The organism is Hyperthermus butylicus DSM 5456, assembly GCF_000015145.1.
Lineage (GTDB): Archaea > Thermoproteota > Thermoprotei_A > Sulfolobales > Pyrodictiaceae > Hyperthermus > Hyperthermus butylicus.
In genome coordinates, this window is record NC_008818.1 from 1,263,599 (window position 1) to 1,375,873 (window position 112,275).

Annotated in this window: 131 protein-coding genes, 3 tRNA genes and 3 pseudogenes (1 of these 137 running past the window's edge); 75 read left to right on the forward strand and 62 right to left on the reverse strand. The window is 51.9% G+C overall.

Annotated elements, in window-relative coordinates; all coding sequences use genetic code 11:
* A protein-coding gene (locus HBUT_RS06570; protein ID WP_011822407.1) for a digeranylgeranylglycerophospholipid reductase crosses the window boundary here: on the reverse strand, positions 1 to 207 show its 5' portion. 1,158 nt of this gene lie to the left of the window's left edge; 207 of the gene's 1,365 nt are visible here — the first part of the coding sequence; it begins with the start codon at positions 205 to 207; the stop codon falls past the left edge of the window.
* Positions 208 to 384: 177 nt separating this feature from the next.
* Here HBUT_RS06570 and hsp20 point away from each other — a divergent pair, with 177 nt between their 5' ends.
* Positions 385 to 915, forward strand: coding sequence for an archaeal heat shock protein Hsp20 (gene hsp20, locus HBUT_RS06575; RefSeq protein WP_011822408.1), 531 nt, complete (start codon positions 385 to 387; stop codon positions 913 to 915).
* A gap of 2 nt (positions 916 to 917) precedes the next feature.
* Here hsp20 and HBUT_RS06580 read toward each other — a convergent pair whose 3' ends face one another.
* On the reverse strand, positions 918 to 1,505 hold the full coding sequence (locus tag HBUT_RS06580; protein ID WP_011822409.1) for a ZPR1 zinc finger domain-containing protein: 588 nt from the start codon (positions 1,503 to 1,505) through the stop codon (positions 918 to 920).
* 281 nt (positions 1,506 to 1,786) lie between these two features.
* On the opposite strand from HBUT_RS06580, the gene HBUT_RS06585 reads away from it, so the two are divergent.
* Positions 1,787 to 2,098 (forward strand): ribbon-helix-helix domain-containing protein, encoded by a 312-nt coding sequence (locus tag HBUT_RS06585; protein WP_011822410.1) that lies wholly within the window; start codon positions 1,787 to 1,789, stop codon positions 2,096 to 2,098.
* A 50-nt stretch (positions 2,099 to 2,148) separates the two neighbouring features.
* Here the strand turns inward: HBUT_RS06585 and lrs14 are convergent, their stop codons facing one another.
* Together lrs14 and HBUT_RS09015 are read right to left on the reverse strand one after the other, a co-directional pair.
* Positions 2,149 to 2,574 (reverse strand): Lrs14 family HTH-type transcriptional regulator, encoded by a 426-nt coding sequence (gene lrs14, locus HBUT_RS06590; RefSeq protein WP_011822411.1) that lies wholly within the window; start codon positions 2,572 to 2,574, stop codon positions 2,149 to 2,151.
* An 85-nt stretch (positions 2,575 to 2,659) separates the two neighbouring features.
* A complete protein-coding gene (locus HBUT_RS09015; protein ID WP_011822412.1) occupies positions 2,660 to 3,172 on the reverse strand; it encodes a stage II sporulation protein M in 513 nt (170 codons plus the stop codon).
* A gap of 276 nt (positions 3,173 to 3,448) precedes the next feature.
* Here HBUT_RS09015 and HBUT_RS06600 point away from each other — a divergent pair, with 276 nt between their 5' ends.
* Positions 3,449 to 4,303, forward strand: a complete 855-nt coding sequence (locus HBUT_RS06600) for a TatD family hydrolase (RefSeq protein WP_011822413.1) — start codon at positions 3,449 to 3,451, stop codon at positions 4,301 to 4,303.
* On the opposite strand, the gene HBUT_RS06605 is transcribed toward HBUT_RS06600, so the two are convergent.
* Together HBUT_RS06605 and HBUT_RS06610 are read right to left on the reverse strand one after the other, a co-directional pair.
* Entirely contained in the window at positions 4,300 to 5,619 is a 1,320-nt protein-coding gene (locus HBUT_RS06605; RefSeq protein ID WP_011822414.1) for a vWA domain-containing protein, read from the reverse strand. The genes HBUT_RS06600 and HBUT_RS06605 overlap by 4 nt on opposite strands.
* A 2-nt stretch (positions 5,620 to 5,621) precedes the next feature.
* Positions 5,622 to 6,773 carry an AAA family ATPase gene (locus tag HBUT_RS06610; protein WP_011822415.1) on the reverse strand — a complete coding sequence of 384 codons (1,152 nt, stop codon included), beginning with the start codon at positions 6,771 to 6,773 and terminating at the stop codon, positions 5,622 to 5,624.
* 421 nt (positions 6,774 to 7,194) lie between these two features.
* Between HBUT_RS06610 and HBUT_RS06615 the strand changes: the two genes are divergently transcribed.
* The gene (locus tag HBUT_RS06615; RefSeq protein ID WP_153801407.1) at positions 7,195 to 7,509 is read left to right on the forward strand and encodes a hypothetical protein; all 315 of its coding nucleotides are present in this window, start codon (positions 7,195 to 7,197) and stop codon (positions 7,507 to 7,509) included.
* Here HBUT_RS06615 and HBUT_RS06620 read toward each other — a convergent pair.
* Positions 7,502 to 8,119, reverse strand: a complete 618-nt coding sequence (locus tag HBUT_RS06620) for a MarC family protein (protein ID WP_011822417.1) — start codon at positions 8,117 to 8,119, stop codon at positions 7,502 to 7,504. The genes HBUT_RS06615 and HBUT_RS06620 overlap by 8 nt on opposite strands.
* Complete coding sequence (locus HBUT_RS06625) at positions 8,097 to 8,435, reverse strand: hypothetical protein (RefSeq protein ID WP_011822418.1); 339 nt, start codon at positions 8,433 to 8,435, stop codon at positions 8,097 to 8,099. The genes HBUT_RS06620 and HBUT_RS06625 overlap by 23 nt, the downstream gene beginning before the upstream one ends.
* 316 nt (positions 8,436 to 8,751) lie before the next feature.
* On the opposite strand from HBUT_RS06625, the gene HBUT_RS06635 reads away from it, so the two are divergent.
* The 3 genes from HBUT_RS06635 to HBUT_RS06645 are packed head-to-tail and all read left to right on the forward strand — an operon-like array spanning position 8,752 to position 10,485.
* Entirely contained in the window at positions 8,752 to 9,027 is a 276-nt protein-coding gene (locus HBUT_RS06635; protein ID WP_011822419.1) for a hypothetical protein, read from the forward strand.
* A 49-nt stretch (positions 9,028 to 9,076) separates the two neighbouring features.
* Positions 9,077 to 9,412 (forward strand): hypothetical protein, encoded by a 336-nt coding sequence (locus HBUT_RS06640; protein WP_011822420.1) that lies wholly within the window; start codon positions 9,077 to 9,079, stop codon positions 9,410 to 9,412.
* A 50-nt stretch (positions 9,413 to 9,462) separates the two neighbouring features.
* Complete coding sequence (locus HBUT_RS06645) at positions 9,463 to 10,485, forward strand: hypothetical protein (protein ID WP_153801408.1); 1,023 nt, start codon at positions 9,463 to 9,465, stop codon at positions 10,483 to 10,485.
* Between the two features lie 116 nt (positions 10,486 to 10,601).
* Here HBUT_RS06645 and HBUT_RS09270 read toward each other — a convergent pair whose 3' ends face one another.
* The 5 genes from HBUT_RS09270 to HBUT_RS06660 form a co-directional block, all read right to left on the reverse strand.
* Positions 10,602 to 10,766 carry a YHS domain-containing protein gene (locus HBUT_RS09270; RefSeq protein ID WP_083756356.1) on the reverse strand — a complete coding sequence of 55 codons (165 nt, stop codon included), beginning with the start codon at positions 10,764 to 10,766 and terminating at the stop codon, positions 10,602 to 10,604.
* A 121-nt stretch (positions 10,767 to 10,887) separates the two neighbouring features.
* Complete coding sequence (locus tag HBUT_RS10045; RefSeq protein ID WP_267195203.1) at positions 10,888 to 11,886, reverse strand: heavy metal translocating P-type ATPase; 999 nt, start codon at positions 11,884 to 11,886, stop codon at positions 10,888 to 10,890.
* Positions 11,822 to 12,517, reverse strand: a complete 696-nt coding sequence (locus tag HBUT_RS10050; protein ID WP_338034159.1) for a heavy metal translocating P-type ATPase — start codon at positions 12,515 to 12,517, stop codon at positions 11,822 to 11,824. Before HBUT_RS10050 ends, HBUT_RS10045 begins: the two co-directional genes overlap by 65 nt.
* Positions 12,518 to 12,926: 409 nt before the next feature.
* Positions 12,927 to 13,361: a heavy-metal-associated domain-containing protein gene (locus HBUT_RS06655; RefSeq protein ID WP_048061531.1), complete on the reverse strand. Its 435-nt coding sequence runs from the start codon at positions 13,359 to 13,361 to the stop codon at positions 12,927 to 12,929.
* Between the two features lie 503 nt (positions 13,362 to 13,864).
* Positions 13,865 to 13,942, reverse strand: a tRNA-Arg gene (locus tag HBUT_RS06660).
* Between the two features lie 291 nt (positions 13,943 to 14,233).
* Between HBUT_RS06660 and HBUT_RS06665 the strand changes: the two genes are divergently transcribed.
* Positions 14,234 to 17,074 (forward strand): DNA-directed DNA polymerase I, encoded by a 2,841-nt coding sequence (locus HBUT_RS06665; protein ID WP_110138831.1) that lies wholly within the window; start codon positions 14,234 to 14,236, stop codon positions 17,072 to 17,074.
* On the opposite strand, the gene HBUT_RS06670 is transcribed toward HBUT_RS06665, so the two are convergent.
* Genes HBUT_RS06670 through HBUT_RS09720 form a run of 4 tightly spaced genes read right to left on the reverse strand, consistent with a single transcriptional unit; the run spans position 17,071 to position 18,757 of the window.
* The gene (locus HBUT_RS06670; RefSeq protein WP_011822423.1) at positions 17,071 to 17,622 is read right to left on the reverse strand and encodes a DUF2286 domain-containing protein; all 552 of its coding nucleotides are present in this window, start codon (positions 17,620 to 17,622) and stop codon (positions 17,071 to 17,073) included. The genes HBUT_RS06665 and HBUT_RS06670 overlap by 4 nt on opposite strands.
* A 45-nt stretch (positions 17,623 to 17,667) precedes the next feature.
* Positions 17,668 to 18,189: a class I SAM-dependent methyltransferase gene (locus HBUT_RS06675; RefSeq protein WP_011822424.1), complete on the reverse strand. Its 522-nt coding sequence runs from the start codon at positions 18,187 to 18,189 to the stop codon at positions 17,668 to 17,670.
* Between the two features lie 15 nt (positions 18,190 to 18,204).
* Complete coding sequence (locus tag HBUT_RS06680) at positions 18,205 to 18,534, reverse strand: hypothetical protein (RefSeq protein WP_011822425.1); 330 nt, start codon at positions 18,532 to 18,534, stop codon at positions 18,205 to 18,207.
* The gene (locus tag HBUT_RS09720; RefSeq protein ID WP_194840472.1) at positions 18,479 to 18,757 is read right to left on the reverse strand and encodes a helix-turn-helix domain-containing protein; all 279 of its coding nucleotides are present in this window, start codon (positions 18,755 to 18,757) and stop codon (positions 18,479 to 18,481) included. The genes HBUT_RS06680 and HBUT_RS09720 overlap by 56 nt, the downstream gene beginning before the upstream one ends.
* Positions 18,758 to 18,940: 183 nt before the next feature.
* Between HBUT_RS09720 and HBUT_RS06685 the strand changes: the two genes are divergently transcribed.
* Positions 18,941 to 20,500 (forward strand): PINc/VapC family ATPase, encoded by a 1,560-nt coding sequence (locus HBUT_RS06685; RefSeq protein ID WP_011822426.1) that lies wholly within the window; start codon positions 18,941 to 18,943, stop codon positions 20,498 to 20,500.
* Entirely contained in the window at positions 20,493 to 20,939 is a 447-nt protein-coding gene (gene hjc, locus HBUT_RS06690; protein WP_011822427.1) for a Holliday junction resolvase Hjc, read from the forward strand. Before HBUT_RS06685 ends, hjc begins: the two co-directional genes overlap by 8 nt.
* A gap of 91 nt (positions 20,940 to 21,030) precedes the next feature.
* On the opposite strand, the gene HBUT_RS06695 is transcribed toward hjc, so the two are convergent.
* The 4 genes from HBUT_RS06695 to HBUT_RS06710 form a co-directional block, all read right to left on the reverse strand.
* Positions 21,031 to 22,032: a hypothetical protein gene (locus HBUT_RS06695; protein WP_011822428.1), complete on the reverse strand. Its 1,002-nt coding sequence runs from the start codon at positions 22,030 to 22,032 to the stop codon at positions 21,031 to 21,033.
* 77 nt (positions 22,033 to 22,109) lie between these two features.
* Complete coding sequence (locus HBUT_RS06700; RefSeq protein ID WP_011822429.1) at positions 22,110 to 23,732, reverse strand: DEAD/DEAH box helicase; 1,623 nt, start codon at positions 23,730 to 23,732, stop codon at positions 22,110 to 22,112.
* A gap of 47 nt (positions 23,733 to 23,779) precedes the next feature.
* On the reverse strand, positions 23,780 to 24,226 hold the full coding sequence (locus HBUT_RS06705) for a hypothetical protein (protein WP_011822430.1): 447 nt from the start codon (positions 24,224 to 24,226) through the stop codon (positions 23,780 to 23,782).
* A gap of 93 nt (positions 24,227 to 24,319) precedes the next feature.
* Entirely contained in the window at positions 24,320 to 25,009 is a 690-nt protein-coding gene (locus HBUT_RS06710) for a helix-turn-helix domain-containing protein (RefSeq protein WP_048061533.1), read from the reverse strand.
* Between the two features lie 151 nt (positions 25,010 to 25,160).
* On the opposite strand from HBUT_RS06710, the gene HBUT_RS06715 reads away from it, so the two are divergent.
* The 3 genes from HBUT_RS06715 to HBUT_RS06725 all read left to right on the forward strand — a co-directional run bounded on the left by HBUT_RS06715 (position 25,161) and on the right by HBUT_RS06725 (position 27,475).
* Positions 25,161 to 26,054 carry an Mrp/NBP35 family ATP-binding protein gene (locus tag HBUT_RS06715; RefSeq protein ID WP_011822432.1) on the forward strand — a complete coding sequence of 298 codons (894 nt, stop codon included), beginning with the start codon at positions 25,161 to 25,163 and terminating at the stop codon, positions 26,052 to 26,054.
* Positions 26,055 to 26,130: 76 nt separating this feature from the next.
* On the forward strand, positions 26,131 to 26,544 hold the full coding sequence (locus HBUT_RS06720; protein ID WP_011822433.1) for an AbrB/MazE/SpoVT family DNA-binding domain-containing protein: 414 nt from the start codon (positions 26,131 to 26,133) through the stop codon (positions 26,542 to 26,544).
* 169 nt (positions 26,545 to 26,713) lie between these two features.
* A complete protein-coding gene (locus tag HBUT_RS06725; protein WP_011822434.1) occupies positions 26,714 to 27,475 on the forward strand; it encodes a DNA polymerase sliding clamp in 762 nt (253 codons plus the stop codon).
* On the opposite strand, the gene HBUT_RS06730 is transcribed toward HBUT_RS06725, so the two are convergent.
* On the reverse strand, positions 27,472 to 27,717 hold the full coding sequence (locus HBUT_RS06730; protein ID WP_048061534.1) for a hypothetical protein: 246 nt from the start codon (positions 27,715 to 27,717) through the stop codon (positions 27,472 to 27,474). The genes HBUT_RS06725 and HBUT_RS06730 overlap by 4 nt on opposite strands.
* 214 nt (positions 27,718 to 27,931) lie before the next feature.
* Here HBUT_RS06730 and HBUT_RS06735 point away from each other — a divergent pair, with 214 nt between their 5' ends.
* The gene (locus HBUT_RS06735; RefSeq protein ID WP_228546730.1) at positions 27,932 to 28,324 is read left to right on the forward strand and encodes a hypothetical protein; all 393 of its coding nucleotides are present in this window, start codon (positions 27,932 to 27,934) and stop codon (positions 28,322 to 28,324) included.
* A gap of 47 nt (positions 28,325 to 28,371) precedes the next feature.
* Here the strand turns inward: HBUT_RS06735 and HBUT_RS06740 are convergent, their stop codons facing one another.
* Together HBUT_RS06740 and HBUT_RS06745 are read right to left on the reverse strand one after the other, a co-directional pair.
* A complete protein-coding gene (locus tag HBUT_RS06740; protein WP_011822436.1) occupies positions 28,372 to 28,629 on the reverse strand; it encodes an RNA polymerase subunit Rpo13 in 258 nt (85 codons plus the stop codon).
* Positions 28,630 to 28,707: 78 nt separating this feature from the next.
* Complete coding sequence (locus HBUT_RS06745) at positions 28,708 to 30,633, reverse strand: ATP-binding protein (protein ID WP_011822437.1); 1,926 nt, start codon at positions 30,631 to 30,633, stop codon at positions 28,708 to 28,710.
* A 34-nt stretch (positions 30,634 to 30,667) separates the two neighbouring features.
* Here HBUT_RS06745 and HBUT_RS06750 point away from each other — a divergent pair, with 34 nt between their 5' ends.
* The 8 genes from HBUT_RS06750 to HBUT_RS06780 all read left to right on the forward strand — a co-directional run bounded on the left by HBUT_RS06750 (position 30,668) and on the right by HBUT_RS06780 (position 38,811).
* Complete coding sequence (locus tag HBUT_RS06750) at positions 30,668 to 33,535, forward strand: DEAD/DEAH box helicase (protein WP_011822438.1); 2,868 nt, start codon at positions 30,668 to 30,670, stop codon at positions 33,533 to 33,535.
* A 70-nt stretch (positions 33,536 to 33,605) separates the two neighbouring features.
* Positions 33,606 to 33,869 (forward strand): DNA import protein CedA1, encoded by a 264-nt coding sequence (gene cedA1 / locus HBUT_RS06755; RefSeq protein WP_048061535.1) that lies wholly within the window; start codon positions 33,606 to 33,608, stop codon positions 33,867 to 33,869.
* Positions 33,870 to 33,884: 15 nt separating this feature from the next.
* Positions 33,885 to 35,327, forward strand: coding sequence for a hypothetical protein (locus tag HBUT_RS06760; RefSeq protein ID WP_011822439.1), 1,443 nt, complete (start codon positions 33,885 to 33,887; stop codon positions 35,325 to 35,327).
* An 11-nt stretch (positions 35,328 to 35,338) separates the two neighbouring features.
* Positions 35,339 to 35,521 (forward strand): hypothetical protein, encoded by a 183-nt coding sequence (locus HBUT_RS09575; protein ID WP_153801409.1) that lies wholly within the window; start codon positions 35,339 to 35,341, stop codon positions 35,519 to 35,521.
* On the forward strand, positions 35,522 to 36,862 hold the full coding sequence (locus tag HBUT_RS06765; protein ID WP_048061536.1) for a type IV secretory system conjugative DNA transfer family protein: 1,341 nt from the start codon (positions 35,522 to 35,524) through the stop codon (positions 36,860 to 36,862). It begins immediately after the preceding gene.
* A gap of 34 nt (positions 36,863 to 36,896) precedes the next feature.
* A complete protein-coding gene (locus HBUT_RS06770; protein ID WP_011822441.1) occupies positions 36,897 to 37,613 on the forward strand; it encodes a 50S ribosomal protein L2 in 717 nt (238 codons plus the stop codon).
* Positions 37,614 to 37,659: 46 nt separating this feature from the next.
* Entirely contained in the window at positions 37,660 to 38,127 is a 468-nt protein-coding gene (locus HBUT_RS06775; protein WP_011822442.1) for a 30S ribosomal protein S19, read from the forward strand.
* 123 nt (positions 38,128 to 38,250) lie between these two features.
* Positions 38,251 to 38,811 (forward strand): class I SAM-dependent methyltransferase, encoded by a 561-nt coding sequence (locus HBUT_RS06780; RefSeq protein WP_011822443.1) that lies wholly within the window; start codon positions 38,251 to 38,253, stop codon positions 38,809 to 38,811.
* Between the two features lie 38 nt (positions 38,812 to 38,849).
* Here HBUT_RS06780 and HBUT_RS06785 read toward each other — a convergent pair whose 3' ends face one another.
* Positions 38,850 to 39,344, reverse strand: coding sequence for a hypothetical protein (locus HBUT_RS06785; protein WP_048061537.1), 495 nt, complete (start codon positions 39,342 to 39,344; stop codon positions 38,850 to 38,852).
* A gap of 143 nt (positions 39,345 to 39,487) precedes the next feature.
* Here HBUT_RS06785 and HBUT_RS06790 point away from each other — a divergent pair, with 143 nt between their 5' ends.
* Both HBUT_RS06790 and HBUT_RS06795 read left to right on the forward strand, forming a co-directional pair.
* Positions 39,488 to 40,489, forward strand: coding sequence for an AAA family ATPase (locus tag HBUT_RS06790; RefSeq protein WP_011822445.1), 1,002 nt, complete (start codon positions 39,488 to 39,490; stop codon positions 40,487 to 40,489).
* Complete coding sequence (locus HBUT_RS06795) at positions 40,449 to 42,458, forward strand: VWA domain-containing protein (protein WP_153801410.1); 2,010 nt, start codon at positions 40,449 to 40,451, stop codon at positions 42,456 to 42,458. The genes HBUT_RS06790 and HBUT_RS06795 overlap by 41 nt, the downstream gene beginning before the upstream one ends.
* Here HBUT_RS06795 and HBUT_RS06800 read toward each other — a convergent pair.
* Positions 42,455 to 42,718, reverse strand: coding sequence for a hypothetical protein (locus HBUT_RS06800; RefSeq protein WP_011822447.1), 264 nt, complete (start codon positions 42,716 to 42,718; stop codon positions 42,455 to 42,457). The genes HBUT_RS06795 and HBUT_RS06800 overlap by 4 nt on opposite strands.
* A 3-nt stretch (positions 42,719 to 42,721) precedes the next feature.
* The gene (locus HBUT_RS06805; RefSeq protein WP_011822448.1) at positions 42,722 to 43,315 is read right to left on the reverse strand and encodes a YkgJ family cysteine cluster protein; all 594 of its coding nucleotides are present in this window, start codon (positions 43,313 to 43,315) and stop codon (positions 42,722 to 42,724) included.
* A gap of 455 nt (positions 43,316 to 43,770) precedes the next feature.
* Here HBUT_RS06805 and HBUT_RS06810 point away from each other — a divergent pair, with 455 nt between their 5' ends.
* The 31 genes from HBUT_RS06810 to HBUT_RS06960 all read left to right on the forward strand — a co-directional run bounded on the left by HBUT_RS06810 (position 43,771) and on the right by HBUT_RS06960 (position 62,743).
* Positions 43,771 to 44,613 carry a putative RNA uridine N3 methyltransferase gene (locus HBUT_RS06810; protein WP_011822449.1) on the forward strand — a complete coding sequence of 281 codons (843 nt, stop codon included), beginning with the start codon at positions 43,771 to 43,773 and terminating at the stop codon, positions 44,611 to 44,613.
* Between the two features lie 99 nt (positions 44,614 to 44,712).
* A complete protein-coding gene (locus HBUT_RS06815; RefSeq protein ID WP_048061538.1) occupies positions 44,713 to 45,756 on the forward strand; it encodes a 50S ribosomal protein L3 in 1,044 nt (347 codons plus the stop codon).
* A 47-nt stretch (positions 45,757 to 45,803) separates the two neighbouring features.
* Positions 45,804 to 46,637, forward strand: a complete 834-nt coding sequence (gene rpl4p, locus HBUT_RS06820) for a 50S ribosomal protein L4 (RefSeq protein ID WP_011822451.1) — start codon at positions 45,804 to 45,806, stop codon at positions 46,635 to 46,637.
* A 30-nt stretch (positions 46,638 to 46,667) separates the two neighbouring features.
* Entirely contained in the window at positions 46,668 to 46,934 is a 267-nt protein-coding gene (locus HBUT_RS06825) for a 50S ribosomal protein L23 (protein ID WP_011822452.1), read from the forward strand.
* A gap of 432 nt (positions 46,935 to 47,366) precedes the next feature.
* Positions 47,367 to 47,837, forward strand: coding sequence for a 50S ribosomal protein L22 (locus HBUT_RS06830; protein ID WP_011822453.1), 471 nt, complete (start codon positions 47,367 to 47,369; stop codon positions 47,835 to 47,837).
* 2 nt (positions 47,838 to 47,839) lie between these two features.
* Positions 47,840 to 48,583, forward strand: a complete 744-nt coding sequence (locus HBUT_RS06835; RefSeq protein ID WP_011822454.1) for a 30S ribosomal protein S3 — start codon at positions 47,840 to 47,842, stop codon at positions 48,581 to 48,583.
* A 6-nt stretch (positions 48,584 to 48,589) separates the two neighbouring features.
* Complete coding sequence (gene rpmC, locus HBUT_RS06840; RefSeq protein ID WP_011822455.1) at positions 48,590 to 48,823, forward strand: 50S ribosomal protein L29; 234 nt, start codon at positions 48,590 to 48,592, stop codon at positions 48,821 to 48,823.
* 29 nt (positions 48,824 to 48,852) lie between these two features.
* Positions 48,853 to 49,188, forward strand: coding sequence for a ribonuclease P protein component 1 (locus HBUT_RS06845; protein ID WP_011822456.1), 336 nt, complete (start codon positions 48,853 to 48,855; stop codon positions 49,186 to 49,188).
* Positions 49,148 to 49,498 (forward strand): 30S ribosomal protein S17, encoded by a 351-nt coding sequence (locus tag HBUT_RS06850; protein WP_011822457.1) that lies wholly within the window; start codon positions 49,148 to 49,150, stop codon positions 49,496 to 49,498. The genes HBUT_RS06845 and HBUT_RS06850 overlap by 41 nt, the downstream gene beginning before the upstream one ends.
* Before the next feature lie 66 nt (positions 49,499 to 49,564).
* Entirely contained in the window at positions 49,565 to 49,981 is a 417-nt protein-coding gene (locus HBUT_RS06855; RefSeq protein ID WP_011822458.1) for a 50S ribosomal protein L14, read from the forward strand.
* Between the two features lie 26 nt (positions 49,982 to 50,007).
* Positions 50,008 to 50,457, forward strand: a complete 450-nt coding sequence (rplX, locus tag HBUT_RS06860) for a 50S ribosomal protein L24 (RefSeq protein WP_011822459.1) — start codon at positions 50,008 to 50,010, stop codon at positions 50,455 to 50,457.
* A 25-nt stretch (positions 50,458 to 50,482) separates the two neighbouring features.
* Complete coding sequence (locus tag HBUT_RS06865) at positions 50,483 to 51,250, forward strand: 30S ribosomal protein S4e (protein ID WP_011822460.1); 768 nt, start codon at positions 50,483 to 50,485, stop codon at positions 51,248 to 51,250.
* On the forward strand, positions 51,247 to 51,837 hold the full coding sequence (locus HBUT_RS06870; protein ID WP_011822461.1) for a 50S ribosomal protein L5: 591 nt from the start codon (positions 51,247 to 51,249) through the stop codon (positions 51,835 to 51,837). The genes HBUT_RS06865 and HBUT_RS06870 overlap by 4 nt, the downstream gene beginning before the upstream one ends.
* A 40-nt stretch (positions 51,838 to 51,877) precedes the next feature.
* Positions 51,878 to 52,042: a 30S ribosomal protein S14 gene (locus HBUT_RS06875; RefSeq protein WP_048061539.1), complete on the forward strand. Its 165-nt coding sequence runs from the start codon at positions 51,878 to 51,880 to the stop codon at positions 52,040 to 52,042.
* Positions 52,043 to 52,058: 16 nt separating this feature from the next.
* A complete protein-coding gene (locus HBUT_RS06880; RefSeq protein WP_011822463.1) occupies positions 52,059 to 52,460 on the forward strand; it encodes a 30S ribosomal protein S8 in 402 nt (133 codons plus the stop codon).
* 159 nt (positions 52,461 to 52,619) lie between these two features.
* Complete coding sequence (locus HBUT_RS06885; protein WP_011822464.1) at positions 52,620 to 53,180, forward strand: 50S ribosomal protein L6; 561 nt, start codon at positions 52,620 to 52,622, stop codon at positions 53,178 to 53,180.
* Positions 53,180 to 53,548, forward strand: a complete 369-nt coding sequence (locus tag HBUT_RS06890; RefSeq protein WP_011822465.1) for a 50S ribosomal protein L32e — start codon at positions 53,180 to 53,182, stop codon at positions 53,546 to 53,548. The genes HBUT_RS06885 and HBUT_RS06890 overlap by 1 nt, the downstream gene beginning before the upstream one ends.
* Positions 53,549 to 53,592: 44 nt before the next feature.
* The gene (locus HBUT_RS06895) at positions 53,593 to 54,054 is read left to right on the forward strand and encodes a 50S ribosomal protein L19e (RefSeq protein WP_011822466.1); all 462 of its coding nucleotides are present in this window, start codon (positions 53,593 to 53,595) and stop codon (positions 54,052 to 54,054) included.
* 152 nt (positions 54,055 to 54,206) lie between these two features.
* Positions 54,207 to 54,842: a 50S ribosomal protein L18 gene (locus tag HBUT_RS06900; RefSeq protein WP_011822467.1), complete on the forward strand. Its 636-nt coding sequence runs from the start codon at positions 54,207 to 54,209 to the stop codon at positions 54,840 to 54,842.
* 5 nt (positions 54,843 to 54,847) lie between these two features.
* Entirely contained in the window at positions 54,848 to 55,489 is a 642-nt protein-coding gene (locus HBUT_RS06905; RefSeq protein WP_011822468.1) for a 30S ribosomal protein S5, read from the forward strand.
* A gap of 40 nt (positions 55,490 to 55,529) precedes the next feature.
* Positions 55,530 to 56,075: a 50S ribosomal protein L30 gene (locus HBUT_RS06910; protein ID WP_048061861.1), complete on the forward strand. Its 546-nt coding sequence runs from the start codon at positions 55,530 to 55,532 to the stop codon at positions 56,073 to 56,075.
* Positions 56,076 to 56,106: 31 nt separating this feature from the next.
* A complete protein-coding gene (locus HBUT_RS06915) occupies positions 56,107 to 56,562 on the forward strand; it encodes an uL15 family ribosomal protein (RefSeq protein ID WP_011822470.1) in 456 nt (151 codons plus the stop codon).
* Positions 56,563 to 56,785: 223 nt separating this feature from the next.
* A complete protein-coding gene (gene secY / locus HBUT_RS06920) occupies positions 56,786 to 58,180 on the forward strand; it encodes a preprotein translocase subunit SecY (protein ID WP_011822471.1) in 1,395 nt (464 codons plus the stop codon).
* A gap of 114 nt (positions 58,181 to 58,294) precedes the next feature.
* Entirely contained in the window at positions 58,295 to 58,912 is a 618-nt protein-coding gene (locus tag HBUT_RS06925; RefSeq protein WP_011822472.1) for an adenylate kinase, read from the forward strand.
* A 29-nt stretch (positions 58,913 to 58,941) separates the two neighbouring features.
* Positions 58,942 to 59,442, forward strand: a complete 501-nt coding sequence (locus tag HBUT_RS06930) for a hypothetical protein (RefSeq protein WP_011822473.1) — start codon at positions 58,942 to 58,944, stop codon at positions 59,440 to 59,442.
* 8 nt (positions 59,443 to 59,450) lie between these two features.
* A complete protein-coding gene (locus tag HBUT_RS06935) occupies positions 59,451 to 59,771 on the forward strand; it encodes a 50S ribosomal protein L34e (RefSeq protein ID WP_011822474.1) in 321 nt (106 codons plus the stop codon).
* Between the two features lie 84 nt (positions 59,772 to 59,855).
* Complete coding sequence (gene cmk / locus HBUT_RS06940; protein WP_420804951.1) at positions 59,856 to 60,470, forward strand: (d)CMP kinase; 615 nt, start codon at positions 59,856 to 59,858, stop codon at positions 60,468 to 60,470.
* Positions 60,471 to 60,536: 66 nt separating this feature from the next.
* Complete coding sequence (locus HBUT_RS06945; protein WP_011822476.1) at positions 60,537 to 60,833, forward strand: 50S ribosomal protein L14e; 297 nt, start codon at positions 60,537 to 60,539, stop codon at positions 60,831 to 60,833.
* Positions 60,834 to 60,914: 81 nt separating this feature from the next.
* Complete coding sequence (locus HBUT_RS06950) at positions 60,915 to 61,955, forward strand: RNA-guided pseudouridylation complex pseudouridine synthase subunit Cbf5 (protein ID WP_083756361.1); 1,041 nt, start codon at positions 60,915 to 60,917, stop codon at positions 61,953 to 61,955.
* Positions 61,956 to 61,995: 40 nt separating this feature from the next.
* Positions 61,996 to 62,592, forward strand: a complete 597-nt coding sequence (locus HBUT_RS06955) for a class I SAM-dependent methyltransferase (protein ID WP_011822478.1) — start codon at positions 61,996 to 61,998, stop codon at positions 62,590 to 62,592.
* Between the two features lie 63 nt (positions 62,593 to 62,655).
* Positions 62,656 to 62,743: transfer RNA gene (locus tag HBUT_RS06960), tRNA-Ser, on the forward strand.
* A gap of 227 nt (positions 62,744 to 62,970) precedes the next feature.
* On the opposite strand, the gene HBUT_RS06965 is transcribed toward HBUT_RS06960, so the two are convergent.
* Positions 62,971 to 63,726, reverse strand: coding sequence for a metallophosphoesterase family protein (locus tag HBUT_RS06965; protein WP_011822479.1), 756 nt, complete (start codon positions 63,724 to 63,726; stop codon positions 62,971 to 62,973).
* A 56-nt stretch (positions 63,727 to 63,782) separates the two neighbouring features.
* Entirely contained in the window at positions 63,783 to 64,253 is a 471-nt protein-coding gene (locus tag HBUT_RS06970) for a hypothetical protein (protein WP_011822480.1), read from the reverse strand.
* A 305-nt stretch (positions 64,254 to 64,558) separates the two neighbouring features.
* On the opposite strand from HBUT_RS06970, the gene HBUT_RS06975 reads away from it, so the two are divergent.
* Together HBUT_RS06975 and menA are read left to right on the forward strand one after the other, a co-directional pair.
* Complete coding sequence (locus HBUT_RS06975) at positions 64,559 to 65,182, forward strand: CPBP family glutamic-type intramembrane protease (protein ID WP_011822481.1); 624 nt, start codon at positions 64,559 to 64,561, stop codon at positions 65,180 to 65,182.
* Positions 65,183 to 65,228: 46 nt separating this feature from the next.
* Positions 65,229 to 66,128 carry a 1,4-dihydroxy-2-naphthoate octaprenyltransferase gene (menA, locus tag HBUT_RS06980; RefSeq protein WP_011822482.1) on the forward strand — a complete coding sequence of 300 codons (900 nt, stop codon included), beginning with the start codon at positions 65,229 to 65,231 and terminating at the stop codon, positions 66,126 to 66,128.
* A 164-nt stretch (positions 66,129 to 66,292) separates the two neighbouring features.
* Here the strand turns inward: menA and HBUT_RS06985 are convergent, their stop codons facing one another.
* The 4 genes from HBUT_RS06985 to HBUT_RS07000 form a co-directional block, all read right to left on the reverse strand.
* Positions 66,293 to 67,726, reverse strand: a complete 1,434-nt coding sequence (locus tag HBUT_RS06985) for an acetate--CoA ligase family protein (protein WP_011822483.1) — start codon at positions 67,724 to 67,726, stop codon at positions 66,293 to 66,295.
* Positions 67,727 to 67,728: 2 nt separating this feature from the next.
* Positions 67,729 to 68,445, reverse strand: coding sequence for an acetate--CoA ligase family protein (locus tag HBUT_RS06990; RefSeq protein ID WP_011822484.1), 717 nt, complete (start codon positions 68,443 to 68,445; stop codon positions 67,729 to 67,731).
* 368 nt (positions 68,446 to 68,813) lie between these two features.
* Positions 68,814 to 70,502, reverse strand: coding sequence for a Na+/H+ antiporter NhaC family protein (locus HBUT_RS06995; protein WP_011822485.1), 1,689 nt, complete (start codon positions 70,500 to 70,502; stop codon positions 68,814 to 68,816).
* Between the two features lie 39 nt (positions 70,503 to 70,541).
* A complete protein-coding gene (locus HBUT_RS07000) occupies positions 70,542 to 70,781 on the reverse strand; it encodes a hypothetical protein (RefSeq protein ID WP_011822486.1) in 240 nt (79 codons plus the stop codon).
* A gap of 425 nt (positions 70,782 to 71,206) precedes the next feature.
* On the opposite strand from HBUT_RS07000, the gene lysM reads away from it, so the two are divergent.
* Positions 71,207 to 71,635 (forward strand): HTH-type transcriptional regulator LysM, encoded by a 429-nt coding sequence (gene lysM, locus HBUT_RS07005; RefSeq protein WP_048061866.1) that lies wholly within the window; start codon positions 71,207 to 71,209, stop codon positions 71,633 to 71,635.
* A gap of 98 nt (positions 71,636 to 71,733) precedes the next feature.
* Here the strand turns inward: lysM and HBUT_RS07010 are convergent, their stop codons facing one another.
* The 6 genes from HBUT_RS07010 to HBUT_RS09585 all read right to left on the reverse strand — a co-directional run bounded on the left by HBUT_RS07010 (position 71,734) and on the right by HBUT_RS09585 (position 75,244).
* A complete protein-coding gene (locus HBUT_RS07010) occupies positions 71,734 to 72,120 on the reverse strand; it encodes a hypothetical protein (RefSeq protein WP_153801411.1) in 387 nt (128 codons plus the stop codon).
* Between the two features lie 75 nt (positions 72,121 to 72,195).
* Positions 72,196 to 73,086 (reverse strand): hypothetical protein, encoded by an 891-nt coding sequence (locus tag HBUT_RS07015; RefSeq protein WP_153801412.1) that lies wholly within the window; start codon positions 73,084 to 73,086, stop codon positions 72,196 to 72,198.
* 265 nt (positions 73,087 to 73,351) lie between these two features.
* Positions 73,352 to 73,498, reverse strand: a complete 147-nt coding sequence (locus HBUT_RS09580) for a hypothetical protein (protein WP_153801413.1) — start codon at positions 73,496 to 73,498, stop codon at positions 73,352 to 73,354.
* 598 nt (positions 73,499 to 74,096) lie between these two features.
* Entirely contained in the window at positions 74,097 to 74,558 is a 462-nt protein-coding gene (locus HBUT_RS07020) for a PIN domain-containing protein (protein WP_011822490.1), read from the reverse strand.
* Entirely contained in the window at positions 74,533 to 74,787 is a 255-nt protein-coding gene (locus HBUT_RS07025; protein WP_011822491.1) for an AbrB/MazE/SpoVT family DNA-binding domain-containing protein, read from the reverse strand. The genes HBUT_RS07020 and HBUT_RS07025 overlap by 26 nt, the downstream gene beginning before the upstream one ends.
* Positions 74,788 to 75,043: 256 nt before the next feature.
* Positions 75,044 to 75,244, reverse strand: a complete 201-nt coding sequence (locus HBUT_RS09585) for a hypothetical protein (RefSeq protein WP_153801414.1) — start codon at positions 75,242 to 75,244, stop codon at positions 75,044 to 75,046.
* Between the two features lie 243 nt (positions 75,245 to 75,487).
* On the opposite strand from HBUT_RS09585, the gene vapB (HBUT_RS07030) reads away from it, so the two are divergent.
* Both vapB (HBUT_RS07030) and HBUT_RS07035 read left to right on the forward strand, forming a co-directional pair.
* Positions 75,488 to 75,718: a type II toxin-antitoxin system VapB family antitoxin gene (vapB, locus tag HBUT_RS07030; RefSeq protein ID WP_011822492.1), complete on the forward strand. Its 231-nt coding sequence runs from the start codon at positions 75,488 to 75,490 to the stop codon at positions 75,716 to 75,718.
* A gap of 4 nt (positions 75,719 to 75,722) precedes the next feature.
* Positions 75,723 to 76,145, forward strand: coding sequence for a type II toxin-antitoxin system VapC family toxin (locus HBUT_RS07035; protein ID WP_011822493.1), 423 nt, complete (start codon positions 75,723 to 75,725; stop codon positions 76,143 to 76,145).
* 211 nt (positions 76,146 to 76,356) lie between these two features.
* On the opposite strand, the gene HBUT_RS10055 is transcribed toward HBUT_RS07035, so the two are convergent.
* The 11 genes and pseudogenes from HBUT_RS10055 to HBUT_RS07090 form a co-directional block, all read right to left on the reverse strand.
* On the reverse strand, positions 76,357 to 76,491 hold the full coding sequence (locus tag HBUT_RS10055; RefSeq protein WP_048061867.1) for a PIN domain-containing protein: 135 nt from the start codon (positions 76,489 to 76,491) through the stop codon (positions 76,357 to 76,359).
* Positions 76,478 to 76,699, reverse strand: a complete 222-nt coding sequence (gene vapB / locus HBUT_RS07045; protein ID WP_228546807.1) for a type II toxin-antitoxin system VapB family antitoxin — start codon at positions 76,697 to 76,699, stop codon at positions 76,478 to 76,480. The genes HBUT_RS10055 and vapB (HBUT_RS07045) overlap by 14 nt, the downstream gene beginning before the upstream one ends.
* 400 nt (positions 76,700 to 77,099) lie before the next feature.
* A pseudogene (locus tag HBUT_RS10105) lies at positions 77,100 to 77,852 on the reverse strand (nucleotidyltransferase family protein).
* A 232-nt stretch (positions 77,853 to 78,084) separates the two neighbouring features.
* Positions 78,085 to 78,951, reverse strand: a complete 867-nt coding sequence (locus HBUT_RS07055; RefSeq protein WP_153801415.1) for a hypothetical protein — start codon at positions 78,949 to 78,951, stop codon at positions 78,085 to 78,087.
* A 244-nt stretch (positions 78,952 to 79,195) separates the two neighbouring features.
* The gene (locus HBUT_RS07060) at positions 79,196 to 79,711 is read right to left on the reverse strand and encodes a hypothetical protein (protein WP_011822496.1); all 516 of its coding nucleotides are present in this window, start codon (positions 79,709 to 79,711) and stop codon (positions 79,196 to 79,198) included.
* Positions 79,712 to 80,008: 297 nt separating this feature from the next.
* Positions 80,009 to 80,096, reverse strand: a tRNA-Leu gene (locus HBUT_RS07065).
* Positions 80,097 to 80,134: 38 nt separating this feature from the next.
* Entirely contained in the window at positions 80,135 to 80,938 is an 804-nt protein-coding gene (locus HBUT_RS07070; RefSeq protein ID WP_011822497.1) for a tRNA (adenine-N1)-methyltransferase, read from the reverse strand.
* A 54-nt stretch (positions 80,939 to 80,992) separates the two neighbouring features.
* A complete protein-coding gene (locus HBUT_RS07075) occupies positions 80,993 to 81,211 on the reverse strand; it encodes a zinc finger domain-containing protein (protein ID WP_011822498.1) in 219 nt (72 codons plus the stop codon).
* A 67-nt stretch (positions 81,212 to 81,278) separates the two neighbouring features.
* Positions 81,279 to 81,932 carry a hypothetical protein gene (locus HBUT_RS07080; RefSeq protein ID WP_011822499.1) on the reverse strand — a complete coding sequence of 218 codons (654 nt, stop codon included), beginning with the start codon at positions 81,930 to 81,932 and terminating at the stop codon, positions 81,279 to 81,281.
* 12 nt (positions 81,933 to 81,944) lie between these two features.
* Positions 81,945 to 82,496, reverse strand: coding sequence for a thioredoxin domain-containing protein (locus tag HBUT_RS07085; protein WP_011822500.1), 552 nt, complete (start codon positions 82,494 to 82,496; stop codon positions 81,945 to 81,947).
* Between the two features lie 60 nt (positions 82,497 to 82,556).
* Complete coding sequence (locus HBUT_RS07090) at positions 82,557 to 83,276, reverse strand: hypothetical protein (RefSeq protein WP_048061544.1); 720 nt, start codon at positions 83,274 to 83,276, stop codon at positions 82,557 to 82,559.
* 119 nt (positions 83,277 to 83,395) lie between these two features.
* On the opposite strand from HBUT_RS07090, the gene HBUT_RS07095 reads away from it, so the two are divergent.
* Positions 83,396 to 83,674: an elongation factor 1-beta gene (locus HBUT_RS07095; RefSeq protein WP_011822502.1), complete on the forward strand. Its 279-nt coding sequence runs from the start codon at positions 83,396 to 83,398 to the stop codon at positions 83,672 to 83,674.
* Positions 83,675 to 83,912: 238 nt separating this feature from the next.
* Positions 83,913 to 86,114, forward strand: a complete 2,202-nt coding sequence (locus HBUT_RS07100; RefSeq protein WP_048061869.1) for a CDC48 family AAA ATPase — start codon at positions 83,913 to 83,915, stop codon at positions 86,112 to 86,114.
* A 194-nt stretch (positions 86,115 to 86,308) separates the two neighbouring features.
* Here the strand turns inward: HBUT_RS07100 and HBUT_RS07105 are convergent, their stop codons facing one another.
* Both HBUT_RS07105 and HBUT_RS07110 read right to left on the reverse strand, forming a co-directional pair.
* Positions 86,309 to 86,755, reverse strand: coding sequence for a PIN domain-containing protein (locus HBUT_RS07105; protein ID WP_228546732.1), 447 nt, complete (start codon positions 86,753 to 86,755; stop codon positions 86,309 to 86,311).
* Positions 86,700 to 86,939, reverse strand: a complete 240-nt coding sequence (locus HBUT_RS07110; protein ID WP_011822505.1) for an AbrB/MazE/SpoVT family DNA-binding domain-containing protein — start codon at positions 86,937 to 86,939, stop codon at positions 86,700 to 86,702. The genes HBUT_RS07105 and HBUT_RS07110 overlap by 56 nt, the downstream gene beginning before the upstream one ends.
* Positions 86,940 to 87,523: 584 nt before the next feature.
* Between HBUT_RS07110 and HBUT_RS09865 the strand changes: the two genes are divergently transcribed.
* From HBUT_RS09865 to HBUT_RS10110, 6 genes and pseudogenes are all read left to right on the forward strand, one after another.
* Complete coding sequence (locus tag HBUT_RS09865) at positions 87,524 to 87,916, forward strand: hypothetical protein (RefSeq protein ID WP_228546733.1); 393 nt, start codon at positions 87,524 to 87,526, stop codon at positions 87,914 to 87,916.
* Positions 87,822 to 88,328: a hypothetical protein gene (locus tag HBUT_RS09870; RefSeq protein WP_228546734.1), complete on the forward strand. Its 507-nt coding sequence runs from the start codon at positions 87,822 to 87,824 to the stop codon at positions 88,326 to 88,328. The genes HBUT_RS09865 and HBUT_RS09870 overlap by 95 nt, the downstream gene beginning before the upstream one ends.
* Positions 88,329 to 88,424: 96 nt before the next feature.
* A complete protein-coding gene (locus HBUT_RS09875; protein WP_228546735.1) occupies positions 88,425 to 88,616 on the forward strand; it encodes a hypothetical protein in 192 nt (63 codons plus the stop codon).
* A 39-nt stretch (positions 88,617 to 88,655) separates the two neighbouring features.
* Positions 88,656 to 88,841 carry a hypothetical protein gene (locus HBUT_RS07120; protein ID WP_048061545.1) on the forward strand — a complete coding sequence of 62 codons (186 nt, stop codon included), beginning with the start codon at positions 88,656 to 88,658 and terminating at the stop codon, positions 88,839 to 88,841.
* Between the two features lie 145 nt (positions 88,842 to 88,986).
* Positions 88,987 to 89,100: pseudogene (locus HBUT_RS10060) on the forward strand (NAD-dependent epimerase/dehydratase family protein); the annotation flags it as partial.
* A gap of 72 nt (positions 89,101 to 89,172) precedes the next feature.
* A pseudogene (locus HBUT_RS10110) lies at positions 89,173 to 89,937 on the forward strand (NAD-dependent epimerase/dehydratase family protein); the annotation flags it as partial.
* Between the two features lie 190 nt (positions 89,938 to 90,127).
* Here HBUT_RS10110 and HBUT_RS07130 read toward each other — a convergent pair.
* Positions 90,128 to 91,612: a hypothetical protein gene (locus HBUT_RS07130; protein WP_153801417.1), complete on the reverse strand. Its 1,485-nt coding sequence runs from the start codon at positions 91,610 to 91,612 to the stop codon at positions 90,128 to 90,130.
* A 250-nt stretch (positions 91,613 to 91,862) separates the two neighbouring features.
* Here HBUT_RS07130 and cysC point away from each other — a divergent pair, with 250 nt between their 5' ends.
* On the forward strand, positions 91,863 to 92,444 hold the full coding sequence (cysC, locus tag HBUT_RS07135; RefSeq protein WP_011822507.1) for an adenylyl-sulfate kinase: 582 nt from the start codon (positions 91,863 to 91,865) through the stop codon (positions 92,442 to 92,444).
* A 90-nt stretch (positions 92,445 to 92,534) separates the two neighbouring features.
* Here the strand turns inward: cysC and HBUT_RS07140 are convergent, their stop codons facing one another.
* The 7 genes from HBUT_RS07140 to HBUT_RS07170 all read right to left on the reverse strand — a co-directional run bounded on the left by HBUT_RS07140 (position 92,535) and on the right by HBUT_RS07170 (position 100,441).
* Positions 92,535 to 93,002, reverse strand: coding sequence for an EamA family transporter (locus HBUT_RS07140; RefSeq protein ID WP_011822508.1), 468 nt, complete (start codon positions 93,000 to 93,002; stop codon positions 92,535 to 92,537).
* Between the two features lie 156 nt (positions 93,003 to 93,158).
* The gene (gene fen, locus HBUT_RS07145) at positions 93,159 to 94,211 is read right to left on the reverse strand and encodes a flap endonuclease-1 (RefSeq protein WP_011822509.1); all 1,053 of its coding nucleotides are present in this window, start codon (positions 94,209 to 94,211) and stop codon (positions 93,159 to 93,161) included.
* A gap of 45 nt (positions 94,212 to 94,256) precedes the next feature.
* Positions 94,257 to 94,493 carry a hypothetical protein gene (locus HBUT_RS07150; protein ID WP_011822510.1) on the reverse strand — a complete coding sequence of 79 codons (237 nt, stop codon included), beginning with the start codon at positions 94,491 to 94,493 and terminating at the stop codon, positions 94,257 to 94,259.
* A 137-nt stretch (positions 94,494 to 94,630) separates the two neighbouring features.
* Positions 94,631 to 96,556, reverse strand: a complete 1,926-nt coding sequence (locus HBUT_RS07155) for a nickel-dependent hydrogenase large subunit (RefSeq protein WP_011822511.1) — start codon at positions 96,554 to 96,556, stop codon at positions 94,631 to 94,633.
* A gap of 43 nt (positions 96,557 to 96,599) precedes the next feature.
* A complete protein-coding gene (locus HBUT_RS07160; protein ID WP_011822512.1) occupies positions 96,600 to 98,060 on the reverse strand; it encodes a (Fe-S)-binding protein in 1,461 nt (486 codons plus the stop codon).
* A gap of 21 nt (positions 98,061 to 98,081) precedes the next feature.
* Positions 98,082 to 98,906, reverse strand: a complete 825-nt coding sequence (locus HBUT_RS07165) for a hypothetical protein (RefSeq protein WP_011822513.1) — start codon at positions 98,904 to 98,906, stop codon at positions 98,082 to 98,084.
* A 14-nt stretch (positions 98,907 to 98,920) separates the two neighbouring features.
* Complete coding sequence (locus HBUT_RS07170; RefSeq protein ID WP_011822514.1) at positions 98,921 to 100,441, reverse strand: hydrogenase; 1,521 nt, start codon at positions 100,439 to 100,441, stop codon at positions 98,921 to 98,923.
* Between the two features lie 523 nt (positions 100,442 to 100,964).
* Here HBUT_RS07170 and HBUT_RS09040 point away from each other — a divergent pair.
* The 3 genes from HBUT_RS09040 to HBUT_RS07185 all read left to right on the forward strand — a co-directional run bounded on the left by HBUT_RS09040 (position 100,965) and on the right by HBUT_RS07185 (position 103,642).
* The gene (locus HBUT_RS09040; RefSeq protein ID WP_011822515.1) at positions 100,965 to 101,540 is read left to right on the forward strand and encodes a hydrogenase maturation protease; all 576 of its coding nucleotides are present in this window, start codon (positions 100,965 to 100,967) and stop codon (positions 101,538 to 101,540) included.
* 128 nt (positions 101,541 to 101,668) lie between these two features.
* Positions 101,669 to 102,370 (forward strand): RNA 2'-phosphotransferase, encoded by a 702-nt coding sequence (locus HBUT_RS07180; RefSeq protein WP_011822516.1) that lies wholly within the window; start codon positions 101,669 to 101,671, stop codon positions 102,368 to 102,370.
* A 336-nt stretch (positions 102,371 to 102,706) separates the two neighbouring features.
* Entirely contained in the window at positions 102,707 to 103,642 is a 936-nt protein-coding gene (locus tag HBUT_RS07185; protein WP_011822517.1) for an AEC family transporter, read from the forward strand.
* A 301-nt stretch (positions 103,643 to 103,943) separates the two neighbouring features.
* Here the strand turns inward: HBUT_RS07185 and HBUT_RS07190 are convergent, their stop codons facing one another.
* Entirely contained in the window at positions 103,944 to 104,753 is an 810-nt protein-coding gene (locus HBUT_RS07190) for an SDR family oxidoreductase (RefSeq protein ID WP_011822518.1), read from the reverse strand.
* Positions 104,754 to 105,235: 482 nt separating this feature from the next.
* On the opposite strand from HBUT_RS07190, the gene HBUT_RS07195 reads away from it, so the two are divergent.
* On the forward strand, positions 105,236 to 105,925 hold the full coding sequence (locus HBUT_RS07195; RefSeq protein WP_011822519.1) for a Reeler domain-containing protein: 690 nt from the start codon (positions 105,236 to 105,238) through the stop codon (positions 105,923 to 105,925).
* A gap of 192 nt (positions 105,926 to 106,117) precedes the next feature.
* Positions 106,118 to 107,131, forward strand: coding sequence for a hypothetical protein (locus HBUT_RS07200; RefSeq protein ID WP_011822520.1), 1,014 nt, complete (start codon positions 106,118 to 106,120; stop codon positions 107,129 to 107,131).
* A 5-nt stretch (positions 107,132 to 107,136) separates the two neighbouring features.
* Here HBUT_RS07200 and HBUT_RS07205 read toward each other — a convergent pair whose 3' ends face one another.
* Positions 107,137 to 108,102, reverse strand: a complete 966-nt coding sequence (locus HBUT_RS07205; protein WP_011822521.1) for a hypothetical protein — start codon at positions 108,100 to 108,102, stop codon at positions 107,137 to 107,139.
* A 159-nt stretch (positions 108,103 to 108,261) separates the two neighbouring features.
* On the opposite strand from HBUT_RS07205, the gene HBUT_RS07210 reads away from it, so the two are divergent.
* Positions 108,262 to 111,990, forward strand: coding sequence for a molybdopterin oxidoreductase family protein (locus tag HBUT_RS07210; RefSeq protein WP_011822522.1), 3,729 nt, complete (start codon positions 108,262 to 108,264; stop codon positions 111,988 to 111,990).
* Positions 111,991 to 112,275 lie beyond the last annotated feature (285 nt).

A 112,275-nucleotide genomic window follows, 5' to 3' on the forward strand; every position in this document is an offset into this window, starting at 1 on the left:
CACGCTAGAGGGAGGTTCGGGCAGATGTGACTCAGTTATGTGGTGGGCTCCGAGTGCGTCGCCACATGGTTTGCTCCATAGCTTCTCCGGTCGGTTACGTTCAATACCTAGAACGCGGAAGCCCATGCGAGCTAGGTGCCAGAGTGCAACACTACCCGCTGGTCCCAAGCCGGCGACTATAACGTCGTAGCGGGGCTCATTCTTCATGATTCTGGGCCCTCAGGCGTTTTGTGCTCGGGAAACTTCCCCTCATCAACCGGCATTTAACCTTACCCCCAAACGTTGGAGGCTACGATTCCGTCGAGCCTGGTGTAGCTAGGTGTCGGGACTAGTACTAATAGGGGTGCCAGAGTAAACCTAGCTTAAGGACTGGGGGTGTGGGATATGTCCTTCATATGGAGGCGTAGATTTAGCGACATATTCGACGAGATAGAGGAAATGATTAGAGAAATGGAGCGACTTGCTGAGGCGATGCTAGGGGGATTCGAGACTAGAATGCCGCGTGGCGAGTTTAAGGGCCCCATAGTCTACGGTGTACGGATAACAATAGGGCCAGATGGCAGACCAATAATCGAGGAGTTTGGTAATGTTAAGAGGCGCGGTCGCCGAGCAATAATCGAAGAGGCTGTAGAGCCCCTCGTAGAGGTAATAGATGAGAAGGATAAGGTAGTAGTTATTGCTGAGATACCAGGTGTTGAGAAGGACAAGATAGACATACGCATTAAGGACGGCAAGCTGATAATAAGGGCTGAGGATAGGGAACGTAAGTACTACAAGGAGATAGAACTACCTCCAAACATTAAGCCAGAGACTGCAAAGGCAAAGTACAAGAATGGCGTACTTGAGGTAACGATCGAGAAAGAAAAGCCCGAGGAAGAAAAGGAGGAAGGCGGAATAAGGGTCAAGGTCGAATAGCACTAAGCAACTATATAGCCTAGCTCCTCTAGCTCCTCTCTTTTAACAGGTTCGACCCTAGCCTTCTCGGAGACTATAGCACTAATCCCTTCCGGATCCACTATTACCAGCGTAAACTTCACTCTACCCTCTTTTGCATCCAGTATAAGTTTGCGGGCCCTCTTGCAAGCTTCTCGATCAGCATCGGGCGAGGAGCAAGCAGCTTCAAGAGCCTCAAGGAACCTATCAAATACACCCTCAACGGTTGTTATAAATCCCGTTGCTGCGGGCCCAGGCATCATCTTGAGGTCTAGTTCGGGTACTACTATAGAGGCTGACGAAGCCTTTACGACTATTACATTCAAGTCCTCAGGCTTTTCAACACGGTATACTATCTTGCGTGGTCCATGCGCTTCAGCTAGGCGTACATCTGTAAATCTATAACCGCAACTGTTGCACTTGGCGCTGGTTAGTAACACCTTGCCTACAAGAGGCATATCATATAGGTAGTCCTCTATCCTAAGAGTCTTACGGCTGCAAACTGGGCACTCGACAACGAGTTCATTAATTTTTACGAGTTTCTCCCTGTGTTGCTTCTCGGGACGGGTCATTGTCCCTCCTCGTGGCATTATGTGAAGACACAACTTGCTCCCATTAAATATCGATGTGCATCACTATCTTCAAACCTTTACTTTAGTCTTTAGGCCTTATCAGCTATTTTTGTGAAAGGTTTACTACCCTCTGTTCCGTACTACGGGGCCTGCTTAATTAAGGCTTAGCTAGTGGGCTGTTAGGGCATGTGTGCAGCACGTAGAGCGTAATTGCTGGGCAGCATTGATATAGCAATGGCTATACAAGTTCCATATAGGCGCTAAGCAACGGTGTGGGAGTTATGGCTAGACAGCCTAGCGATACGCAGATAATTGACGTCGTCGTACCATCGCCCAAGAAAGTGGTTAGCGTCAAGCTGGAGGTCGAAATAATAGAGGAGCTTGACCGTACCTGGCGCGCCCTAGGTTATACAAGCAGAAGCGAGTTCATTCGTGAAGCAATCCTCTACTACATGCAGGTTGTACAGGCCCGACGTGCTGCCACAAGTGCAGCAATACGCGGAGACAACATGGGAAGGGTTTTAGCTAATGGTGAGGCTGGTGCAGAGGAAGTTGAGGAAGAAGAATTTGTTGAAGAGGAAGGTGTTGTATAGAAATCGGCTTATTAGTCCCTGGTTCTGATTTACAGCTATGTTCTTTCCTCCTATTCCGTCTTCCTCTTCTCTTGATGGCTCTTAATCATCTTTAGAATATCTCTAAGTGCCTCGCTAAATGCTCGCGAACAATTCTCGAAGTCCTGGATAATCCTCAGCAGTACAGCTTCAGGGTCGTCAATGTAGTACTTGTACCTTGGCCTGCCAACGCCTGCCTTCTTTTCTCTTGTACGCGACACAAAGCCTATCTCTACCAGTTTTGATAAACTCCTATTGACTGTTGCCTTACTAAGCTTCAATATTTGTGTAAGGTCGTCGACAGAATACTCTCCACCCTTTAGCAGCTCAAAGAGAATCATTGCATCAGTCTCACTTAGGTCGTAGCAGAACCTCAACCCCTCAACAACAACTGTTTCCTTGCCGGTAGGTAGTTTAAGCTTATAGCGGAGTGCAGCCTCCGCATGTAGCCCCTCCACTCGCGCCTCACCATAAGTTAGTGTAAAAGGTATCCCCACTATATTTATTTACATTGAAATTGTTCTCTTGAACTATATGCTTAGCCTAAACCGCTAGTCTAGGTGTAATAAAAACCTCTATGAATGCAGCAGCTACAAGTAATGCTGCAGCCTTACCCATTGCTGTTAATGCATCAGCTAAAGCATCCCATAAGCTTCTTCGAGCAGTAAGGGGTAGCCTCATGCCTACAGCGGCAGCATATACGAATACTGATATCTCAATTACACCGTGTGGTGCAACAAGTAACAGTAGCTCGCTAAGTCTCCGTCCAGTTGAGAGCCAGAGGCTAGTCAGTGAACCGAGTATGTAGCCATTAAATCCGAGTATCAGAAGGCCCGGTATGTATGCAGCTGAAAACACGATAATTCTTGCCATTAAGGCAAAGTTATGTGAAGCAATCACTATAAACTTGGACCACTCGTCAAGTACGGCTATAGGTTCAACACTCTTGACAGCAGTCTCGACCACGCTGTGCGAGGGAGCTAAGAGACCCATGGCAAAGCCGGTAATGTATATAGCAGCTGCTACCAGCATTGATGCACCAAGTCCTTGGCGCATGGCTTTCCCTAGTGCTATGTTTGAAGCCTGGAGTGGGTAGAAATATGTGGGTAGACGACTAGCTCTAAAACTATGTGGAGAGTGATGAGCGACTCCGGACCGAACACTCTCCTAAACAATGTGGAGCCGTGTGAGGCCTGACTCCACAATAGGGTGGTACAGGGCTGTGATGACGCCCCTACCATAGAGCCCCGGGTGCATGTAAGGCTAATAGCTCTGGTAGAGCCGGGGGATGAATGAGTGGTCCTTAGCTGAGCCTTCCTGGGGGACGTGGTCATGGTACTCTACGCTGATGCACATATGCATACAAGCCCTCAAGGCCTTGGAGCTCTAGAGGTTGGCAAGAGGTTTAGGAGTGCTGGTGGATGGTTTGCAGCCCTAGTAATGTTGCCTCCTTGGCACTACCTTGACGAGTTTAAACCGTCGCTGGAGTACTATGAGAAGGCGCTGAAGGTGTTTCTCTCGGAGTGTGAAAAGCTGCGTTCAACTGGGTTGCGTGTTGTATGCCTGGCAGGTTTTCATCCAGCCGAAGTAGATAAGCTTGTATCGCGTGGGTTAACACCGGAACAAGTGCTTGAACTTGCTGAGGCCGTGCTTAGGCTCGAGGAGGAGCTATGCAGGAAAGGCGTCTTGCAGGGGATAGGGGAGATTGGAAGGCAGCACTACAAGACCTCTCCTGAGCGCTTCGCGATAGCTGAGACCATCATGATTAGGGCACTTGAGATTGCAAGGGATAACGACTGTATAGTGCACCTACACCTAGAGAACGCAGGACCTGCTACGGCAAGAACCGTTGATAGAATCGTTAGGCTTGTAAAGATTGATAGGAGAAGAATATTGTTCCATCATGCGTCTGTACGTGTCGCGAGAGAAGCTACTATGCTGGGATACACAGCTACTATACCCGGTAAGCTTGAAGCATTAAGGAGGGCGTTTAGCGAGCTTAGCCCAGGATTCATGGTTGAGTCAGACTATATTGATGATCCTCATAGACCGTGTGTATCAGTGTGTCCGTGGGATATGGTTAGGTTTCAGGGAGAGCTACTGGAAAGGGGGGAAGTAGACGAGGAACTACTCGTAAAGGTGAATATAGACAATATAGTTGAGTTTTACCGTGTTGAACCTCCCTAGCTTCCAAGCATTATTACCCGTAGCGCTTCCTCGCGGTCAAGCTTAGTGGCAACCATATAGCTGTCGGAGATAGCCCTTAGGTCCGGGTTGTTGCCACTAATCATCACGGTATGGAGCCTAGCGTTTACCTTGTTAAGGCTTCTCCTAATGGTATCAATTGCTATCTTGTCCTCGCCATCCGTTATGAGTATGATGTCTGAAACCTTTGATCTCTGAAGCTTCGTAGCTATATCATCTACCGCGGTTAGTATAGCTCTTGTAATGTCGGTTCCACCGTTAGCTCTTATCCTCGCTACATACTCAAGCAGCTTTACTACATCCCTTCCATGGACACGTTTCGGTATATATAACGGAGGGTATGGTATGCTATCGAAGAATCTTATGTAAAACTCGCGTTTCTCCCTAATTGCTCTCTGAGCTAGGGCTAGTGCTACAGCTTTAGCCCATATAATTTTCATGCCCATCATGCTCCCGCTCTTGTCCAATAGCACATAGAACTTCCCATACTCCTCGCTTACAACTTTCTTGTAGAGTAGCAGATTCCTCTCAGCAAATTTTAGCAAGAATAAATCTGTAGGAAGAGCTAGCTCACTAGCAACAACCCGCTCTATATCGCTGCCAAGCTCGTAGCCATCGAGTTCGCCGCGTGGGCTACGAATTTTCCGCGTCCTTATGTAGGCCTCTGTGCTCTCAATAGTCTTTAGTGCCTCTAGCAGTACCTTCACATCTGTGTTGCGTGCTAAGTTTATTACATCCTGGATGACATCATCGAGGCTCAGCATTGATGCGTTACCAGCTGTAAACCTCATAGCGAGATTGGTTAGCTCCTTGGCCTGCTGTGCGACGTCCCTGGCTGTTTCAAGAGCTTTCCGTACACTCTCACGTATATTTTCGGCATTGAGTCCTTGCTCGGCGTCGGCTGCGCTCTTTGACCTGGTTTCGCCTCCCTGTGGTCTTGGAAGCTTATTCAACTCTTTTAGTAATGCTTCGAGAAAAATAGCGGATGCAACCATGCTGGTTGTAGAGTCGGCTATAGTGTGTCGGCGCACGTCTCGCAGCTGTGGCGCTTCAAGCATGCTTGAGAGCACCAGGTACTGTATGGTTTGTTTTTCGTCTCTTGCATCAGGCATTTGGAGCACAGGGAAGGGTAGGAACAACATATAGTAAACGCTTATTGCGAGGTCTACGTCTAGGTATTTAGAGACCGTCTCTGAGTTGAACGCCTCGGGTGCAAGTTTCTTCAATAAACCTATTATTCTTTCACCGCGATACCTTATGGGTGGGTCCTCATAGTTGATGCCACGTATAAAGCTCATAGTTACATCCCCAGCTTATACGATATCTTCTCGAGGACATCGTCAATCTCTCTGAGAGTATCGTTTGCTAGTGCACGTACACGCTGGTCATCTGCTTCGCGTAGAATGTTTATGATCCTGGTTTTAGCTATTTTGAGGCTGCGAAAGAGATCCACTAGCCTTGGGTCGTAGCTTCTCATCGTCTCTACTAGCCTAGCGGCCTCGCGTACATTTGCACGTATATCAGATAGCTCCTTGAGATACCTTTCTGGCATTTTGAGTTCCTCTGACAGTATGATAGATACCTTGTCGAAGTCCTCGATGTCTCTCGGCGCTATGTACTTGAGTACTATTAGATCCCTCTCCTTAGCTCTGAGCCTACCCTCAAGCAGCGCATTAGCAGCTATAATCTTCAGCGATTTGGCCTTACGCCTATCTGTGAGATGTATGCCCCTCTCTTCGAATACCGCGAAGAGTCTTAGGAGCTTTGGCTTGATAGCTGAAAGGTCAACACTAAATATGAGTTTGTGGAGCTGCTGCAGTGAATCTATGTCTAGTACCGGCCTAGCTGGTGAAACTTTTCCAGCCTCTATCATCCAGCCAGCCTCGAGTAACTCGCTCCACTTGTTTTCTGGAAGTGGTTTCGCATACTGGCGGAGGAGAAAGCGATCGTAGATAGCTTCTAGTTCAGGCTCCTCCGGCACCCTGTTCGTTGCACCAATAAGGCTCCATAGTGGAACCCTAACCTCCGTATAACCGTCGTACCAAATACGCTCCTGCATTATGCTGAGCAGCGCGTTTAGCACGGCAGAGTTTGCATTGAATACCTCGTCGAGAAAGACTATCTCAGCCTCCGGCATCTTGCCCTTAGTTATCCTCACGTAGCGGCCCTCGCGTAACGCGTTAAGGTCAAGAGGCCCGAAGAGTTCGCTTGGCTCAGTATACTTTGTGAGCAAGTACTTAAAGAACTTTGCATTTATGAGCTCGGCAGCTCTACGGGCAAGTGCAGACTTTGCCGTGCCAGGCTCTCCTACAAGCAGTGCATGCTCGCGGGCTATGATGGCTAGTGTTATTGCCTTGCCCTCCTCCTCCCTGCCTACAAATGGCTCTATTAGCATGTTGTAGAACTTCTTAGCCTTATCTAGCAGCTCTTTAACAGCTTCACTAGCCTGCATTATTACCGCTGCCCATATCTATACCTCTAAGCTAGCTAAAGGGGATATATCTAGCGTTCCATGTATAGCGTTGTGGGGTGTGCTGAGCCCGGTTTTCAGCTGATAACGAGTGATGAGGAGTTGCTCTACTGACCCCTCTAGCAACTCTATTGGCGTGTCGGTAACCGGTGCACTCTTCATCCGCTATGTCGCGTCAAGAGACGGGGTTTATCCTCATCCACCGCTCTAATCTGTTGTATAGAGGGTGGAGGCATATTAGGGCTGCAACTACACCGGTAAAGCATGGAGTTTGAGTGATGATAATTGCACGTCGCATACCCCGCAGCCACGGGGGATGTTGTGCCTCCACCGGGGCTGAATCCTTCTACAACTCCGGCGGGGATGGGAGTGTATGGATGTTGAAAAGCTAGGAGAGTGCCTCTTGGGTAGGCTTGAAGCTCAAAGCATAGTTGTCGAGAACAAATGTGATGAACGTATAGTTTTAGAGGCGATCGAGGTCAAGTACTATGTCGTCGTAAACGTTCGAGGAGGCAGGGATGGCGTGATCGAGGAACGCCCTGCAAGGAGGGAGATAACCGAAAGGATTGGGGTTGATAGTGTTCTTGACCCAGGTTCTAGGTTTGAAGTATACTTTGGAACAGTTGAGAACATCGAGGAGTTGAATGTAATCGTTAGGGTTGGCGACAAACTGTACCGTGTACCGTTGGCGGCAGAGGCTAGCAGTGGCACTATGTAGTTGCCAGTATGTCTTGTATGCCAGTTCTAATCATTGCCACAGCTATTGCTGCTAGAAGCATAGCCATTATCTTCGACAGTGCTATCGCTCCATTTTTCCCTAATAAGTTCATTAGCTTCTGGCTGTGATAGAGCATCAGGAATGTTATAGCAGTATTTACAGTTACGCTCGCCAGAGCATATGTTAGCCCATGCACGGCCCTTACGTAGAGAACAGTTGCTATAGCAGCTGGACCTGCTAGCAACGGTGTTGCAAGCGGCACTATTGCTATTGACTCAACCTCTTCCGGGTGCCTTATCATTTCGGCTTCTGTCCAGCCAAGGATTCCAGCTATACCGTAGATGAGGAGTACGATGCCGCCAGCTATGCGGAAGTCTGCTAACGTGAGCCCGAAATAGCTTAGAGCGGTATTTCCTGTGAGGGCAAATACGAACAATATGCTGGTAGCTACTATGCAGCTCTGCTTAACTATTCGCACCCTTAGCCTGGCGTCAAGCCTGGCTGTTAGACTATAGAATAGCGGTGCGTTGCCGATAGGGTCTATTGCTATGAATAGGAGGACTATAGACTGTACTAGTGTTTCAGTGTTAGCCCCGCCGCTTGGCTGCATAGCGCTCCAGTGCCTCCACAATCCTTTCTATAAGCTTTTTTCTGCACTCCTCAACACAGTTTTCAATACATTGCCGGTCGTCCAGATCGCAGCCACTACTATAACTGCACTCCGACCTACAGCCCCTATCATTGACCGTTAGGACATAGATTCCGAGCCTGGTGTCGACAACAGTATTCAATACTACGAGGCCTACACCGGACTCTCTAATAATCCTGGCAACGAGTTCCGGTGGGTCTAAGTCGCGTTGGTATATGAAACCGCCAAGCTGTTTAAAGGCGCTAGCAATGCGTCGGCTAAGTTCAGCCATCTCCAAGAGATTTTGCACCGGGGGGTAAGTAGCGGAGATTAGCTACCCGATTATACCTAACGTCTCCGGTGCTAGGGGTCAATGTACGAGTGTGCATTGCTGCTAGTACCTATCATAACTGCTGTACTACTAGCCTTACATTATATCGTGCTAAAAAGGGTGTATGGTAGCCGGCTGAGACTAGTATATATTGTGAATGCTGGGGCTGTTGTTCTTACGATTGTATCGCTACTCTTTTTGCTTCTACGCTGTGGAACGAGCTAGCGCTACCATTATTAAACATGTGTTAAGGAGAACCCATAGCTGTATGGGGGCGGGAGTAGTGGTTGACTATTATTCACAGCGTGAGTCTATACATGTAGCGCACCTTGAGGGGTTAGCATCTACTGGCATGATTAAGCAGTTCAAGGTTGAGGACTGTGAACATCCTGGCATGGGAAGAATAGTTGCAGAGTTAGTTGATGGAAGAACATATGTAACTAAGTGTATTGATTCAAGGGGATTAAAGAAGGTGGTAATGTATCTCCAGTACGCGTCAAACCTAAGCAGACTTATCGTAGAGGGCATCGCAGAGGAGGAGCGGGAAGAGCAAGGGTAGAAGCATAGATTAGGGCTACCCCTGGTGCATGTTGGAGGGTGGTCATGCCATGGGCAAGAGGATGCGTATGACGCTCCCAAAGAAGGAGGAGGACCTACAGAAGGTCGTTGAGGAGGTATCGGAACTCCATAATCATCACCATCATCACCATCACCATGAGATTGAGGGTCTGGACGAGATATTGCATACTATAGATGTGTTGATGGATACTATGAATACGAGGCTTTCTGACCTGGAAGAAAAGATTGGCAAGCTTCGTGAGGAGATTATAAACCTCTACAAGCTCTTCGGTCTGCTAGTTGAGGCCATGGCGGCTGAGGATGATTCGCATCGTAAACAAGTGCTAACAAAAGCTGTCGAGATACTTAAGACAAGCATCCCATAGTATAAGCGATTATATGGCCATCCTGCCATACTAATAACCCCGTAGGAGTCATGATGAGTACCATGGTATCGGAGAGCCTTGGTCTCCCTTGCTGGTGTTCACCAGTCATACTCGCTGGGACAGCATACCCAGGCGATATAGTGTTTGTTAGGTATAACACTGTGTATGTTATAGTACGCAGACTTTATGGTGATACTTATCTCGCGATACCAAAATACATTCGTGGTTTAGGACCCTGGAGGACAGTGATTAGTGGGCAGCTAAAGAGAATCATTACAACGTACTCGCCACGAAGTATCCATGGTGCAGCAGCACTTGCGGGTGCAAAGCTAGAGAAAACGCCACAATTCTCGACAAATGTGCCCATAGTAAAGCTCTCAGATAGCGATCTTCTCCTCTGCACAACTAGACCTCCACTTAGTCCCCTAGAGTTACTCGAGGCCGAAAGAATAGCACCTGGTGTCTGGAGCCAGGTCTATAGATTCCTTAACGAGCTTGCCGACTGTGTAAAGCCTACGGGCTCTCTACTCCAGGGTAGCTTTACTAGCTTCTCCGACGTGGATCTCATAGTTGACATTTCTAGGCCAAGGTGTCTGTCAAAGCTAGTAGAGTTCATGGAATATATGCAGTATAGGAGTAGATCTCCTCCTACTGCTGATATAGTTGTGGTTAGTGAGGCGTCAGAGCGTAATATACCAGTGGAACTGGTACGGAGACTCTTAAGACCATGGACGAAGCTTAGTATTGAAGGAAGGAGAGTCTCGCTGTCAATCGCAGACTTTAATGCACGATTAGAACCCCTTAGGGTGATTGTAGAGACAAGTAAGGTTATAGTCGACAAAGTAGTAGATGTTGAACCTTACCAGCAAACACTAGGTGATTTTCCAGCAATTGCTGTAACAAATGATGGAAGCTACATAGTAATCTATGATGGGCTATTTGTTCCCTTAGTTTTTGAGGGCGGAAAACTACGCGTTAGAGGGTTAAAGGCATGCCTAAAAAAGGGGGATGAATGTTTAGACGCGATAGTCATAGGTGTTAGGGAGGTAGCAACTTTTATAGACATAGCATGATAAACACTACTTTTTAACGATTTCATGTATCATTTCTTTTACGATTGCAGCTACTGGTCTTAAGTATGACTAGCAATGTTTTTCTCTCCTAGCTACAACATTCGTAGCCGCTGCGACTATTGACCATGTTCGTGGTTATGACCTGGCATGCCTTGTGGGCCATGTTCCAAGTAGTAATCTGGATTCTTCTCAAACTCTTTCTTACAAATTGGGCTGCAGAAATAGTATATCTTACCCTTGTAGACTGTTTTGTAGGGTGTCCTCTGAGGGTCTACCTTCATCCCGCAAACAAGGATCTATTACCTCGTGGCTTGTCATATAGCTCCAAATCTACTTAAATTGTTACGGGGGTTTTACTAATACCAGCCAGGTGCTACTTTCAGTTATAGCTTACGTTGTTACTTATCGTACTAAGCCTCTGCCCAGGAGTAAGGTGTTGAGGGTTACAGATATAGAACTCAATGCCATGGCTGCAGCTGCAAACTCTGGCCGTAGCATGATGCCATATGATGTGTAGAGCACGCCTGCTGCGATTGGGATTAGGGTTACGTTATAGAGGAAGGCCCAAAGGAGGTTCAGTTTGATTAGCTTGTAGATACCCTTGGCAGCCCGTATGGCTACTAGAACTCCACGTAGGTCATTACGTACAAGGATTATGTCGCCTGCTTCTTTAGCTATGTCTGTGCCTCGTCCCATGGCGATGCCTACGTCTGCTTGAACAAGGCTAGCTGCATCATTGATGCCATCACCTATCATTGCCACGACCTCGCCGCGCCGCTGCAGCTCACGTATTTTATCTACCTTATCTTCTGGATTTGCCTCAGCTATGACGTTGTCGATGCCCAGCTGTTTTGCTACGGCGTATGCTGTTACCTTGTTATCGCCGGTTAGCATAGCTACACGCAGCCCCATGCGACGCAGAGTTTCAACGACCTCGCGTGTGTGCGGTCTAGGCTTGTCGGCAACCGCCACTATGCCAGCTAGTTTGCCATCAACTGCCACGTATACTATAGTTGAACCCATCTCGCGAAGTTTTTCCACATCTTTTTCTGCTTGTACAATATTGACCTCGAAACCCTTCATCAACTTCTCGTTGCCCACTGCTACCGTCCTACCAGAGATTATTGCTACAACACCTTGGCCAAGGATTGCTGTAAAGTCCTCCGGCTCTGGTGGCTCGATTCCAGCCTTTCTGGCTGCCTCCAAGATGGATCTCGCTATTGGATGCTCACTCCTCTTCTCGGCTGCTGCGGCTAAAGCTAGTACCTCATCCCTTGGAAGGTTGTAGGTTATTATTTCCACAACCTCTGGGCGACCGATGGTAAGGGTGCCTGTCTTATCGAAGACAACCATCGTCAACTTGGTTGCCTTCTCTATAGACTCGATGTTCCTTATTACCACACCTTGTCTCGCAACATGGCCAACTCCCGTTACAACTGCTAGAGGTGAAGCTAAGCCTAAAAGCGCAAGGACAAGCAACGAGTAACACAGCAGCAAGGAAGACAAGCGCCTTTCCGAGCGGCAGTCCTGCTATGAAATACCAGTAGATGAACACGATTGTAGCAATTCCCATGACAAACCATGCAAACATACCAGCAGTTTTGTCAACGATGTGTTGTATCGGGGGCTTGCCTGCTTGTGCATGCCTTACAAGCCGAATTATCTGAGCGAGTACTGTATCATTACCTACGCGTGTTACATGGGTGCGAAGGTAGCCCGTTGTTAGCAATGTGCCGGCTATTACGGGTTCTCCTCGCTTCTTTTCCACTGGTACGGGTTCACCGGTCACCATCGACTCGTCAACATAGCCGTGGCCTTCCTCGACGATACCATCAACTGGTATTCGTTCACCAGACTTCACAGCGACAAGGTCTCCAACATTGATACGGTCTAATGGTACTTCCTCTTCGACTCCATCCTTTACAAGTCTCGCTGTGGGAGGCTGCAGCTCGAGCAATTTTCGTACGGCTTCACCTGTACGCAGCTTCATCTTTGCCTCAATGAACCTGCCCAGGAGTATGAAGGAGATTATGAAAGCTGGTGCCTCGAACTATGTTTCGGATTCTATGATGCCAAACATTGATGCAACACTAAGAACATAGGCGGCGCCACTGCCGAGAGCTACAAGAGTATCCATACCAGCTGAATAAGTTTTTCAAGGATCTGATGGCACCAGTAAAGAATCTACGTCCTCCGGTTGCCATCACCAATGTGGCTATGAGAAAGCCTATAAGATCCACAACGTTCTTGGGGAGTCCTAGTAAGGGCTTAATGAGGTACACCAACAAACCCAGAGCAATCGATGGCGGAAGACTAACGAGTACGAGGCGCTTTAACTCGGCAACTTCACGCTCTACTATTCTTTGTTCAACCTCCTCGAGACTTATCTCCTCAGCTGCAACCTTGACCACGCGGTAGCCCATTGATTCGATATGTTTTTTCTAATTTCGTCCACAGTAACTGTCAGAGGATTGTAGGTTACGAATAACCTTCTTAGAGACATGGAAAGCTCTAACATCGACAACACCCGGTATCTTTGACAATTTGTTCTCCAGTGTGAGTTCATCGCTAGGAGTGCTTAGGTTCTCAACTATGAACACTGCCTCCTCACGATAAACATCGTAGCCAACCTCGCGTACAATTTTAACTATGTCCTTGAGAGTTGTAGTTGATGGATCATATTCAACTATGGCCTCCCCCGTGGCGAAGTTTACTGAGACTTTGCCAACACCTTTCACCTTACGCAAAGCTTTCTCAATGGTTACTACGCAATTTGCACAATGCATGCCGAGTACACGTAGCTTCATTGCTACTTGTCTTTGCTCTTCAACGGTGATCCTCAAGTTCTTTCTCGTGGTGGTAGGATTATCAGTCATGTCGGTGTAACCTACACCATAATAGAATATAGCATGTGTTATGTGTCTATATTTTTCAGCACCGGATACGATGCTAGGAGGTTGTAGGCTGCTAACTTGTACTACATGATTGATTACTTGGTAATTTGTGCTCGTTCCTAATCAAACAAGGGAAGGCGATACATGTCTGCTCTGCTAAAAACTAGATTTAGAATATATTAATTGATCCTGGATGTTATAGTCATATTTAAATCTTCGCTGCGGCTCCGGACATATTTTCTCAAGGCATTCCATTTCCTCCCTTTGGAATAATCCATACTTTACTGTCACATATCATTGCGTAAGATGTTTGTTGAGGAATCAGGGAAGACCTCTTTGGTCCTTGCGTTTTTGCTTCCCCTTCTACCCTCCTTAGGCTTTCAAGAACAACATTGATATCCTTGAAGGAATGTTGAGAAGGAGTTGATGACTCTTCATTTTGAGTGGATAACTTGGGGTCAGCTGAATTGATTAGTAGTGTGGGATGGCGGGCCCGCGGGGATTTGAACCCCGGACTACCGGCTCCGCAGGCCGGCGTCCTATCCTGGCTAGACTACGGGCCCAGCCCATGGTAATGAATTTCATTAATCCTCTCCCTCTTAAGCTTTTCACTTGGAGTTAGGGTAGGGTTTTGGCCAAGTGGTCTTATACGGTGATACGTATAGTGTATTGGTGTAGTAGGGGTTGTCATTTTGGCTAAGCGTAAGCGGCGTGGCAGTGCTGGTATCGATTTGCTGACGTTTCTCCGGAGTGGTGGTGCGGGTGCAAGAACAGCGAGTAATAGTGGTGTGCAAGTTTCGTCTCCTGGTGCAGGTAGAGCCGGAGTGGATGACGGGAGGGATAGTAGAGGAGGGATGTTAGAGTCTGCTGGTTCTGTTGTGCAGCGATATTTTGATGAAAGTCTGCGCGAGCTACTTACAGAAATACGTTCTAGTAGGAATGAGGCTAATAGAGCTGGCGAGGGAGCGAGAAGCGAGAAACGTCTATCCACAAGTGTAAGTGATAACATAGCTGATGTGAGTAATAATGTTGTATCTGGCAGTGTTTCAGCTGCAGTAGAGGCTGCAGAGCGGGATCTCATTCGAAAGCCTCTGTCGGGTCAAGCTGTAGCTAACGTTGAAAGCTTGATTCATGCCTCCAAGGTTCTGGAGAAGTTGTCTATCCTTCCCCTTGTGAATGAGCCTATGGAAGCGCGGGAAGGGTTTGAGGGATTTCTTCTGCAGACATACTATGATGGTGATAGGGGTGTTGTTGCAGTAAAGCTATATGATGACCGTTCTGGTAGAATAGGGGTCTACTTCGACACTACAGGGTATAAGCCGTACTTTCTGACCGATATACCACCTGATAAGCTTCAAGAGATTCCGCAAGTTGTTAAGCATAAAGGATTTGATCATGTTGAAGTTGTCGAGAAGTTTGACTTGTTAAGGTGGCAGAAGAAGCGTGTAACCAAGATAGTCGTTAAGACGCCGGATGTAGTTAAGCAGCTTAGGGACAAGGTTCCTAGGGCATGGGAGGCTAACATTAAGTTCCACCATAACTACATCTACGACTTTGGGCTTACACCAGGTCTCCGCTACCGGGTTTCAAGTGGAAGGCTCGAGTTGGTTGGAGGTGATGTTTCGGAGGAAGCAGAACAGTTCATCCGCAAGGTATTTAGTGGCGAGGATGAATCTATAGTGGAGACAGCTATTCGCTGGTTCCCACTATTCGAGCAGCCTCCGCCTAAACCTAGGCGTCTTGCTGTGGACATAGAGGTCTATACCCCATTTAAGGGTCGTGTACCAGATGCGTCAGCTGCAAGCTACCCTATTATCAGTGTTGCATTTGCGTCGGATGACGGCTTGAGAGTAGTGTTTATCCTTGCTAGGCCAGGTGTTGTCGGTGGTGAACCGAGGGAAGGTGTCAAGGAAGGTGTTCACATAGAGATATTCGACGACGAACGCGCACTCATACTTGAAACCTTTAGGCTTATAGCTAACTACCCCATAGTGCTAACGTTTAACGGTGATAACTTCGACTTTCCATATCTATACAACCGTGCCCTAAAGCTTGGAATTCCTAAGGATGTTATACCGTTTAAGCCCACACGGAGCTATATGAGTTTAAAGTATGGAATTCACATAGACCTATACCAGTTCTTCAGCATAAAAGCTATACAGAGCTATGCATTTGGTAATGCATACAAGGAGTTTACCCTCGATGCTATAGCTTCAGCGCTACTAGGCGAACACAAGGTGGAAATAGAGTCTACTGTGAGTGACCTCTCGCTCCTCGAACTCGTAAGGTATAATATTCGTGACGCTGAGCTAACACTAAAACTCACTAGCTTTAATCGTGACCTGGTATGGAAGCTTATCGTGCTGCTAGCACGTATATCTAGGCTGCCCATAGAGGATGTTACGAGAAGCCAAGTTTCAGCGTGGATTAAGAGCCTTCTCTACTGGGAGCATAGGCGTAGAGGCTACTTGATACCGTCAAGGGATGAAATAATCAAGTTGAAGGGCGAGGTCAAGTCTGAGGCTCTAATCAAGGGCAAGAAGTATCAAGGCGCAATAGTTCTTGATCCGCCCAGCGGCGTATTCTTCCGTGTAGTTGTACTAGACTTCGCAAGTCTATATCCAAGCATTATCAAGAAATGGAACCTTAGCTACGAGACTGTAAATCCGGTGTACTGTCCTGGCTCAAAGATAGTAGAGGTCCCAGACGTCGGGCACAAGGTATGTATGAGTAATCCGGGGCTTACCGCGCAAATTGTTGGTTTGTTGAGAGATTACAGGGTTAAGATCTACAAGAAGAAGGCGAAGGATAAGAGTCTGCCCGAGGATGTGAGGGCTTGGTATGATACTGTACAAGCTGCAATGAAGGTATACATTAACGCTAGCTATGGCGTATTTGGTGCTTCATCATTCCCGCTCTATGCGCCGCCTGTTGCAGAGAGTGTAACAGCGATAGGTAGGTATACGATTAAGGAGACAGTTAAGAAGGCTGCCGAGCTAGGCCTTAGGGTCCTCTACGGCGATACTGACTCTTTGTTTATCTGGAACCCGGATGAGGAGAAACTTGAAGAGCTGCAAAAGTATGTCGAGGAAAACTTTGGCCTCGACCTTGAGGTAGACAAGGTATACAAGTTCGTAACCTTTAGCGGGCTTAAGAAGAACTATATTGGCGCATACGAGGATGGTAGCGTCGATGTTAAGGGCATGGTTGCTAAGAAGCGTAATACACCAGAGTTTCTCAAGAAAGAGTTTAGCGAGATTCTAAACCTATTAGGTAGCGTCAACAGTCCAGAGGAGTTCGTAAAGGTTAGAAACCACATTCGTGAGAAACTGCGCACGGTCTATACTGGCCTCAGAGAACTCGACTACAATTTGGACGAGCTGGCAATAAGGATGGCTCTCAACAAGCCATTGGACGCATATACTAAGAATACGCCACAGCACGTGAAGGCGGCGAGACAGCTAGCACGTATGGGTGTCCAGGTTCTACCTGGTGATGTCATCTCGTTTGTAAAGGTTAAGGGCAAGGAGGGTGTTAAGCCCGTACAGCTTGCAAGGCTTGCAGAGGTCGATGTCGACAAATATGTCGAGACTATGAAATCTGTATTTGAGCAGTTCCTCGCAGCAATAAATATGAGTTGGGATGAGGTTATAGGATCCTCAAGGCTAGAACTGTTCCTGCGTAAGAATAGCTAGCTCTTTTTCCTCCTGCTTCGCTTTCGTCGAGTTTTCTTTGTTGTTTCCTCTTCCTCAACCTCGGCTAGCCCTTCTTCAAGGCGTCGAAGCTCTTCCTCGCTCAGCGTGAGCTGCTCGGCTCCCGTGAGGGCCTCCACGCTCTTTGGCGCTTTTGTCGCTTCTGCAGCATACTCTTCTAGTTGCTTCTTAGCGTTGTCATCCAGGTATAGTGCTATGACGTATATCTTCTTGTCAAGATATGTTGTCTCGTCTATCCATCTGTTGTCAAAGCTTACAACAAGTACTGGCAGGTTTACTATGACATCATTCCCCTCCAGGCTATACTTCAAGCTTAGTTCAAGAATTTTATCTGCAATTTCTGGTGGTAGAGGTTTTGGATATCGAAGTTCGAGTTTTGTTCTTAGTGCTGTTAGATCGCTCTCCTCGGGATTCCATTCTGTAAGGGCCCTAGCAGTTACGTCTTTTGCTATTTTTGCAAAATCTCCATCAAGTATGTCCGAGCTTACTATCTTTCCTTCCTCAGCCCTTATGACTAGTACTTTGCCCATATTCTGCTCCCTCTGGCCGCTCTAGGGTTAAGCCCGGTTTAAGTTTTACATTGAGCCGTGGTTTCGCGCTCTAAGTATCGTGTTAGATGTTTCGGACCAGCCAATTATGTATAGGTAGATGTTGTGTGATACTCTGCCATCATTTATTGTTGCGTATACGAGAGGTCTCCATTTCGTTATTCTAAACTCGTGAGAGACTATCCTTGTTCCATACTTAAGCTCGCTTGTCAGCTTTGTTGCTAATGCATCATTTACACTTGTTAAGAGGAATAGTGTTACAATGGTTGCATCTGTTAGTTTGACCCTGAACATGTCCTCATTCACAACGATTACCTTGTCGCTAACACCTTGTTTACGCGCGTTTTCGGCAGCTTGCCTTGCCAGGTCACTTCGTATTTCTACACAGTACGCACGTTTAACACCAAAATCTCTCGCAGCTATAATGGGTATCCTGCCGTCTCCACACCCGAGGTCATATAGTACGTCGTCGCTGGATGCGCCGGCAAGCTCAAGCATCTTATAGACAACGGGTATTGGTGTTGGGACATATGGTACTAGAATAGTCATGTTCCACCTCGAAGCTTACGATTCAACGTTTAAGCCCAACTCAGCTAGCTTTCTAAGTACTTGTCTTTCAGCTTCATCGATGTCGGGTTGTAGACTCTTATTGAGAGGTAGGCGTGATATTAGGAGTTTTACGGAGCCATCATTTAGCTCAACAAGTAGTTGTGGGAGCCACGCCATACCATACTCGTCTGTGTCGCCGTGCTCTATTAGGTAGACGTAGTCCTCTATCTTTATCTCCTTTTTCAGCCTTGTCTTCTCTACCAGGCGCTCTAGGAGATCCAGCCAGAGCTTATGCTGCGGGTGGTGTTCTGCTGTTACTAGGACAAGCTTCACTGGTTTGGGCAAATGTTTCACCAGCTAGCGCTCTTGCAACGTCTAGCTTATATGTTCTTCTGCTCCAGCGTGACACTAGACCCTTACGCTCCATTTCCGCTAGGATTCTTCCTGCAGTCCTGGTGGTAATGCCTAGTATTCGTGCGAGCTGGTATACGCTTATGTATGTGTAACCGCTGTAAACGAGTGTCGCTGCAAGCTTTTCTATGTCGAGTTTAACGCGAAGCGTAGACATCTATACCCCATAAGCTATGCGTAAGTAAGGCATTAGCCTAGAGTAGGGGCTAGCTGAAAGTAAGCATTACACCCGGTCTCCCAGTATAAGTCTGGGCATCACTACACTATAAGGGGGTTCACTAGTCTGATATTCTCCTCTCGGGTACCTTAGCTAATAGTGTATGGGGGCTGTAGAAACGCCGTGTATAGGTTAGAGCCCATCCCAGCCTATGTACCGGATACGAGTGTCGTCATAGAGGGACTAGTCTCCAGGCTTGTAAAGGAAGGGAGGATTAGGGGTAAAATACTGATCCATCGCGCTGTCATATCTGAACTCGAGAACCAGGCTAACCAGGGTAAGGCTACGGGGTTTTCTGGGCTGGAGGAGCTTAAGAGGCTACGGGAGCTGGCAGAGGAAGGACTAATAGATATTGAAATTGTTGGCCAGAGACCGTCACCGAGTGATATTAGGTATGCGCATCTAGGAGCTATTGACGCGCTCATAAGGGACTATGCGTACGAGAATGGTGCGACGCTCATAACGGCCGATAGGGTACAAGCGTTGGTTGCAGAGGCAACTGGCGTAAGTGTGATATACATACCGCCACGCCGTGAGGAGAAGCTGAAAATAGAATCAATGTTTGATGAGACAACAATGAGCATACATCTCAAGGAGGGTGTCCCGCCTCGAGCGAAGAAGGGTACACCCGGGGAGTGGCTGCTAGTAGACCTTGACTCAAAGCCTCTAAATAGAGAGGAGGTAGAGTCTATAGCTAAGGAGATTATCGAAGTTGCAAAGAGAAGACCCGACGGGTTCATAGAAATAGACCGTAGAGGCTCAACAATAATCCAGCTTGGCAAATATAGGATCGTGATTACAAGGCCGCCTTTAAGCGAGGGCTGGGAAATAACTGTTGTGAGGCCAGTCAAGAAACTTAGACTTGAAGACTACAAGCTGCCAAGCAAACTAATGCGTAGACTTGAGGAGCGTGCAGAAGGTATACTCATTGCGGGAGCGCCAGGCATGGGTAAGACTACGTTTGCACAAGCACTGGCAGAGTACTATGCTTCCAAAGGAAAGATAGTGAAGACCATAGAGTCGCCGCGCGATATGGTGCTTCCTCCCACGATAACACAGTATTCTAAAACTTATGCGGATGTGGGCGAACTACATGATATACTACTGTTGAGTAGGCCCGACTACACAGTATTCGACGAGCTTAGAACCGATGAGGACTTCAAGCTGTATATTGATCTAAGGCTTGCAGGTATAGGTATGATAGGCGTTGTACACGCTACATCACCCATAGACGCTATACAGAGGTTCATAAGGAGAGTAGACATAGGCATGTTGCCAAGCATAATAGATACGGTTATATTCATACATCGGGGACGTGTAGAGAAAGTCTATGGCCTTCGCATGACAGTAAAGCTGCCAACGGGCCTTCGGGAGGCAGATCTCGCCCGCCCTGTAGTAGAGGTGAGAGACGTACTAACAGACGAACTGGAATACGAGATATACACCTTTGGAGAACAGACCGTAGTAGTTCCTGTAAAACAAGTCGCTACTCTAGGTTATGAGGAAAAGCTGAAGAGGATAATCGAGAGACTAATACCGGGCGCTGAAGTCGAGATAAGAGACAATATGGTCATATTGAATGTGCCACGCATAGCGGCGAAAACCCTCATGAAGAAGATGAAGAGGCTAAAGAAGCTAGAAGACAAGTACGGCATTACGATTAGGGTGAACATGGTTGGGTAGAGCACAGATACGTAGCAAGGGATTCAACGCTGAAAGAGAACTCGCTCGCAAGCTATGGAGTAGGGGGTTTGCCGTAGTAAGAGCACCAGCAAGTGGCTCTAAGGCAAAGCATGTCTTCTATCCTGATCTAGTAGCTATGTATCGCGGAAAAATATTCGTCTTCGAGGTAAAGTATCGTACAACAAGCGAGACAATATACATAGAGAAGGAGAAGATATTGAAACTCGTTGACTTTGCTGAGCGTGCTGGAGGAAAAGCATACATAGCAATAAAGCTACTGGGCAAGGGTTGGCTAGTGGTCCCTGTTGATAACCTTGCAGAGACAGCGGGTGGAAGATACAAGATAGACCTAAATAGCATGAAGGTACTAACATTAGATGAATTCGTTAACAGGATTCAGAACGAGAGTCTAACAAGATACGTGGCACGCCATGTGTAGTAGATTCTAGCATGTTGATGTATCAGTTGGGTAAGTTTTCGTCACCCACTAGGAATTGTCGGCCCGGGAGTAACTCATCACGAGCAATATACTAACGTGGCTTAATTTTAAGATCTTTAAATTCTAGCTTGCCACGGCTACTCCATATGACCCTAATTGTATTAATGGTTCCGGGTCTTATTTTAACAGTCAAGCTCTTACTTGTTCCCGGTTTTAGATCACCTACAACCTGGCGGCTTAGCACAGAGCCTAGTGCCATGCTTAGAGCTATAACTTTCTCAGCTACACCATTGCCTTCGTTGACTATAGTAATCTTAGCCTCATCACCTTCTATGAACTCTAGCTCGATCTTAACCGTGGGAGTCGGCGCCTCAACCTCGTACACAAGTATGGATGATACTAGCAGTGTACTCTGTACATTCGTAGCCTCTAAAGCTAACTCTGTAATATCGCCCAGTGTGTGCTGGTACTCAACCATGCCAACAGCCTTGCCTAGCTCTATGATTTTACCTCCAGCCCTAGCAACGATAAGCGCTTCGGGTGAAGGCATACTAACTATTATGTGGATTCTAGCATTGCTAAACCTAAATGGCATCTTTACTGAGAAGACTTCTCCATTGCTTAAAGCTAGAGCGCCACTGAGATAGTAGTATCTTGCCTTTACGTCGGCATCCTCGGCTACTGCAAAGAGTCCTATATGGTCTAGACGTATTTCTCTTACACCAGCATATCGTATCGATACCGACAACGGGTTCGAAGGCCTAGAATCAACTATCGGCTTAACATTGTATACAAGTTTGCAATACGCAGCTCCTCCATTAATATACGTGCATATGCTTGGCTTAAACTCTCTCGTCACGACAACGTTATTAAACGATATCTTCCACCTGAATGGTTCCAGGCTCCATGTGGTTACTCCAACCTCTAGCAGTACATCAGTGGTCCTCTCCGGAGGGAAGGGTAACAGAAAGTTGACATCATAGCTTGTTGGGTGAGTATCACCACCAAGCAACATTTGTGGTAGGTTACTCTCATAGAAGACGTCTTTACTACCTTCACCCGCAAGATAGAGTTGTAGCTCGCCCTTAGCCAAGGCTTCCCCTTCCTCTCCGCAACACTGGCTATACTAGCCCAGCTATAGGGTTTAATGCGTAGAAAACACAAATCCACCTAAGTCATGGATGCAAGTACTTCCTCGGCAATCTTCTTTAAAATAGCTTGTTCTGCAGTACCACGCACAGCAATATAATATAGTTTCGATACCTTACCTGGCTGGGGCCTTAGTAGCCTACCAAGCCTCTGTATAAATTGTCTCCTAGAAGAAGTACCGGAAAGTATCAGCCCTACATTTGCATCAGGGACATCGATACCCTCATCGCCAACTGTGGTTAAAACTAATACCCTATACCTGCCACGCTTAAAGAGTTCAAAAGCTAGTGCTCTCCTAGCTTTGTCAGTCTTACTAGTTATGACCGGTGCGCCTAGAATTTTGCCAACACGCTCAGCTTGCTCGATATACTGTGTAAAGACAAGTATCTTTGAGCCCTTAGCAAGCTCGCTATCTACAATCCTCTTTGCTTCAGCAAGCTTAGCTCTAGATAGTGCAACAAGTAGACGCATTTGACTAAGAAGTTGTAGGGCTTTTTTAGCCCTTTCATCGCCTGCAGATGCTGCTTTAACGAGTTCTTCGACCTTGCGGCCAGCCGAGAGTACCTTATACTCGTTCTTTAACTTCTCATACTTCTTCTTCTCGTCAGGCTCGAGGTTAACCAGCACCGGTATAACTTGGAATGATGCTACAAAACCCCTTTCTGCTAGCTCCTGCAAGCTCTTTTCATAGATTACCCCGCCTACAAGTCTAAACAGTTCCTCGTGTCTCCCATCCTCACGGTAGGGTGTAGCAGATAATGCGAGACGGTACGGTGCAAGGATTTTTTCTGCTATAAGCTTAAACTTGTCGGCTGGTAGGTGGTGAGCCTCATCAACAACCAGAAGGCCAAACCTGTTATAGAGTAGGCCTATATGCTGGTAGGCGGACTGGTATGTCGTAACGGTTATTGCTGCAAGTCTCTTCTCGTCAGAATAGTATGCGCCAACCATCCCTAGTGGCAAAGCTAGAAACTTCCTAATCTTTTCCAGCCACTCACGAACCTGCTCCTTGGTATAAACGACGATAAGTGTTGGAAGCTTCAACCTGGCAATTGCAGCTAACGCAACAATAGTCTTACCAGCACCTGTAGGTAACGCTATAACGCCACGATAGCTATTCTCAACCCAAGCTTCTAAAGCCTCAGCTTGATATTCTCTTAGTTTACCAACAAATTCTATTCTCAGTCTCTCCCTCGGTTCAAGAATCCCTGTTTTATCTTCAATTCTGAAGCCCTCGCTGCGAAGCCTATTGACAACATCGACAAGCCTATATGGCTTTACAACAAAGCCCTTATGCTTCCGCGAGTACCAGACACTACCATCAGACCTATACTCATGTAGAAAATCGGCAAGCATTCTCCGTGATCTAAGCACCACTATGCCTGGCTCAATAGCCTCGATGATGACGGTGTTAATGTTTTTCTTAAATTCTTCTAGGATATTACGATCCCTATCTTCGAATACTGCTCCGAAGGAATCAAGGCTATTGAGGAAGTCGAGTAATTTATCGAGATCAAGCCTTCCGGTAAGACTTAGCTCGAATATGCTACAGCCTCCGTTTCTACCAACATAATCTGCAAAGGAAACTATCTCGAGAAACTCTTCGCGGCTGAGCCACTTGCAGATCCGAAATCTTACCTTCATATCCGCACCCTGCGAATCAAGCTACAATCAGCATAATTGTATACTGTCTACGTCGTTATACCCCCATGTAATACCCTATATACTATATGTGGGAGATCATAATAGTTCTCTACACAATAATACTGCAGCCCTCCTTTTAGCTTGTCACAATAATTACTCAGCATGTCAGCTGCATATCCTTCTTCGGAAACTACAACTAGGACTAAACTTCCATCACGATAAACATACTCTACATCATCTACTGGTATCTTTTCGAGGTATTCTCTACATGGCTCATTAGTAGGGCAGGCTAAGACGTATTTAATATCAAGGATTTCTGGTAGGCTAAACTCAATACTTTCAATAGGTATTAAAAGGTGGAGAATTACTGCAACAATACAGTTTTTGCTAGCTGATACTACTAATACAATGTGTTCACAGTCATGTATAGAGGCATATGCAAGTAGTTCCAGTAGTTTATCATCATTAACTAGCTTACGTATGGTTGCCTGCATATTTTGCTCCCAGCGTGGGTTCTTCATCATAACCGTATTCAGCTCTTAAAACCGCGGTCATCGCATGCATTGCCCATCCAAGCTGTGCAGAGATTAGAGAGTGTAGAGGCAGGTAAATTTGGCCTCCGATGCATTATCTGTGCCGTGTCTGCAGAGCGGAGCAACTACAAGTTTTACCGAGATGAGGGAGGAGATAGCACTAACAAGCGCTTCTCGTGGAATTTGTATGAGGAAGGGGAGAATAACTAGAGCTTCGTGTCGTCGTAACCTTGGCCGTGGGAATTCCTGGAAGCATAGTGGCATGTGCAGGGTATTGCTAGCCTCAAGCACCACACAGTAATCTGCGCCTGGAGGCGTGAAAGGCGGATAATAGCCTATTATTAGTCGCGCATGAAGTCTACGTGCTACAGTGTATCCAACCTCTACAATAGGCTCATTAAATGTTATAACTAAGTCGAGCCCAGTAATGCCTCTTTTCCGCTCCAGGACATGTATTGCACTTAAGGTAAGCCCGCAGATAAACCCTTTGTCCTCGGCAAGTCCAGCCAGGATCTTCTTCTCGACGAGTGTGGATACGTACTTACGAATCCTGTTGGATTTCAAAAACACGTCAAGTATTCGCCATACAAGGTCCTCTGGTGGTGCATTCCTGGCGTTAGTGTATCGGCTCAAAAGCGATGGCGGAACTCCCAGTAGTTCGCTCAGCTCGTTGTTAGTGTAGAAGCGGCGTATAAACCATAATAGGCACGAGGCCATAGAGCGCTCATATATCGTAAGCTGCACGGCTAACCCACGCTCCAGCGGTGCACACAGGGCTGACGGAGAGGGTTAAGCTCCCTATCAACTAGCGTATAGTAGCTGCCTAGATACGTTATATCCCCCGTGCCTAGCTACAGCAGAGCTGGAAGAAGGATTAGCAGGGGTTGAAGAAACGATGAGTTCACAAAATGGCCAGCAGCGTAGTGTTCCGCCAGGAGTGCGGGCACGGATCGAAGCTATAAAGAAGATTAGGAAGCAGGAGGAAATGATCAAAGAGAGTATGAGAAAGGTAAAGTACAAAATAGCTGTATTGAGCGGTAAAGGTGGGGTAGGAAAATCATTTGTAACTGCTAGCCTAGCATTCGCCTTAGCGTATATGGGCAAACGTGTTGGAGTATTAGACGCTGATATTTACGGTCCATCAATCCCTAAGATGATGGGTGTCCCACCAGGCACTGTCTACGGGACAGAAGATGGCAGGCTGATACCACCAACAGCTCCTCTAGGAGTGAAAGTATTATCGGTAGGCCTTATGCTTCCACAGGAGGACTTGCCAGTCATATGGCGTGGTCCCCTCTCCTCATCAGCTATACGTGAAATGCTTGCATACGCAGAGTGGGGGGAGCTGGACTACTTACTCATAGACTTACCACCAGGCACAGGCGATGAGCAGTTAACAATAATGCAGCTGATAAAGGATCTAACAGGTGTTCTAATAGTAACGATACCCTCTGACGTCTCTGGAGTAATTGTTTCCAAGGCTGTAAATTTTGTTCGAAGGCTTGGAGCAAATATCATAGGCATAATTGAAAACATGAGCTACTTCCGTTGTCCTGATGGAAGCATACACTACATCTTTGGTGAGGGTGCGGGTAAGAAAGTTGCAGAGAAATACAACGTTAGGTTCCTGGGTGAGATACCGATAGACCCGAGAATCTCACGTGCCAATGATGCTGGCGAACCATTCTTCCTAAAGTACCCTGACAGCGAGGCTTCCAAGGCATTCCTCAAGATAGCAGGCAATGTTGCCGAGATAGTTGAAGGAAAATCACAGAATAGCATGAGTTGATTTTACTCCAGAGAGCTAACAACCAAAATTTATATTATTTTTTATCATGTTGCTGGATTACAAACTGGTGGGTCGAATGCGGTTCACCGAGATAGTGAAGGTAGACAGTAAGGGAAGAGTGACCATACCCCTAGTAGTACGTGAAGCCTTAAACGTCATTGAAGGTATGAACCTTATTCTGATAGCTGATACCGATAGGCGTGAGATAATTCTAACACCGCTACCCGGTGGCGGTGAGAACCTCTACGAACTCCGAATAGAGTTTAAGGATGTGCCTGGTGCTCTAGCGCGTATATCCTCAAAGCTTGCAGAGCTAGATGTCGACCAGGTAGCAACACAATGTACAACTGTTAAGCGCGGCGAGAATGCAGAATGCATAATAATAATAGATTTGTCTAAGAGCACGCGAAGTATTGACGAGATAAAATCAGAGCTTTCAGCCATGGAGGATGTCCATTTTGTCCAGATAAAACAGCTGCAGCATAGATAGCGCTCAGTCGGTGGTATGGTCTTCATCGCGGCGGCTCAAGGCGGGTAGAGCTGCATCACGGCGCCCATAAGTATAGTCTAAGTATGCGGGTTTTTAGCGCTACATTACTTCTTTTACCCTAACATGTTAAGAGGGATTCCAGAGCTGAGTAATAACCCTGGGGAGCTATATGGGGTTTAGAGCCGTCTACCCCGCAGCAACAAAGTTTAAGTATATAATCCAGACTATTGCAAAGGTTATGGATGAAATACCATTCATTGTTGCGCAAGACGGTCTAGACGTAAGAACGCTAACACCTGACAAGACGACAATGATTATACTAAGGCTTCCCGTTACAGCCTTCGAAGAGTACCAGTTAGACGAGGATAAGAAGACATTCATAGTGCTAGCTGACGAGCTTAACAAGGTTGCTAAGCGTGGTACGCGAAATGATATTGTTGAGCTGAAGCTTGACGAGGAGCATCGTAGACTTGAGGTTAACTTCATAGATAAAAAGACTAATGTTGTACGTAGCTTCTATGTATCTCTTCGTGAGGGTACTGTTGAAGAGCTTGCTGAACCGCAGGTGGAGCTAACGGTTACAGCGAAAATGATGGCTGACGACTTTAAGAATGTTATAAATGATGCAAAGATAGTAAGCGACGAAGTCGAGTTTGCGGCGTACGAGGATAGAATAGAAGTTTATGCTGAGTCGGCTCAGAAGAAGTATATGGGTGTACTCAAGGTTGGCATGCCACTTATAACGTTAAATGTTGAAGGCGGTACCCCGATACGTGCTAAGTACTCGATAGACTTGCTGAAAGCGGCTGTTAAGGCAACAACGGCTGCTAATACCGTAACACTGGAATATGGTGAGGCATTGCCGATGAGACTAAGCTTTGACCTGCCCGGCGGCGGGCTGTTAATATACTGGATATCGCCCAGAGTCTAGCCTCCCTCAAGCTTTCTCAGAAGTTCCTCTAAGGCCCTCCTAGCTTCCTCAAGCTTAGGCTGGGGCTTGGCTGCAGGCTGTACATGTCTAAGCGTGGGGAACCATGCAGGCCTAGGACATATGCTCCGCTCGGGGCATGCAAGGCAACAGTATGGACATATAATTCTCTCTGGATGTAGCCAGCACTGCCTGGTTGGGCGGTGTCTTCCACAGATGCTACAGCGCTCCCAGTAAATGCTCATGACTGGAAGCCCAGCCTTACACTTAACAATATAGGAACGATATAAAGGGTTGAGGACTAGCCTAGATTTACGGCTGACCGATGAGAGTGCAGTAATCGCGGCGGGGCACAATACTCGAGGTAAGCCCCGTTTTGTAGGCTGCCTCGAGGGATGATGCCGTGGCCAAAAATTAAAGAGTTTAAGTCCAAGGAACTAGGAGCAACAGTTAGAATGGGTGACAGCTTTGGCGAAGGTTATAGTTGAAGTAGATATGGCCAAGTACAAGCACGTAGATCTCTCTGCGCAAACAGCCCTACAGCTATTGGAGAAAATAGAAGAAAGACTGGGCTATAAGACTCAAGATGTTGAGGAAGCTAAGAGATATATACGGAACTTCAAGGAATTCTATGAGTACATGCGTAAAAAGTTTAAGGATTATCTTGCGCCACCTCGCAGGCCTGACGACTATATTAGGGGTCGAGTTGTTGTGGACAAGATAAAGCTGTACACAAGCGATAATGGCGAAGAACGTGTTGTAATAATATTTGATAGAAGAATTGATGTAGGTCTTATTGAGCAGGTACTCCGTGAGCTAGGGTTTGAGGTTGAGGTGGAACGTGCTTTTTGAGCTTCTAGTCTATGCCGAGTCATAGGTCGCTTTATCCTTCCATTGCGCTACTTTTTCCTTGCTCGGCGTCGCTTCTCGAGAGATGGTATTGCTATCGACTGTAGCATTGTGATGGCTTCTTCAGTTCTATATTCTCCCTTAGCGAGCTTCTCTATTATTTCCGTTCTTGCGACCATAGCTTCTAGAAGAGCGGCATTTACATCTATGTCTACAGTAACGACTTCCTCTTCAGCCTCCTCTTCAGCTGTTGTTATTGTTACTTCCCCTTCCTCTATGGGTTCTGTCACAAACTCCTCCTCCGACATAGAAGCCACCTTTTAAGGCATTCTTGTATTCCATATAGCCGACACACAGCTACAGCTGCTGTAGTAATATTTTCTACCCTAATCGCGGGTAAGATCTTCTACGTCTATCCTTACAAGAAGTGGTGTTCTAATTTCAGGATCACGTATGATAGCATAGCCTGGCTTGATTATATGCAGTGTTAGCTCTAGAGCAGCTCGGTGTTCCTCGTTTACTTCAACTGCAAGACTTTGTGCAAGATACTTTACTACTTTGGGCTCATCATGCCTCAGTACTATTCGAAGCAGCGTGTTTGCAAGGATCATTTCGTCTAGTTCATTGGGTTGTTGCGTGATTATGAGTAGGGCTACGCCGTATTTTCTCAATTCTGCTGCATAGTTTCCCACTATGCTGCCAGCAACATCTCTTGATGCAAATATGTGTGCCTCATCTATCACTATTAGGAAGTCAAGCTTGTCTGATTGACCCCGCTGCTTGAAATACGTATATAGGCGTCTTAGAAGTGTATTTACTGTAAGTACTTGTTGCACTGTGGAGGGTGTCCCTGATAAATCAATTATCGTTACGTGACCTGGCCTCAGCATCTCTCGGGGGTTAATCGTTCTACCGCTAAAGAGGCTCAGTTCGAGACTGCGTATATGCATTAGCAGTCTTAGGCCACGCTCGTCGTTTCGTGCTATTCTCGCGAGAATTTGTGTTAAGTCCCTAAGTGTTGGTGGCTCCCTATTCCAGGTTGTAGGGTCTTCAAGCATGATTCCCTTAGCTTCATAGGCTAGTCTAAGTGCTTCCTCGAGGAGTTCTGCTTGTAAGGGGCCAAGCCTAAACAGCTTCCTAAATAGCTCTACGAGTTCTACAATACGCTCCGATGGGTTAAACCCCATATGATCAAGGGGGTTTATTGATATCTTGCTTACATCGAGGTGTATTAGTGGTATTCTATCTGATAGTTTTGCTTTGTACTCGCCATGAGGATCTATTACCACTACGGCAAGGTCATTGTGTGTTTCTATTGCAGCCATTATAATTCTTGACGCTAGTGTAGTTTTGCCCGAGCCCGTTACTCCTGTCACCAATGCATGTATAGGTCTTGAGAGTAATGGCTTGTAGGGTATCGGCTTACGTAGCCTTTCCCACCAGTAGATATAGCCAGCGCCTATATGGCCTTCGATTCTATATTTTCTCCTTGGCAGCTTAGCTAGGTATGCTAGCGCATACCCTATAGGTTCGGCTCTTCTGGCTTCCAGTGTGCGTGCAGCCTCTAGCTCTTCCAGATTTAGTGCTGCTATTAGCGCAAGTACTGTATAAGGGGCTATAGGTGTCGTTACGCCTGCTAGTAGTACTTCTAGCGGTAGTATAGCCATCTTGTCTGTTTCGTGTGCTCCGGCGTTTGCTGAAAGGGCAATGAGCACAAGTGGGGTTACAGCCAATACTGTGGTATCGTAGAATATAGGTGTCCGTGATGTTGCGTAGATTACTTTCAGTGTTGCATATAGTGGTAGTGTATAGGCCGTTGTAAGATATAGTACTTGGTGGGGATTCTTGCATAGGCTATCTCTCAGATTATGTTTTGACAGTTTTTCCATGAACTCATCAACATATACTCCCCTGAAGTATCTTACCCCAAAGAAGGCTAGGAGTCCAAGATTGATTAACGCTGCTGTACTAGTTAGCGCCGCGGCAAATACTACTTCAAGGGAGAGTTCGGGCTGAATTTCCCTACCTATAAGCGGTGTCACTGGGTATAGTAGTAGTTGCATGCTAAGGTCTCCTAGTGTCTCAAGGGCAAATACTATGCTACTTACGGCTAGGTATATGAGAGCTATGGCTGACACTACTGCTGAACTTGTTGTTAGCGGTACTATTACGGCTGCTACTGCGATTGGTATTTGTAAGGGATAGCCTAAGGCTAACACTAGTGCCAGTGTTATGGCTACAGCTGCTAGCGATGCTAATAACCTGGTATCCAGTACAGCTACCCTGGCGGTAATTGGGCCGTATCGTAGCAAGGATAGCTAAACCTCGTGCGAGGCTGTGGAGGGCTTGCCCAGGGGTTTTGGCCAGACCAGTGTACAGGGCGCGTTTAGGCTACTGCACCCCGTGCTTAGAGCGGTACTCCCTAGGTACGGGTATATAAGGCCGACAGAGATCCAGGAGAAGGCTATACCGCTCATACTTCGTGGGAACCATGTACTTATTGTTGCTCCTACAGGTAGTGGTAAGACTGAGGCTGCACTCCTCCCTGCTATGAGTTCCATCCTGCCTATGCGCGGGTTTACCGGGAAGATATATGTGGTTTACATTACGCCTCTCCGTAGCTTAAACCGTGACATCTTTGCGAGAATGAAATCGCTCGCTTCAAGTGTTGGACTTAGGCTTGAAGTACGGCATGGTGATAGTACGGAGCTCGAGAAGAGGAGATTTCTCGAGAATCCGCCGCACATAATGATTACTACGCCTGAATCATTCTATTTCCTGCTTAGCGTTGAGAAGTTTAGGGAGGCGATAAGCGAGCTTAAGTACGTTATAGTTGATGAGGTACACGAACTCGTTGGGGACAAGAGAGGTGCTGAGCTGAGCCTAGCGCTTGAACGTGCTATATCACTCTATGTTAAGGGTAAGGTACAACTTGTAGGGCTTTCTGCAACTGTTGCCGAGCCTGAGCTTGTTGTCCGTAAACTCTTTGGCTCTAGGTATGTTCGCATTGTTGAGGCTAGTATGGCAAGAAAGTATAATGTAGGAGTGGTTTTGCCTAGCAGGGACAATACTGTTAATGGACTCGAACTCTCGGAGTTTAACGAAGAGCTTTACGAGGATACAATTGATCGTATTGCGTATATAGCGAATGTTATACGTGAGAAAGGATCGGTCATAGTATTCACTAATACGCGTGACACGGCTGAGCTTATAGGCGCTCTCCTAAAGAAGGTTCTAGGCGAGAATAGTATTGAAGTGCATCATGGGAGCCTTAGCAGGGAACACAGACTGTCCATAGAGGAAAGGTTTCGCAAAGGCGAGATAGCGGCTCTAGTTGCTACTTCTAGTCTCGAACTAGGCATAGACATCGGTCATGTTGGCTATGTTGTACAATACCTATCACCTAGGCAGGTTGTTAAACTCGTTCAGCGTGTTGGCCGTGCGCGTCATCGCGCTGGGGAGGCTGCGGCGGGTGTTGTTGTAGCTTCGCGTAATCTTTTCGACGTATTAGAGTCTGCAGTTATAGCTGCCAGAACTAGTAGAGGTAACCTTGAAAAGCTTAAGCCTCCGCATGCGCCGCTTGATGCCCTTGTGCACCAGGTTGCTGGTACCGTCATAGAAAACCCTGGTATAGACATCGGCAAGCTATACCTTCTAGTGACGAGGAGCGGATTCTATGAGGGCCTAGATTTTGACGAGTTTATGGCAGTACTCTCCTACATGGAGCATGCTGGGATAATCCGCATACGTGACGGCAAGCTCTATCCGGGGAGAAAGTGTATGAGCTATTACTTCAACTCAACAATGATAACGGAAAGCATTCAGTATCCAGTATATGATGTGGTTAGCGGTAAGAGGATAGGACTACTTGATGAAGAGTTTGTGGCTTCGCTCGATGTTGGCGAGAAGTTTGTGCTCGCAGGAAGAGTTTGGGAGGTTGTAGGCTTTGACGAAAACGGGGTTCGTGTTAAGCCTTCTAGCGAGGATAGACTCATACCCCCCGCATGGGAGGGCGATCTCATACCTGTAGAGCATAACGTTGCTAGAGAGGTTGCTAGTATTCTCCGTAGATTCGGAGAGGGGCACACGGAAGTTCTGGACATGTACCCTCTTAGCGATACGGCACGCCGCTACGTTGGTGAAAAGCTCCTACAGGCTATGCGTGAACTAGGATTTCTACCGCACGATAGAAGGATACTTGTAGAACACTATGGTGATACTTATGTTGTCTATGTTTTCCTTGGCAGTAGGGGTAACAAGTCGTTAGAATACCTCCTAGCCTACTACATATCGCAAATTAAGGGTTACAACGTATTATCGGCAAGTACACCTTACGCGATTGTGCTTAAGCTTCCAGAACGCAGTGAACCAGGACTCGTAGAGATGGTTATCAAGAGGCTAGCAGAGCTACCGCCCAGCACATTAGAGGAAATGTATGTTGAAGCCGTAAAGAAGAGCAGGCTATACAGCTGGATACTATACCGTGTAGCTCAGCGTGCTGGTGCTCTCCCTGCATCAAGGAGGGCACGTGACCCCTCAATGCTAAAGAGGGTCGTAGCTCAACTCGCCAACACGATACTTGGTGTTGAAGCCCTAAGAGAATTCGAGAATAGGAAAGGCAATCTAGAAGTTGTCAAGGCTCTGCTTCGAGATGTCGGGAAGGGTTATGTTCTAATAAGCACCGTGTCAAGGCGTAATCCTTCACCGTTGACGGAAGACATTATCTCCGAGGCACTTTTTAGCGATAGGGTTGTAAGAACCCAGATGCCAGCAACACTTGTTGCAGAAGCCGTTAAGAGGCGTATCAAAGCGAGACAGGTTATACTCATATGTCTGGTCTGTGGCTACAAGTGGCAGCGTAGGGTATCCGAGCTGCCTCAAGAGATAAAGTGTCCAAATTGTTCATCAAAACTAGTCTACGTTACAACCGTTGAGGAAAAAGCTAGAGATGCCAGCATGCTAGCTATGAAGCGTAAACGTGTTGGACTATCGCGAAGCGAGAATAAGAGGATGCGCGAGTACATCGAGGTTGCAAATCTAGTAATGGACTATGGCAGGTATGCTGTAGAGGCGTTGGTTGCTCGTGGTGTAGGTGTTTCAACGGCGAGGCGTGTATTGCAAAAACTTGTATTTAGCGAGGATGCCTTCTATAAGGCTCTTGTAGAGGCTGAAGCAAAGTATTACAAGTATGCGTATAAGCTTAGGAAGAAATAGGCGAGTGTTAGTTTCAGCTATGTCTGTGGCGGTTAGGCGTTTAGATGGCTCGGGAATAGTAGGGTAAGGAATGGCGGACATAACGGAATTCATAAACATGTTGACCATTAGGATAGTGAGCATTGCTTGGGGCTTGTTCCTCCTAGCATGGAGTATCGGCTGGCTACTCAAGGGCGCACCGATCCCGTTTGCACGGCTCAAACGGACAGGACAAGACCTCGTAGAGGATGCAGTATGGGCTGCCTTTTGGCTTGCTGTGGGCTCCTCAATATTTGCACTAATATCCTACGTAGTTAGCAATGTCGCTCCAAACCCTACCGTTCCACAGCCCTAGCCATGGTGGTTGATGATGACAGAGCCCAGTCTGACAATGTTAGAGCCCATAGAGTTTCTAGCTATAGCTTCTCAGCTCGCAGTCCTAACTTACTATCTTGGCGTATTAATATATGCTCTGCCACTGCCAATCTATAGGCTGAAAAAGTGGGCACCAATACTTATACAAGACTCGATATGGGCTGCCATATTAATATTCACGTACTCGTTACTACTAAGCTTCTCAGATAGCCTGGCAGGCTATAGCGGTATTAGTCTAGAATCCCTCGTGGCCTACATGCAGCTCGTAATCGCAATAGTTATGTCAGTAAACTTTATAGCAAGAGCTTTTATTACTTCACTCTCAATGCTACCTGTTAGCCTACACCACGTAGCGAGCGTCATCCTCCTACCAATCCACATGTTCCAATACGGGATAATCCTATCCTCAACCATGGTAATGATATTGGCTCTAATCCTTATTGGTGCCAAGGCTAAGCTTGCAGCACTAGGGATAACACTTATAGCAATGCCCTTCAGAATCGGTAGAAATGCAGGAGCATCAATACTCGCATTCGTACTAGTAGCCAATGTTATGCTGCCATTTCTACCTTATTGGATTGGTCTTATACTATCTAGTATTGGTCTAGCATATGATGATATAGCAACTTACAATTCTACGATGTATGTAAACATGTGGGGCACCATATCGGACCAGTATGGGGGCTATCCAGCTGGCGGCGTTATACTATTCATGAAGCCCGATGACCCTGATACAAGGTATTGGTTTAAAGTGCATAACGATGGAACATACTACATAAATAGACCATTCAAATACATAAGGGCTGGAGACTATATAGTCTACATGGAGTATCTTGGGTACCTAGTTCACCTAATTCCAACCTACGTCAAGTTGCCTGATAACGCCTCTCTAACTTATAGGCTTTCAACCGCAGAGTATGAGCTACATTTTCGTGCAGCCGAGAACTATGTATTTTTACGTCCTCACGGTGTGTTAATACCAGCATCATGCAAAATTGATGGCTTCGAGAGATACGTTAATGGTGTAAAGCTGGTATGTTTGCCCACGAATAGCATTTTACAGTTATATCTTGCCTATCCAGAGCAGTGTAGTGTAGACCTAGAGTCTAATGCAAGTATGACGCTTACATCTGTAGAGTTAGTACCTTGGTATGGAATTCTGGTGGTTAAGAAAGAGTATAGAGCTAGTGTAGACGAGTCTACAAGGCTCGAAATCAAAGCTAATGTGGTTTGTAGAGGTGCTGTACCAGAACTTCAGGTTGAAGAAGGGGTAGCAGAGCCCAAGAAAAGTGCACTTGTAGAGCTTTTGACGCTAATAACGTTCTTTATAGCATATCCTGTTGCTGTATTCTCGTATTTAACAGTCATGTCGATGGTTACGCTTGCAGTTGCAAGACTATTGGGTGCACTTTCACCAAGGATTATATTTGATTACTAAGGTTAATGGTGATGCGTATGCGTATTGAGCTAAAACTCGATATCAAGACATCAACAATAATAGCCTTCGTTATTGCTATTTACGGGTTTATAGTTGGTATACTTTCCGACAATACTGTCCTCCAAGCAATATCTACTGTCAATGCCATAATGCTTGCGTTACTCCTTATAAGAATTGTAAGAGGTGAAGTCTAGATGGATCCGGTCTCGCTCATCGTAGTTGCTGCTGGGGCTACAGCTATACTAGTAAACATGCTCAACAGCCGAGGCCTCATATCATTGGGAGTGGGATTTACGAGAAAACTATCCATGCACAACAATAGTCATTGCGTGGGTAGCAGATCCGAGTGCCTGGTTGGTATAGCTGTTACTGGAACCGAGTGCATAATGTCTATCTTTATGCGCGGTGTCTTGGAGAAGGTGATGTCTCTAGAGAATATTTGTGGTGTGATAGTCCTTGGCCGCAAAGTAGATTATAATGCTGCTACCAGGTTACTAGAATCAAAGCTAATAATGTACCAGGTTGAGCTTGAGAGAAATCCAGCCAATACACGTGCAAAGAGAATGCTTGAGCTCCTAGAAGCTATTAGATCTGAAATAAACAAGTATAGGGATCCGGTGAACCTGCAACTCGTATTCCTCGTCTGCAAGTCGCATAGTGGTGCAGAGATAGCAGCTGTGCTTAAGCCACTAAAGTCAATGTTACAGCCATATCGCTGCAAAATATCCCTAACCAGCATATCACTTGGGGGAAATTTTCCAAGACGTGGAGGGACAGTATTATCTGGCAGTAAGGCTCTGAGGGAACTTGGCAGAGTAGCCTTACCACTTAGTATTTTAGAGTTTGCACGTGAATCGCAGCTATCAATACCTATAGGTGTTGACCTACTTGCAGGTGGCTTCCCAATATTTCTCCCAATCCACGACGAGTATGGCGCTAGACACACGCTCGTAGTGGGTCCATCTGGTCGAGGCAAGACATATCTACTTGGAAGAATTGTAGCACTAGTACTAGCGTTGCTTCCGCATCGCGTAGTGGTGGTTGACCCGAAGGGAGACCTAGCTGGCCTCATAGACTCTTTTTGTGGTTGCAGTGAAGTGGTAGAGGTCATTGATGATAGCGATGAAGAATACTTGTCAAGAATAGTACATGACAAAGTCAGAGAGCTACTTGAGCGCAGTCGTTACGCGGTGCTGGTTGTTGATGAAGCTTGGAGACTCGCTGGATCCCATGCACTAAACGTAGCTCTTCGCGAGGGTAGAAGCAGGGGGTTAGCAGTTATCATGGCTTCGCAGCAGCCTGGAGACTTTACGACAACACACTGGGCAAATACTAGCAATGTAATAGTATTTGGTTCAAAGGATAGAAGCTATATCAGCCTAGTAGCGAGGTACAGCGGTATAGAGCCTAGGTCGCTAGAACACCTTACACACCTAGATATCGGCGAGGCATTGATAAGGTATAGCAATACGAGTATCGCAATACCCTTCCGGGTTCTTGAACCACCACTGATAACAGTTAAGAGGCCTCCCTAGCGCCGCCCTATAGGCTGGGATAGGTGGTAGGTACATGGGTAAGCGGCTAATAGTACAGCGTAGAGGTAAGGGCTCTCCACTATACAGAAGCCGGCCATGGCTGCACCCGGCCCCAGCAAGGTATCCGCCACTAACACCTGTAACGCTACGCGGCAGAGTCGTAGAACTAGTCCACGACCCTGGTAGATGGGTTCCACTAGCACATATAGTGCTAGAAAACGGGGATGAATTCTACATCCCAGCAGCTGAGGGCATGTATGTTGGCCAGATAATAGAGATAGGTCCTGATGCCAGGCCGGTGAATGGTAACATACTACCGGTAGGCAAGATACCGGAGGGTACCCAGGTATATAATATTGAAATAAGGCCTGGTGATGGCGGAAAGCTCGTCAGAGCCTATGGCACCTACGCAATAATCCTTGGGCGCAGCGGAAACAAGACGATAATACAACTGCCAAGCGGTAAGGTAAAGGAAGTACCAAACGATGCAAGAGCGACAATAGGCATAGTGGCAGGTGCAGGTAGGCTCGAAAAGCCGCTGCTCAAGGCTGGTGCAGCTTACTACAAGTGGAGTGCCAAGCCACACGTGTGGCCACGCGTACGCGGCGTAGCAATGAACGCTGTCAACCACCCACACGGTGGTGGCAGCCACCAGAGCCCAAGCTTCCCAACAACGGTATCCCGTAATGCGCCACCAGGCCGCAAGGTAGGCCACATAGCAGCACGCTCAACGGGCAGGAGGAAGAGGTAATAATCGTATATTAGCACCCAGCATAGAGGGGGATGGAGGGGGTTCGATGGTCCAGACACAGCTAAGGCTCGATGAGGAAATGAAGAAGTGGCTTGAAACACTGCCACCAGAGTGGAAGAAGTTCCGCTACCGTGGCTACACGCTAGAAGAACTACTGGCAATGCCCATGGATCAGTTCATAAAGCTCCTACCAGCAAGGCAGCGCCGCAGCTTGCTAAGAGGTCTAACAGACGCGCAGCGCCGCCTCCTCTGGAAGATTAGGAAGGCAAGGCAGAAGATGCTCCAGGGCAAGAAGGTTGTAGTGAAGACGCATGTCAGGGACATGATTATACTTCCAGAAATGGTTGGTCTTACAATAGCCGTCTACAATGGCAAAGAGTTCATACCAGTAAAGATAACCCCAGAAATGATAGGCCACTATCTAGGCGAGTTCAGTCCAACATGCAAGCAGGTACAGCACGGCGAGCCAGGCCTAAAGGCTACAAGGAGCACGCTGCACGTAGCCCTCAAGTAGCCAATGCGAACTATCCATTTTTACTGCTATTCTGCGCCCTATTGTACGCTCTACCTTAGCCTCCAATCATAGTATGTTACAGTCATAGTCCTAGCCTTCAGACTGCTGGAGGCTTGCGGATCAGTGGCATCTAGAAAGGAGATGATGAGGCTTAAATATAACATTACTTGTGCAAACTATGATGAGCTATATGGGGAGGAGCAGCGAGAAAAGTATGAGTGTACACTACGCAAAACCCCAGGAATAAAAGGGATAATCCTTGACGATGGATGTGGAACGGCATTGTTTGTCGAGTTTCTCAAAGAGAAGAACATGATAAAAACAATCAAGTCCTACATCTGTCTAGACTTAACACCTTGTATGCTAGACAAGGCTAGAGAGAGAATAGAGAGGCTCAATATAGGCCATATCATCGACCTAGTAGAGGCTGATGCTGAACACATACCTCTCAGAAGCAAGTCGGTAGACTACACGTTCTCATTCACGGTAATAGACCTGCTCGAGGACATAAAGCAAGGCGTAAATGAGATAGACCGTGTGACAAGAATCAGAGCCTACGTGTCAAGTCTAAAGAAGGCGAGCAACACCATGATAAAGCCGGCAGCAAAGAAGTATGGATTAACACTCTGCGAAACCAGCAAGGACATAGTATTTATGCGAGAAACGAAAAGCTCAGCTGGTTGATCCCTCATCATATCCCTCCTCAGCCTATCGGGCTCGCATCATCGCAGGGAAGGATTATTCCCGTGCTGACACCTCTCCACTGCGGGCACAAGATACTTCTTAACCATAGACTTAACAAGCTCGTATACTTTGGGCGAGAACTCTATCACAATACGCTCACCGTTACGTAACACAAGCTCTAGCTTAGCGGGCTCAACCTCCTGACCTCCCGGACGCCTTTCAGCTCTCTTCGCAATGCTTCGCCTTGGCGAGGGCTTAGAAATGTTATAGCTTTTTATGTCGCAGTATCTTATCACAATATCATAGGGCTCTGAAGCTTCGCCTACGCGTCGGCGCTTCTTCCTCAACGAGTATATGAACATGTCTACGCGTTGCTGAAGCCCCGTTCTTGGCCTCATACGCTCCCAAAACTCTCCAAGATAGACTAGCCTTAACTCGTCATCCTCAAACAGCATGTCGTAGTGTATTCTGTCAGGACCGCGTCTAACCCAGACACTGTACACAATTCTGTCCTCGCTAGGAGAAGACACCATAACCCCCGACTAGCAATAGAATAACACCCCAGCATATAGTTCTCAGCCAGCAGCATAACCTCGGGTCGCATTGTAGGGTTTTCACAACCGCTAGGAGTAATAGAGGGGTAAGCTACGTAGCTCTGATGGGGGGTTGAGGTATTGTGGAAAGGGATGTTGAGAAGGAGTTACTCTACAGGCTGGGGCTCGGCGAGAGTAGCGGGAGGGAGTCTTCTGCTGTTGATATTGAGGGGAAGGTCAGGCAGATCTATGGCCAGCTGGTAGCAGAGTATAGTGGCAAGCCTGTTCGAAACCCCTATGAGATACAGAGGCTTCTCCGCGATCGCTACAAGCTGCTCGTGAGCGAGAACTTGGTAAAGCTTGTTGTAGCAGCATTTCTAGCAGGGAGGCCGGTCCTTTTCGAAGGGCCCCCAGGTACTGGTAAGACGGAGATAGCTGAAGCCATACTAACACTGTGGGCGGGAAAACAAGCATTCATAATAACGTGTAGCGAGAACTACGACGAGTATAGGGTTATAGGAGACTTCCACCCACTCATGGCACTAAGATATGGATTTAACGAGGCGAGTTTTATTCCAAGACCCTTGCTTGCAGCCCTAATACTTGATGCTGGTGTTCTAGTAGACGAGATAAGACGTAGTAGCGAGGAGCTTCAGAACCTCCTACTAGACATCATTGATAAGCGGCGTATAATAGTGCCGGAGATACGTAGAGTGTTTAGGGCTAGAGGTATCGGGTTCCAGATGATATTTACCAGCAACCCCGAGGACTTTGCTCAGAATGAGCTGAGCGATGCCTTCCTAAGGCGTGTTGTAAGAATACCGTTTAGATACCCATCACCCGAGGAGGAGGCGGAAATAGTGAGGCTGAGATATGACGTAGAAGTGGAACTCGAACCAAGCTTACTCAAGGCCATGATAATGACCGTAAACATTCTACGCGAAAAGGCAGCCTATAAGCCAGGTCCCTCGGATACTGTTCTCTGGGCAAGAATTGCTGGTAGGCTCGCAAAGCTACGTGGTGCGAATAAGGTAGAGATGCGGGACGTTGTTGAGGCAGCAGTAATAACGTTGTATAAGCGTGTAGGGGAGGAGGACATAGTTGATGAAGCACTCGAAAAAGTTTTTGGGCAAAAACCAGGGTGAAGAAGCTGACTACAAAGCACTGTCTCTCGCTGTAGCGGAGGCTGCACGCCGGGCAGGTGTACGAGTCTCAACCTCCGAGGTTGTCGACGCAGCTAGGCTGCTAGCACTCTACGCTGCCATCTCGTCGAAGCCTCTATCACTCGAAGACTATGTAGCAGTATTCACATCAGTGTATGCTAAGAGAGGTGAAGACGAGCAGGTAGTTGTAGAGGCCGTAAAGAGGGTAATTATCGGTCCTGAGGCTGGGAGAGCTAGTGTAGAGCAGCGGATCAAAAGGGATCTTGAAGCTCTAGGGCTAGATTACGGTGATAAAATATCAAGACACAAGCTTTCAAGTCTAAAGAAAAGCGATAGGGCGCGCACGGCTTATGCAAGGCTAAAACTCCTAGGGATAATAAGGCGTAGTCGCCATGGCGAGTATGTTGTCTCGCAGGAGAAGGCCAAGAGGATAATGGGTGAGATAGCCAGGCGATACGGAGATATAGATAATGCGCTCGCAGAAGCTATAGCAAACAGTATAGCTAGAAACACGAGTCTCGCCAGCCTTCTGGGGTCAGAGCTACTCAAATACCTCGACCTTGAGAGTCTGAATCTCGCGACATTAGCGAAGCTATACAGTAATCTACACAGGGAGAAGTGGCTGCAGAAGGTAATAACGGGCATAATTAGCCGGAAAATTGCTGAGGGAGAAACACCGCCAAACCCTGAGAGGATATACGACATCTTAAGACGTGAAGGTATGGATAGTCGTGTTCTAGCAGGTTTGCTTCGTAGTAATCCACGCCTTGCAGCTAGAGCTGCAAAAGACTATGGCTTCCAGACAGTCCTAGATATAGCGTCGTCGATTGCTAGCTACGACTCCCAGAGAGCAGCAGAAATACTTGCACATGCTAGCGGGCTTAAGCAGAGCCAGAAAACATTCCTACGCAACTACATCACGAGGCTTGGAGTAACCTATGCGCTCGAGCTTGCAAAGCATACTGGTGTAGCTCAGCTTCTAGCAAGAGCTGTCCAGGTAAGGGAGAGTTTGATTCGAAGCCTCTCAAGGCCCGAGGAAGCCCCAGCTCATCTTGACATGGCTCTTGCAGAGTACGAAAAGCTAGTATCTGAATACAATTCCGCAAGCAGCGAGATACCAGACCGTCTACGCAATATTATAGAGGGGGAGATTAGGAGCCTTGCTAGCCTAGTACATGCTGCAAGCACAGGCAACACATATGCTCTTCTTAAGGGGTTAACGCGGCAGCTACCAGTTTGGCAGGCCCTACAATTCCTAACAGATGTTGCTTCAGCAAGTAGTGACCCGAAAACAAAGAGGTATGCGTTAATGCTAGCTCTACTAACGTGGAAGAGGGCAGTATCGACGACGGGACCAAGGCTCTCTAGGAGGCGGAAATATACGGTTACCCGTGGAAGACTCGATGCTAGAAAGGCTATCTACGGGATACTCCGCTTTGACCCCTACACTCCAATATACCGTAGGAGGGTTAGGACAGCACGCTACGTCGTGGTACTAGACAAGAGTGGTAGCATGCGTGAATATTCACTAACAGCGCTATTAGCCTCAGCTTCTCTCGCGCCAGCCATAACAAGGCTAGTCCTCTTCGACAGTGAGGTAAGGGTAATCGATAGGCTTGAACAAGCATCTGTCCCGAAAATAATATCCCTGCTCTTTAAGACAAGCTTTGAAGGCTATACAGACGTCGTGCGCGCTCTCGAAGAGTCAACCCGTGGGCTGGCACCCTCAAAACTGGTGGTGATAAGCGACTTGCATCAAACGGTGCCATCCAGAAAATCTGTTGACGAGGTACTCCGAGGTATGAGAACGTCTGGATGGCGTATAGCGGTAGTAGCTCCGCCAACGTTGGATCCGCGGTTGGCAAGGAGGATAACTGGTATTGTAAAATTATACACGGTGTCAAAACCAGCTGATGTAGCTCGTGTTATAAGGAGGCTAATAGCTGCTTAGCGGCTAGCATCAACCACGTAGACTTTAATGCCAAAGACGGTATCGTCAGCAGCTCTTCTAATTACCTCCTCAACAGTCTTCTTCGCCTCCTCCAGGTTGTCCTCAACCCTGACATCAACGTAGTAGAGTTCCGGTACGACCCTTGAACGTTCAACTCTTAAGTCGTAGCCTAGGCTCTTAAGCGCTGATAATATCTTCTCAGCGGACTCCTCGTAGTAGGTGTTAAAGAACACTCTAATAGCCCGCACAGCCCGGGTCAAGGCCTAGCCGAACCTCGCAATATACTCGTCAATGTCGTATATCCTTCGGCAGCGGGAATTAAGCTCTTCCACGGCTACTGGCTCAAAACCCTTCTCGCGTAGAAACCTCATGATGCTATGCCACTCTACTAGAACCTCTGTAGCAGCTTGAAACTCTCCCGGGAAAACCCTCGCTATAAGCTCGGGCTTAGCCGCTAGCATTTCTAGGAGTTTTCCACCAGCCTTCTCAACCCACAAGCACTTACGTGACACCATAAGTCTGCCAGTGGGCATCTCGAGCAGCAATGGATACATCCTACACGCGAGTGGCTTTACGCCGTGAATCCTACACCGTTTTGTAGAGGTGTCGAAGAACGGGCAAAACCCCTTGATAAGCCAGCGATATAGCAATACAACGCAGTCACCGTCTGTGCTGGCGTAGGCTTGTAGAGGCTTAAAGCTGACAGCTACAGAGTACTCCTCCGCAAGGTCCTCTAAAACCCTCTTCTCCCACGGAAAGACGACTGGTGCCTCATACTCCTCGCGGAAGAAGCAACAAGTATCACAGAATAGGCACGTAAACCTGGGTACACTCCCGCTAGCCTCAGACCCCGCCAACGCTACTCACCACAGAGCAGTGCTATGATACCACTAGAACCTCGTGATGAGGGGTGCAAACGCCTAGCCCGCAGCGGCTGTGACGAGTTGAACCCGGCTGAGGGCCTCAGTAGAAGGGGTATTTCAGCACGTAGCCCCGCTTCAGCACTCGGCAAACACATCACTGGCCATATAGACACATGAGCTGTGGACGGATTTATTAGGCATACTCGCTCTGCCTCCGTCTAGTGGAGGTGCTCAAGGCATGGGTGGTAGGCAGCGCACAAGCTTGTTCATGACACGTGAGGAAAGCAAGGCAAGCAAGCAGGCTCGGAGAAAGGGCAAGACGAAGTAGCAACTACAGCATAGTGGTAGTTTTTAAGCTTCTAGCTATCCGGATTCTGTGTTTCTCATCTTTCTGGTGTACAACGGGTAGCCTGACAGCCTCTCCGTCCTCTCTGTGGGGTGTAGTGAGGATGTCGTGGCAGCCGCCTCCACGCAAAGTGAAGCTAGTAGCGGCTGTACCAGCCTCATACACTTCCACCGAGGGTGATCTACGCCATAAGACCATCAAGGTTGGCCTCCTCGGTAGACTCTTTGCAGTCTACCGTGTCGACGAGGCAATCGTGTATATTGATAGGCCTGCATACTGGCGTGATGCAGAACTTATGAGAAAGATACTGGAGTACATGGTTACTGCGCCATATCTCCGAAAGAAGATCTATCCACCAAACGTGCCCGAGTTACGCTACGCTAGCCTTCTTCCACCACTTCAGCTTCCAACGCATGGTGTTGGAGGTCCGGTGGATGGAGAGGTGCGTCAAGCGCTGGTTCTAAGGGCTTCTGGTGGACGAGCACTTGTTGAGGCTGGGTTAGAGGAGCCCGTATGGGTTAGAGGCAGGTTTCATCGTGGCCAGCGTATACTGGTGCGTATAGTGTCCGTCGAACGTGGTATCGTAGAGCCGGTCGAGGATGAATTAGTTTACAATGGGTTCAAGGTAACTATAGTTGAAGGATTGTCGCGACTCCTATCAAAGTATCGGAATTATACACGTATAGCGACTAGTAGAAAGGGCAGGCTTGTAGACGCTGAGCTGCTCTCCCAGATAGGATCCAGGTCCTCCAGTGGGCCTGGAGTACTGGTGCTCTTTGGTGCACCGGACCTGGGTCTCTACGAGCTGGCTGAGCTTGAGAACCTAAAACTGGAGGATCTTGTGGACTATGTGGTTAACACTATCCCACAACAGGGCACCAAGACTGTTCGGGTTGAGGAGGCTGTGGCAGCTACGCTGGCGTTGCTAAACCTTGTGCTCAGCTAGGCACGTAGCTCCTATGGGAGGCTTAGGGATAAAAAGCGCTGGTTAGCTGTGTGCAGCGATTCGGGTAGGGTTGCTAGGAAGGATAGGCGGTGATGCATAGTGGGTGCACGAAAAAAGCATGCGCCTCGACGTGGAAGCTTAGGACTCCGGCCGCGTAAGCGTGCCTCGAGGCTAGTGCCTAGAGTGAAGAGTTGGCCGGAGGTTCAGAGCGAGAACCCGCTGCCGCTTGCATTCCTGGCATACAAGGTTGGCATGACACATGTATATGTAATAGATGATGAGCCGGGCTCAATAACCCATGGTAGAGAAATATTCATGCCCGTCACAGTACTCGAAGCGCCACCAATGGTTGTCACAGCGGTAAGAGTCTACGGCTATGATCCCAACATAGGCCTATACACGCTCAGTGAGGCATGGGCTCAGCCCGAGACGCTCGTGGAAAAGTACAACCTTGACATATACCGTGTAGTTCCAAGGCTACGCTTCCCAGACCCGGACAAGGCTGTTAAGAAGCTTGAGGGCCTACTAGACAAGGTCTATGATGTCCGCATCATAGCAGCTACACAGCCTAGGCTCGTTGGCGGTCTCAGCAAGAAGAAGCCAGACCTACTAGAGATAAAGATCGGTGGCGGCAGCAGCATAGAGGACCGCTTCAACTATGCAGTTAAGCTGCTAGGCTCGGAGCTAAAGGTCTCCGATGTATTCCGCGAGGGGCAGTTTGTAGATGTTATAGCTGTGACTAAGGGTAAGGGCTTCCAGGGTGTAATCAAGAGGTTTGGTGTCAAGGAGCTGCCGAGATGGCACAAGCACAGGAAGGGTAGCAGGAGCGGCCCCGGTACAAGAGGTCCAGCAACATCATTCTCGTGGAGCGAGGTGCCACAGCCAGGCCAGATGGGCTTCCACCGCAGGACAGAGTACAACAAGCGCATACTAAAGATAGGCGACAACGGCCTCGAAATCACCCCAGCGGGCGGCTTCCTACACTACGGCATTGTTAGGAGCACCTACATACTGCTAGCAGGCAGTATACCGGGTACACCTAAGAGGCCAATAGTGCTGAGGCACCCGGTAAGGCCACGCTGGATGCCGGAGGCACCACCAAAGATAACATACATAAGCCTTGCAAGCAAGCAGGGCAACTAGCCTAGGGCGCACCAATCGGTGAACGTGTGGGCCAGGAGGTGTAGGCGTTGGCGTCGAAGATAGGCTCAATGATATTCCTGCTTGCGACACAGCCGCCTCGCGTACCAGTATACAACCTAGAGGGCAGTGTAGCTGAGGAGGTGCAGCTGCCCAGAGTCTTCGGGCTCCCCGTGCGCATAGACCTCATAAGGCGTGCATTCCTTTCGGAGTTCACAGCAAGACTCCAGCCAAAGGGCAGGGATCCACTAGCTGGTAAGAGGACTACTGCTAGAAGCTTCGGTGTAGGCCTGGGTATTGCTAGGGTTCCGAGAATACCCGGCCTAGGCAGAGCAGCATTCATAAACTCGGCAGTTGGCGGTCATTTGGCGCACCCGCCAAGGGTCGAGAAGAAGATACATGAGGAGATAAACAAGAAGGAGAAGAAGCTTGCAACAGCTTCAGCGCTAGCTGCAACTGCAAGAAAGGAGTTCGTAGAGAAGCGTGGCCACAGGTTTCCGGCACAGACAGTCCCCGTAATAGTAGTTGACGAAGTCGAAACCAGCATTACGAGGGTCAAGGAGGCGAAACTGCTGCTAGAAAAGCTGGGCGTCTGGAGCGACATTGAGAGGGCGAAGGAGAGGACAAGGATACGTGCTGGTAAGGGTAAGAGGCGTGGCAGGAGATACATAACGCCCAAGAGCATCCTCTTCATAGTATCGAACCACAACTCTTCCTTCGCGAGGGCCGTAGCAGGGCTACCCGGCGTAGATGTAGCTGAGCCATGGAATGTTAATGTGCTACAGCTAGCACCCGGTGGAGTGCCTGGCAGGCTCACAGTGATAACCCGCAGTGCCCTCGAAGAGCTAGGCAAGAGGTTTGACTCGATACTCCTTCAGATCTAACACTCTTAGCCGGTAGAGGGGTGACGAAGTATGACACGTACGCCCTGGGACATAATCATAAGGCCCGTGCAGAGCGAAAAAGCGCTCAAGCTAATAGAGGAGCAGAACACGCTAACGTTCATAGTTGACAGAAAGGCAACCAAGCACGACATTAAGAGAGCAGTTGAGGAGGCGTTTGGCGTAAAGGTTGTCAAGGTTAACACTCTGATAACGCCGCGCGGCGAAAAGAAGGCCTATGTAAAGCTTGCAAAAGAGTACAGCGCGGCAGATGTAGCAGCAAGGCTTGGCCTACTCTAAGCATCCTAGCCTTGTTTCATCAAACTTATTTTGGCTAGTGGGACACTATATCACTCATTCTGGAGCCCGCGCGAGTGCCCCGTGTACCGGGGCCCGGTGAGCGCGCGGAGGCTCCACCCCTAGGCGTCAGGCCCCTCGCACAACTCGCTCTCGCTATTCTCGTGTACCCATCCTCTACCTCCTGGATTTGTACTATCCTAATCCTAGGAAGGGGAGGCGTCTTTGGCTGTGGGGCTGCCCGAGCTGGGGGTCACTCGCAATCCAACTCCACACCTTGCCTGTAAATGTTCGGTGCAGGTCAGCTCGTTCATCCCCCAGTATCTATAGTCGTGGGTGCCTCCTTAACGTATTTTATTGGGCTCTAGGGTTTGCTGCGAGGATGGGCAGGTATTAAGGGTGGTACTGGGCGGTGCTGGGCTGGGTGGTGTGGTAATGCCTACATGGCATTACTCAGTACGGGTTGACGAGGAGAAGTCCGCTAAGGCTATGGTATGGGATGCGCCTATATCCTACAAGAAGATTGTAGAGCTAGCTCGGCTCCTTAAGGGTATGAAGGTTGATGAGGCTCGTCGTTTCCTTGAGAGGGTTGCTAGGGGCGAGGAGCCCATACCTGTGAGGAGGTATAGTGGGAAGCAAGCTCACCACCGTGGCCTAGCTGCCAAGTATAAGTGGCCGATTGGTAGGTACCCGGTGAAGGCTGCTAAGATACTGTTGAGGCTGCTGGACAATGTTACGAATAACGCGGAGGTTAAGGGGCTTGACACTGAAAGGCTCCGCATAGTACATATAGCTGTTCACAAGGGCAGGGTGCTTAAGCGGTGGATGCCCCGCGCCTTTGGTAGGGCGACGCCGAAGTTCAAGAAGTATAGCCATATAGAGATAGTTGTGGCGGAGGAGGAGTAGCCGTGGTGCTCATAAAGAGGTACTTCATCAAGAAGGCTATGGTGCAGACGCAGATAGATGAGTATCTAGCCAAGAGGTTCTACCGTGCTGGTTATGCTGGTGTGCAGATCATACAGTTTCCGCTCGGTACACGCGTGATAATATATGCTGAGAGGCCGGCAATGATTATTGGTAGGCGTGGCGAGACCATAAGGCAGCTAGCAGCGATATTTGAGCACGAGTTTGGCCTCTCAAACCCTCAGATAACAGTGAGGAGGGTCGAAAACCCTGATCTGAATGCCCGCGTGGTAGCTTCAAGGATAGCGGTGCTCCTCGAGAGGGGCGCTTATTACCGACGAGTGGCCAACGTCATGGCTAGACGTGTCCTCAACGCTGGAGCTATAGGCGTGCAGATAGTGATTAGCGGTAAGCTGCGTACGGAGCGTGCACGCTACGAGAAGGTTCGCCGCGGCAAGGTGTACACTACGGGTCACCAGGTAGAGTACATGGTTGACCGTGCAGTAATGCATGTCACGCTTAAGCCTGGTGTTCTAGGCATAGAGGTCATGATAGTAAAGCCTGCAAAGCCCAGTGACTACGTGAGGATAAAGCAGCCTGAAGAGGTTAAGGAGTTCATAGAGCAGGTTAGGAGCGAGCTCGAAAAAGCTAGGGCTGCAGAAGCTGCGGCAGCTGTGGCACAGCAGGGCGAGGTTGTAGGGGAGGCTCCAAATACACCTCTCGAGGAACAGGGTCAGAAGCAGGGGTGATAGTGTATGGCTAAGTACATGATTAAGACGGATGATATCCGGAAGATGAGTCCAGAGGAGAGGCTAAAGAAGCTACAGGAGCTGAAGGAGGAGCTGGTAAAGCTCCGGCTCAAGGCGGCTGTTGGTACTCTCGAAAACCCCGGCGCCATAAGGGCTATCAGGAAGACCATCGCCAGGATCTTGACAGTTATGCGTGAGGAAGAGCTTGCAAAGCAGCGCGGCGAGAAGGGGAAACGCTAGGACTCCTGTCTTGGCGCTGGGGGCTTGTTTTGAAGCGTACTGCGTGGAACATTGTTTTCCACAGCCTCATAGGTCTCCGCGCTCGCGTCCTCGCTACGAGTGACCCGGGCCTCCGCGGTCTCGAGGGCGTAGTTGTTGAGGAGACTAGGCACAGTCTAGTCGTCGAGACGAGGGATGGGCGGAGGGTTCGTGTACTAAAGGCAAACTCTATTTTCCTCTTCCAGCTGCCTGGGGGCTCCTGGGTTGTTGTTAGAGGAGAGGAAATAGCCGGGAGTCTAGCTGAGCGTGTTAAGAGGCTGGGTAGGCTAAAGGGGGTAGGATGGCTTGTCCGTGCGGGTGAGAAACGTAGGTATACCAGGGGTTAAGCCCCCAGAGCGAACCTGCAACGACCCCAAGTGTCCGTGGCACGGTAAGGTTAGGGTTAGAGGCCTCATACTCACCGGTGTAGTTATCAAGAACAAGATGAAGAATACTGTGGTTGTAGAGAGGGAGTACCTTTACTACGACAGGAAGTACAAGAGGTATGAGAGGCGCCGTAGCAGGATACACGCCCACAACCCGCCATGCATCAACGCGCAGCCAGGAGACATAGTAATCATTGGCGAGACTAGGCCGCTAGCAAAGACAGTACACTTCGTAGTGCTTGGCGTTGTAGGAAAGAAGCCGTTGAGCTAGCTTGGCGGGAAACCCTATTACTAGGCGTCCGCTACGCATAGCCCCAACGCGGGTGGGTGGAATAGCATGCCCAAGGGTGCTGCTGGAGCTGGTCCACGCAGGCACATAGCTGCAGGTCTACAGGTTGGCAGCTATGTGAAGGTAGCCGATAACAGTGGTGCTAAGGAGGCAATGATAATAGGCGTTATTGGCTACAAGGGTAGGCTGCGCCGTATACCACCAGCAGCGGTTGGCGACATGGTAGTTGTGACTGTGAAGAAGGGTACACCGGAGATGAGGAAGCAGGTTGTGAGAGCGATAGTCATCAGGCAGAGGAGGCCCTACCGCCGCCCCGACGGCACCTGGATAGCTTTCGAGGACAATGCAGTGGTCATAGTGAGCCCGGATGGTACGCCAAAGGGCAGCGAGATACGTGGCCCCGTGGCTAGAGAGGCTGCTGAGCGCTGGCCAAAGGTTGCCAACATAGCCAGCATAATAATCTAAGGCGCCTAGCCTGGGGTGTTGTGTATATGCGGTGGGTTAAGTCTTCGCAGCCCAGGAAGCAGCGTCGCGCGCTCTTCAACGCTCCCCTCCACAAGCGGCAGAAGCTTATGGCTGCACCGCTAAGCCCCGAGCTGAGGAAGCAGTATGGCATTCGTAGCCTTCCAGTAAGGGTTGGTGACGAAGTTGTAATAATGCGTGGCGACTTCAAGGGGCACCGTGGCAAGGTTGTACGTGTAGACCTGCGCCGCATGCGGATATTCGTTGAGGGCGTAACGATCACCAATGCTAGGGGTGAGCCTCGCTACTACCCGATACACCCCTCCAACGTTATGATAGTCTCACTAAACCTTGACGATGAGAGGAGGAGGCAGATAATAGAGAGGAAGAGGAGGCAGCGTGAGCTACAGCTAGCACTAATGAAGGCAGCGGCGGGGGGCTCAGCTGAAGCTATAGGGGAGGAGGGGAAGGCTAGCTAAGCACCGGGTTTGAGGTGGTAAGGTTATGGCGCGAATGGGTGGTAGGAGGCACCTAAAGACGCTGGCTGCGCCAAAGTTCTGGCCTGTAAGGCAGCGTGCTGGCATATTTACGGTTAAGCCGTCGCCGGGGCCCCACCCGATAGAGCGGTCGATACCTCTACTCATACTGGTCCGCGATGTGCTGGGCTACGCTAAGACTGCTAGAGAGGCAAGGAAGCTAATAGCAGAGGGCCACTTCAAGATCGACGGGAGGGTTAGGAGGAACTACAAGTACCCAGTCGGCTTCATGGATGTGATAGAGATAGTTGACACTGGTGAGTTCTACCGCGTCCTACCATATCCAACAAGGTTCTTCACCCTACACCCGATATCGAAGGAGGAGGCGCAGTTCAAGCTGGGTAGGATAGAGGACAAGAGCACGGTCAAGGGTGGCCACATCCAGCTACACCTACACGATGGCCGAAACGTGCTCATTAGGGTATCTGACCCGACAAACCCCGTGGAGGCCAAGCCGTACAAGACGCTAGGCACAGTCAAGATCTCCATACCAGAACAGCAACTCCTAGGCTACGCTCCGCTCGAGGTTGGTAGCCTAGTGATAATCTTTGGCGGTCGCAACGTTGGCCGTGTAGGCCGCATAGTCTCGATACAGCCTGGCATGAGGCGCCGCGGAATAGTAACAATAGAGGATGCAAGGGGCGAGAAGATACAGACAAGCCTTGAGTACGTATTCGTCATAGCTCCGCCCAACGAGGAGCCCTGGATAAGCCTACCGGAGGGTGCGTGGAAGTGACGGCGGCAGTTACCACGCAGGCACGCATACCCCTCACTCCGGAGCAGATAGAGGAGATACACCGCAAGTGGGATAGCAATCCAATGCTAAAGCCAAGGATAGTAAAGGTTACAGTCAATATTGGTGTTGGCGAGTCTGGTGAGAGGCTGCAGAAGGCTATCAAGGTTCTCGAGATGCTTACAGGACAAAAGCCGGCCGTCAGAAAGGCCAAGAAGACTATAAGGGATTTCGGCATAAGGAAGGGTGAACCAATAGCAGCGATGGTTACGCTGCGTGGCGAGAAGGCAATAGAGTTCCTTAAGAGGGTACTGCCTGCAATAGGTAATAAGCTGCGAGAGAGCCAGTTTGATGAATTTGGCAACGTCTCGTTCGGCATAAAGGAGCATATTCTGATACCCGGTGTACGCTACGATCCCGAGATAGGAGTCTTCGGCATGGACATAGCGATTACGATTGAGAGGCCAGGCTACCGCGTAATGAGGAGGCGGAGGGCCCGCAGCAGAGTTCCACGCAGGCACCGTGTAACAAAGGAGGAGGCAATGCTCCTACTACACGAGCTATTCGGGGTAAGCATAGAGCCAAAATAAACCCGTACACCGGGGGACTGGGTAGCCTGGGGTGGATGATATGGGCAAGTATAGGCCTCCGCGCGTGGTAAAGTATGGGCGCGGAGCATATCGATGCCAGCGCTGCGGCAGTCACGATGCAGTCATAAAGAAGTATGGGCTAATGCTATGCAGGCAGTGTTTCCGCGAGCTAGCAGTTAGCCTAGGTTTCAGAAAGTACATGTAATAAGGGGTGAACCGGGATGGTCATGCTCGACACACTTGCAAATGCAATGGCAGCAATCGTAAATGCTGAGATGAGGGCTAAGCCAGAAGTAATCATAATGCCTGCTTCAAAGCTTATAGCAAACGTGCTCCGTGTCATGCAGCGCGAGGGCTACATAGGCGAGTTCGAGTATATAGATGATGGGCGCTGGGGCAAGATAAGGGTTAGACTGCTGGGCAGGATAAACAAGGCAGGCGTAATCAAGCCAAGGTTCTCGGTGAAGTACAAGGACTTGATAAGGATGCCTGACTGGCTGAGAAAGTATCTGCCAAGCAGGGATATAGGTATACTAATAATATCTACTAGCCAGGGCGTAATGTCTCACCGTGAAGCCATACAGCGCAGGATAGGCGGCGTCCTGCTGGCATATGTCTACTAGCCCCTAGAGCCACTCCACTACCCTTGTTTTCGCTTGTTCCCAGTACATGTCTTCTCAGGTTCTCGCTGGGCCGCGTATGCCTCCTGCATCGTGGATACTGGGTGTTAGGCGGTAGGCTCTAAATAGGGGGTAGAGCATCGCGGAGCTGGGGTGTAGGTATTGGCTAAGGCGGTGTATGTTGCTGAGGAGGTTAGGGTGCCGGAGGGCGTTGAGGTTAGCATTGACGGGCTAAAGGTGACTGTGAAGGGCCCTAAAGGCGAGCTTACCCGGGACTTCTCGCACGCCAGGAACATCGTGATAAGGCTTGACGAGGATGAGGAGGGTAAGAAGGTTGTTGTGGAGGCATACTTCGCTAACCGGCGTGTTAAGGCGCTTGTGGGTACTATTGCTGCCCACATCGAGAACATGATTACTGGTGTAACGAAGGGATTCCGTTACAAGCTCAAGATAGTCTACTCGCACTTCCCTGTAACAGTTAAGGTGCAGGGTGACAAGGTGGTAATCGAGAACTTCCTCGGCGAGAAGGCGCCGCGTATAGCGAAGATAATGCCAGGCGTGACTGTTAAGGTTCAGAAGGATGATGTTATCGTGGAGGGTATAGATATAGAGGCGGTTGGTCAGACTGCTGCAAACATAGAGCAGGCGACTAAGGTTAAGGATAAGGATAGGCGTGTTTTCATAGACGGCATATACATCTACGAGAAGGGGGTGGCTGAGTAATGGTCGAGCAGGGGAAGGATATAGAGAGGCTCCTACGCATACGTAGGAGGCTCAAGGCTAGGAAGCCCGTGTTCCTCCGTAATCTATGGTGGAAATTCCCCAAGTTCAAGAATGACCCGAAGTGGAGGAAGCCTAAGGGCATAGACAACCCGATGAGGCTAAGGCTCAAGGGGCGACCGCCGATAGTCGAGGTTGGCTACCGTAGCCCAGCAGCTGTACGTGGGCTACACCCGACTGGGCTGCAGCCAGTAACAGTCTCAAATCCAGCTGAGCTTGATAGGCTCGACCCAGCGAGACACATAGTCTATATAGCCTCGGGTGTTGGGCTACGCAAGCGGCTCGAGATTATAGAGAAGGCAAAAGCCTAAGGGGTTTAGGGTGGCAAACGCATAGGTACGTGGGGTGAAGTAGTGTGACCGACCTCTCCATGCAGAAGAGGCTAGCCGCTGAGGTGCTCGGTGTAGGGGTGTCAAGGATCTGGATTGATCCATCAAGGATAGAGGATGTAGCTAGCGCTATTACTAGGGAGGAGATAAAGAGGCTAATAAAGGAGGGTGTCATACAGGTAAAGCCGACCCATAGCCCCTCCAGGGGCAGGTGGAGGGAGCGCCACGAGGCACGCAAGAAGGGTAGGCACCGCGGTCCAGGCAGGCGTAAGGGTGATGCTACTGCTCGTAGGGATCCGAAGGAGGAGTGGATGCACAGGATAAGGAAGATACGCCGCTACCTACGCTACCTACGCGACCATGGCGTGATAGACAGGAAGACTTACAGGAAGCTGTACATGTGGGCTAAGGGCGGTATGTTCCCAACATTCTCGGCACTGCAGCGTTGGCTCGAGGAGCATGGCTACCCTACAAGCGTGAAGAAGTAGGTGTTGCTGAGCCACACGTCTCGCCCAGTATTTGGCTCCCTGTCTCCTCTCCTGGCTCGCCGAGGTCCCTCCCCTACTCAGCTTATTAGGGGTGGGGGCCTCGGTTCCACGGCTCTGGGTGCTAGGCTAGAGGGGCACTGTGGTGGAGCATTATGGCGCATGGCCCTCGCTACAAGGTGCCCAGGCGTAGGCGGAGGGAGGGTAAGACAAACTACTACAAGCGCTACGTAATGGTTCTCTCGGGTAAGCCCAGGTTCGTTGTCAGGAGGACTAACCAGTACATCTGGGTACAAGTGATAATAGCTAAGCCCCAGGGTGACGTCACGGTGGCAGCTGCTCATAGCAGGGAGCTGGTAAAGAAGTATGGCTGGCTGGGTGGCACCAAGAACACTCCTGCTGCCTACCTGACTGGGCTCCTAGCAGCGCTTCGTGCACTCAAGGCCGGCATAACCTACGCAGTTCTCGACATTGGCCTGCACAGGCCGACGCGTGGTGCTCGCGTCTTCGCAGCTCTCAAGGGCGCCCTGGATGCTGGCCTGGAGATACCTCACAGCGAGGAGGTGCTCCCCGAGGAGTACCGTATACGTGGCGAGCACATAGCAAAGTATGCTGCAATGCTGAAGGAGCAGAACCCGGAGCTCTACGAGAAACGGTTTAGCCTATACCTCGCCCGTGGCTTAAACCCTGAGGACCTGCCGCAGCACTTTGAGGAGGTTAAGAATAAAATCCTAGAGGAGTACCGTGAGGTTCTTGAGAAGGTTAAGGCAGAAGCTGCTGTGGAGGCGTGATAGCGATGAGCCTCTCGCCCTATGAGCTGGAGCAGGAATGGCAGCCGAGAACCTACGTTGGCAGGCTAGTGAAGGAGGGGCGTATACGCAGCCTCTCAGAAATCTTCGAGAAGAACCTGCCAATACTGGAGCCCGAGATAGTAGACTACCTAATAGGCCCGGAGCTGAAGTCCGAGACTGTCGATGTTAGGCTCGTGCAGAAGATGACTGATGCAGGTAGGATTAACAGGTTCAGGGTAGTCGTCGTCATAGGTAATGAGAACGGTTTTGTGGGTGTGGGCCAGGGTAAGGCCAGGCAGCTAGCCGTGGCTATAGAGAAGGCTATACGCAACGCAAAGCTCAACATAATCCCTGTCCGCAGAGGCTGCGGCAGCTGGGAGTGTCTCTGCAGCGAGCCACACAGCGTACCCTTCACGGTGCGGGGGAAGAGTGGCAGCGTTGAGGTGATCCTAAAGCCAGCGCCGAGGGGTACCGGGCTGGTGGCAGGTGACGCTGCTAAGGTTGTGCTGAGGCTTGCAGGTATAAGGGATGTCTGGAGCTTCACCAAGGGAGACACTAGGACAACCATAAACTTTGTCAAGGCAACCTACAACGCGCTCAAACAGACATACAAGTTCGTAACACCACTAGACTGGGCGCGCACCTAGGCAGAGCAGGGGCTCTGGGGGTGAGTGAGGAGTGACGGCTGTGGCTGCTGCACGCGAGGCTGAGAAGAAAGAGGAGGGACAGAAGCAGGTAAAGCTCTACGCGATAATAAGGATACGTGGCCGCGTCGATGTACACCCAGACGTCGAGTATACGCTTAAGCTGCTAAGGCTACACCGTAAGTTCCACCTAGTACTCTACCCGTCGACGCTGCCGGGCATCGAAAGGATGATACATAAGGTGAAGGACTGGGTTACATGGGGCGAAATAGACCGTGATACGCTGGTAGAGCTGTTGAGGAGGAGGGGCAGGATATCTGGTAACAAGCCTCTAACAGACGAGTATGTACAGGAGAAGCTAGGGCTCAAGGGCGGTATAGAGGAGCTTGCCGACAAGCTGCTCAAGGGAGAAATAATGCTCCACAAGCTCTACGACAAGCAGAAGAAGATATGGATAATCAAGCCGGTATTCCGGCTACACCCGCCAAGAGGCGGCTTCAAGGGCAGCATCAAGAAGCCCTATGGCGCAGGCGGCGAGCTAGGCTACCGCGGGCCAGCGATAAACGAGCTTATAAGACGCATGCTCTAACAAGGCTAGGCACTGTGGGGGTGCCTGATTCATGGTTGTGCGTAGGAGGAAAAAGAGTCGCCACCTAAGAGGCAGAACCAGGACGATGGGCTGGGGTCGTATAGGTCAGCATAGGGGTAGCGGTAGCAGGGGAGGCTTTGGCGCTGCCGGCATGCACAAGCACATGTGGACCTGGGTAGTAAAGTACGCTCCAACATGGTTCGGCAAGCATGGCTTCAACAGGCCACAGATATACGAGCTCAAGGCGTCAGAGATAAACGTTGGAGAGCTGGCTGAGAAGCTTGATGCATGGCTAAGGGAAGGTGTTGCCAAGCAGGAGGAGGGTAAGATAGTGGTGAACCTTGCAGAGCTAGGCTACGCGAAGCTGCTAGGACGCGGCAAGATAACAAGGCCAGTAAAGGTCATAGTACCCGCAGCGACGGAACGTGCTGTCAAGAAGATAGAGGAGGCTGGCGGCGAAGTAGTAATACTCAAGCAGCAAGGGTAACGCTGTTTCTCGAGTCCTGCAGCTCCTCCTTTCTGCTCTACACGTGTGTTCGCACATCTTGAACCAGCTTTGCCCTATGCCGGGGGCCTCTTCTGGTTCTTCTGCCCAAGCTTGCCGGGCCTTTCCTCTCCTTAGGCCTGGTTGATGTGCTTGTGCTACTGTTTGGCTGTATGAGTAGGGTCTATATACTGGCTACTTCACTGCTAGCGCGCGGGCTAGGCTTATGGGCGTCTTGGAGGTTTTGGCTGAGGTTTCGCGGTATATACCGGCGGCTGCCAAGCCTGCTAGGAGGCCAACACTACCAACGAGGCTTATGTGGACTGGTCTCGTGGTGCTACTCTACCTTATCATGAGCGAGATACCACTAGTGGGCGTTTACGGGTATGGGCAGGCTACCCAGGCAACTCTAATGTCGATGCTTCTAGGCATGAATATTGGTACGTTGATGACGCTTGGTATAGGCCCCATAGTAACTGCTGGCATCGTGCTAGAGGTGCTGGTTGGCGGCAAGCTGATAGAGCTAGACCTAACCAAGCCTAGGGACCGTAAGATATTCATGGGTGCCCAGCGCACCCTAGCGCTGCTCTTCGCGCTGCTCGAAGCGGCAGCTTATGTAATCGGGTGCCGGTTCTGGATATCAGCCTTTGCTAGTAGCCCGGAGGTGTGTCCGCCAATATCAACAGCGGTGAAGATAATTGTTGTGTTACAGTTAGTCTTTGCAACACTAGTACTAATGTGGTTCGACGAAATGATCCGCAACGGCTGGGGTATAGGCTCGGCGCTCAGCCTGTTCATTGTGGCTAGCGTGGTTAAGGGATTGTTCTGGCAGCTGGCAGGGTCAACCAAGGTTGCTACGCCGGAGGGACAGCCAGTATACTATGGTTGGCTAGCCCACGTGGTCTCAACCGGCGACCTCGGCGTGCTGAGGCGCGGCATGCCAGACATGGTTGGGTTCCTGGCGACAATAGCGATCATAATGGTGCTGATATACTTCCAGCTTATGAGGGTCTACATACCGGTCACCAGCCCGAGGTATGGCAGCATAAAGACTAGGATACCGCTAAACTTCATCTACGTGACAAACATCCCTATACTATTCGTAGCCATAGCAGTCTCAGACATCAAGGTATTCGAGATCGTAATAGCTAGCTTACTCGGCGCCGACAACCCCCTAGTGAGGGGCATGGATGTACTATACAACTATGTGAGCCCACCTCGTGGCCTCTTAGCGGCGGTTGCTGACCCGCTACGAACACTAACCTTCGCCCTGGCATGGCTAGCACTAGGCCTTCTCTTCGGCTTTATCTGGGTTGAGATAGCAGGCCTCAGTCCGAGGCAGCAGGCAGAAAACCTGATAAAATCTGGCATGGAGCTCCCCGGTATACGCAAGAATGTCAAGCTGCTTGAGCGCATACTAGCACGCTACATCTACCCGCTAACAGTGATAAGCTCACTGCTAGTAACAACGATGGCCATACTAGCAGACGTGTTCGGCGCCTACGGCACAGGCTCGGGCCTAGTACTACTCGTAGGTATAATCTACAACTTCTACCAGGCCCTGGTATACGAGCGTACGCTAGAGATGTACCCAACGCTACAGAGGCTACTAGGCCGCTGACGCAGCTCCTCCCCTTCCTGGGCTCAGGTTTTTATGAGCCCAGCTCCTCCGGCCCTGCTTGCCCGGGAAACTGGAGCCCAATACACCCATGCCCGGCGCTCTGGGTGTAGGGCTATGGTTCTCCGAAACCCCTTCATAACAGTGATTGTCACCGGCGTGCCTGGTGTGGGTAAGACAACGGTCCTGGGCAGGGTTGCAGAGAAGCTTCGCAGCAAGGGTGTACGGTTCGAGATTGTAAACTTTGGCGATTACATGTTTCGGGAGGCATCGGCGGCGGGGCTTGTAAGGCATAGGGATGAGATGAGGCATCTACCACTGAGAAGGCAGCTCGAGCTGCAGGAGAGTGCGGCTCGCGCCATAATAGCTGATGCATCCTCCAAGCTAGGCGGTGACGGGGTGCTGCTGGTAGACACGCATGCGGTCATACGTACCTCGACCGGGTTCTGGCCGGGGCTCCCCGAGAACGTGGTTAGGGAGCTCAAGCCCGACTCAATAGTGCTCATAGAGGCTCCTCCAGAGATTATTGTTGCGCGGCAGCAGAGGGATAAGAGCAGGGTTAGGAGCGATGTAGCTAGCGTCGAGACTGTTAGGGAACTACTAGAGATGGCTAGGAAGGCAGCTATGGCTAGTGCTGTTCTCGTAGCAGCCAGCGTCTACCCGGTCGAGAATGTTGAGGGCAACCCGGACATAGCTGCTGAGAAGATAGTGGAGCTAATAGAGAAGCTCCGTTAGACCACACGAGCCTCGGTGGAGGGGAGGGTTTGGCCCTCACACTACTACTCTACGAGCTCTACATCGTTTTACTCGTGCTGGCGGGCTTAGCGCTCACAGAGTACATGTTCTACCGTATTGCTGGCAAGTGGTTCTTCCGTGCGAGGGCGGAGCTGGAGATCCTGGTTGAGGAGCACCGCCGTATAACCCGGAGTATTGGGGGGAAGAAGGATAGGCGTAAACTCGGCAAGATCAGAGCGAGGGCATACACGCTCTCCGGTAGTGTTAGGAGGTTTACGCTGTACCGCGTACTCATGCTCATCCCGGTGTACGTGCTGTTCTCGGTAGTGTTCCTTGTACGTGGCGTAGCCGTGCCAGTGGAGTACTGTATACCATTCTTCTCGTTCACCTACGAGGGTGCTTGTGTGACGACTACCGGCCACATAGCGGTACTTTCATTCCTTGTTGGCCTGCCGCTAGTCCAGGACGATCTTATAGCGGTGCTAATGTTTAAGAAAGCCCGGCTGTGGAGCCGGATAAGAGCGGGGTGAAGCTGTAGATGCCCAGGCCGCACCAGAGAACAAGGTCGCTCCGCCGCGTCTACGTTAGGACACCCGGTGGCGAGACAAAGATACACTACGAGAAGAGGAGGCCTGGGCCGGCGCGCTGCGCGATCTGTGGTAGGCCGCTAAACGGTGTGCCCAGGCTGAGGCCTGTAGAGCTAAGGAAGCTGCCGAAGACGGCGAAGAGGCCTGAGCGCATGTATGGTGGTGTGCTCTGTGCTGAGTGCCTGGAGAAGCTGCTGAAGAAGAGTATTCGCAGCCAGGTGCTAGCACAGCTAGAGCAGCTAAGACGGAGCGTGGCTGCTGGGCAGTCCTAGCTTTCCACTGTTCTCCCCGCTGGTACTCCAGCCTTCTTTACCCCTAGCCCGTGTCGGGGCCTACTCTACACCTGGGTGGCAGTCCTGCGTCTACAGCCGCTACTCCCTCCAGACTGTAGCAGCCCGAAGAAGGGTCCAACGATAGCTGTTAGTGGGCCGCCGGGCAGCGGTAAAACCACGTATGCGCGCCGGCTAGCTGAGGATCTAGGCTTGGAGTACTATTCGGCGGGGCGTATCTTCCGGGAGCTTGCCAGAGAGCGTGGGGTTAGCCTGGAGGAGATGAACCGTATTGCGGCTAACGATCCCCGGATAGACCTTGAGATAGACATGCGGACGCTCGAAATAGGCTGTAGAGGCAATGTCGTGATAGAGGGCCACTTAGTCGCCTGGGTTCTGAGGGGCGTAGCTGATGTGAGGATCTATGTTACGGCGCCGCTAGATGTTAGGGTGAAGAGGATAGCTGAGCGTGAGGGGAGGAACTTCGAGGAGGTCTACAGGGAGACTGTTATCAGAGAGTTTATGCATCAGCAACGCTTCCTAGTAATGTACGGTATAGACATCTCAAACCTTTCAATATTCAACCTTGTACTAGACACAGAGTACCTCTTAATAGATGACGCCTACTCCATAATAAGGAGGACTGTGTGCAACATCCTCGCAGCCAAGGGGTACCAGCTGGAGGCGTGTAGCAGGCTGTAGGTAAGGCTTAAAGCAAGGTCTCAGCTGTAGCCCTTGCCGGCAAACCTGGGGAGACGGGGGAGGACTATGCCAGCCATAGAGGTTGGTAGGCTCTGCGTAAAGACCAGGGGCCGTGAGGCCGGGAGGAAGTGTGTAATAGTCGAGATAATAGACGACAACTTTGTCCTCATAACAGGCCCGAAGGACGTATCGGGAGTGAAGAGGCGGAGAGCAAACATTAACCACATAGAAGTGCTCCCCGAGAAGATCAACATACAGCCGGGCGCTAGCGACGAGGAGGTAAAGAAGGCGCTGGAAGAGGCTGGGCTCCTCGACTTTATGAGGGAGAGGGTCCGCATAGAGCTGAAGCCTGGCCTCCTCTAGCACCATACTGCCAAGCAGGTCATATCCCCGGCCCCAGATACTATACCTGGTTCTTTTCGGCCCGGCTAGTATCGGGTGGGCATGTTGTCCAGCGAGCTTACTAGAAAGGGGCTAGAATTCATAGAGAGTCTTGACAAGTTTGCCGGGCTGCAGCGCAGCTGGATAGTGAAGGTTGAAGAAGATACAAGCCCCGACTACGGCACGCCGCCGTGGGCTCGGCCGATAGAGAAGCATATCAGGATGGGTGTTATACCCCTAGACAAGCCTCCGGGTCCCACGAGCCACGAGGTTGTAGCATGGATCAAGAGGATGTTCGGCTTATCCAAGGCCGGGCATGGCGGCACGCTGGATCCGAAGGTTACCGGTGTACTCCCTGTAGCCCTTGAAGAGGGTACCAAGGTTATAGGACTAGTGGTCCACACCGGCAAAGAGTACATGTGTGTTATGCAGCTCCACCGTCCAGTCCCGGAGGAGGAGCTACGCAGGGCAATCAACATGTTCGTAGGCGAGATCTATCAGAGGCCACCGCTGCGCAGCAGCGTCAAGAGAAGCCTGAGATTGAAGAAGATCTATGAGATAGAGCTGCTGGAGTATAATGGCCGCTATGCCCTCATGAGGGTGTTCTCCGAGGCTGGCACCTACATGAGAAAGCTCTGCCACGACATAGGCCTAATACTCGGCGTCGGCGCGCACATGAGGGAGCTGCGTAGAACCAGGAGTGGCCCATTCCGCGAGCGTAACGGGCTTGTAAGGCTGCAAGAGCTAAGCGAGGCAATCTACCGCTGGAAGCAGGAAGGCAAGGAGGACCTCCTCCGCAAGTACATACTCCCAATAGAGTATGCAGTTAGCCACCTGCCAAAGATAGTGGTTAGGGACACGGCAGTCGACGCAATAGCGCATGGTGCTAACCTCGCGGTACCGGGTATTGCTAGGCTACACGAGGGCATCAAGCGCGGAGACCTCGTAGCACTACTAACACTAAAGGGCGAACTCGTAGCAATAGGCGTAGCCCAGATGTCCAGCGAAGAGATAGCAAAGGCCAAGAAGGGCATAGCAGTGAAGATAAGGAGGGTCATAATGCCGCCAGGCGTCTACCCGCGCGCCTGGAAGAAAAAGAAGTAGGGTCAAACCCTGAGGATTCTCCTCCGGGTGCTAACAGCCCGTGGCAGCCCACTACTACAGACCACGGAGCCGTAAAGGGCCGCGAATGCTAGTCAGCGACTACCTCCGAGGCGTAACGGTAGAGTTCTACGTCTCCACCGAAGTCTTCTCGCCAAGGGAAGTGGATGAGGGTACACGCCTCCTCATAGAGCACGCCATAGTCCCCGAGGAGGGTACAGTGCTAGACATGGGCTGCGGCTACGGAGCCATAGGGATAACACTTGCAAAGGCACACCCGCGGCTCCACGTGGTAATGGTGGATGTGAATCCCAAGGCAGTAGAGCTGGCAAGGCTTAACGCGAGACACAACGGCGTCGAGAACCGCGTAGAGGTGCTACAAGGGGATCTCTACGAACCAGTAAAAGGCTACCATTTCGACGCGATAATATCGAACCCCCCGCTGGCGGCGGGCATGAAGATCATAGAGAAGCTTATTCTCGAAGCGCCAGCCCACCTAAAGCCCGGCGGCTCACTCCAGATAGTAATGAGGAAGGGAGCCGAGAAGGCAAAGGAGCTAATGCAGAAAGCCTTCGGAAACGCGAAGGTACTCCTCCGCAAGAAGGGCTACACAATACTCTATGCCGAGAAGCCCAGCTAACACCCTATAAACCCTCCAGATACAAATCACATCTACGAGGGGCTCCCATCCAGCCCCCTGGGCGCCGGGGTGCCCGAGCGGTCCAAGGGGCCGGCCTTGAGAGCCGGTGGCCGACAAGGCCGCGCGGGTTCAAATCCCGCCCCCGGCGCCATACCGCCTCTCTCAGCCCTACCCATCTACACGTCCATCCAAAATCCATAGATCTTCTCGATGCTACAACGTTGGCTCCTCCTTGCAGAGGTAGTAACAGGATTTGTGCTTTCGATTAATCATTTACTTCGCAAGGCCGAGTGTCGCGAAGAATGCTTGAAGGAATAAGATAGGAAATGTTGACGACTCGAAAACAGGACGGAAAACGCTGCTATACTATACTATGTGTTATGTTTCCTTGTACGCCTTGCCTTCGAGCAGTATTCTCTTCAACCAGTTAAAGTAGTGTTCCTCGATCCCTAATTGCCTCAGCTTGGCTAGAACTGAGTTGATATCGTACTTTACGCGGCGTATCTCGAGCGAGCCTTTCTCCACGTCGAGGATGGCGTATGATGCTCTCGGGTCACCGTCTCTTGGCTGGCCGACGCTACCCGGGTTAACTATTCTCACCCAATCTATGGTCATATCGACCGGTATGTGGGTGTGGCCAACGACAACGAGGTCTGCTTTGACGGGCCGGGGCTTCAAGGCAGCCATGCTCGGGGTTAGAGCTAATCTAAGCTCGTCGGCGGGTAGGTTGGGCCTAAGATAACCGTATAGGGGGTTTCTCGGTGACCCGTGGGCCATGTAGACTTTGAGGTTGGACACCTGGCCCGAGTATACCTTGGGGAGGCTCCTAAGCCACGATATCTGCTCGCGGGAGAGCAGCTTGAACGTTATGTGCTTTCTCGTGTACTCGCTAAGCTCATGGATCTCTGGTGCACATCTACAGTCAACACCGTATGCCGCCGCGTAGTCGTGATTGCCGGTAACGATAACCTCTGGTGCTAGATCCCTAACAATATCCACCACTATATGGGGCTCAGGCCCGTAATCGACAAGGTCTCCGAGAACCCATACAGCATCCCAGCCGCGCGCGTTCTCAAGCACGGCTTTTAGGGCGTCCGCGTTTCCGTGGATGTCCGATATGAGTAGGATCTTCAAGCTGCTCCCGGGACCGCGGATGCTAATTGTCCAAGTGTTAAAAATAGGTATTCACCTTAGCCTCCCGACGCTCCATGCCAGGGGCTGTCCCGCCACACAGCATCCCAGAAGTCCTGCTCTGTATATGTCATGGGCTTTACCAGCTTGTCCCTTAGGTCGGCTAGTACCCGGTGGTGCTCAACCTCCTCCTCATATATCACCGCCATCAGAAGCTTCACCCGCGGATCTTCCACTTGTTCGATTAGTTTGCGGCTCTCCTCGAGCATCTTTGATTCGGTCTCGATGTGCTTCTCTACAGCCTTCGCTATCTCCTCGAGTTTCTCCTCCGATATGAGTAGTGCTTGTCTCGTCAGTAGTTCTGCCATGGCCTCGTATAGTGTGCTGTGTTTCTCCGAATCCCGCGATATGGCCTCGAAGATCGCTGCTAGGGCTGGATGTTTAATGGATGCTGCTATCTTCTTCAACTCCTCCGCATACCTCCGCTCGGCTTCGGCTAGCTGCTTGAGTCTTTCGATTAGCCCCTCCATACACACACCTCTGTTTAGGCATAGCTATCCCCTTACTATATTTATTTATCCCTAACTGTCAGCGTTTTCCACGCATCTGAAGGCGTGAACGCCGCCCCCCGCCCCCTATGTAGACGATTTTTGATGTCCCCGCCAGGCACGGGCCCGAGCACCCGCGGCGTTGCCGAGACCGGTACGACAGTGGCGCTGGGTGGCACTGGGAGGGTGGACACCTCCTCCTCGGCCGGGGCCTTGGCCCTGGCCAGCTTCATAACGCTTGTTTTCTCGTGGATGGTTACGGGAGGGATAGCCGGGAGGGAGCCAGCTTGGCTGGTTTTGAGCTGACAACATATCGCAGGGTGTGGATGGTAGTTTACGTGTTTCTGCCCTGGATCCTTTGGCCCCTCGCGTTTGTTGTTTTTCGGGAGCACTTCTTGATTGCGATGGTGGCTGCTACCGGGGTGCTCGGTCTCGCTACTGCCACGATAGGTCCTGGGGTTAGGCTGGGAGGGATAGGGGTCAGGGAGGCTGTGTGCTCGGTGGCCTATGCGGTGTTGCTATACGCGTTGTTTGTCGCTGGAGGCGTTCTCTCCAAGCTGCTTGGTCTCTGGGAGGGCGTAGCTGCAGTCTACGGAATGGTTGGGAGGGGATTGCATCTCGTACCAGCTCTGGCATGGATAGGGTTCCTGGAGGAGGTCTACTGGCGCGGTGGCTTCCAGGAGGGGTTGCTGTCTAGGGCCACGAGGAGGCCCTGGCTCGCATCTAGCCTGGTCTACTCGGCTGTTCACGTGTTTACAGGTAACCTTGTCTTGGTTGCTGCCGCGCTGGTTGTAGGCCTGGTCCTTGGCTTTGAAGCTCACCGCTGTGGGGTTGCGGCATCGTCGCTGACTCACGTGCTCTGGCTCTACGCTGTCATTCTCGTTGCGCCGGTTAACCTCCTGCTAGGCTAAACATTTTTCCTGGAAGTAGAAAACTCGTCTCGCTGGGTGGTTCATATTGCCCAGAGCCCTGGAGGTTTTTATCTCAACGAGGCCGTGGAGCTTTCCAATGACCATAGTTTGTGTTGGTTTCGGTATAGCGTATGGTTTCTGGCTAACGGGAAGCATCGATGTGCCACTGTCGCTGCTAGCGTTGCTCGGCTCTGTTCTGCTGCACGCTGCCGCCAACGTCTGGAACGACTACTTCGACTACAGGTATGGTATCGATAGGCCAGGTGTGGGGACGACAGTGTACAGGCCGCATCCAATATTCGCCAACATCATGGTGCCAGGGCATGTGCTGGTGTTTGGAACCTCTCTGGGGCTCGCAGCCCTGGGCATCGGATGGGCTCTAGTCTTGGCCGGGCGTCCGCTAGCCCTACTGCTGGGGCTCGCTGGCTTCATCCTGGCCTACTCGTACACGGGCCCGCCGCTCAACCTGAAGTACAGGGGTCTCGGCGAGCTCGGGGTCTTCATTGCCTGGGGACCGTTGATGGTTGTTGGAGGAGCGTACGTGGCTTCGGGGAGCCTCAGCCTGGAGGCTGCTGCGGCCTCTGTGCCTCTGGGCCTGCTGGTGGCAGCCGTCCTGCTAGCCAACAATATCAGAGATGTCGAGAATGACAGGGAGTCAGGCGCCTACACGCTCGCCGTGAGGATTGGGAGAAGGTCTGCTATCAAGCTATACCAGTCCATGATACTTGCACCGTATATCATACTAGTCGTACTGTACACCGCAAAGCTGGTGCCCCTAGCGTCGCTCGTAGCGCTGGCCTCTCTCCCGCTGGCAGTTAGCCTAGCTAGGCTGATGTCGCGCGAGGTGCCAGTGGATGCTGACCCTAGGACAGCAAAGCTAGTTGTCGCATTCGGTGTACCCTACATACTGGGTACCCTAGCGTCGGCCATCGCAAACGCTATATAGAGTGGATGCTATCCATGTTCCTGACTATTTTGTTATTTTGTTATGGGTGGGAACCAAAAGCTGGGTCCTCTCGGCAAGGATTCCCAGGGTGTATTGCGGGCTTAGCTTGGTGCAGGGACTGTAAACGTGTATTCACTCTGCGGAGGATAGGTTAGAGATAGGCTTCAGTGTTGTACAAAAAGGCTTCGTTTTAACCTCTTTTCCTCCTCTAGGTAGCTAAGCCTCTTCTTAACGTACTCCCTGTACTTGACGTAGCGGTGCACTGTTGCGATGGCTGCAGCCGCCCTCTCGGGTGTTGGGTAGGCTGGTATCTTTGCCTCGGTGAGCTTCTTTATGCCTTCATAGGCTTCTATACCTCCTATGAGTGCGACGGTCATGGGCTTCTTTAGTCCTCCAGCGTCCTTAACTGCGTTGATTATAGCCTCTGCCACCTCTACGGGGTGTGTCATGGCTGTGTGGCAGTAGAGTACTACGATGCTGTCCACGCCGGGATCGTTTAGGGCTGCATATACGGCTTTGTAGTACCACTCTGTTGGCGCCATGCCTGTCAGGTCTATGGGGTTGTTAAGGGATGCGAATGGAGGTACGAACTTCCTTATCTCATCGACAAGGCTCTGTGGTGGCTTCTGTAGCAGGAACCCGTTGTCAGCAAGGGTGTCGCTAGCCTGTACGCCTGCGCCGCCACCATTCGTTATGATCACTATCCTGTCGCCGTCGGGCAGCGGGTTCCATGTGAGGGCTTTGACCCAGTCGAAAGCCTCCTCTATGCTCTTAGCGAATAGGATGCCGCTCTGCTTGAAGGCGGCTTCGTAGAATGCTATGTTTCCTGCAAGCGAGCCTGTGTGGCTAGCGGCGGCTCTTGCACCAGCCTCGGTCCTACCCGACTTTATGACTACTATGGGCTTCTTCAGTGTCACCCTGGATGCTACCTCAACGAATTTCCGGCCGTCGCTAACACCCTCCATGTATATCAGCACTATGTTGGTGTTGGGGTCTTTCTCGAAGAACTCTAGGAAGTCGGCATCGTCTAGATCAGCCTTGTTGCCCAGGCTTATAATGGCCGAGACCCCTATTCCTTCCATGATCGTGGTGCCCATGAGCGCTATGCCCAGGGCGCCGCTCTGCGTTATGAAGGCTACGCCTCCCGGTATCACGTCGCGTGGTCCGAAGGTGGCGTTTATCCTTGAGGGGGTGTAGACGTAGCCGAATACGTTTGGTCCGAGAACCCTTATCCCGTACTTCCTAGCTGTCTCCACAACCTTCTTCTCGAGCTCTACGTTCCCCACCTCTCTGAAGCCCGAGGCTATTATAACGGCGAACTTTGCTCCAGCCTTACCAGCGTCCTCTATAACCTCGGGCACCTTGGGTGCGGGCACTGACACTACGACGACGTCTACTGGTTCCGGTATGGCGGAGACCGAGGGGTATGCTTTGAGCCCCAGGATCTCGTCAGCGTTTGGGTTTACTGGGTAGATCCTGCCTTTGAAGCCGTACTCCTTCAAGTTCTTCAGTATGATGTGGCCTATCTTCTGCGGGTTCTTGGATGCTCCTACCACAGCTATCGAGGATGGGTAGAATAGCTTCTCGAGCCCGGCCATGGCTACCTACCTTCCTCACTTCTAAGTATGATCCTTATGTCTGCGATCTTGGCGCCCTTCCCCTTCTCAAAAACCATTATGGGGTTCAAGTCTATATCTTGTATCTCCGGGTTCTCGAGCATCAGCTTCGAGGTCTTGACTATGATGTCCTTCAGCGCCTCGATATCTCTGGGGGGCTTGCCGCGGTATCCCTCCAGTATCCTATACGCCTTGATCTCCTTAATCATCTCCTCAGCATCGATAGGCGTTACCGGAGCTAGCCTGAAGCTCACGTCCTTCAGAACCTCTACGAATATGCCGCCGAGCCCGAACATCAGCAAGGGGCCGAAGATCTGGTCGCGGGTAGCGCCCACTATCACCTCTAGGTCTGATGGCACCATTTCCTGTATCAGAACCCCAGCTATCCTAGCTTCAGGTGCATGCTTCTTCACATTCTCGATGATCTGGGTGAAGGCCTTTCTAGCGTCATCCTCGCTTCTTATGTCAAGTATAACTCCGCCGACATCGCTCTTGTGCGTTATGTCCGGAGATACTATCTTGAGAACTACCGGGAACCCTATCTCTCTAGACAGCCTAGCAGCTTCGTCGGGATCCCTAGCAAGTCCATACCTGGGTACGGGTAGCCCGTACGCCTCTGCAACAGCATACGCTTCATGTTCTAAGAGCTTCTTTCTACCCTCCTCAAGAGCCTTCCGAAGAACATCCTTTGCACTGCCCATGTTCTCAGCTCATGGAGCTGACAGTGTGCCTAGGGAAAATATGTATTAAATAGACAATTGTAACTAACACTGTTCGTCTAACGTCTTAACCTCAGAACTGTAGAGAGCTATAACAATGTTCTTTACACCCCATCCAAGCTATCCGCATAGCGCGTCACCATCACCCCCATCCAGACCATCAATACCCAACTAGGTGTAATCAGCAGAGCCACAACTCCAAGGAGGAAAGAACACTGCTAAGCCGTTCCCAGAGTAGCGCGCCCCGCCTAGCACGGCTATGCATGCATACGCTATTCGAATGGAAGGGGGTATTGCTGGATTGAAAAACAGGGTTAGGCCTAGAAGGAAGGGCTTCAATACAATATGTATCATACTTCCTGCAGTACATAGTTTGGTACTACGGGTGGTAGTCCCCTTCTCTTAGCATAGCTTATATTCAGCAGTCTGTGTAGTGCTGCGAGGAGGATTACTCCGATTGGCAGTAGTATCGCTGGATGCGTTATACCTGCCGCGAAGAGGGTGTACAGCACGAGCGATACGGCGGCGGTGGTTAGCGCGTAGGGTATCTGTGTGTTCACGTGGTCTATGTGGTCCGCGCCGGTGAACATCGAGGACATTATCGTCGTGTCGCTTATGGGTGAGCAGTGGTCCCCAAATACTCCTCCCGCGAAGACGCTTGCTATCGCAGCATAGGTTACTAGCTCCGTCGTGGCTGGGTCTAGGCCGTGCTGTATGGCCAGCTTCCACGCTAACGGTATTGCTATGGGCATCATTATCGCGAAGGTGCCCCAGCTCGTCCCCGTCGTGAAGGATATGAATGCTGATGCTGCGAATATCAGTGGTGGTATGAGGAAGGGATGTACTCCTGCCGCCGCCACCGTCGATACTATGTAGTCTGCTGTCCCCACGGCATCTGCGGCCGATTTCAAGCTCCATGCTAGGAGCAGTATGGTGTTGGCGAGTACCATTAGGTACATGCCACGCACAGTGTACTCCATGAGCCTTGACAGTGATAGTGTGCCCGTTGCTAGTATCAGTGCTGCTGCAGCAATGTAGCCTGCAAAGCTGCCCCAGAGTAGTGCTGTCGCGGCATCAGCATTCATTAGTGCCGTGGCGAAGTCTGTCTCCCACCACTTGCTGGGATCGTCTGCTCCTGTCAGCCACATTCCCACTAGTGTCGCAGCTACGAGTGCGAGTATTGAGAGCGGGAATATCCATGGCGGTGCCTGCTTCTGGGACGGCTCTCCTAGCACGGTTTCTGTAGGCATTAGCGGCTGTGCGCCATCGCGTAGCACTTTGCCCGTCTTCACCGCCCTGTGCTCCGCCTCTAGCATTGGGCCATAGTGTCTCCTTGTCAGTATGACTATGAGGACTAGGGTGAGTGCTAGTATGCTGTAGAAGCGGTAGGGTACAGACATTATCCATGCATACATGGCGTTGGCGGGGTCTGGCGCGTAGGGTAGGACTCCCTTCCCCGCCTCTTCAGCCAGAGTTGTGAAGGAGTCCCTGATTAGGCCGACCTCGTAGCCTATCCATGTCGATATGATTAGTAGTCCTGCTACGGGCGCGGCCGTGGAATCCACGATGTAGCTTAGTAGTTCCCTGCTCACCCTCAGACTGTCAGTCAGCGGCCTTACCGTGTTGCCTACGACGACCGTGTTGGTGTAGTCGTCGAAGAATATCGTCCAGCCCAGTATGTATGCCAGCAGGCTTGCTTGCCGTGCACTCCTCACCTTCCTCGTAAGGGCGGCTGCCACCGAGTGTAGCGCGCCGGAAACGTAGAGTATACCGACGAAGGCTCCGATTACGAAGTTGAAAACCAGTATTGTCGCATTCCAGCTATCGGTCGCATTCTCGATTATCCATGCAAGGCTCTGTGAGGTAGCCCTGAAAACCGACACAGCATAGCCGGCAGGGCCCGCTGCGCCGGCTAGAGCTAGCATGAAGGCTCCTACCCAGATGCCTGCAAAGAGTGCTAGGAGTACCTGCCTCGTCACTATAGCCAGGATTATTGCTAGGAGGGGCGGGAGGAGCGAGAGGGGGCCAAAGTCGGCCATGCCGGCCTCACCACCGTGCACTTCATAGGCAGGGCAGCGTCATGGGCCGGTCAGCTTGTCTGTTGGCGGGTTGCCCTCTAGCTCCCCGACGAGGGCCTCTGCGTCGGTGTTTGGCGGTATACGCAGGTCTATTACGGCGTGCGCAAGGCGTGGCAGGGTGCTTAATGCATCGCCCGCCCCCGGTCTTGCCGCTGTAGCTTTTGGCTTGTAGACTGTTGGCATTGTGTCGCCGAGCGCCTCGACGGGGCTACCAGGTATCGGGTACCCGGGTGTGTGCATGGCTTGTTCAGCCTCGATCCGACGGGCTTTTTCTCTTGCATCTGCGAGCCGGCCCCCATTCTGTACGCGGTTTAAACAGTTTGCCATAGAGGAGTGGTGCGTTGACAATGCTCGGCTCTGCCGTGAATTCGTACACGTGTTTAGGCCTAACGTTTTAGGCTGAGACCCGGCGCGTACGCTTGGCAGAGCATGCTGTTTCAAGCATACGCACCGGCCGGGCCCCCATGTGTAGCGTGGCTTGGCAGGGCTGTTTGCAGCGAGGGCGGGCTACGGGATGAACGGGAAAATACTGATGGCTGGGGAGGGGGTGGGCAGAGTAGCTGTTGGCGGTGGCGGGCTAGGTGAGCCCGTTAGGCCCTCTGGGAACCGTGGCATGGTTATAGGGCGTGTGTGGGGTGCGTCCGTACGTGTCCCCTAGCGGTAGCATGGAGAAGCCGCTGCGCCTAGACGAGAAGGACTATAGGCTGCTCGAGCTGCTCCGCCGCGACGCCAGGGCGCCCTACTCCAGGCTCGCCGAGGAGCTCGGCATCTCCGAGTCTGCTGTGCGTAAGAGGATTGCGAGGCTCAGGAAGCTCGGCGTAATAAAGCGGTTCACCCTGGAGTACGACCTGCCCGACGAGGTTATAGCGCTGGTGCTCGTTAGGACCCAGCCTCCCATCCAGGCGCCGGAGGTCTCGAGAAAGATCATGGAGCACTCGCACGTGGACCGGGTCTACGAGGTAACCGGCGAGTACGACATAGTCGTCATAGCCCGTGCACGGTCAACCAAGGACATCAACGAGATTATAGACTATATCCGCAGCATAAAGGGCGTAGTGGGAACATACACTATGATAGTCCTGCGCAGCTACTAGAACGGCGCCCGGGAGCCCCCGGGATGCAGGGCAGGGCCAGCACGGTGTAGGAGCACGGCGCTAGGCCCGGCAACACCGCGTCGCGGCACCGGGCCGCCTCAATGCCCGGCCGGTGGAGGGGCCGGGTGCAGCTTCGCCGGGGTCCACGCAGTAACGTATCTCCCCCGGTAGACCAGCTCGGAGCCCCTGGGAGGAGTCTTGAGGACGTCTATGAAGACTATCCGGCTGGTACACTCGGACGGGTGGCGGTGCACCTCGTCAGTTATGGTTTCAAGCCAGTACAGCACCCTGACGTCCCGCGCCACGAGGCAGTAGTTGCTGTGGCCCAGGCTCTCGTCGAGCGTTGCTACAGCCTCCTTTAGCTCGGCGTATGCCTGGGGTGGAATGCTCGGCCTAATAGTCTGGGCGACCAGCAGCCCGAAGGACGCTACGAGGCCTACAAGTGCAAGAGCCACGATCGGCCGGTGCCTAGCATCCTTCAGCACGCCGACAATCAAGCCCAACGCGGTGGCGAGAGGTATGCCCCCTATCAGCTGAAGCCTACTCCAGACCTGCCCGCTTCACACGGGGAGCACGAGGAGAGCCAGAGCCAGGGCAAGCGCTGCCAGGACGTACCTCGCCTCCCGGCTCCCAGACAGGAGCCCCTCAGCAAACAGGAGCACTATGGACAGCAGGTTCAGAGACACAAGGATACGCGGCAGCAGCGGCGCAGCTGCAGGCACGCCGGGCTGCGGGCCCACAGGTCCCGGGGCAGCATCAAAGGACGCAAAAGCCTCCTCGACAAACCCCATAGCCTTGAACAGGTCTCCCCCCTGGAGCCCCGGGAACGCGTAGAACAACGCCAGGCTGAGCACAGCCGCCACAACCCCCTCATAGAAGATGTTTCCACGGTCGAACACTAGCTGCAGCAGAAAGAGCGCAAACACCAGGACAAGCATAAACCCATAGTCCAGTATGTGCGTCAGACCACCCCCAACAAAGACGGCGAGAGAGGCCACGAAGAAGCGCAGCCGGCTCCTCCGCCCTCCCCCACGCAGAGCCATGTACGATACTAGGAGGAGCGCAGCCACCCACACAAGACCAGCAGCATTCTTCAGAAAATCCCCAATAAGCCTCAGCTCAAACGGCGGAGCAAGAAACACAATCATCGCCGCCAAACCCGCCAAGCCAGACGCCGTCATCCCCCGCACAAAGAGGGAGACAAGCACTGACGCCAACACCAAGAGCACCGACGCACCCACAGCCACAGCCCTAAACAGATCACCCAGGAGCACGTAGAAGAAGTACATGACATAGAAGACCAGGAGAGGATCAGGATGTCTAAGCACACCATACCTATCTATACTCAGCACCTGGGCAGCATAGTAAGGCCCATCTATCCCCGGAAGCATACCCGACCCAGTCATAAGCCAGACATACACCCAGAGGAAGACAGCTGCAACACCCAGCACAGCCCCCAGCTCCAGCAAACCGAGGCCCCCAAGCCCCACATGTACTCCCACGAAACCCCTCCGGGAAACCCCCACGAACCCATACCCCCTACCGCTAAAGACGCAGAGACACCTAATAGCACAGCCTACACAGCAACAAAAGAGGGATCACCACCAGGCGACAGTGAGTCAGCAGAAACCAAAAGGGTAGTCTATTTCCCCGCCCAGGCAAACCAGCATCGAGTCTCTCCAGAGACAACGCGGAGGCACTTGAAGCTCCACTACTCTATGTTATGTCGATACTTCTATAGTAGTTTGAGTGGCTTGCACTACGTGTTTTCTCACGGAGCCTCCGCTCGATCTCCACCAGCATCTCATGAACCCTCTCTAGGCACGCTACAAGCTCTCTAGCCCTGGCATCCCTGGCACCCACATCACTGCCCAGCCCGCTCAACAACGTAATTTGTTGTCTGGAGGAACCCGTTCAGCCGGAGATAAACCCATGCAAGCTCCTCATAGACGGACTTAAAGAACACGCCCTGCCCACCACAATGCAGACGCTAATTGACATTATTGTCATATTCCCTACTAGAGTCAGGGAAGCCAACAAAATTCCTGCCCAGCACCATAAAAGCTAGCCCATCAACCACAATTGCGGTCTTCCCGAGACCATGTATCATGGTTACCTTGCGTGGATGCCAGACTTGAAACGGGAGATCCAGCGTACGGTCATGGGGCGTAATCGACGATGGAGATGGTATTAGGGTTCAGGCCTAGATCCATACCTTGTCCTCTTCTGGCCCCGGGTATGGGCCCTCCTTAACCTCGAGAACCACACTGTCCTCCAGGAACCCGGCGCTATGCCTGCACGCCATGGCTATTCTCATGTCCTGCCCGGAGCGCCAGGCTGAAGCCCGTCTCTGGGAGGTAGCTGGATTCTATACAGTTGCCGCTCCTAGGCGAGCCGGTATGAGGCTTTCCCGGCTGTGCTCCGGCGGTTCCATGTAGCATACAGCATGTGCGTGTTCTAGCTAGCCGCGTTTCCGAATGAAATCCTCCTCGTAGATTATGTTGGCTGTGTCTTCTCCCACCTCCTCCAGGAATCTTATAAGGCTCAGGTCTCTCGTTAGGAAGCCCAGTCTCCGCGTCCTAGAAGTCTCATAGAGGAGGAGGTCTATGAGGTCTTTGAACCCCTTCCTGCGTAGCTCCAGCGCCCTCAGGTACCCTGTTACCGTGGGGTGGGTTACCCTAAACGTCTCCCTGATAGATGCTAGTCCGAGCCTCACCCTCTTCCTGTCATAGCTTGTTTTCGAGAGCTTACCCACTATCTCGAGTATGTTGAACGGCGTATAGTAGATCTCAGCCCTCCCCAGCCTATACAGCCTCTCCAGCACCCTCAGCGCCTCCTCCACCCCCTCCACGTCTATCCCCACTATCGGTAGCAGATACGTCGTGTCCAATAGTATTCTAATCCTCTCCCCCGAAGAGCTCATCTTGCACCTCCTCGGACTCCCTTTCAAACTCCTCGAAGCTCGTCCTGGCAAACTTAGGGCCCCTCAGCGCCAGCTCAAAGGGGTCAGGTATAACCTCCATGATCACCTTGCCACCCCTCACCCTTAACCTCACGACAACACCCTCCCTTATACCGACAGCCTCAGCTATGCTCTTAGGTATGTAGAGCATGTTCTTCCTACCAACACGCGCTTTAGCAACCAGACCCAACCAAAGCCACCCAGGACAGAACAAGCCGTCCTAGACGGTAAAAACCCTCCCCGGACACCAGAACCCCCAGTATGACTCAGAACACCCACACGAACCCCAGCCGCCCAGAGCAAACACGTACATGTATGTGCCACCAGGCGCCTTATCGGCATCCCCGGAGGTCAAAGACAACTGCTATGAGCCTATCCTCACGATCACACATCCTATCCACGACCAACCCTCAATCCTCCAGTAAGCCCCCTAAGACAATCCATGTTCAGGCCCAGCTTAGCTCTCTATGTATCCTCTTGAGGGTCTCTGCAACATATACCACCTCCTCATCGCCTATCTTGGGGCCACTGGGTAGGTTGAGGCCGTTCAGGGAGAGATAGCTGGATACCGTGCAGCAGCCACCCCCACCAGCATATGGCTCGAATACAAGCATTACATGTAGCGGGTAAGCCCGGCACCCCGCCAAGACCCCGGGGGACACACCCCTCTGCCCTTCATAGTGGAAGCTGCTAGGTTTGTGAGTGTCTTCCTGCTCCTCCTAGCATACTTCGACCCACAGTCTCCTCTAACCGGCCCATCCAGGAGCGTTTAGGGGGTCGGGCCTGACTATTGTGTAGGCTGCCCGGGGGACTGTGCTGGCTGCGACTGCCTGGTGTGTCCACAAGCCTTTTAGTATATAGTGTTGTATACGTGTCTTGGGCTGAACCGCGTGTCTACGGTGACTCTCAGCATAAGGATACGGAGGGAGCTTCGGGAGAAGATGAAGCAGTTTAGCCATGTGGACTGGAGAGCGGAGATTGAGAAGTTTATCGAGGAGCGGATTCGGGAGGAGGAGCTCCGGCAGCTGCTGGACAGGATAGACCGTGTCCTGGACACTGTGGAGCAGGGGGGCGAGCCTGCCTGGAAGACTATAAGAGAGTATCGGGAGATAGGGCGGTAGTACTGTGTTCGTTGTAGACTCCTCAGTCTATGCCAGCATACTAGTCCGGGATGAGTACTACGAGAGGGCGCGCAGTTTCATCATGAAGCACGGTAAGTACGAGCTGGTAACAGTGGCTACCGCATACGTAGAGGTGGCTAACACTCTCTGGAAGCACACGTACCTGCTCAGGAGGATACCGGAGGACAGCTACAGGGAGCTAAGGAAAGCTATAGTACCCCTGATCACAGCCAGCGTAACCAGGATCTACGAGCCCACCGAGCTGCTAGACGAGGCCCTCGACGCAGCTGCAGAATACCAGATAACAGTGTACGATTCGCTCTTCGTGGCACTAGCACTAAAGACCGGGGCTAAGCTGGCGGGCTTCGATCAAAAGCTCCGGGAAACCCTAGAAGCCAAGGGCCTCAAAATCGTCTACACGCCATAGAAGCATGTTGACTATTTAAACGCTGGCGAAACAGTACGACGGCATGACTGTGGAAACACCCTAGGTGCATAGAGTCGAGTTAACCTGGACTACCCGTGTCTACGATAGGCCAACTTTCCCCGAGGCCCTCTCTGAACTTCTCCAACTCCGCCGGTGCCTCTGCGAGGCCGACTGTGTATGCGGTCTCGAGATCCAGTACTACAGCTCTCTTCTAGATGGCATTGGCTACCTCCTTTAACACGTGGTCTACGGATACTGTCTCCTTTTCGAGGCTCCTCCTAACCTCAATCCAGTTATCCTCTTTGAGAACATAATTTGCAAGTGAGGAAGCGTCAATGACGTTCACGGTCCTCCCTCACCAGCCTAGCAGCTAGACCCCTAGGCGTTTCCGGGAGCTCCTCTAGGATGCGGTCAATCTCGCTGAGGGCCCTGATCCTCCGGTACATGCGGACTCTCTCCTCGATAAAAGCCCTGATCTCCGATGGCCAGTCAACAGCGTCTTTAAGCTTATCCATTTCCTCCTTCAGCTTCCTAGGTATACGTATACTCAGCACAACACTCAAAAGGTAGACACCAGGTACGGGATCAGCGTATACAGTACCGAAAAGCCTTACGTCTACGGTGCAATTACCCATTCCTTTCTATACAGCGGCCAAAACGTGCAATGTATGGACGGGCTTGCACGGGCTTAACAAGCGAGGAAGGATACGGTGTTCTGATGCGCTGTCTAGAAGGCTTCGCTACTGCGTCGCCGGCTCTGCTTCTAAGTATCTTCGTGTTCTCTAATGAGGGCTTGGAGTGATAGCTAGGGGAGGTATACAGGGCGCTTCCTCATATCTCTGGGGAGGCTGTAGCCGTAGGGGTCGTGGAGGCTAGTCCTCGTCTCTCCCAGTATTTATCCTGGGTATAGACTACCCTAGAGATCAGAAGATATTGGGCGTGAATGGTGGAATCCTAGCTGTCGCAGCATGGTTCGGGTGCTGTGACTGTGCCTAGTGTAGCATTGCGTGTAGCTTCGCGTGATGGATGATTTCTAGCTTCGTTTTCTAGTTGTGCTTCGCTGTATAGGAAGTCCTTGATCTTGCTGAAGTCTAGCTTGTTGTACCTCTCCAGGCTGCCCACATCATACCACGGGCCCCGGTAGAGGTAGGCCTTCACCCGCATGCCCTGCCGTAACATCCAGGGAACCAGGTCGCCCATTATGTCGAAGCCTGTGCCTAGCACCTGCCCCGCCACGTCTAGAACCCTGGGGTTTAGGGCTAGGACGCCTATTGTCACCTTGATGGGGAGCCAGGGCTTCTCCTCGAGCAGTGTCACGTTGCCCTCCATGTCCACCTCCGCTACGCCCACAGGCACCTGGTACCGGTCGGCGAGGACCAGGGTTGTATCAGCTCCCCACCCGCTGTGCTTTCTGAGGAGGTCCCCGACGTCTACCGGGGCGAGTATGTCGCCCTACCATACCAGCACAGTATCAGCGTCCAGCAGGCCCTTGCGCCGGGCGTTCAATAGGGCGCCGCCAGTATTGGTGTAGCCCTCCTCGTCCCTGCTATACCGTATCCTTACACCCCACTGGCTGCCGTCGCGGAAGTAGTTAACTATCTGCCTCCACTTGTAACCGACGAGCAACACTATGTCGTGGAGGCCGTGCCTGGCGAGCCACGCCACAATGTGCTCCAGCAGGGGCCGCTCCTCAGAACCCACAAGCACATAGGCTTGGGAATCAGCTCGGTATAGGGACGGAGCCGTTTACCCTCACCACCAGCCAGAACAGCCGCAACAACACTCGCCAGAACACACTCACCACTATCCAGAGAGCACGAACTGTTACTCTAGTGTTTTTACTCAGCTCATTGACAGTCACGCCCTAATAGCCTCTCATCCTTCCCGCTTGTGAAGAAAAATGAATCGGTACATGGTATATGTGAAAATTCCTATATTGCTAACGGAATTCTATTACCATGCCAACAGGTACATTGTACTCGCAATCTCCGTAGACATACTTGTACCTGCTCTCAGCCATGTAAACATATTCGAAGACATTTACGTCGTTCTCGATGCTAGGTGTATCGCCTAGGTTTCCAATGTTTCCGTAAACAGTTACTGATGGACTTTCAGCTGAAATTGTGACAGCAAATGATGACATGAATGCTGTTAATGCCGCACATGCAGCACCTCCTGTAGGTAAACCTAGTGCAGCACATGCAGGGACCGCTAGCATAGCACCTATAGGTATCCCTATCTCGAAATCGGCGCCACAGGTATCATAGCTTCTAAATATATCTCTAAGGTCTACAAATTCTCCGGGATCAAGGTCTCCGTCTGCTAGAGGAGTATTACTAATAAAGACAATGTTGCTCTCTGTTCCGCTTAGAAGGGCATTCATTATCGTCTCTGGAGGAAGCCCGAAACCAACACTCCCGCTGATGTATAAGCCATCACTCTTAACGTTAGTTATAACTGCCATATATTCTTCGCCAGCATCTTCGCAAGCAGCCATAAAGCAGTATGTGACGTTGTAGACAACATAGAATGGCCTGGCCCACATCCAACACCATGCTGCTTCCTCGGGCGCCACATACGTGCTACATACATAGCGGTAGGTGTCACCACCCCATGAACGACCACTACCTTTCCACAGCGTAGCTGAGGGCCACTGCCCGTCAAGAATCTGCGAGAGTATGTTATCGCCAACGCTAAATGTCGGATAAACTGAGATAGATGAATCAGTATAGTACGTGTTTATGCTAACAGTTACCGTTCCACTATAACTGTACTTATTTAATGCTACTAGTACTGGAGTTTTCACGTAGACCTTGCCATCAAAGTATATATAGTCATCGGCTGGAAGCTCTTCTTTAAGATCCTCTGGACTTACGTATAGTATTGCATGGTAACAATACTCTTCAATACCACTTGTTATCGGGTCATACGTTACTGTTACACAATAGCTACGTTCTGGTTCATATGACTGGAACTGCGGGCCATCATCAATCGATATTTTCTTGGCTAGTGGTGGCCTCGTTATACCTCTTATTCCCTCGACCTTAACCTCAGCTATCTTTGCTGCCTTGCCAGTAACGTTTACTATTTGAAGTTTGAAGGCTGTACTTGAGCGACTTGCCTGCTAATACATCGATAGGCTTATAGGATATTGAGTCGAGCACATGATATAGTACCTTTTTCTGGGCCCTATCAACTACGAGGATATGTAATATTAGGCCCGCATATGCTTTGTCTAGCTTTTCTATTCCTCTCGCCCTGTGATATTCAACCCACGCCTTCGCTATAGGCTTGAGTTTCTTAGCTGGTATGTAGATTAACCCCTTGCCCTTAAAGGCACCCTTGTAGACTACTGGTAGGTCTTCCGGATAGTTGTGTGGAGCAACTGCTTCAACTAATAGAACCACAATAACATTATCTTTCTCCAGGATTGAAGTCCTATCTACAAGGTTACCATTCTGATTAGCATATAGTTTCAAGTCAAGGCTTAGACCTGGCAAGGGACTGTAGCCATAGCTGTAAATTGTAAATGCAGCTATTGGTATTATTAGAAGTACTGGAATCAATGCTAAGATTTTTTCCCATGTGGGTGCCGAGGCATCCCCTTCACCAAGAGACCCTGTAACAGTTTCTATTTTAAATTTTTACCCCAATCGGATAGTGTTTTGATTTATATAGTTATGGTTGTAATGGTTAGAGATTGTCTTTAGGATAGTACCTAGTTGCTATATTGTTGTTATAGGTAGGTAAATGATAGCTGGCATTACTTCACGTAATCTGTCAGTGTGACAGTTTGCTGCCCCATAGCTGTAGTAGGCTAAGACGGTAAGCCTTGTCCTGCCGTGAGGTGATTAAGGAGGGGGTGGTGCGGGGGGTGGGATTTGAACCCACGCCGGCCTACGCCAGCGGGTCTTGAGCCCGCCCCCTTCGACCTGGCTCGGGCACCCCCGCAGCCATGTAGTCTACATATCATATGTGTGGGTGTGGTTTTAGGTTTGCTGCGCTTGGAGCTTCCGCGTGTATAGTATGTAGCCCGTGTGGGCTATCATCGTCGTCCTGGGGCGTAGCGCGTCGCTCCTGGCCTCGTACTCGCGCAACAGTACCTCGTAGACCCTGGTCTCGGTCCAGGCCCCGCTCAGCTCCAGCGCCTGTAGAAGTCTCGCCACCTGGTTCGCTGCAGGCATGAAGAAGACTGCTCCAGCGCCTGGGCGCAGCGCTTTGTGTAGGTGCTCCAGGATGCTCCAGGGGTCGGGCATGTCCACGACAGCGGCGTCCAGGTCTCTCTCGTCTATCCCCTGCCTCGCGTCGCGGACCCGTATCGTTACGCGGTCGAGCAGGCCCAGCCTCTCTAGGTTGCGGCGAGCCGTCTCAGCCATGTCCCCTCTTATCTCGTAGCTGTAGACGTGGCCCTCGGGCCCCACTATCGATGCCAGGACAGCCGTGGTATAGCCGCTCCCCACGCCGACCTCCAGGACCCTCATGCCGGGCCTGAGATCCAGCAGCATCACTATGAGGCCGTGATCCTTCGGGTATATGACCTGGCTCCGCCTCTCAAGCCCCCGCTCCATATAGTCGACAAGGCGTGGCTGGAGAACCACGGCCTCGACGCCGGTGGAGAGCCTCACCCTCGACCCGTAGGGGAGGCCTATCACGTCGTCGTGGCGTAGTACTCCACGGTCGCTGCCGAGCCTAGCGCCGCGCCGGACACGGAAGATGAAGCGCCTCCTCTCATCGATTACAAGGAGGACGGGGCAGCCCTCACAGACTATGTCGCGGCAGCACTCGCCACTCAAAACACGCACTCCCTACACTGGCGAGGAGGCGAGAATAGGGCTAGACGGCTACGCTCATGGACCCTCGAAGCCGCACTTCGGGCAGCGGTACACTACGCCCATTTTCCTGCAGCGCGCGCAGCGCCAGATGACTACCTCGCCACAGTTGGGGCAGACGAAAGCTACGCCCTTCTCCCAGGGAGTTATGGGGCGGCCACAGCTTGCACACATCGGGAGCTTTGTGGCGTCAACTATGCTTGGCTGCCTCCTCGGCACCTCTAGCTCGAGCGCCACGATCTCCCAACACCCCCAGGCTGGGCGTGGAGGAGCGTGGTCTAGGCTTTTAACAGTGTTGCCGGGGCTAGCTAGCTAGCGCAGCATAGACGGCTATCGCTGCTAGTAATATTCCTGAAGCAAGCGATGCTATGCTCATCCTCTTGCCCTGAAGCCTTGACGCTATCACCTTCCCAGTTAAAACGAAGACTATGGCGATACTCACGAGGGGTGCTACAAAGATGGTGTTGTACAGCATGAGTAGTGGTACGAGCTTTAGGGGGCTCGCATAGCCGTGCTCGCCTGCTATGTAGATGAACGCTACCAGTGGCCCCCCGCTACAGGGTAGTAGTGTTAGCGCGAGAGTAAAACCGAGAACAAGCGATGCAGCTGCCCCCGCAACTCCAACAGCTTTGGGGCCTAGGAGCCTCGCTGGCTTCGGCGTAACCGGCTTCCCGCGAGCCAGCTCGCTAACAGAATTAGCAACTGTTATGCCTGCATAGCCCAGAGCTATTGCGAGGAATACGGTGCGCGGCACCATAGTTCCCGCGGTAGCGAGGCCCAAGCCCAGTATCAGGTAGCCCACATAGACGCCAGCTATGAATGAGACTGCAGCAATCGCCACACTGCGTCTTGTTGCGCGGAGGGAGAGTGCTAGAAGCAGGGTGGCAAAGATGTAGAATGTGCAGGGATTAACACTGTCCGCAGCGGCCAGCGCCACGAGCTGCCATAGGAGCCCCAAAGCATCCCCCTCTCAACCCAGCCTCTCCGCGTCCTGCAGCGTATCCAGGCATAGCAGCTTGTAGAACTCGGTATGGTCACGCGGCTCCACATAGCCCACAATACTGCTGCCGGTATAGACTGGTATCCTCTGCGCCGGGCTTAGGTTTAGCAGCTGCCTCCACCCCGCAACGTCGCCGTACTCGCCGAGCACTATCGCTACAACCCGTCTCGATGAGTTATCGCAGACAACGCTCGTAGGCACACCCATCGTGATACGCGCTGTTACAAGCGAGGCAAACGCCCTGGCACAGGTGGAGTCCCGTGCATCAATGCTGCAGAAGAGTGCTACACCCGGAAGCTTATCCTCGAAGAACGCCTTGAGCGCACGGCAGTGGGGGCAGCCCAGGGAGCCTAGAATGACAACGTATCTCCCCTCAGGTATCGATATGTTTGGAGGAGAGCTAGCCTCCGACGATGCTCCACTCATGTCACTCTCCCAGCTATGACTGTTATACAGCACCACAGCGAAGCCTATAGCTGCACCTATGAGCGCAGCCAGTATGAGCAGATATAAGGGCTTCACGGCGGACTGCCCCGCAGAGCTGGTAATACACGATTCCCAGGGGCCGTGCCAGCAAATCCCCTACCTCCATATTGCAGCTAGCTTTTCGGGCGTGGGAGGCACGCCTATGTGGAGCTTGCCTGATGGTAGCCTGAATGATGGGACTTTATCTACCGGAGGCTTCTTGCCAAGCAGGTTTAACGTATCTATGTTAACCACGTCTATCTCAGCCGCATCACTACAGTATACAACCTGGAGCGAGGCCGCAATAGCGCGAGCGCAGGGTGCACCCGGCACAGCATACAGCAGCATGCGGCCCCTAGCAGCGTCTAGGCCAGCACAGCTCTTCGGCTTCCAGGCACCGCCGGCAGCAGCGGTAACAAGCAGGAGCATCGGTGCAAGTATCTCCTCGGGGAGCCCGTGGAACCTGTAGCGGAACCCCAGCCTCCCACCAATAGCTATGCTTGGAGGGGGTACGTCAAACCCAGCAGTGGGAGTTTCAACCCTACCTTCGCGCAGCCTTACAGGGTAGCCGTCGAACAATAGTCTGACAAGCTTACAGCCCTTAGCCGCCACATTACCCTCATCGCACCTCGACACAATTACCTCGACAGGCTCAGCCTTAGATACTAGTTCCTCCACCTCTCTACTCGTCGGTAATCCCGATGCACGCAGCAGCACGTCGACGAGCAGAGGCTGAACCAGCACCTTGCCAACAGTCACCGCTGACCCCGGAAACCCTAGAAGCTCAGAACACGCCTTTTTAGCGTTAGACTCGAATATTTCAATATACACGTACATATTATGATGCAGCACTAAAGCACAGCCATGCAAGAGGCTGGACCAGCAGAAACCATAGGGCTTGGAGGGAGACACAATATAATCCTCTCCAGGGTCTCGGGCTAGGCACGGCGAGGCCTATGGCGAGAGTACTGGTCGTAACAACAGTCTACCCCTCAAGCCCAGAGATAAACCTGGACGAGCTTGTCGAGAAGATAAAGTCAAAGCTGCCAAGCGACTACGAGATAACTAGGTACGACAAGGTACCAATAGCCTTCGGCCTCAACGCCCTCAAGCTCTACGTGATAATCCCGGAGGAGAGCGAGGGCGGCACATCAAAGCTCGAGGAGATACTACAGAGCGTTGAGGGCGTCGAGGAGATAGAGGTAGAGGCCGTCCACAGGATATCAGAATACTAGCTGTACAGTCCGGAGTATGCTCAAGTCAAATGGATGTTTTTACAGCTCGACACCATATCGTAGGGCTTGAACGCTATTCGCACAGCTATATAGGGGGCCCTGGACTCCATAGAGCTAGCCAAATAAACGGGTATATGCTCTCAAAAGTTCTACCAGGGGTTCCCCATCACAGAAAATCCAGGCTCATAAGGGTGCCTAATGGTCTCCGGCAGGCTATAGGGTGAAGACCGTGGCGGCCATGACGTCTAGGCGTAGGAAGGAGGTCGTGCTGAGGGTCGCTGAGGCTAAGCAGCGAGACGTAGGCAAGGGCAAGGTCAGGATAGACGTCGACATACTCCGTATGATAGATGCAGAGCCGGGCGACGTTGTGGAGATCGAGGGCCGGAAGAAGACTGCAGCTGTCGCGTGGCCGAGCTACCCGGAGGACCGGGGCCAGGACATAATTAGGATGGACGGGCTGATTAGGAAGAACGCCGGCGTCAGCATAGGAGAGAAAGTCATCGTCCGCAAGGCTGAGGTACAACCAGCCATAACCGTCAAGCTTGCACCTGCAAACTTCTCGATAACCATTGATGCCGGCTTTGTAAACTACGTGAAGAAAAAGTTGGCAGACTACCCGGTAGTCGAGGGCGACACGGTTCTTGTGCCAGTTCTAAACCAGTCCATACCCTTCGTTGTAATCCAGACAAAGCCCCACGGCGTAGTAACAATAACACACGATACCAACATAATCGTGTTAGAGAGGCCTGTGGAGCAGGGTAGGATACCAAGAGTCACGTACGAGGATATCGGTGGAATGAGGGATATAATCCAGAAGGTGCGTGAACTAGTCGAGCTGCCCCTAAAGCACCCAGAGATATTCAAGAGGCTCGGCATCGAGCCGCCGAAGGGTATACTGCTCTATGGCCCGCCGGGCGTGGGCAAGACCCTGCTGGCAAAGGCGATAGCGAACGAGACCAACGCGTACTTCATCGCTATTAACGGCCCAGAGATCATGAGCAAGTACTATGGCGAGAGCGAGCAGAGGCTGAGAGAAATCTTCGAGGAGGCAAAGAAGCACGCTCCAGCCATAATATTCATAGACGAGATTGACGCTATCGCGCCGAAGAGGGACGAGGTTATAGGCGAGGTTGAGAGGCGAGTCGTAGCCCAGCTCCTAGCGCTGATGGATGGCCTTGAGAGCCGCGGCGACGTGATAGTGATAGCCGCTACTAATAGGCCGAATGCTCTCGACCCCGCGCTGCGCAGGCCAGGCAGGTTCGACAGGGAGATAGAGATACCGTTGCCCGACAAGCAGGGCCGCCTGGAGATACTCCAGATACACACCCGGAACATGCCGCTAGCCGAGGACGTCGACCTGGAGAGGCTCGCGGAGCTAACCCGCGGCTTCACAGGCGCAGACCTAGCAGCCCTCGTCAGAGAGGCAGCGATGCACGCGCTGCGCCGCTACCTGCCAAAGATAGACCTGAACCAGGACCGTATACCGCCCGAGGTCCTAGAGGAGATGGAGATAAGAATGGAGGACTTCATGGCAGCGCTGAGGGAGATAGTGCCCAGCGGCCTCAGGGAGATATATATCGAGGTACCAGAGGTACGCTGGGACGATATCGGAGGGCTTGAGGAGGCTAAGCAGCAGCTAAGGGAGGCTGTCGAATGGCCACTAAAGAACCCAGACATCTTCCGCCGCATGGGCGTCGAGCCGCCGAAGGGTATACTGCTCTTTGGCCCACCTGGTACGGGTAAGACGCTCCTCGCTAAGGCTGCTGCGACGGAGAGTGGAGCCAACTTCATAGCGGTAAGAGGACCCGAAATACTCAGCAAATGGGTAGGCGAAAGCGAGAAGATGATAAGGGAGATATTCAGGAAGGCCCGGCAGCACGCGCCCGCGATAATCTTCTTCGACGAGATAGACGCGATAGCCCAGACAAGGGGAGTATACGATACCAGCGGGGTAACCTACCGTATCGTGAACCAGCTGCTGGCAGAGCTAGACGGCATAGTCCCCCTGAGCAACGTTGTCGTGATAGCTGCCACTAATAGGCCAGACATCCTCGACCCAGCACTGCTGAGGCCAGGCAGGTTCGACAAGATAATCTATGTGCCACCACCCGACACCAAGGCCAGGCTCGAGATACTGAGGATACACACGAGGAGGATGCCGCTGGCAGAGGACGTAGACCTCGAGCTAATCGCGCTGAGGACAGAGGGCTACAGCGGTGCAGACCTAGCAGCACTAGTGAGAGAGGCAGCGATGTTAGCGCTGAGGGAGGACATAAACGCCACCAAGGTACACATGAGGCACTTCCTCAAAGCTCTGGAGATCGTGAGGCCAAGCATAACACCCGAGATGGTGAAGTTCTACGAGGAGTGGTACCAGCAGGCGCGCCAGCAGCTACCAGGCAGCAGGCTGGTAAAGGTAAAGCCGACACTCTTCACTTAACCCCTATCCGTCACACATTCTTTATCTGGGTTTCCGTCAAGCCCTAAACCATATATGATCTTTTACCAGGGCGGTGGGTCGAGTCTCATTATTCTCGTAGCATGCGTGGAGCTTGTTAGAGCGGACACACCATCCCAAGCTATAAGCAGTTTTTCTCCGACTGCTCGGTGCTATGATGCTATCCTCTGATATTGCTATGGGGTAGTCTCTACTCCTAGTTTCTGGGCGAGTTTTCTCAGCTTTTCGTCGAATGTTGCCAGTACAGTGCCGTGGTACATGGCTGTGGCGAGTATTATGTAATCGTTAACCTCGCGTGGACTGGCACTGTGCTCTTCTAACAGTCTGAGGGCCTGGTACAGCGCCGTGGGAGGTTCTGCCAGATACCTAGTTCGCGGGTCCTCAAGGTACTCCTGGAGCTTCCGCGTCACGAAGCCTGGTGGCACCCCAAGCTTCTTTACCATGACCCAGATATATTCGTGGACTACTATTGATGGGAGTATGATCTTGGCCGCAGCGTCTATGATGTTGGCAGCCTCTTCATGGTGTGGACTGTCTTCGACCGTCTCGTAGACGAGTACGTTAGTGTCAGGGAGAAGTGGCTTCGTCAAGAGCTTCTTCGATTGCCTCCTCGATCTCCTCAACTGTTATCCTCCTCCCAAGCCGTATTGTGAGCCTCTTACGTCTAACAGGGATGATCTTGATCACGCCCTCATCTTCGTCGTACAGCACCTCTACAAGGTCACCTTCCCTTATATTGGCCTTTGCTCTTACCGTGGCAGGTATTGTGACCTGGTAGTTACGTGTAACTTTAACTATTTCACCCAAGGTATCCCTACTAGCGATTCAAGGCCTACTAGTATATTAACGTTCCTACTAGCTATGTAGAGTTACCGCACGCTGCACAGCTATATCACCATTTTGTCTTGGGAGCGGGTAGCTTCCACGGTTACAATAGCTACATGAGCCACGAAGCTACAGTAGTTTAGAAGGGGCTACGCGCCGAGAACCTTTCCACAGCGTACACTTGACTCCTATGCTTCTGACCTCCTCCAACTATTGATCAGTCATGCCGAGCCCTCCAATAATTAGTGGATGAGTTAACCTTCCTCGAGTCCAGGATCCGCACCGCGAAGACCTTGTAGCGGAGAAGCCGAGTCTCATAGAGTACACGGTTGGCGTAGGCGTGAGGCTCACGGAGGGAGAGCTGGTTGCCAGGATAAGGAGCCGTTCACCCGAGAGCGGTGGGTTAGGGTCTTTTATGGTGCCGCCTTCGGGGTCATCCCGGCACGGCTCGGGGCCCCTCACCGCCCTCCCTGAGCGGTTCTCGGAACCCCGAGCCCACCAGGAGACAACGGGGGCAAACAAGATTTATGGGGTTTTCTGGGTATATCCCCATATAGGTATAGGATTTGAGCTATGTTACCGTTACCGCTGGTTTCAATGCTTCTGGAGAGAATACAAAACTACTCCTATCCACGGCGTGGCTGTTTAAGCTGGCAACACATAGAGTTCTCTCCTATGCCAAGTCTATGCCTGTTCTGCCAGCTTCGAAAATTGCTTGGAAGAACACGTTTAGGAGGCTTGCATACGAGGTTATCCCCAATCGCAGATACGCTGACTCCGTAGCCGTTCTAGTTATGGGTATCTACGAGTCTTGTAGACGGGTAGGCGTCGACTTCAGAGAGGTTGGAGCTGGAGAGCTGGCTGATGTTTCAGCAGAGCGAGAAGGAGTATCCGCCGAGAAACATAACCCTAAAGAGTGTGGACGAGGCGTGGGTAACGGTATTCGATTACAGCCGTGAAGCTAGGAGAATAAGGCTTAGGATATCTACATCGGGTAGCTTTAGGAAGCTCCTAGAGAAGGTACTTAGCGAAACACAACCATACAACCCTAGAATAGTGTTGAAGACGTGGAATATTAGAGATGGAACACTCTACGTGAGGGGAGAGCTACAGGTAAGCATACCACTAGACTTCTACTACAAACACATGACCAGATATAGGAGAAACGACGGGAAACTCTATGGCGGAGTAGACATTAACATTGATAGGATTAGCCTTGCTATAGTTGACGAGAACGGTAATCTTAGGGATACCTATACCTTCTGGTTCCGAGAGGTAACAGCTAGAGGCTTTCCGGGGAGAAGAGCTAGGAGCATCATCGGTACGAGGGTGCATGAGATGCTCAGCTATGCCTATCAACACGGAGTTTAGACTCTATTCCTTGAGAACCCAGATGTGTTAGGCAAACCAAAGCTCCTGTGGATAAGGAACGGCAGGAGACTAGGAAAGAACTACAATTGGAAGGTGATGACATTTCGTAGCTCAGTAATAGAGATGATGGCCATGAAAGCACCGCTGTACTCGATAAAGGTAAGCTATGTAGACCCCAAGGGAACAACGCGCTCAAAAGAACACGACGAGATTATGAAGAGGTGTAGACTAGGTAGGCACACAGCATCAGCCTACCTAGTAGCCCTAAAAGGACTCAACCTAACCTAAAAGACCCTCACAAAGGTTTCTGTCCCCTATGGAGACACGGTGGAGGAGGCCAGGATGCCAGCCGACGGCTACATAGTAGCACTCAACAGCACGTTTAGGGTGTGGACTGGAACAATAGTAGCACTCTATAGCAGTACCAGCCTAGGAACTTATCCAAGCTTACGCCAGTACCCGATACCCTTCACAAAATCACCTCTCCGAGTCTCTATGGCGCTGCGAGTCTAGCTTTTTACGAGGCAATTGTCTACGGCTCTATCCAGGCGTGGTTGGTGCTGATTTCCCTTTTCGATTCCTCGCCGCACTGCTGCTGTTGGAGAGCAAAGGCTCTAATGTCTCGGATAGGAGTTAGACATGCACATGGCGGCGGACAGTGCTGGTCCTGGTTACGGGTGGTGCCGGTTTCATAGGCAGCCATACGGTGGAGCTGCTCGCCGGGAAGGGCTACACCGTGCTGGTGGTTGACAACCTGTACACAGGGTCCCGGGGTAACCTGGCTAGTGTGCCCCCCGGAGAGGCTCGTCCTCGTCGAGGCCGATGCGGCGGACTGGCCCATGCTGTGGGAGCGGGTCTCGAAGCACGCCAAGCCCGACGACGTGGCTGGCATAGTGCACCTGGCAGCTCTCGTCAACATTGTGGAGGTGGCGGAGAACCCCCAGCGGGCCCTGGACGTGAACGTTAAGGACACCTTGAACGTGTTGGAGCTCGCTCGCCGGCTAGACGTGGAGAGGGTGGTCTACGCGAGCAGCGTCGCTGTCTACGGGGAGCCACGGTACCTGCCGATAGACGAGAACCACCCACGAGAGCCAGCTAGCCTGTATGGAAGACGAAGCTGATGGGCGAACGGCTCCTCTGGCGCTACATGAGGGACTATGGTTTGAAGCCCGTAGCACTCCGCTACTTCAACGTCTACGGGCCACGGATGCGCCCGGGGCCCTACGCCGGGGTCGTATACAAGTTCATAACCACACTCCTCTGGGGCGGCACCCCAGTAATTTACGGCGATGGAGAGCAAACCCGGGACTTCGTCTACGTGGGCGATGTGGCAGAGGCTAACCTCAAGGCGCTCGAGACCAGGTACACGGGGCCGGTGAACATTGGAACCGGAGTGGAGACCAACATAAACAAGCTATACTGGCTCATCTGCAGCCTCATTGGGCGTTGCCCGGAGCCACGCTACGAGCTGCCACGTCCCGGGGACGTCAGGCAGAGCAAAGCATCCATAAGGCTGGCGTGGGAGAAGCTGGGCTGGAAGCCGGCGACAAGCCTAGAGGAAGGACTGAGGAGAACCATCGAGTACTACCGGGTAGCCGGCACATCCTAGCAGCCCCGCCCCACCCCATGAAACCCTGCTGTCAATCCTAGTGTCGTCTCTGTCAGCATAGCTGGTGTCGACGGGGATCTGCTGCAGGAAAACCTCGGGTTGGCATAGCGTGTTGAGGCATCCTCGTCACGCATAGTAGCTACAGATACGAGTGCACAACCTATGCGCTCGAGCTAGAGTACCATCGGAGCTAGCGGGGGAGTTTCAGTCTCCTAGCCCTCTTCACTGCTGCTAGTGCTATGGTGCGGGCCCAGCTATCGACGAGCAGGACTGTGGCGAAGTATAGCAGCATGGCTCCGGTGGCTGGGAGGGCCAGCGATTGTAGGGTTTGCCAGAACCGTGGCGAGGGTGGCTCTCGTGGGTGGAAGGCTAGGGCTGCGGGGACGGCGAGCCCGGGGTATACTAGGAGGCTCCATGCTAGCGGCTTGGCTAGTGCGTGACGGATGCTGGACGGCGCCTTGGCTAGTACTAGTGCAAGGAGCGTGATGCTGTGCGCTAGGAGGGCTACTGCCCAGGCCGTCACGTTGCCCTGCCTGGTGTCTGTAAGGGCTAGGCCGAGGGCTAGGACTCCCAGGTACGTGAGAGCTGCCACCAGCATGGACGAGTACAGTCTGGCTAGTCTCCGCTCGGCTCCGGGCTCTTCGCGTACTAGGCCGGCTAGAAGGTTTAGAACACCGATACCAACCATGAATACGAGCGAGCTGGCGGCAGCGAGGGGGGCTGCGGGGGCGGCCCAATAGTAGACCGGGTTTAGGAGGTACACCAGGTGGAGCGGGTGCATCGCTGCGTAGACGAGTAGCGGCGATGCTAGAAGTGCTGCGAGTCTGGCAGCGTTAACTGCTGAGCGGTAATCCTGGGTTGACAGCACGAAGCCCTGTAGGTAGATGAAGCTGGCCCGTACGGCCTCGGTTATCAGCATGAAGATGTTTGTTATTGCGAAGAATGCCGCCACGGTTGCGGCGTCCGAGTATGCATACACTACAACAACGTCAAGCGTCTGGACAAGCCTAGCAATATTAATCATCGCTGTCACGTAGGCCTTGCGCAGCCACTCAACGGCAATCCCCACAGCCCGGCGGAGACCCGGCCACGCCAGCGCCTCGCGGCCCCGGAGCCAGAAAAGCCCCAGCACCACCACGCCGGTGTAGGATAGCGTTGCGGCGGTAAAGGCTCCTCCAACACCGAGCCCAACCATGTACACGAATAGGATAACCGTAGCACCGTAGAACAGTCTTTGGATGAGAACAAGTAGGGCGGCACGGAGCGGGCGGACAGCATCAACAGCAAGCCTCAGCCCAGCCCAGCAAACAGCGGAGGAGGAAGCAAGCGCAGCGAGAACAGCAACGCCACCCGGCGCGCCAAGCTGGGCTACAGCCGTATAGCTCATGGCGGCTGCTGCAAGGCCAGCTGCTAGGGAGAGCATGAAGCCAGTAGTAGCAGCGCCGCGAACCCCCTGCACCGTGTAGCGGTACAGCCAGAGCCCGTAGAGCCCTGGCAGCCGGGCAGCATACTCCGTTACGCGCTTCATAACAGTCTGGTAGAGCGCATAGTCGTGCACGCTGAGGCGGCGGACAATGATAATAGACGCGACAGCATTCACGAGAATTGCAACCCCATACAGCAAGCTACGAACAATAGTAAAGGCCACAACACCCATGACCTGCGACACCTTCACAGAGAGGCTAGGCAGCCCCTAAGCCTCAACAGTCCTCTAATACACACCTCCAGCAACCCCGTCAAAACCTCCACGCCTCAGGCATAGAGACACTGTTCACCCAGCAGGGGGCTGTGATGGGCCGGGATCAACAACGCAACCTCCGCATGAACCGGGTTGAGGCTAGGCTAGCACGAGCGTGGAGGGTGGTACAAGCTTAAAGAAGAATGAAGTGTTCCTGGTAAGCCTAAGTGGCGTGGGGAGCTGGGTCTTGGAGCGCCATGGGAATGCTGGGCTGATATGCCTCAAACGCGGTATTGTAGCGTGGCTTACGGGGCTGCCGGGTAGCGGCAAGACAACTATAGCCCGTCTCGCCGCGGAGAAGCTCCGCGAGATGGGGTATCGCGTCGAGCACCTTGACGGCGACTGGGTAAGGAAGACCATCAACCCCGATGCGGGCTACACCAGGGAGGAGAGGCGCCGACACCTTCTACGGGTAGCGTGGATAGCCAGGCTTCTGGCCCGGCACGGTGTTATAGTTCTCTGCAGCTTCGTCTCCCCATACCGTGACGTACGTAGGGAGGTGCGGGAAATAGTCGAGGCGGAGGGTGTACCCTTCATAGAGGTCTACGTCAAGTGTCCAGTGGAGGAATGCATCAAGCGCGACCCGAAGGGCCTCTATCGGAAGGCGCTGCAAGGCCTAATCAAGCACTTCACCGGGGTGAGCGACCCCTACGAGCCGCCGGAAAACCCGGACCTGGAGCTAGACACGGTAAGCAATACAGCTGAGGAAAACGCCGAGAAGCTTGTTGAAACGATACTTGCGAGACTACCCCGGGATAAGCCAGGCTAACACGCTACAGCAGCCACGGCCTCGCCGTCACTATGTACCTAGACGGCTACCTGGTGAACGTGTGGCCAGTGCCTGGCTGGTTTCCAGCTGCTAGCCGAGGGGTTTGAGGCTGAAGACCAGTATTGCCGCGACGTAGAGTGTCATTCCCACCAGCTCGCTTGTGGAGAGCTTCTCGCCCAGGACTAGCCAGGCTAGCGCTGCTACGAGCACAGCATTCGACAGTGCTATCGCGGTGGCTGGGCCAGCCTTACCCGTTGCTACTGCGAGCTTTAGGAAGTACATACCGAGGGCGAGGGTTACCCCGGCCACAGCCATTAGGGCGAAGTACTTTGGATCTACCCCGGCTAGGCTGGGATTACGGCTGCCATCAAACATGCCCCGGTACATCATTACCAGTGTCGCCAGAATGCCGGTGAGGCCTGCGCCGAGGAGGAGTATGGCGGTACCCTCAATAGATGGTATTCCCTTCACGGAGGCATATTTGAGGATGAAGTTTGTGACACCAAAGAATACGAAGGCGCCAAGAGCATAGAGGGCCCAGTACTGCTCGCCAGCCATGCTCTCAGGCACCCAGAGCTAGAGACATGTATGTAGGGGTGGGCTATGAAAAGTGTTGGACTGGGCCAGCTTATGGCTTTATGGATGCTAGAAGTAAGGAGCTACGCCATATTGGTAGTGGATAAGCAAAATAACTATGATGCGTATATATGGTATTTACCTTCGTAGCCAGGCGTCAAGCCCCATTTGCTGGCCCCGGAAATGCTCCCTATACGCCTTCTTGAGCCGCTCAAGCGCATTCCTGACCCTCTCCGGGCTGAAGTCATGCCCCTCGACTAGAATCTCGAACACCTTCTTCTCGTCGGGCTCCCTCCACTCAAGCTTATAGTCGGTCGTTACTGGCGGATTGAGGAAGTACTCGTAGATCTTCAGTGGATCCGTTGGAAACTCGTGCCTAGGAAGGCCTTGTAGAAGCTTTACAGGGTCACGGTGAGCCTTCACCATTTTCAATGCTGTCTTAGGACCAATCCCCTTTACACCGTCGGGGTTGTAGTCTGTTCCTATCAGTATGCCTAGCGCTACGAGCTGCTCCCTGGTAATCCCCAAGGCCTTTAGAAGCTTATCCAGCTCTATGAGTTCCGGCTTGATCTCGACATAGACGTCTTTTCGTGGCAGCTTACGCCTACCAGTAATTGCAAGGTTTCTTACGAGCCTCGGGGAGCCGAAGAGGAGAGAGTCGTAGTCCTGGCTTGCAGCGGCCCATGCATCGCCACGCCGAGCCATGAATGCTGCCTGGGCTTCACCCTCGGCGGGAGCCTGCACCCATGGAACCCCCATAGCGTCAAGCAGCTTCTTAGCATCCTCTACCATTTCGTCGGTAAGCCTAGCAGCCATCTGTGCATAGCGCCTTGCAGCTTTTGTATCACCCTTCTTCACAGCTTCCTCGTACTTCTTTACAGCCTCGCTCTTCACCCGCTTGCGCCTCTCAATCTCGAGATACTTCATCTCGGGTGGCTTTCCATCAAAAACGTAGACTATCTTAATTCCGTGCTCCATTAGGTTTATGGTCCGGTAGAATAGGCCGCTGAGATGGCTTGTAATCCGGCCCTTGGAGTCCATGAGTGGTGTTCCATCGGGCTGTCTTATAGCTGTGAGGAACTGGTAGAGCGCGTTATATGCGTCAATAGCTACGACCTTGTATTTTAGATGAGCAAGGTCTATCTCCTGAATAGCCTCCGGTGGGATAACCTCCCTGATATTAACTCCCAAGGCTCCACCTAGCCCCTGCTAGGTAGGATGCCTGGTGGGACTGCTTTAAGACTTGGCTATGAGCTCAACGTTTCTGAGATTCTCCTTCAACACGTTAACATAAATTATACCTTGCATCTCAAGCTTCATCAGTGCCCTGAGGAACTCCGAGAAGGTTACGTCAAACTTATCTCTAATCGCTCTATACAGTTCAATGTCCTTGGCGTTTCCTCCTCGCCTCTCAAGCTCCTCCACGATAGCGTAGTAGAGCGGGATGCTCCTCCAAGTCTCCTCGGAAGCCAACCCGATAACCACCCCAGGCTGTCGCCTCAGCTAGAATTAGCGAGGCTAGCCGGGAGGCCAGTAAAGTGGCGCAAGTGAGTCTGGGGCTAATATATCCTGGGGGTGAGATATACCGTGTTAAAAAACGGCGTGGGGGCTCAGAAGGTGTAGTATGCGTGTGTTAGCATCTTCTCGACGGTCTTGACGGTTTTGCCGTCCTTGCGGAATGCTAGGTGGACAGCGCATGCCAGGCATGGGTCGAAGCTCCTTATCGATCTCACGAAGTCTAGGCCCTGCCACTCCTCGGGTGGCAGCTCTTCTGTTACCCAGCTGTTTAGCGCGCTCTGCTCGAAGGGGCTGTATCCGAACCTGTCATGTGGCGAGACATTGCCCGTGGTTGGCGCGTGTATCTGCACGTTGAGCACCTTACCGTTCTCTTGGACTACCCAGTGTCTCACAGTGCCGCGTGGCGCCTCGGTGAAGCCGAAACCGAAAGTTATTGTTCGTGGTACCTTCCACGGCCTCGATGTCTCGGTATACCGCTTATCTAGTAGGCTGCGATACTGTGATACACCCTTCCAGGCGCCCACTACGTCTAACAGTAGGTTGAATGCTCTAGCCCATAGCCTGTATATCGTCGTGCTTATTGGTGGCACCTTCCACTTGAACTCCATTGGCTCGCAGACAGAGCCTGGTAGCTCGTCTGTACAAGCGCGTGGCAGGTGTACAGTTATCTCCCTCCCACCAGCCTTAAACCATGCATCAGCACCGTCAACGTTAACGCTGTAGTTGTGCATTGATGTTATGAGCAGCCTTGCATAGGGGCCTACCTCGAATGGTAGTATAGAGCCGTCCTTCCATACTAGCCTTACATGTGTTGCCCATGTGTACTTTCCACTCCAGTTGATTGCTTTGCCCTCAAGCTTCGGTATGGTAACCTTGTTCCATGGATGGTACTTTGCGTCATACTTGCCGTGCAGCAGCGGGCTCCCCTCGGGATCTTGTTCTCGATACCAGCGTGGCTTATCCCAGTCCTCGTAGAACGCCCTTTCAACGTGCTCCATTATGCTGCGCTGGTACTCCTTAAGGCTTGTGGAGACGAGTTCACCGCGTATCACTATACCCGGCTTTAGTAGGCGCTTAATAGCGGCCTTGTCTATGGCCTTGTAGAATTCTACTGGGTCGTACTGTGGCATGTCCTCGCCATACGCCTCGGGGTCGTCGAATATACCGCTGCTTGTTACTGCTAGGACGGTTGTCTTCATGCCTGGGCACTCGCTGGGCTCGCTGGTGTAGGCGTAACTTAGCCCGTTGCAGGAGTATGGCAGGCCTCCCGGCAGCGTTACTTCTTTCTCGAAGAAGCTTAGCAGGTCCTCCCATAGAGCGTAGAACCATTTTACCCACGCAGTTAGCTTGATGAGGCGTGTCGTATAGGCTAGTAGTAGGTTTTCTGCATCGCTTATGTCAGTGGATATGCCGCCAGGTATCAGTGTTGATGGGTGGCTGTGCCTACCGTAGATAAGTACGCCAGCTTCTCTAGCAAGCCTCTGGAACCTAACCGCGTACTGCCACACCTTGCCGGTGAGCGGGTTAAGGGCCTCCATTATGTCTGCTATGGTTGTAAAGCCATGTATATCCCTGTGCTCAGCGTAGACCTTCTTGGCGTGGTCATATACGCTTGGCGTAAACTTCGAGACTATTGCTGCACTATAGTCGGGGCCCTCGAGCATGCCGAGAATAATGCTATGGTCGTAGATGTGGTCGGTCATAGCGAATGCCATGTTTCTAAGCACAACACCCATGGGCTTTGGGCTAACACCATATGCCATGTCTACTGCTAGAACGCTAGCATTAGCATGGCTGGCGCCACATACACCACAAATCCTGCTGGTTACGTGCGGCAGGTCTTCCGGCGGTCTGCCTATACTGAAGATTTCGAAGCCACGGAACATTGTTACGAATGTCCATGCCTCGCCGGTAGGCTTCCTAGTCTCTGCATCTACGTGGAGCCGGAGTCCGAGGTGCCCCTCAATCCTCGTTATAGGGTCTATATGGATCCTAATTGTGCGTGATGTACGTGTCATTGTGTGCACCCCTCGTCACTGTGCTCAGCCGGGGTTTGTGTTGTCAAAAAACCGTGTACGGGTCATGAACTGTCATTTGGTTCCAACACCCCGCACATACCTTCCAAGGTATTCTGCAATATGCATAATACCGATTTCGAGACCGTAGATCTTTGCACCGCCAGCAATTGAGTGCATGCAGACCGGGCAAGCTGTTACTACGAGGCTTCGCCTTACTCTCACGTATATGGTCTATCTTCCTCTTGAGTGCTACGGCCCACGCCTTCTCGGTCTTCTCGATGAACTCTTTCTCCTTCTCGCCGCTAATGAGGTCCTCGGGTTTGAGTCCTACTAGGCTGGAGAACTGCTTGATCATCTCCATGCTCATACAGCCTATGCCTCCTCCACCGCCACAGCATAGACTGTTTACGCCATGATGGGGTAGTGGCCTAAACCTTCTGCTAACCTTCGCCATGACCCTGTAGGGTTCCTCTACCACACCTCCCCTCCGGACAAGCTGGCACGGATCATGCCATGTTACCTCGTCGTCTGCCGTCTCGAACTCCAACTTACCCTTTGAAATTAGCTCGTCGACAAGCTCTACTATGTGGAGCACCTTGAAATCGAGCTTTCTGCCAAGGACTGTTGGCGCCTTCCAACGCAGCCAGAAATAGGGGAAGCCGCCGTCCAGCAATACTACAGTCTTTACGCCGAGCTTTTCAATGCTGTCAACGAGCCTCTTGAGAGCTTCCTTGGCAGCTTCCGGTCTTCCGGCTACAGCGGCTACCGGCGTTCTAAAGCCCAGTGGCTTGCTGGGCACTGTGTAGTCTAGCTTGGCAGCCTCTAGGATCTTTATGGCGCCAGCGATGGCTCCGGGGTAGAATAGTGCGTCTGTCAGCATTGGCAGTAGTAGTATCTCCGCGCCAGCCTTATCGTATGGCAGCTTCTTCCCGATAGCCTCCTCAGCCTTGGTTAGTGCAGCCTTCCAAGCCTCCATAAGGCTTGGAACCTCGTAGAATGCTCCGCTCCTCTCTAGCTCGGCGAAGAAGTCTATGAGGGATGGCACTCTACCCATATCAGTGGCCACAATCTTTAACAGCTCCTGGATCACACTACCACTGTCAATTCCGAACGGACATGTCAGGTAGCAGTGGCCACAGTTTGTACACCGATACACAGCCTCTACAATCTCGTCAAGATCCTTCTCGCTCTTTGGAAGCTTGGCGTTCACTAGCCAGCCAAGTATCCTACCAGCAAACGTTAGCTTCTTACGGTATATGTAGCGTGCCTTTTCAGCCTTAATCATCGGTGCATTCCGCTCATCTACATAGTAGTATGGACATGCTGGTGCACATACACCACAGCCAACGCACGCCTCTAGGAAGTGTAGCTTGACGACATCTATCCTGCCCACAAACTTGGCTACAGCCCTATCCAGTTTCGCCTTGTCAAAGCCGCTCCAGGAAATTCTCTCCCTCACCTTCATAGCTATATCGCGTGCCACGGGGCTACCTGTCGCGGCCATAGGCTACCACCTCCCTGCAGCTTACACTACACCCTTACGCACCTTCACATCCCAATACTTGTGGATCTCGCCATACCAGTAGCCAAACACAAAGTGCCAGTACTTGGAGAATGGAATCCACATCAGCAGGATCTCTGCCAGGAGCACGTGCAGGCCCAGCAACAGCCTATACGTTGCAGTATTGACTGTCGGTACTTCCGCGCTACCAATACCATACCTTGCTGCAAGGAAGCCGGTAAGCAGTATGCCTAGTAGCAGCAGGTAGTTGAACATGTCGCTTAGTTTGAGGCCGCGCACACCCCTGATGCTATCAGCTATTCTTAAAATCATCTTGGCTACAATTCCAATCATTGCTAGTACTGCTAGCACATCACCATTCAGTATCACCGTTAAGGGGCCCCAGATGCTTTCACGGAACACGCTCCCGTCGAACCCTGGCGGTAGTAGGCTTGACACCGATGGAGCACTGCTAGAGTAGCTCTCCGGTATCCAAAGCCCTAGCTGCGCCACAACACGGTATATTGGCAGGTAGTACGACCATACTGCGACGTGCTGCGATAGCAGGAACAGTATCGGTAGGACACCTATTATGTGTAGTAGCATCAGTCCAAAGAGGAATTCCTCCTTTCTATTCTTCGCGGCAAATATTATTGGTACAATGAAAGTTTTTGGAAATTCTATTATGAGCTTCGATAATGGCCTCTTCCTAGCATCGGCTTTGACTGGTCTCCGCCAATAGAATATCATTCTAGCTATACGGTAGGCTACACCAAAGGCAAATACAGCTATGGCAATCCAGAAGAACTTATACACAGCGAACGTGTAGATAATGTCGCCCAACGCCACGGAGCCCACCCCCTTCACGCGCCCTTCTCCTTCTCCTTCTCACCTCCCGCGAGCTTACGGATACCATAAGCTGCGAGTACACCAACAACAGCCGCGCCGGCTGCGAGCTCGGTTGCAGCGGAGGCTTCAGGCTTCACGGGGGCTGGTAACGGCTTGTAGTACGGCTCATAGGCGTCCATGAAGCCTGGCATCGTGCAGCCTATGCAGACACCGCCGGTCCTAGTTGGACCGCCGACACCATTAACCCAGCCAATCTTGTTGTATGGACAATTTGATATGGGGCCTTTGCAGCCGACGCTGAAGAGGCATGCGCCGCTAGGCTCGCCTGGCTCGCTGCGTAGTATACCTGCACGGTACTTTTCATTTCTCGGGCATTGCTCGTGTACAGAGCCTCCAAAGATGATCTTTGGCCTCCAGTACTGGTCAAGCTCTGGTAGAGGTAGCTCTCCCTTAACCCATAGTATGAGGTTTGTCAGGGTCTTCAGTTGCGCATTGCCGTTGGAGGGGCATCCTGGTACAGCTACGGCGGGCTTGCAGCTTGCATCGGGGCTTGGCTTGTCGGGTACACACTTGCCATCGATAAAGTCCACGTAGGGCTTCGCAAAGCTTCTAAATGGCTCTGGCGCTTGTTCAGCTAGTATCTTTGCGAAGCCCTTGTAGCCCCTAACGGGGTCGGGGAAGAAGCCTACACCGCCGGTTGGACTAAAGCTCCATCCATACCTGGCCCATTCCCTATACAGTTTGTAGCCTGTTGTTGACTCGTAATCCTCTAGCAGGTCGCTGCGAGCCCAGCTGAAAGCTACGGTGTTGCCGACAACGCCACCGTAGCTTGCACAGTTGCCAAAGCTAACAACTCCTATGGCGCGCTTCATAAGGCAGGCAAACCACCTTGCACAAGTGACGACATCCTCGCCACTAAGCCCCTTCATGCACTCTTCTGTCGCCTTCTCAACCTCGTCAATCTTCTCCACGAGCCTCTCAGCGATAATCTTGGCTCTCTCCGGCGATATGGCCTTGACAGCGTCAACCACTGGGAGCAGTGTGTTGGGCTTCATCTTGCCCTCAACTACCCTGCGGAGCTTCTCAAGCGACTCCATAACAGTCTCGTAGTCACCAATGTAGCACAGCATGTTTGTGCCCTTAATGCCGGTTAGATCCTCGTCCGGTGGCATGGCCCCTTCTAGAATGAGCACGTATGGATCGTATACGCCACCCAGGGCTAACAGAAGATGCGCTATAGAGCCGAAGCCCCATTCGGGCATAACAGTCTCATGGAATGGTAGTACAACAGCACCCGGTGGTGTTAGATTTGTAAGACCAGCTAGAACCTCAACAATGTCTGGCTCGGTAGCCTGTATCAAGGACGTTGTATCACCAGCGCAGTCCTGGGCTTCAAACCATACAAGGCTAATACCTCCCGTCTCCAGTTCTGCAAAGGCTCTGCGTATTAGCTTACGCCAGTCAAGAGATGCTAGTAGCGCTGTGGTACCAGCAAGCTTTAGAAACTGTCTCCTAGACAGCCTTAGTTCTAGCACTCTTGAGCACACCCCGTCTCAGCATGATCAAGTAGTTATTTTAAGTTTGTGTAGAGTAAATAAAGGTAACGCTGTAAACACTCAATTAGTATAACACTATAGAACAATATTGAAAATGCAAAAACGATGGGTCTGGAAGGGGGGCAAATCATTGGCAACGGTGATACTTGTTGACGGTTGCCGAAGAGTATACGACCCTGGAGTGAGCCTATCTGGATAGTCATGGATTACCTAACTTTGCTGTAAGTGTACCCCGGGAGAGCTCGTTCCAGCAGTACCGTACAGGTTGTATTAGCACGGCTGGGAAGAGGGCGCCAAGTATACAAGCGTCCTACTAGACTCTTCTAGGCTTGGGTGGTGGTCTCCAAAGAGCCCGGCCAGGGGCGTTGAATCTCCTCGATCCCTTCTCGGTCTCTGAATCCGAAGTTTGGCTTAACACCGGCCTCTCACTGCACTAGTAAGCGCTGAGCTGCAGGTCTTCGGGCTCTCTGGCTTGAGAGTAGGATGTTCAGGGTGCTGTGGTGTGAGGCTGCTAGTACTGGGTGTCGGCAATCCCCTCTTTGCCGACGACGGGCTGGGTTACTGTGTTGTTCGGGGTCTCGAGGAGTGTAGTTCTAGGCCATCATGTGTAGAGTTTGAGGCTGTTCAAGCTCTCGAGCCAGGCCTAGTAGCGCTCTTCGAGGGTAGGGACCATGTTGTGATCATTGATATTGTGGATCCGCGTATGCTTCCTCCAGCTGCTAAGCTCTTAGTGGTGGAGCTTGACCCCAACAGGCTCAGTAGCTCCGAGATTACCGGAGCAATAGTTAGTACAAGCTCTCACGAGCTGAACCCGGCAAGCCTCGCGGTCTTAGCGAGAGCCTCAGGGCTCTTCAACGGTAGGGTGACCGTACTCGGCGTGCCGGGATTCAATATCGAGCTGGGAGGTAGGGTTTCCGGCGAGGCACTCCAGGCGCTCCCCGTTCTCGTTAGGGAGCTCAGCTCTAGGATCTCGAGGCTCTGTGGCGAGGAGATAGTGGTGGACATGGAGTGCTTCTGGAGGATCGTTAGCAGAGAGTGTAGCGTTAGTCACGGTGGAGCTGGTGCCAGCCCAGGGTAGAGCTAGACATAGCAGTCGAGGTTACAGCACGCGTCGTGGCCGAGGCTTACAAGTCCACGCTGGAGCTGGCGAGGGAAGCAGCAGAGATAGTTGAGTCTGAGCGTGCCGGTGAAACCTAGGGGCATGGCTTGAAGCCCGTCTACCGCTGCAGGGTCTGCAGCGCCTACACCGAGGAGCCAGTACACTGTGGCAGGCCCGCAGAGCCGTTGATGACGGGGGAGCAGAGGCTAAGGCTTAGCAAGCTCATGACAACCCTGCTGCGCCATCTCCCCCACGAAGCTGGGCTACGCCTCGACCCCCAAGGGTGGGTTGGAATAGACGAGCTTGTCCGCGGGATAAGGGAGAGGTGGAGGAACCGCCACCTCTACCAGTGGGTTACCCGGGACCACGTCATAGCGGTAGCTCTCCTTGACCCGAAGGGGAGGTTCCAGCTAGACCTCGCGAGGGGCAGGATAAGAGCCGCCTACGGCCACACTGTGAGGGTTGAGCTGGGCTACCGCCCCCTCAGCATGGATGAGTTGCCAGACAAGCTGTACCACGGCACTGTTGCAGAGAACCTGGCTTCGATACTGAGTGAGGGGCTTAAGCCCATGAGGAGGCTGATGGTTCACATGACAACAGACTACAGCTCCGCCGTGGAGACAGGGCGGAGGCACGGGCCTAACGTTGTGGTACTTGTCATAGATCCTCGATGCCTGGCGAAACACGGCATACCAGTCTACCGAGCTAGCGACACTATCTACCTGGCTCCTAGTGTGCCACCAAACTGCATTACAGGGAAAATAGCGCGAAACCCGCAATCGGCCAGGAAGACCTACCTGCATGCCTAGACGGCTACGCCTTCCTCTCCATACTTACTGCCAACAGGCAGTAGGCTGCCCCAGGACCCGCGATAACCCGGATACCCTCCTGGCGTTCAGAGGGCTAACACCGATGGAGAAAACCTTAGTGATATCGAGAGGCTGACGGGGCTATGGGAGCAATTGTTGATGCATCAGTAATCGCAGCCGCTGCAAAGGGGATGGGAAGACCATTAGAACGTTAATATGGTGGTATTAGTCTGGCAGGATTTAGCATTAGTGAGTTTTTGATGCGCATCCTAGTCTTTCCCATCACCCTTCTTATTCCGGTGCCCAACGTGGTTGCTAGCCCCTCGGCGGTTATGCTTGGAGGCTGCTGTTATCGCTAGAGTCATTATCGCAGTAGCACTTACCGTGGTCGGCCTAGCTGTTGGTAGGGGGAGTCTTGCCCGTGCTGTATATAGGGCTGTAACGCTACTCCTACTCTACTTCTCTATGCCTATACTTACCTGGTATACTGTCGGCATTGCCTTGCCTAGGTTTCTCAAACTTATAGATGTCATGGTAGTCGGCTTCGCCTACATAGTAGTAGCACTGGTTGCTGTAACATTGCTTACCTCGTTTGCCGGGAAAAGGCTCGGTTGGAACTGTAGGGTTAAGGCAGCTGTGACGCTAGCCTCGGTATTCCAGAACGCCTTCTTCCTGCCACTACCAGTCGTGCTGCTGCTTGGGGGTACAGTTGAGCCAATAGTAGCCTATGGCATAGCATTTAGTACTATGACTGGGTTTGCTGTACCATTCATTGCTAGTAGGTGCAGCCCATCACGCGGACCAAGGGGGCTGTGGGAGCCCCTACGTGGACTACTCACCTATCCACCATTCTACGGGCTTCTGGCGGGTATCGCCACGATACCTCTGAGCTGGCAGCTTTACGCGAGCGCCGGCTCAGTGATAGCAGTGTTGAAGAGCGTTGCGTCAGAGGCTACCTTGTTGAGCTTCTACCTTGTAGGGGCTAGCATAGCATTAACGTGGCCTCCAAGGATAGACTCAGCTGTCGTCTTTACCGCCCTCTGGAGGCTCCTCATCTCCCCCATAGTACACCTCGGACTCGCTGCCCTATTGGGGCTCGGCAGTTGGCTGTTGAAGTGCGTCCTGATAGAATCGATTATGCCCCCAGCCACCATGAACCTCGTATTCTCAGAGTACTACAGGTTAGAAACGAGCGTCGTGGCCTCCTCAATAGCATTCATAACGCTTCTCTCCCTCGCCCTGGTAGGACTGTTAGCAATCTCACCTCCATAGAATGGTTAATGGACACGCCGATATGGATGGAACTCAATTACGTCTTTGTAGGCTTCTAGGGGGCAGCTGAGCATCCACGGCCTATACCGTGCCAGGAGAACACCGTGAAGTACTGGAACGAGAACTCATACTCCAAAGCGGCAGCATAAAGCGGCATGGAATAGTGTCGAGAATAGATCTGCATAGCCAAGCCCAGTCACGAGCACACGGCAAATACTCAAATCCTAGCTACCTTTTAACTCGCGACTAGCCTTAATTATGGAGTTTGAAATACAATATAGTCTTTGTGGCTAGTTCGCGACTATGTGCAGGGTGTCATCGCACCATCCATTACTATTGTTGCACCGTTCATGTACTCGGCGCTTGGCGACAAGAGGAAGGCTAGCAGGTTCGCTAGCTCTTCGGGTCGCGCGACTCTGCCCAGGGGGGTTGCCTCCAGTACGAGCTTTCTCCACGCCTCCTCCGGGCTTAGACCCATAGACTCGCCTATCCTGGCTACGTTTCTCCTGGCTCCCGGCGTGTCGAAGCTTCCGAGCAGCACGGTGTAGGCCCTTATGCCCCGGCCGCCGTAGCTCCGTGCAACCAGTTTTGCAAGCTGTACCAGTCCCGCCCTCGACACATCCGCAAGAGCGAACGGGGTCATAGGCGCCTTCACACTGACCGATGAAAGGTATACGAAGACGCCGCTTCCCCGCCTGAGGAACCTTGGCAGGAGGAGGCTTGTAAGGAACCCTGGCGCGACAAGGTGGAGCCTTGCTGCTTCAAGCCAGTCGCTATAGCCTGCATCCTCGAGGTGGCAGGGCTCGCAGGAGACGTTCCCGGCATTAAATACTAGAGCGTCAAGACCCCCCAGGCCATCCCATGCCTCCTCTACAAGCCTCACAAGATCATCCCTTCTGGTAAGGTCAGCCTGGATAGCGATAGGCTCGACTCCTGTCTCCTCCTTTATCTCCTTGGCAGCCCTCTCCAATGCCTCCCGGCTCCTAGACGATATAGCCACGCTAGCGCCAAGCCTGGCAAGCCCCCTGGCGGCATAGAACCCGATACCACGACTTGAAGCAGTAACAAGAACATTCACGCCACGTAGATCGAAGCTTGCCCTGCCAGGCAAATTAGAGCCCACCCCTTCACTGCACCCTTGGTCTGGGCGTGGCAGCTCCAGCAGCTCAAGACTCCGGAGCAGCAATAATGTGCTTAGCTAGGCATGAAGTATAGGAGGTCCATTAGCACAATATACGGCATCAAATGTCGTAATAGCAATGCGACTATCACAGCTGTCTGGGGTTGCTAGGAGGCTGCAAAGCCCTACCGCTGCAATGCTGTAACACTCGTCATACATGCTTATGCTATAACATTAATAACATCGACGTGTTTTATATGATATTTTTTATTATGATATGCGGAGCGTATTGCCTTAGACTTTGATGTCTAAGTATGTCGAACCCTTCATGTGGTCATCCCCGAGACCTGTAGGTAGGCTGCTACCCGAAGGTTTCTGGCCCACCTATTTAACCAGCTCATCCATTCCCGGCCGCTAGAACCTGGAAGACTGAACAGAGGTCTAGATAAGGCGCCCTAATGGTGAGCCATGCCTTGAGAAAGCTTGTGGTAGTACTAGGCCTTGTAGCTCTAATACTAGTGTTCGGCATCGCCGCCTACAGGCACGCTGAGGCAATGAGTAACGGCGCGCCACAGCTCAACTGTCTACAGTGCCACCAGAGTGCGGCGCAGAATCCGGTGGACTTCACTATAACTGGCCTGCCGCAGAACTACCAGCCGGGCAAGACCTACACGATAACGATCAAGATCAATAATGGCCCAGACTGTAGCAGTGGCGTAGCCTGTGGCGGCTTTGCAGTAGTGGTAGATGCTGGCGAGCTAATAGCCAGCGACAGCAAGAACACCTTCATCTCCGGCGAGATACTAACCCACACCAAGGACGGCTCAATGCTGCGCGAGTGGACATTCCAGTGGAAGGCTCCAGAGAACCCAGTGCCGGTAACCTTCAACATATCCGTAATAGCTGCCAACGGTGACGGCACCTTCAACGGCGATGCCTTCGGTAATAAGGTGATAAAGATAGAGCCCGCCAAGGCCGCTGAAGAGGAGCCTGCTAAACAAGAGGAGGAGCCGAGCACAACAACCACAACAACTACGACTACAACCACTAGGACGGTGACAACCGTTGAGAAGACAGAGCACAACCTGCCTCTAGCGATAGCTGTAGCAGTTGTAATATTCGTAGTAGTAGTTGCCGGCTACCTACTACTAGCCAGGAAATAAGGCCTGGCCAGCCACAGTAGTGCGACTATCCAAAACCCGGCCATACAATGTTTTTAGCGACATATAGCGCCTCCAAAATCTTCAGACCATTCTGCCCCGGGAAACCTTGTCAAACCCCGTTTTCTGCCGGAAGCCGGGCACCTCGCGAGATATACTCTATGATTAAGTAGTAAACAGGCATGGTGGCCGGTAGTGCCTATGGCCGGAGAAGATGTCGCTGGTGGTGCCGGGATTCGCGTAGAGGTAGTTTGCATGAATGGTATTTCCTCAGCTAAGTGTACAAGAACTGTTGAGATAGGCCTAGGGGACTTGCATGCTACCGTAGACTTGCTAGATGATGTATGGGGGGAGAGCCCGGAGAGGCCTGTTCTCCTCGTATCCACGTCGCTGCGGGGCTTTGACGCTCTGGTCAAGGAGCTGGGAGAGCTCGGCCGCAACCCCTTCCTCGTTGAGGCCACGGGCATACCTGAAACTATGTTGTCAGGGCTGAGCCTCGATAACCTCATAGACTACTATGCCGGCTTTATCGCGGCAACACTGCAGGAGCGGCAGCGGGCTAAGAGGAGAACACCGCCGGTAACCCGGCGGGAGGCGCTTCGCCGCTTCTTCCTGATCCCGCCAGAGTATGTTGTGCTGCCAAGACTCCGAGGAAGCTGCGGTGATGCAGAGGTCTGCCCGTACTCGGCGTTGACCCCCGAAGGGCTTGACGAGGCGCGGTGTCGAGGCTGCATGCTCTGCGCAGCTATGTGTCCTGGGGCTGTGGAGCAGCTTGCGTGGACTGGAGCAGCGAGCCTAGCTTACGCTTACAGCTTTGCTGACCGCTACGCGCTTGACGGAATACTGTTCATCTGCCGGCGTAGCCTTGGTATGCTAGACGAGTATGCTGTGGATGCTAGCCCAGCGCGGCTCCTACCTTTCCACGTGCCCTGCATCTCCTGGCTCCAGCCAAGCCTGCTAGCAGCGCTCAACAAGCTGGGCATCCGTGTCCACGTCCACCGGGATCCTGGGATCTGTAATGGATGTCAGCTGGAGGCAGCAGCGGGAATAGCTGAGAAGCTGCTCTCGCAGCGTGGAGTCCGTGTCTCTCCTCGGCTATCAGAGGCGAGCATATACGCTTACACTGGGTATACGAGGCCGAAGAAAAGCATGAGGGAGATTCTAGTGATGCTAGCAGGCATGGCCTCTGACACAGCGGAAAAGGCCTAGCAGGACTAGAGGCGGAGCGGCTCAGGCTCGCCCGGCACCACTTTTACACCACTAAGCCCCAGGCCTGTCTTGCTCAGCAGCTTATCCGCCTGCCCGACAGCCTCTACGCATTCCCGCACAGGCTCTCCCTCCCCACCACTACTGCAGTACACGAGTAGCTTGTCCCCCTCTCTTCCGACATGGTTTACACCGGGTTCTCCGGGTCTGAGACTCTCTATGAGTGCTAGTAGCGCTGCCGCACTATCATCCATGTCTCCCCGGCAGTACGCGCGAAGAGCGGCGAGTGCCTCCTCGGCGTCGGGGCCGAGGAGTGATAGGAGGTTAGCCTCGCCGACAGCTTCGAGTCTCTGCCGGAGAATAGTGGCTGGCGGGCCTCCAGGCCCCTCTGCGAGGAAGTGCAACAGTACGGTTAGCACCTGGAGCGGGGTAGCGCCAAGCCCGGCAGCCCACGCGATTGACTCTCCGTAGTGTAGCCTTCCGCGGCCGTACTCGTAGTTGGATGCTAGTGCTATAAGCGGGCCCAACCGGTCCCTGCTGCCAGCCGCTTCCAGCGCAGCCTTTAGCCCATGGAGTGCCGCCAGAGCCTGCCGTGGCACCACTAGCTCCTCCCGCCCAGGGTAGAGCTTTGCAAGAGTGTTCCACGCCTGTTTCACAGCATCCAAGGGCTCAGTGTTGCCCCATAGCACCATGTACGCTGCAAGTCCTACAACACAGTTCCACGGGTTTTGCCCACAGACCACCACTGCAGGATCGCCATCGAGTAGAACGGCGGCCGTGTAGGCGCCTATAGTGTCGCCACGGCTAAGGTTTATGGTCTCGGCTAGCACGTCGTAGCCTAGGAAGAAGTATTCCCCGTACAGGTCGGCGTAAAACTCGTCCAGAAGTACCAGCCGCTTTCCAGGCTCAAGCACTTCGTCGAGGCCGGGGCCCACAACGAACAAGTGGCCGTGGTATTTGACTGTGGCTGGCACTACAGGCTACACCCCCGTGTACAATGTACCATCGTCTTGCTACACTATATGGGTGGGAACCCGAAACCCTTAGGCGTAGGTAAAATATAGTTTAATAACAAAAAATTCGCAGTGGCCGAAGGTGAGATATAAAACTCAATGGCGGAGGGTTATGTCTTCTTGCCGGATCAAACACGACGTGATATCCTAAAAGCAATAGCTCTCGGTGCAGCCTTTGCAGCTGTTGGTGGCGTAGCAGCCTACCACCTCACTGGCAGGAAGGTTGTTGAGACGCTCGAAAACATAACTAGGAAGAACGAGACCGTTGTAACATCGCCAACGGAGGCTAAGCCGTCAGAGGAGGCGAAGCCCAAGCTAACCGCGGTACCCGTTGGCCCCTGCAGGTTCTGTGGCGTTGGCTGTGGCGTCCAGGCCCAGATTGTAAAGGACCCCAAGACTGGCATGGCCAAGGACATTGTAGCTTTGATGGGTATACAGGAGTACCCGGTGAACAGGGGCGCACTCTGTACCAAGGCCTTCTACATACACAAGGCCATAGGCTACGGCGGCAACATGCAGGCCTACGAGCAGAGGCTCAAGAAGCCACTAGTAAACAAGGACTGGATCATACCCGGCAAGAACAGGCCGCCAGTAACCCCCGAGGAGATACCAGAAGCGCCTAGGGTTAAGAACCGCCAGGTAAGCAAGAACCCAGACGCCAAGGTGCCAACAGTAGAGCACATCAAGAAGAACTTTGTCGAGGTAGACTGGGATACAGCAGTCAAGTTCTTCACAGCAGTCATGAAGTACGCTCTCCAGAAGTACGGCCCTCACAGCTTTGCCTACTATGGCAGCGGCCAGTTAGGCACCGAGGAGAGCTATGTAATCAACAAGCTAACCAAGGCAGGCATACACACCAACAACCTAGACGGAAACCCCAGAATGTGTATGGTTAGCGCTGTTGGCGGCTTCATAACGAGCTATGGTGCAGACGAGCCGGAGGTAAGCTACGACCACATAGACGTTCCAGAGCCCGACCTAGGCGTACATGCTGACACATTCCTCCTAATAGGTACCAACACTGCTGAAGCTCACCCAATAGTCTTCGGCCGCATAGCCCAGGTCAAGCAGAAGAACCCAGACAAGGTCAAGGTTATCCTTGCAGACCCACGTAAGACTAGGAGCGGCAGCATAGCAGATCTATGGCTCCCACTGCGCTGGAGCATGGACGTAGCCTTCCTCCACACGCTAGCCCACATAATAGTCTTCGACCTAGACGGCTGCAAGGTTGACGCCAAGACGGGCAAGGTGGAGTGCAAGGGCGAGTATGTCGACATAAAGTGGTTGAAGCGCCACGCGGACTTTGCAATACCAACCAACACTGCCAAGACCTGGGCACTCAAGGACTACAACACCAAGTACAACAGCATGGGTGACCTAAACAAGGTCTGGGACATGGGTACCACAGCGAGCAATGCATCCAACTATAAGCTCTACCCGAGCGTTGGCAAGGAGTACAAGAGCGAGGAGGAGGTAGAGAGAGACTGGTGGAAGGGCTTCGCCCTCTACCTCAAGTTCCTGGAAATGTACAAGCCAGAGGTAATGGTCAAGATACTCTTCGGCGATGAGAAGCCGCTAATCAATAGGGAGACAGCAGAGAAGCTAATAGAGCAGGGTGAGCTAAGCCCAGACAAGGTCGACCTAAGCGGCAACGAGCCATTCGTAGAGATAGACCCCGTGGAGGCTATGAGGCTAGCAGCCAAGTGGATGGCTAAGGGTCGCCTGCTAGTGTTCTGGACGATGGGCGTCAACCAGAAGATCCAGGGCGTGCACGCTGTCAATAGCATAATCAACCTTCTAGCACTCACCGGCCAGATAGGCAGGTACGGAGCTGGCAGCTTCAGCCTCACCGGCCAGCCCAATGCCTGCGGCGGCATCCGTGACCAGGGCGGCCTAGCACACGTGCTGCCCTACGGCAGGCTCATAGCTGTAGAGTCTGCTAGGAAGCAAGTAGAGGACATCTGGAAGAGGCTAACCGAGCAGTACCTCAGAGAGCGTGGCTACACAGAGGATGCAATTAGGAAGGAGATAGAGAGGGTCTACGTGCACCCAGTACCAGGTCCACACGTGGTAGAGATGTTCCGCCGCGTCGCTGCAGGCCAGATCAAGATAGTATGGATAGCTGAGACCAACCCTGGCCACAGCCTACCAAACGTCTTCAAGTTCCGTGCTGGCATGGCTAAGCCGCACGACGACGACCCGGCATTCCCATTCATAGTCGTTAGCGACATCTACCCAACAAGAACCACCGACGTAGCCGACCTGATACTCCCCAGTGCGGCGTGGGGCGAGAAGGAGTTCAAGTATGGCTGCAGCGAGCGCCGCTACAGCATAGCCCGCTACATAATACCGCCACCAGGTGAGGCCGTCGCCGACCACATGATATTCGCAATGCTGGGCAAGGCCTGGGAGGACGAGGGCCTAGTACCAAAGGGCATAGTGAGCGGCTTCTTCCCAGAGGATGTCGACAAGGCTGCGAAGGCTGCTGGCAAGAGCTGGGTACAGTACGTAGTTGAGAAGAGCCGCGACAAGAAGTGGCACGAGGAGTTCCTCAACAGGCTATGGGACCGCGACATACTAAGCCTAGCCAAGAACACCTACTACGACTTCAGCTACGTGAAGCGTGAAGCCTTCAGGAAGATGATAACCGGATTCCGCTGGCCATGGCCGGAGCAGTATGCCAGCAACCCGAGCGTCAAAGCACGCTACGACAAGTACGAGTCCGCTAGCAGGTTCTCATACCCATACGACCCACTGATGCCCGACCCAGAGGACATCAAGAAGATCTACAACGACATAAAGAACATGAACAGCGCTGAGGAGATAAAGAAGTATATAGACAGCCTAGATGAGACCAAGATACACCCGGTCCACAAGGCTAAGTGGCTCGGCAAGCTCGCAAGCAACCCAGTACTGATGAAGTGGGTGCTCAAGCAGATAGTCGAGGAGATAGACGATAAGAACTACAAGCGCGAGAAGGTGGTGCCAGATAACTGGTACGTAGTCTTCTACGCGAAGCCGACAGGCAGGATGACCATCTGGGCTAGGCCGTGGCTGCCAGTAGTGATAGACCACGAGACTGGCGAGGTTAAGATAAACAAGGAGGTAACAATAACCTTCGAGAAGCTAGATGCCGACGCCGTATTCGGCGGCAGTATATCAGTATTCAGCGAGCCCAAGGGCCCATTCAAGATAGTAGAGAAGCACACAGCCGTACCAGCTAGCGGCGACCCAGAGAAGGGCCTCAAGGTGCTAGAGTCCAAGAGCTGGGGCGAGGCGCTAAAGACGAACTTCGGCGACATAGAGGCGATATTCCAGATAGCCCTAGCGCCAGCAGAAGCGCCTGGCTTCACGCTAAAGTACAGGCTTGACGACGGTAGAGTGATAACTGTAAGGGATGCTAAGGACTACCCAATGGTAGTCACAACCGGCCGCGTAATAGAGCACTGGCACACGGGCACAATGACTGGCCGCGTGCCAGAGCTGAAGAGGGTCAAGCCAGAAGCCTACGTCGAGATACATCAGGAGGTTGCAGAGAAGCTCGGCATCAAGGATGGCGACTGGGTGACAGTAGAGAGCCCACGCGGCAAAGTAACAGTGAGGGCGAAGGTGCTGAACCCCAAGACGGGACTGGGCGGCCCAAGGAGGGACTACGTATTCGTGCCATGGTTCGACGAGAACAAGCTAGTTAACGCGCTAACACTAGACAACTACGACGTACAGCCATACTTCTTCCAGCCAGACTACAAGACCTGCGCAGCCAGGATAAGGAAGGCAGCGCCAGACGAGATACCTAGGAGTGAAACCGAGCAGACAGGCAAGCCTAAGTACAACATCAAGGTTTACTAGTGTCTTTCCTTGCACTGAGCGCGTTTTTAGCCCTTTAACCATCTAGGTAGGCTTGTTTCTCCTACCTCGCTTCATACCCCCACCACTCTCCGACCACCATGCCTTGCATAACAGATTTACCACTACTACGTGTCTCCGGCCGGAGTACTTGCTAAGGAGTCGAGCGTTTTAGCCTTCTACATGGCAGGGTCGGCTCCGCTGCGGGGATATGGGTCGCGGGACGCACTGTGAACCGAAAACTAGCGGCGCAGGTGCCTAATCCACCCAGGCCTTGCCTGGTGTATT

What these genes read in the sequence shown, in the direction of transcription:
- hsp20 (WP_011822408.1), top strand. Translation starts at nt 385, where the DNA reads ATGTCCTTCATATGGAGGCGTAGATTTAGCGACATATTCGACGAGATA.
- HBUT_RS06580 (WP_011822409.1), bottom strand. Translation starts at nt 1,505, where the DNA reads ATGACCCGTCCCGAGAAGCAACACAGGGAGAAACTCGTAAAAATTAAT.
- HBUT_RS06585 (WP_011822410.1), top strand. Translation starts at nt 1,787, where the DNA reads ATGGCTAGACAGCCTAGCGATACGCAGATAATTGACGTCGTCGTACCA.
- HBUT_RS09015 (WP_011822412.1), bottom strand. Translation starts at nt 3,172, where the DNA reads ATGCGCCAAGGACTTGGTGCATCAATGCTGGTAGCAGCTGCTATATAC.
- HBUT_RS06600 (WP_011822413.1), top strand. Translation starts at nt 3,449, where the DNA reads ATGGTACTCTACGCTGATGCACATATGCATACAAGCCCTCAAGGCCTT.
- HBUT_RS06605 (WP_011822414.1), bottom strand. Translation starts at nt 5,619, where the DNA reads ATGAGCTTTATACGTGGCATCAACTATGAGGACCCACCCATAAGGTAT.
- HBUT_RS06610 (WP_011822415.1), bottom strand. Translation starts at nt 6,773, where the DNA reads ATGCAGGCTAGTGAAGCTGTTAAAGAGCTGCTAGATAAGGCTAAGAAG.
- HBUT_RS06620 (WP_011822417.1), bottom strand. Translation starts at nt 8,119, where the DNA reads ATGCAGCCAAGCGGCGGGGCTAACACTGAAACACTAGTACAGTCTATA.
- HBUT_RS06640 (WP_011822420.1), top strand. Translation starts at nt 9,077, where the DNA reads ATGGGCAAGAGGATGCGTATGACGCTCCCAAAGAAGGAGGAGGACCTA.
- HBUT_RS06645 (WP_153801408.1), top strand. Translation starts at nt 9,463, where the DNA reads ATGATGAGTACCATGGTATCGGAGAGCCTTGGTCTCCCTTGCTGGTGT.
- HBUT_RS09270 (WP_083756356.1), bottom strand. Translation starts at nt 10,766, where the DNA reads ATGAAGGTAGACCCTCAGAGGACACCCTACAAAACAGTCTACAAGGGT.
- HBUT_RS06655 (WP_048061531.1), bottom strand. Translation starts at nt 13,361, where the DNA reads ATGACTGATAATCCTACCACCACGAGAAAGAACTTGAGGATCACCGTT.
- HBUT_RS06665 (WP_110138831.1), top strand. Translation starts at nt 14,234, where the DNA reads ATGTTAGAGTCTGCTGGTTCTGTTGTGCAGCGATATTTTGATGAAAGT.
- HBUT_RS06670 (WP_011822423.1), bottom strand. Translation starts at nt 17,622, where the DNA reads ATGGGCAAAGTACTAGTCATAAGGGCTGAGGAAGGAAAGATAGTAAGC.
- HBUT_RS06675 (WP_011822424.1), bottom strand. Translation starts at nt 18,189, where the DNA reads ATGACTATTCTAGTACCATATGTCCCAACACCAATACCCGTTGTCTAT.
- HBUT_RS09720 (WP_194840472.1), bottom strand. Translation starts at nt 18,757, where the DNA reads ATGTCTACGCTTCGCGTTAAACTCGACATAGAAAAGCTTGCAGCGACA.
- HBUT_RS06700 (WP_011822429.1), bottom strand. Translation starts at nt 23,732, where the DNA reads ATGAAGGTAAGATTTCGGATCTGCAAGTGGCTCAGCCGCGAAGAGTTT.
- HBUT_RS06705 (WP_011822430.1), bottom strand. Translation starts at nt 24,226, where the DNA reads ATGCAGGCAACCATACGTAAGCTAGTTAATGATGATAAACTACTGGAA.
- HBUT_RS06715 (WP_011822432.1), top strand. Translation starts at nt 25,161, where the DNA reads ATGAGTTCACAAAATGGCCAGCAGCGTAGTGTTCCGCCAGGAGTGCGG.
- HBUT_RS06720 (WP_011822433.1), top strand. Translation starts at nt 26,131, where the DNA reads ATGCGGTTCACCGAGATAGTGAAGGTAGACAGTAAGGGAAGAGTGACC.
- HBUT_RS06725 (WP_011822434.1), top strand. Translation starts at nt 26,714, where the DNA reads ATGGGGTTTAGAGCCGTCTACCCCGCAGCAACAAAGTTTAAGTATATA.
- HBUT_RS06730 (WP_048061534.1), bottom strand. Translation starts at nt 27,717, where the DNA reads ATGAGCATTTACTGGGAGCGCTGTAGCATCTGTGGAAGACACCGCCCA.
- HBUT_RS06740 (WP_011822436.1), bottom strand. Translation starts at nt 28,629, where the DNA reads ATGTCGGAGGAGGAGTTTGTGACAGAACCCATAGAGGAAGGGGAAGTA.
- cedA1 (WP_048061535.1), top strand. Translation starts at nt 33,606, where the DNA reads ATGGCGGACATAACGGAATTCATAAACATGTTGACCATTAGGATAGTG.
- HBUT_RS06760 (WP_011822439.1), top strand. Translation starts at nt 33,885, where the DNA reads ATGACAGAGCCCAGTCTGACAATGTTAGAGCCCATAGAGTTTCTAGCT.
- HBUT_RS09575 (WP_153801409.1), top strand. Translation starts at nt 35,339, where the DNA reads ATGCGTATGCGTATTGAGCTAAAACTCGATATCAAGACATCAACAATA.
- HBUT_RS06765 (WP_048061536.1), top strand. Translation starts at nt 35,522, where the DNA reads ATGGATCCGGTCTCGCTCATCGTAGTTGCTGCTGGGGCTACAGCTATA.
- HBUT_RS06770 (WP_011822441.1), top strand. Translation starts at nt 36,897, where the DNA reads ATGGGTAAGCGGCTAATAGTACAGCGTAGAGGTAAGGGCTCTCCACTA.
- HBUT_RS06775 (WP_011822442.1), top strand. Translation starts at nt 37,660, where the DNA reads ATGGTCCAGACACAGCTAAGGCTCGATGAGGAAATGAAGAAGTGGCTT.
- HBUT_RS06785 (WP_048061537.1), bottom strand. Translation starts at nt 39,344, where the DNA reads ATGGTGTCTTCTCCTAGCGAGGACAGAATTGTGTACAGTGTCTGGGTT.
- HBUT_RS06795 (WP_153801410.1), top strand. Translation starts at nt 40,449, where the DNA reads ATGAAGCACTCGAAAAAGTTTTTGGGCAAAAACCAGGGTGAAGAAGCT.
- HBUT_RS06810 (WP_011822449.1), top strand. Translation starts at nt 43,771, where the DNA reads ATGTCGTGGCAGCCGCCTCCACGCAAAGTGAAGCTAGTAGCGGCTGTA.
- HBUT_RS06825 (WP_011822452.1), top strand. Translation starts at nt 46,668, where the DNA reads ATGACACGTACGCCCTGGGACATAATCATAAGGCCCGTGCAGAGCGAA.
- HBUT_RS06830 (WP_011822453.1), top strand. Translation starts at nt 47,367, where the DNA reads ATGCCTACATGGCATTACTCAGTACGGGTTGACGAGGAGAAGTCCGCT.
- rpmC (WP_011822455.1), top strand. Translation starts at nt 48,590, where the DNA reads ATGGCTAAGTACATGATTAAGACGGATGATATCCGGAAGATGAGTCCA.
- HBUT_RS06855 (WP_011822458.1), top strand. Translation starts at nt 49,565, where the DNA reads ATGCCCAAGGGTGCTGCTGGAGCTGGTCCACGCAGGCACATAGCTGCA.
- rplX (WP_011822459.1), top strand. Translation starts at nt 50,008, where the DNA reads ATGCGGTGGGTTAAGTCTTCGCAGCCCAGGAAGCAGCGTCGCGCGCTC.
- HBUT_RS06865 (WP_011822460.1), top strand. Translation starts at nt 50,483, where the DNA reads ATGGCGCGAATGGGTGGTAGGAGGCACCTAAAGACGCTGGCTGCGCCA.
- HBUT_RS06875 (WP_048061539.1), top strand. Translation starts at nt 51,878, where the DNA reads ATGGGCAAGTATAGGCCTCCGCGCGTGGTAAAGTATGGGCGCGGAGCA.
- HBUT_RS06880 (WP_011822463.1), top strand. Translation starts at nt 52,059, where the DNA reads ATGGTCATGCTCGACACACTTGCAAATGCAATGGCAGCAATCGTAAAT.
- HBUT_RS06890 (WP_011822465.1), top strand. Translation starts at nt 53,180, where the DNA reads ATGGTCGAGCAGGGGAAGGATATAGAGAGGCTCCTACGCATACGTAGG.
- HBUT_RS06900 (WP_011822467.1), top strand. Translation starts at nt 54,207, where the DNA reads ATGGCGCATGGCCCTCGCTACAAGGTGCCCAGGCGTAGGCGGAGGGAG.
- HBUT_RS06905 (WP_011822468.1), top strand. Translation starts at nt 54,848, where the DNA reads ATGAGCCTCTCGCCCTATGAGCTGGAGCAGGAATGGCAGCCGAGAACC.
- HBUT_RS06915 (WP_011822470.1), top strand. Translation starts at nt 56,107, where the DNA reads ATGGTTGTGCGTAGGAGGAAAAAGAGTCGCCACCTAAGAGGCAGAACC.
- secY (WP_011822471.1), top strand. Translation starts at nt 56,786, where the DNA reads ATGGGCGTCTTGGAGGTTTTGGCTGAGGTTTCGCGGTATATACCGGCG.
- HBUT_RS06925 (WP_011822472.1), top strand. Translation starts at nt 58,295, where the DNA reads ATGGTTCTCCGAAACCCCTTCATAACAGTGATTGTCACCGGCGTGCCT.
- HBUT_RS06935 (WP_011822474.1), top strand. Translation starts at nt 59,451, where the DNA reads ATGCCCAGGCCGCACCAGAGAACAAGGTCGCTCCGCCGCGTCTACGTT.
- HBUT_RS06945 (WP_011822476.1), top strand. Translation starts at nt 60,537, where the DNA reads ATGCCAGCCATAGAGGTTGGTAGGCTCTGCGTAAAGACCAGGGGCCGT.
- HBUT_RS06950 (WP_083756361.1), top strand. Translation starts at nt 60,915, where the DNA reads ATGTTGTCCAGCGAGCTTACTAGAAAGGGGCTAGAATTCATAGAGAGT.
- HBUT_RS06970 (WP_011822480.1), bottom strand. Translation starts at nt 64,253, where the DNA reads ATGGAGGGGCTAATCGAAAGACTCAAGCAGCTAGCCGAAGCCGAGCGG.
- HBUT_RS06985 (WP_011822483.1), bottom strand. Translation starts at nt 67,726, where the DNA reads ATGGCCGGGCTCGAGAAGCTATTCTACCCATCCTCGATAGCTGTGGTA.
- HBUT_RS06990 (WP_011822484.1), bottom strand. Translation starts at nt 68,445, where the DNA reads ATGGGCAGTGCAAAGGATGTTCTTCGGAAGGCTCTTGAGGAGGGTAGA.
- HBUT_RS06995 (WP_011822485.1), bottom strand. Translation starts at nt 70,502, where the DNA reads ATGGCCGACTTTGGCCCCCTCTCGCTCCTCCCGCCCCTCCTAGCAATA.
- HBUT_RS07000 (WP_011822486.1), bottom strand. Translation starts at nt 70,781, where the DNA reads ATGCACACACCCGGGTACCCGATACCTGGTAGCCCCGTCGAGGCGCTC.
- lysM (WP_048061866.1), top strand. Translation starts at nt 71,207, where the DNA reads ATGGAGAAGCCGCTGCGCCTAGACGAGAAGGACTATAGGCTGCTCGAG.
- HBUT_RS07020 (WP_011822490.1), bottom strand. Translation starts at nt 74,558, where the DNA reads ATGAGCTCTTCGGGGGAGAGGATTAGAATACTATTGGACACGACGTAT.
- HBUT_RS07090 (WP_048061544.1), bottom strand. Translation starts at nt 83,276, where the DNA reads ATGTACGTGTATATTGAAATATTCGAGTCTAACGCTAAAAAGGCGTGT.
- HBUT_RS07095 (WP_011822502.1), top strand. Translation starts at nt 83,396, where the DNA reads ATGGCGAGAGTACTGGTCGTAACAACAGTCTACCCCTCAAGCCCAGAG.
- HBUT_RS07100 (WP_048061869.1), top strand. Translation starts at nt 83,913, where the DNA reads ATGACGTCTAGGCGTAGGAAGGAGGTCGTGCTGAGGGTCGCTGAGGCT.
- HBUT_RS09870 (WP_228546734.1), top strand. Translation starts at nt 87,822, where the DNA reads ATGTTTCAGCAGAGCGAGAAGGAGTATCCGCCGAGAAACATAACCCTA.
- HBUT_RS09875 (WP_228546735.1), top strand. Translation starts at nt 88,425, where the DNA reads ATGACATTTCGTAGCTCAGTAATAGAGATGATGGCCATGAAAGCACCG.
- HBUT_RS07140 (WP_011822508.1), bottom strand. Translation starts at nt 93,002, where the DNA reads ATGGCTGGCGAGCAGTACTGGGCCCTCTATGCTCTTGGCGCCTTCGTA.
- HBUT_RS07155 (WP_011822511.1), bottom strand. Translation starts at nt 96,556, where the DNA reads ATGACACGTACATCACGCACAATTAGGATCCATATAGACCCTATAACG.
- HBUT_RS07160 (WP_011822512.1), bottom strand. Translation starts at nt 98,060, where the DNA reads ATGGCCGCGACAGGTAGCCCCGTGGCACGCGATATAGCTATGAAGGTG.